Here is a 115,343-nt window from a genome sequence, read left to right on the forward strand (position 1 = left end):
GGACCGGACGGCAAGCCGGTAGCACCGATGCCGAACGGTCAGCCAATGCCGAATCGCCCAATGCCAATGCAGATGGGACCGGACGGCAAGCCGGTAGCACCGATGCCAAACGGTCAGCCGATGCCGAATCGCCCGATGCCAATGCAGATGGGACCGGACGGCAAGCCGATAGTACCGCCGGTATCTCCGATGAATGGTGCAGCACCGATGCCGGAGAAGAAACCGGAGGCAGCACCGGTACCACCGATGCCGGAGAAGAAGCCGGAGGCAGCACCAGTACCACCGATGCCGGAGAAGAAGCCGGAGGCAGCACCGGTACCACCGATGCCGGAGAAGAAGCCGGAGGCAGCACCGGTACCACCGATGCCGGAACAGAAGACAGATGCGCCGAAGCCACAGGCACCGGTGCCTTATCTGTTAAGAACAGCAACAAATGAAAAAATCTATATAAATAAGCCGGAATTTGCAATCGGAAGATCGGCAACAAAGGCAGACTATACTGTAACCGATAATTCAGATGTCAGCAGAATCCATTGTATTATCGAGAGAAAGAATGGTGTCAGCTATATTAAAGACAATCAGTCAACCAATGGTACATATGTAAACGGAAAAAATATAGCAGGGCAGGAAAATGTATTTTTAACAAACAATGCAAAGGTTTCATTGGGAGATGAAGAATTTGTATATCATATAAGATAAGCGTGGGGACAACAGAGCAGGAGAGAAGTATGAAGTATAAAGCAGCGTATTACACAGACGTAGGAATAAAAAAGAAAAATAATCAGGATTCTCTGGCAATTAAGATTGCAGAGACGCCGAAGGGATCTGCGGTATTTGCAATTATCTGTGATGGTATGGGAGGACTTGCAAAAGGCGAGCTTGCCAGTAAAGAAGTGATATGTGCATACTGCGACTGGTTCGAGAAGGATTTTCCGGAACTGGTGCTTTCCGGAACATTTAATGCTTCCATATTGAAACAACAGTGGGATATGATAGCAATTAATGAAAATGAGAAATTAAAAGCATACGGAGAAGCACAGGGGATCATGATCGGTACCACTCTGTCTGCAATGTTGATGTATGGAGAACATTACTACATTATCCATGTAGGAGACAGTCGTGTATATGAATTAACAACAGAGGTCACACAGCTTACGAAGGATCAGACGCTTGTAGCGCGTGAGGTTGCTGCCGGAAGACTGACACCGGAGCAGGCAGAGAAGGACAGCAGAAGAAGTATTTTATTACAGTGTATCGGTGCATCACCTGTGGTAGAGCCTGATTTTATCAGAGGATATATCGAAGAAAATGCCTGCTACATGTTATGCTCAGACGGATTCCGACATAAGATATCAGAGAATGAGATGCTGGATCGTATCGGACCGAAAGCGGTGCTGGATGAAAATGCCATGCGTGAGGGTTGCGCTTTCCTTACAGAACTGGATAAGTACAGAAAGGAAACTGATAATATCACGGTATTGTTAATTAAGACAGAGTAGTGGGGAGATAAGATGACAGAATTAGGTACAGTATTAGATGGAAAATACGAAATACTGAAAAAAGTTGGTCAGGGTGGAATGTCAATTGTTTATCTGGCGATGGATAATCGACTGAATAAACAGTGGGCGGTTAAGGAGATCAAAAATGATGGTTCCAAAAGCGTTGAGACTCTGTTAAAGGGTCTTGAACGAGAGGCAAATATTCTTAAAAATGTAGATCATCCGGTTTTGCCGCGAATCGTTGACATCATAAATGAAAATGGAACGATTTATGTAATCATGGATTTTGTTGAGGGAAAACCTTTGAATGAAGTCCTGAAGGCAGAGGGAGCGCAGGAGCAGTCGGATGTAATTGAGTGGGGACGCGCACTTGCCAGTGCACTTGATTACCTGCATTCTATGAATCCACCTATTATTTACAGAGATATGAAACCATCCAATGTTATGTTAAAGCCGGATGGATCTGTAAAATTGATTGATTTCGGAACAGCAAAGGAATATGTAATAGAGAATAATGCAGATACGACAGCCCTTGGAACAAGAGGTTATGCTGCACCGGAACAGTTCGGTGATGCACAGGGACATGGTATCTATAATACAGATGCAAGAACAGATATTTATAATCTGGGTGCGACATTATATCATTTGGTAACCGGAAAGAATCCATGTGAACCGCCGTATGAGATCAAGCCGATCAGACAGTGGAATCCGATGCTTTCATCAGGACTTGAGCAGATCATTATCAAATGTTGTCAGCCAAATCCAAATGACAGATATCAGTCCTGTTCAGAGTTGCTGTATGCGCTGGATCATTACAATGAATTGGATAATGAGTACCGGGCAAAGGCAAAGAAGAAACTGATCATGTTTTGTACGATGGGTGGATTGTCATTGGCATCTGTTGCATGTGCAGTGATCGGCGGCGTGAAGAAGAATGAGATCAAGGAACAGAATTACAGCAATAAGATCTTAGAGGCAGAGAATGCATTACAGGATAATGATGTAAATAATGCAATCAAAATCTATAAAGATGCGATCGCATTGGATGAGACATCTTCAGATGCATATCTTGGTTTGTTAGATACATATGCTTATTATTACGATGCCACACAAGATGCTGAGAAGACATCATCCGAAGGCATGGACAGTGGAGCTAAGCTTGGTGTGCGGTATGTAACCAAGTATATTGATAAGGTTCAGGATGATGTTGTTTATGAGGTAGCAATCCTTTATTACAATGAAATTCAGGATTACAAAGCTGCAATGCAGTATTTTAATCAGGTAAACGATAAAGAGAACTTTCCGGATGAAGCTGCACAGGCATCTTATTATTCCGCTATCTGTGAGAATAAGATCAAGAAGAATTCCAACTTTGCGAACAGCCAAGAGAACCTGTTTAATTTTGAAGAATATAATAGCAGCAATCTGGAAGATACCAATACAAGTAAATATGTGAATTATCTGAATATCGCTTCAATATATGTTGATAATCTTGGAAGTGAAGCAGACGATATGCCACAACGGACGATCGCCCTGTTGCAGGAAGCAAATGAGAAGCTGGACGAGAATAGTACAGCATTATCAAATGCGTTCCCTGAGGATCGAAACGTAAAGTATTATACAGCACAGTACGCAAGGATCCTGTATTCGGTATATTCCTATGAAGCAGAAAATGCAACAACTGATGATCAGAGGGAATCCTTCTATCTGAAAGCAGTTGACGCATTGAATCGTTATCTTGCAAGTATCGATATTACAGACAAGAATATTTCTGACAATACAAAGAAATCTTATGTCAAATATATGAAGGAAGAAGCTGAGACATATATAGCACTTGCAGTTTCTAGCGGTAAGAAAGATTATTATGATTCAGCTGAAAAGATATATAAGACGGCAGAAGACAGCATGGGTACAGAGGATTTTGCGGCAGACATATATGTAAGTCATCTGAATTATCTGTACGACAGATATTCGGGAGAATACGGATCTAATCCAAAGAAGTGGAGAAGTGAAGGAATATCCAAGGTACAGGCAGTTTACAATGCAGGTAAGAAGATTAATATACTTGCAAATCGTGGTAACAATGAATGGAACTCGTTAATCGTGAATTCTGCAATTGCCGGAGTAATTGATGGCACAGCAGCTGCTAAGTGAGAGTGAGGGTGATAACAATGAATGAAACTATATGCAATATAATGTTATTCGGTGGCATAGCTCTTGCAGTTGTATTTGCGGTTGTTGCAGTTATTTTGTTTGTAAAGTTAGATATACCAAAGGTGATCGGTGATCTGTCCGGAAGTACCGCGAGAAAGCAGATCAGGGAGATCCGGGAAAAGGGATATGAGAGTGTTCAGGGAAGCGGTGCTTCCAAGAAGGACGCGATCAAGTCTAAGGATAGTACCGGAAAGATCGAGGTAAGAGATATCAAACGGAAGACCTCCCGTTCAGAAGAACTGGAAAAGAAAGGTAATGAACGGTATCAAAAGGCAGTCAATGAGCTTAAGAAAGAACAGCAGAGCCGGATGGATGAGTTCGAGCGTGAGACAGATATCTTACAGGGACCGGATGATTACGAGAAAGAGACAGATATCTTAACAGAACCGGATGATTACGAGAGAGAAACTGATATATTATCGGCGGATGTAGATTACGATGAGGCAACTGACGTATTGACGCCGGAAGATGATGCAGATGAAGCAACCGATGTTCTGACGATGGAAGATGATACAGAGGGAGCAACCGATGTTCTGACGATGGAAGATGATATGGAGGGAGCAACCGATGTTCTGATGATGGAAGATGATGCAGAAGGAGCAACCGATATTCTGGCAGCGGTGGATGATGAGGAAGCAACTAATGTTCTGACATCGGATGAAGAAGCAACGAACGTTCTTTTAAATGAGGCGGTTCATGGAACGAAGCCGGAAATAAAGGATCGTGCAGGTTTCAAGATAGTAACAGATATCGTCGTAGTACATACAGATGAATCAATATAAGGAGGGAATGACCAATATGAAAAAGAATAAGTATTTGCATCGATTGATCGCGTTGGTCATGACGGCTGTTATGCTGTTGTCACTGGTGGCGATAGATAACAGATTTGGAATAGCGGCGAAAGATGAGTTCTCAAAAGAGGTCATTGATCTGGAAGATTATATTCCAAAGAAAGTAAAGTATAAAGAAGCAAAAGACGGAAGCGTTAAGATTGACAGTGTTAAGGAGATTGAGATTACGGTTCCGTTAGAGTCGGCAGTTACATTTAAGGGCGACTATCTGATGGAAGCACTCGATGCTGACGATGCTAATGAGGATCAGAAGGTAGCAACTTCCTGTGATGCAGATGAGAAGGATGCACCAAAGAAAGCGTCCAAGATCAAAAAAGTAAAGGTTGAAACGGTGGATGATGAGTACCGGTTCGCTGTATATAAGACAACGAAGGAAGAGGGCATATATGACTTTGCCGGTATCGTTGCCGTATATAGTGACGAAGGTAATGATCCGGTTCCGGCAGTACCGGTTCCGACGATTCAGGCGTCTGTAACAGAGAGCGATGAGCTGATCGCTAAAACAGGTTATTATTATGCAAAACCGGGATCATCTGTCAATATTAAGCTGGCGATTGCTGATGGTACAGATGATACATATATCCGTCAGGAATCAGAAGACCCTGCTGATATCACAAAGGTAGCTTATACTGTGGATGGTGGTGCAGAGACGATCATAGATGCAGATGACGATGGTAATTATGCATTAACAGTTAATGAAGCCGGAACTTATGAATTCACGGTTACAAACCGCGGCGGAGAGTCTGGTGTATCGGCTGTAAAGATCCTTTATCCAACGACAGTTCAGATTACAGATGTAACAGCAAGTGAGAATACAACGGTAAAGAAGGTTGGAGACAAGATTCAGGAACTTCTGAATAAGGTAGATGCTTCGATCAAAGTAACTGTCTCTGCAAAGGAGACAGTAGATGGAAGCCTTATGCCGCTGACCCTGAAATACAGACTGGCAAATGGTGCTGTATGGGGAGAATGGCAGAAAGCAGATATGACAGAGGATGTAGATGCAGGCTGCTATAAAGCAAGTGTATCGATTCCGAAGTCTTCAGCAACCGGAGAAGATTATAAAGTTGCGATCAGTGTATGCGATTCAGACTATACAGAAGTCTCTACATATACATTTGACGAAAACGGTGCGATCGTATTTATCGATGATGATGAACCGGATTTCGTAAGTGGTGTTGTAAACACATATCAGGGAACATCAGTATCCGCATCTACAAGCCTTGGTTCATACAGCTATAATTCTGATAGATGGTATAGCAGACTTGCAGTTAAGAATGTAAAGACAGAAGAAAATCATTCACCGATTGACTTTGTTGTAGCAACATTTGATGGCACACCGTTTGATAGGAATATAGAAGTATCCGCAAATGGAAATAAATATACTTATACATATACAGATTGGGATAGTGATACAGTAGATTTGGAAGATGGTGTACATACAATCTCTTATGCAGTAACGAATCGTATGGAACTGGACAGCATCAAAAATGTCACATTTAATCTGGATGCAACAAAGCCTGTAGTAACAGTAACGAGTGCAGTTAAGAATGCAGCTGTAGCACAGGATGAGAAATATGTAGTAAGCGGGGCAACAGGAGAGACATTGACTGTTACAGCTACAGATCCGGGAAACGATGTCGGAACAGGAAGTGGCGTAGCAAGTACAAAGGTTACAGTAAACGGAAGTGAGAAAGCATTAGCGGCAGACAACACTCTGACACTTGCAGATGCAGGCGTATATGATGTCGTTGTGACTGTCACAGATAAAGCCGGAAATGAAGCTGCACAGAAGTTTACGGTTATCGTAAATAATGAAACACTTACGGACGAAATTACGGCAAATGCGGATGGTACACCGTTAGATCTCTCCGATCTTGTATATACAGGTGGCAATAATGTTACAGTAACATACAAGGTTACAGGACTTGATCTTGATCAGAACGATGTGATCAGTAATGCGGTAAGAAGGGATTCGGATGTAACAGGTACTACAGGTGAACAGATCACACCGACGATTGCGAAGAATAGTTCCGGTATAAATACAACCCTTACTCTTATTTATACATTACAAAAAGAAGGAGTCTATTCTTTCAATATCAAGACAAAGCATCATTATATAGATCTTGAGAGTGATGCAAATACAACAGAAAAGAGCTGTACGATCGCGTACGATAAGAGTGCTCCATCTGTTACAACGATGGAATTTGTAGACTATGAAGCCGGTATCGATAATGTATATTATTATTCAAAAACTACAGTTCCTAAGATCAAGATAGCTGCAAAGGACAGCATTGCAATCAGGAGTTATAAGATTACAGATCAGAACGGACAGGAGATCGTGTCTGAAAACTTATCGACGGATCCGAAAAAAGAGTTAGAGCAGACGTTTGAATTGACAGCAGGTATTCAGGAGAATCAGCCATATACGATCACATTCTATATCGATGATATGGCTGGAAACGGTATATCAAAGAATGTTTCTGATGAAGGTATTCCATATCAGTTTGAGATCGACAGCATTAGCCCTGATCGCGTTGCGATCGCCGATATGGCAGATGACGGAAGCCTGAATCTTAAGAGCTACTGGAATGGTTCGGCGGTTACGGTAAGTGCATCAGCGGAGGATAACCATTTCATTACATCATTTAACGCGGAAGCAATCTGCGATGGAAAGGCAGTTGCTGAGCAGGAACAGCAGGTAACAGCAAGTAAGAATGCATCTGCAGCATTTACATATAGTGAAGCCGGCACGTATGAAGTGACAGTATACGCATATGATGAAGTCGGAAATGTGAATACAGCGACCTGTCATTTTGTGATCGACGGAAAGCCTGCAGATATCAGCTTTACCGGTATTCCTGACAATGGAATATACAGAAATGATTCAAAACATCCGATCACGATCAATGTAAAAGATGATTATGGAATCAGCGCTGATAAAGTAAAGATTACTGAATACTATGAAACTTATGACGGTACAAAGGGACAGCTAACTGTTCTTTCGGAAAATACAGATATTAAGACAACAAAGGCAACTGTTAATTCCTGTGAGGTTATTGACGGTAAGCCGATGAAATATTATTTCAATGTGGAAACAACTGATAATTCAGGGAATGTTTCAAGCACGACAAGTAAGACCTTCTATTACGATGATATGAATCCGGAGATATCAGTAACACCGGATATCGTATCAGAGGAAAAAGATTATTATTACAATGATAAGGTTACATTTAAAGCAAATGTAAAAGAGCAATTTGCACTTGGAACGGTTGTATATCTTCTGAATACAGAAGACTATGATCTTGCAACAAAGGCTTCTGATTATAAGAAGAAAGCGATCAAGACATATACACTTGACGATCTGTGTGAGAAGACATTTGAATTCTCTGCAAGCAAGGCAGGCTTCTATGACTGGACTGTCGTTGCAGTAGACGGAGCAGGCAATGAAGATGCCGTAACCGAGATGCAGTTCACGATCGACAAGGAAAGACCGGAGGCAGAGATTGATGGTGTGCCGGAAGATGGTTTGTCGACAGGTACAGAGGTTGCGATCACAATTACAGATAATGAGGCACTTGATAAGGATGACTTCACTGTTATTCAGCATTATAAATACTACAATGGCACAAAGTATAAGAAGAAAACCGTTAAAGTAAAGCAGACCAGTGCAAATGAGCTGACGGCAACCGCTAATTGTGATGAGATGGATGGCAAGGCATGTTCATATTATTTTACAGTGGTCGGAAAAGATAAGGCCGGAAATGAAGTGATTTATGATCAGAATGCATCCAAATTCAAAGTGGATGGAACAGCACCGGAGATTACGATCACACCTTATCCGGATGAGAATGACGGATATTATAACAAGGGCGTAAGATTCAAGATCAATGTAAAAGAGCAGTTTGAAAAGAAGCATAAGATAACAGTTTCTGATAAGAATAAATCTGTGAACGGAGATGCGGATGATGTATTTGTCTTAAATGGTACAGATGGTACATTCGAGGTTAAGAGAAATGCAGAAGGCATCTATAACCTGAAGATTAAAGCAGAGGATGCATTCGGAAACCTTGCGGAAGATAAGGTTAGCTTCATTGTTGATAAGTCGGCTCCGACGATCGGTATAGCGACCGTAAGCAAGCTGAACAATGGGAATGTAGCCTTAAATGTAAATATTGCAGATAATTATAAAGGAAAAGAATACATCGTACATGTGATAAGGAAGGATGCTTCCGGAGCAGTTGTATATAATAAGGATTACAGAAAAGAAATCTGGAAGACAACTACCGCAAATCCGGATCTTGTATTTACCGATGAAGGTGATTATGAGATTTCCGTATCTGCAGAGGATAAAGCCGGAAATAAGAAGATTGCAGAAAATGTAACCTTCCGAATCGATAAGACCGCACCGGTTCTGTCAATTACAGGTGTTGCGGATTCTCAGACAACGGATTGTACAGCGACTCTTTCCGTAAATGAGGCATTCCCATTTTCTTATGATGGTTCGTCACTTGGCAGTACAGATGTTACGGCAACTATCACAAAGAAGACAGACGGAGCAGGAACAACAAATATAGCTACACTGAATACAGGCAATTTCTCAAGTGGTAATCCACATACAGCTACATATTCCTTTACAGAAGATGGTGAATATACGATCACATTTAATGCAAAGGATATGGTTGGCAATACAGCGGCTGCCGTAACGAAGACATTCAAGGTAGATAAGAATGCGCCTGAGTTATTTGTAACGGCAGTAAACAGCAAGAAGTCAAATATAAGCGAATACCAGATCGTCGGTGGTGCTTCTGATGATTCAAAAGACTATGTAGACATGAATCTGGAAGTAAAGGAGACATTCTTTGCTACAAATAAAGTATCGATCACCGTTCATAAGGATGGTAAAGATGTATCATCCGGCTACTTTAAGAACTTCAGCAGCAGTTCTGAGGTCAGCAGAGGCAGCCAGCGGTTTGAAGATGATGGTGTCTATACAGTTGAGATCTCAGCACAGGATGCGATCGGTAATAAGGCAAAGGATTACAGTATGGCGTTCACGGTAGATAATACCCCGCCATCGGTTGAGAATACAGAGAAGATGGAAGGCTTTGCAGCCCGCAGAAATGAGAATGGAGATCTGTTGCTGAACAGCAAAGATTTCTCGGATATCAAGGATAAAGGCTATGATGCATTCTGGACTGTAAATGATACTTCTGTATTTACAGCAAGTGTTAAGCTGGATGGAATCGATTTCGTTGATTTCTCCGATCTGACAGACGGATATCATACGATGATGATTGAAGTAACAGATGAGGTCGGACATAAGACTACGAATACATTTGATTTCACCTATGACGGAACTGCACCTCGAATCATTATAAGTGGTGTGGACGATAAGAGCGTTGTAAGAAATCCATTTACAATGTCGATCGGACTGGAAGACCCGGATGATACGATCACGGAGATTGTGATCAATGGCAAGACTATTGATCCAACGTTGTATAAGGATACAAATTCATATGACTTCCAGGTATCTGATTATGGAAAATATGAAGTGAAGGTAACAGCAGCAGATGCGGCCGGTAACGTATCATCAACCTTTGATGCTGAGACGGGAGAAGTATTCTCCTTCCAGCTAAGACAGAAGCTTTCACCGGTTGTTATCATTCTGATCATTCTTGCAGTTCTTATTCTTGCAGGAATCATAATCTGGATCATACTCAGAAAGCGCAAGAAAGCACAGCAGTAAATTAAAACATAGAAAGAAAGGGACCACGCCCAAACAGGCGTGGTCTTTCAATGAGGTGACATAAATGGTATTAAGAGCGGTAGCATTTGATATGGATGGAGTCCTGATCGATTCCGAGAAGGTATACAGAATGTGCTGGTTGAAGAATGGATTGTCCATCGGTATCCCGGAGAATGAGATGTCGAAGATCTGTGACCGGATGGCAGGTGGAACCAAGAAGACAAATGCGCATGTGATGAAAGAAAAGATGGGCGAAGATTTTGACTATCTTGCATTCAGACAACGCACAGTGGATATGGTCGAAGCATATCTGAATGAGCATGGCGTTGAATTAAAGCATGGCGTGATCGAGACACTAAAGACTTTAAAGGCAAGAGGAATCAAGATGGCGGTTGCAACCTCGACGGATCGGGAACGGGCAGAGGATAAACTGATTCGAAGCGGATTGCTTCCGTATTTTGATGATGTGATCTGTGGGGATGAGATCGAGCGCGGAAAACCATACCCGGACATCTATCTGAAAGCCTGTGAGAAGCTTGGTACGAAGCCGGAGGAGACAGTTGGAGTAGAGGATTCCATTAATGGTGTGATAGCCTCCCACGATGCAGGACTGTATACCCTTATGGTGATCGATCTGATCCAGCCGGATGAGGAAACGAAGAAGAAAGCAGACCGTATCAGCAACGATATATTTGAACTGACAGAATTATTTGAAGACTGATGAAGCAGTTTGACTTCGAAAATGACATCTGAAAATGATCGATATAGCAGAATAGAGGCTGATCTCTGGAATGAAAGGAAACCTTTCGGCATATAGTAGTGTCAGGAGGTTTTTCTATGATTACAGGACAGAAAATTTTCAGCCTGTTAAAGGCACTTGCGGTATCTTACATAATAACAGCGATCCTGCTGCTTGTAACGGCACTCCTCATGTACAAGCTGGGGCTGGGTGAAACGGCGATTCATCTGAGTATTATCATCATTCATGGCATCTCTGTGTTCCTTGGCGGTTTTCTTACCGGCAAGATGGTGAAGGAGCAAAAGTATATCTGGGGATTGATGCTCGGAGTGTGCTATGTGCTGGTGATCGGTATTGTATCTTTCATTATGAATGGTACGATCCACATCTCTGCCGGAGGAACATTAACGAATGTGATCCTGTGTCTCGCAGCCGGAATGCTTGGCGGAATGCTAGGTTAGAGACAAGTTTTTCGTAAAAATACTTTGACTTTAAAGCATGTTGTGTTATAATTTCGCTATATGACATAAAAAGGAGAAGTGTACCTATGAAGAGAATAAAGACACTCACAAACAGAACAATGAAGAACACAATGGTTAAAGGTGGATGCGGCGAATGCCAGACATCATGTCAGTCAGCTTGTAAGACATCATGCACAGTCGGAAATCAGAGCTGTGAGAATGCTGAGAACAAGTAAGAGATCATTGTAGACAGACAACCACAAAGGGGACCGTCAAACAAATGGCAGTCCTCTTTCGTTGCGTGTCAGAAAAATTAATTCACAAGATGGGAGAATTTGTATGGTACATCAGTACAAAAGTAATGGATATAATATCGTACTCGATGTATGTAGTGGGTCTGTTCACGTAGTGGATGACCTTGTGTATGATATTATTGCAAATTACGAAAATCATACAAAAGAGCAGGTAATGGAATTGCTGCCATCCTATGATAAGGATGAAGTATCGGAAGCCTATGACGAGGTAACCGGCCTGGTAGAAGACGGAACACTATTTACAGAAGACATATTCAAAGATTATATCATTGATTTTAAAAAGAGAAAAACAGTGGTAAAGGCTCTGTGTATCAATATTGCACATGACTGTAATCTTGCATGCAGATATTGTTTTGCAGGAGAAGGTGAGTACAAGGGTGACAGAGGTCTGATGCCACTTGACATAGCAAAGAAATCTCTGGATTTCCTCGTTGCCAATTCCGGTAACCGTGTAAATCTTGAGGTCGATTTCTTCGGCGGTGAGCCACTTATGAACTGGGATGTCGTAAAAGAGACCGTTCGATATGGAAGAAGCCTGGAGGAGAAGCATAATAAGAAATTCCGTTTCACACTGACAACAAACGGTGTGTTGTTAAATGATGAGGTAATGGAATTTGCCAACAAAGAGATGGCAAATGTCGTATTATCCATCGACGGAAGAAAAGAGATTCATGATTACATGCGTCCGACCAGAAATGGAAAGGGAAGCTATGATCTGTTACTTCCAAAGTTCCAGGAATTTGCAAAGAAGCGTGCCGGAAAGAGTTATTATGTAAGAGGCACTTATACGCATAACAATCTGGATTTTTCAAAGGATGTATTACACATGGCAGATCTTGGATTTGACCAGATCTCCATTGAGCCGGTTGTATCTCTGCCGGACGAGCCTTATGCGATAAAGGAAGAGGATATTCCGTATCTGTTAGATCAGTATGATATCCTTGCAAAAGAGATGATCAAAAGACATAAAGAAGGAAGGGGCTTCAATTTCTTCCACTTTATGATAGATTTGACAGGGGGACCATGCGTGGCCAAACGTCTGTCGGGGTGTGGTTCAGGTACAGAATATCTGTCAGTTACACCATGGGGCGACCTTTATCCGTGCCATCAGTTTGTCGGTGAGGATGGGTTCTGCATCGGAAATGTAAATGAAGGTATTACGAAACCGGAACTTGTTGATGAGTTTAAGCTCTGCAATGTCTATGCAAAGGACAAGTGTAAGGACTGTTTTGCAAGATTCTATTGTAGCGGTGGCTGTGCGGCGAACTCATATAAATTCCATGGAAATATATTAGATGCGTATGATATCGGATGTGAACTTCAGAAGAAGCGTATCGAATGTGCGATCATGATCAAAGCCGCATTAGCAGATGAAGAAGAAAATCAATAAGGAGGACAAAGGTAAACAAGATGAAGAAAGCAAGAAAAAAAGCCATATGGGTATTGATCCTGTTCCTGCTTGTGCTTGCGGGTTCCATCTACGTTGCATTGTTTGGTGTAGGCGACAGAGGAAAAGCAAAGTATATAAGCCTTGGACTTGATCTGAAGGGTGGCTTAAGTGTAACGTATGAGATTCAGGATGAGGATTACAGTGATGCAGATGTTCAGGATACGATCTATAAGCTGCAGAAACGTATTGATTCCCATACAACAGAGCATAACGTATATTCAGAGGGAAATGGTAAGATCACTGCCGAGATTCCGGGTGTAACAGATGCAGATGCAATTCTGGAAGACCTGAGTATCGAAGGTAAGTTGGAGTTCTTAGATCCTGAGAATTATGAATTATGGTCACAGGGTAAGGATTATACTCCAGCTCTTACCGGTGATGATATTAAGGGTGCAGATGCCAAGATCGATTCTACAGAGACCGGTGATGACAATGTAGTACAGTTGTCATTCACAACAGCAGGTGCTCAGAAGTTTGCAGATGTAACAACAGCAAATGTAGGAAAGATCGTTTATATCGTATATGATGGTGAAGTTGTAAGTGCACCAACTGTACAGCAGGCAATTACAGACGGAAATGCTGTTATCAACAGCATTTCAACATATGAAGAGGCAGACAGCCTTGCTACTACGATCCGTATCGGTGCATTGCCACTGACACTGAAGCAGGTACGTTCTAATATCGTCGGAGCAACTCTTGGTTCAGAAGCAGTATCAACAACGATCAAAGCAGGTATCATTGGTATTATCTGTATCTTCATTATCATGATCTGCGTATTCAGAATTCCGGGTCTGATCGCATCATTATCATTGACACTTTATACATTTATGATCTTACTTGTTATGAACCTGTTCAATGTTACATTGACACTTCCGGGTCTTGCAGGTATCATCCTTTCTGTAGGTATGGCGGTCGATGCGAACGTCGTTATCTTTACACGTATTAAAGAAGAACTGGCAACAGGTGCTTCTGTTAAGCAGTCTGTAAAAGCCGGATTCCATAATGCGTTATCAGCGATCATCGATGGTAACGTGACAACCCTGATCGCAGCACTTGTGCTTGGTATCTTCGGAACCGGTACGATCAAGGGATTTGCGATCACGCTGGCAATCGGTATCGTATTATCCGTATTCACAGCACTTGTTGTTTCACAGCTTGTGTTAAATGCACTTGTTACACTTGGTGTAAATGATGTGAAGTTCTTTGGCAAGGCAAAAGAGCCAGGCAAGGTCAACTTCGTAAAGGGTGGTAAATATTGTATTATCGCTTCTGTTCTTGTCATTGTGATCGGCTTCTGTTTTATGCCGATCTTTGCAAAGACAAAGGGAAGTGCATTGAATTTAAGTATTGATTTTGCAGGTGGTACATCAATCACAGCAGAATTTGACAAAGCATATTCATTATCTGAGGCAGAGAAGGACATTGTTCCTGTTATCGCTGAGGCAGCAGGCATCAGTGAGGCAGATATCTCTGTTCAGACTGTTTCCGGTACAAATGAGATTGTATTCAAGACCACAGAGCTTACGACTCAGGGTGATGATTCTCAGTTGACAAAGGTAACAGCTGCACTCAGCGAGAAGCTCGGTGCGACAGTAACAAATTCCGATAATATCAGTGGTTCAGCCAGCAGCGATATGACAAGGGATGCATTCCTTTCTGTAGCACTTGCAGCCGTTCTGATGCTCATCTACATTGTAATCCGTTTCAAGGATGTGAAGTTTGGTGTAAGTGCGGTATTAGCCCTTTGCCACGATGTAGCTATGGTATTTGTTCTGTATATCTTACTTCGGTTATCCGTTGGTAATACCTGTATCGCATGTATGCTGACAATCTTCGGTTACTCGATCAATGCAACGATCATCGTATTCGATCGTATCCGTGAGAATATCGCAAATGCAGGAACAAAGAAAGATTACAAGCAGATCGTTAATTTAAGTATTAACCAGACGATCACCAGAAATATTTATACATCCTTAACAACATTTGTTACGATCTTCGTATTATATGTAATGGGTGTAGCAGCGATCAAAGAGTTCGCATTTACTCTGATGGCCGGTGTCGTAATCGGTGCTTATTCTTCTATCTGTGTAACTGGTCCATTGTGGTACTACTTCAAGACCGGATTTGGTAAGAAGAAGGATGCTGCGAATGGCAAGAACAATAAGAAAGCAGTAGAGAAGAAGAAAACAGCAAAGGCGCAGTAATTATCTGTTGCCGATCGACTGAAAAACAGACAAGTATGTAGAATTTACATATTTGTCTGTTTTTTCGTTGTGTTACAGGAAAATTTACATTGGGTATTATAAAACTTAATCTGTAATGACAATGTATTGACAGATGATAAAAGCTGTGATATGTTGAAACAAAGGAGGTGTATGATATGAATACAAATTTAAATGTTGCAATGGCACCAAAGGATTCGACCTTTCAGGTGAGAATGAATTCTGAGATAAAGAGAGCCGTTGAAGATATTTATGCAAAAACAGGTATGACACTGACAGATGCTTTTAATACATTTATTCAACAGTCCTTGAATGTCGAGGGTTTGCCATTTATCGTGACTACGAACAGTAAGGAGGCGTTAAAGGAACAGGCGTTGGTTATGGTAATGCTTGATTTGAAACGTGCAGAAGCTCGTGCGGATGCGGAAGGCTGGATTGATGCAGATGATCTTGAGAAAGAATTGGGGGTGCGTGATTGAAAAAAATAAAATATACGCCGGACGTAGCAGACAAGTTGAGAGAATTAAAAAAAGCCATTACACAAAGTTATGGGGCGGACAAAGCAATAGAAATAGTTAAGAAAATAACAGATGCTATAAGGGATCTTGGCACGAATGAAAAAAAGGGACCGGCAGTTTCACAGATGTTTGGTGTAGATACAGATTATCGGTTCCTTTTTATTTCTCATAATTATGTATTTTATCGTATAGAGGATGAATGTATTTGTATAGTTAATCTTTATCATGAAAGGGAAGATTTTATGTGGAAATTGTTTGGGATTGAGACTGTGCAGCAGGAAACATTAGATTACTGGAATGAGTAAAATATTGAAAAGGTTTGGTGAGAATGATGAAACGATTTGAAGCGGTTATATTTGATATGGATGGGGTTATATTCGACTCGGAGCTGCTGGTCATAAAGTGTTGGCAGGTCGTTGCAGATAAATATGGAATCAAGAACATAGAAGACACCTGTCACAAATGTTTGGGACTGAATAAAGATGCGACAAAAGAACTGATGCTTGGGGTGTATGGAGCAGATTTTCCTTATGATGAGTATAAGGCGGAGATGTCGGCACTGTTCCATGAACAGGCGGCGGGAGGAAAGCTTCCGATGAAGCCGGGAGTTACCGGTCTGTTGCAGACATTAAAAAAGAATGGAAGAAAGGTTGCGTTGGCATCTTCTACCAGGAAAGCAGTTGTCGAACAGGAGCTTCGGGATGCAGGTATCCTTCCGTATTTCGATCGAGTTATTTGCGGAGATATGGTAAAGCGGAGCAAACCGGAGCCGGATATCTATCTGGAAGCATGCAGACAGATCCATGTGATGCCGGAGCAGGCATACGCCATAGAGGATTCTTATAATGGTATCCGTTCTGCACATGCAGCGGGACTGCATCCGATCATGGTGCCGGATCTTGCACCGGTCACGGAAGAAATGCAGGAGCTGTCGGATGTCATTCTGGATTCCCTGACCGAAGTAGAGAAATATCTGTTTTTTATTTAATAGCTTCTATCCCTCTTTTCCGATATTGAGAGGGAGAGAAGCCTTTCTGTTTCCGGAACAGCCGGCTGAAATATAACTGATCATCATATCCTACGATCCTGGCTATTTCATTTATGGAATAGTTCGTCTGTTCTAAGAGAAGCTGGGCGTTGTTGATCCGGCGGGACACGATGAACTGCATTGGGGTCATGCCGGTGTATTTCTTGAAATTCCGTATGAACCAGCTCACGCTCATTCCTCTTGATTCGGCATATTGTTCTATGCTGATGTCTTTATTATAGTTTTCATTAAAGTAGGAAACTGCATAGTCCATTTCACGATCCAGATATTCATTTTTCAGGATATGTTCGCGTGACAGCTCCCGTTTGAATACGATTAAAAGGCGGGTCAGCAGTAAAGCCAGCATTTCTTCATAATCATCCTGACAACGCTGCAGCTCCAGGATGATCTGTTTAAATATATGTTCATATTCCAGAGAGGAACCGACAGGGAATACTCTCCGGTTATCTTTAAATCCATATTTCCTCAGAAGATTCTTCACATCGGAGCCGGTGAAATGAATCCAGTAAACCTCTGTTTTATCTGCACCGTAATATTCATATTTCTGTAGTTCCTTCGGGCGGTAGAGTACCATATTGCCAGCAGGAACGATCGTCTCATTCTCAGCTTTATCAAAATGAAAATGTCCAAGCCCGGATGCGATATAGATGATCTGGTAGTCCTGTCTGCCCTTAGGACGATAGGTAGGCATCTTCGGGTCGCCACTTAAGCGGTATGTTCCGCAGCTTCCGACAATAAGCGGTCTGCGCTTGTCCTTGAAATCAAGATAGGAATGATTCAGGTATCCGGTATTTATATACATGATGAAGCTCTCCTTTATTTGTAGGATTGTAGTATAAAAAGATTTATTGATATTGTATCATTTTGTCCATATTCTGTCCATTCCGGTTCATAGACAGAAATGCTGTTAAAGTGTATGATAAATACAGACAAAACGAAATAACAAGATAATATTTGCAAATAATATCAAAAACATAAGAATAGTTGAAAACAAAAAAGTACATATAAGGGAGGATTACTTATGATAGTGCCACGTTATTATGAGAATTTGAATGTATTACATGAAAATACACAGCCTGCAAGGGCATACTATGTACCGGCTTCCTGTAGGATGGATGATCTGGTCGAGCACAGAGAAGGATCAGATCGGTTACAGTTATTAAATGGAAAATGGAAATTCCAATATTTTAAAAGTATTTATGATGTGAAGGATGCTTTTTATGAGATGGGATATGACACCGGAGCATTTGACGAGATCGAGGTTCCGGGCGTATGGCAGATGGCAGGATATGATACACACCAGTATACAAATATCCGCTATCCATTTCCATTTGACCCACCATATGTCCCACAGGATATACCGTGTGGAGCTTATGTGCATACCTTTTCTTATGCAAAGGATGTGGATGCGTCAAAGGCATTTCTGAATTTTGAAGGTGTGGATAGCTGCTTCTATGTGTGGATAAATGGGACATATGTCGGATACAGTCAGGTATCCCATATGACCAGTGAGTATGATGTGACAGACATTTTAAAAGAGGGAGAAAATACGATCGCTGTCCTTGTCATGAAATGGTGTGATGGTTCTTATCTGGAGGATCAGGATAAATTTCGGATGAGTGGAATTTTCCGTGATGTCTATATTCTGAAAAGACCGGAGTGCGCCATTCGCGACTACCGCATCACGACCTCTGTTTTAAAGGAAAAGGCTGAGGTGAAGCTCGATCTGAGCTTTTATCAGGAGACAGCGGTTAAGGTTACGATCGAAGACAGGAATGGTGTGGTTGTAGCGGAAGGACAGGCAGAGCATGACGGAGCTTTCACATTTGAGATTATACAGCCGACACTTTGGAACACCGAGAATCCATATCTGTATACACTCATTTTGCAGAGTGAAAATGAGACGATCGTTGATCATATCGCTGTCAGAACGATAGAGATAAAGGATAAAGTTATTTACTTCAATGGACAGAAGATCAAATTCCGCGGTGTCAACCGGCACGATTCTGATCCGGTAACCGGCTTTACAGTGGATGTGGAGAAGATAAAAAAGGATCTTACCCTTATGAAACAGCACAACTTCAATGCGATCCGTTCCAGTCATTATCCAAATGCACCGTATTTTTATCAGATGTGTGACAAATATGGCTTCATGGTATGCAACGAGGCGGATATAGAAGCACATGGCCCATATATGTTATATCGCAAAGAGGATACTGACTACAACCGGTTCAAAAAGTGGAATGAGAAGATTGCAGACAATCCGGAATGGGAGGCGGCTATTCTTGACCGGGTGAAGCGGATGGTCGAGAGAGATAAGAACCGTTTCTGTATCGTGATGTGGTCGATGGGAAATGAAAGTGCATATGGCTGCAATTTTGAAAAGGCACTTGCATGGACGAAGCAGTATGATCCATCCCGTATTACCCAGTATGAAAGTGCAAGATACAGAAATTATGATGTGACCTATAATTATGAGAATCTGGATCTGTACAGCCGTATGTACCCAGCGCTGTCAGAGATCGAGGAATATCTGGAAAAGGACGGAAGCAAACCATTTCTGCTGGTTGAATACTGCCACAGCATGGGAAATGGTCCCGGAGATTTTGAAGATTATTTCCAAATGATCCACAGTGATGACCGCATGTGCGGTGGATTTGTATGGGAATGGTGCGACCATGCAGTTGCGCATGATCAAGCGGAAAACGGAAAGACGAAGTATTACTATGGCGGAGATCATGGAGAGGCGATACATGATGGTAATTTCTGTATGGATGGTCTTGTGTATCCGGACAGAACCCCGCATACCGGACTGCTCGAATACAAAAATGTCTACCGCCCGGTCAGAGTTCGGTCATTTGATCAGGAGAGAGGAATGCTTACCCTTCATAACTATATGGATTTTGATGATATTCAGGATTTTGTGGATATCTGTTATGAGGTAACTCAGGATGGCTTAAGTGTTCAGAAGGGCAAGGTAGTGGGTGCTTCGGCTGCTCCACACAGTGATTGCACCGTGGGGCTTGATATCGATGTTCCTACGGCAGGCAGAGTATATCTGAAGCTTTCTTATCAGTTAAAGAAAGAGCTTCCGTTAGTTTCTGCGGGTCATGTATTGGGCTTTGATGAACTTCTGCTTGAGAATAAAGATGGAAGAAACCAGACAGCTGCCAAATGGACGGCTTCGGATGTGGAAGTATCCGATATCAGGGTAGAGGAAGACGATGCATGGATCGTGTTAAATGGTGATGGCTTCACATATCGGCTGGATAAGCGTACCGGCTTGTTCAGCGGACTTCAGTATGCAGGCAGGGAATATCTGAATCATCCAATGGAGCTTAACATCTGGCGTGCGCCTACAGATAACGATATGTATATCCGGGCAGAATGGGAGAAGGCTCATTATGATGAGGCATACACAAGAGCATATAGTGAACAGATCCTTCAGAACAAATTCGGAGTAATGATCATGTGCCATGCAGGTGTGGTAGCTCCAACCGTTCAAAAGCTGATCGATGTAGAGATTATGTGGAAAATAGATGGCGCAGGCAGAATTGCTGCGGGAATAACAGCAGTAAAAGATGAAGAACTCCCGGATCTTCCAAGATTTGGTATAAGAATGTTTCTGGATAAGAAGCTTTCTGAGGCTGCCTATTATGGCATGGGGCCACAGGAAAGCTACCGCGACAAGCACAGGGCTGCCAGCCACGGCTTGTTCAGAAGTTCTGTGCAGGAGCTTCATGAGGACTATATCATGCCGCAGGAGAATGGAAGCCACTATGACTGTGATTATGTGGAACTGACAAATCAACGATATGGAATGGCTGTTGCAGCAGAACATACATTTTCATTTAATGCCTCTTATTACACTCAGGAAGTGCTTACGCAGACGAAACACAATTATGAGCTTACGGAAGCCGACAGTACGGTGCTCTGTATTGATCATGCACAGAATGGAATCGGTTCGAACAGCTGTGGCCCGGTTGTTCTGGATGAATACAGGTTCAGTGAAAATGAGTTCCGGTTTGATTTCACGCTGGTACCGTTTGTGAGGGGTTAATTAGGAGGAGATACGGATGGAAGAGAAGAAATATTTAAAATGGTATAATAAAGTAGGTTATGGTTCGGGAGATATCGCGGGAAATGTGGTATATGCGTTTCTGACATCCTTTGTCATGGTATATCTGACGGATACGGTCGGACTTGCTTCAGGTATTGTCGGCACACTGATCGCGGTATCCAAATTATTTGATGGATTTACGGATGTATTTTTCGGATCCCTGATTGATAAGACACACAGCAGACTGGGAAAGGCAAGACCATGGATGATCTATGGATATATTGGCTGTGCAATCACGCTGGTTGCATGTTTTGCAGTTCCAGCCGGTATGGGTAAGGCTGCACAGTATACATGGTTTTTCATTGCATACACATTGTTAAATGGTGTGTTTTACACGGCAAATAATATTGCGTATTCGGCACTTACCTCACTGATCACAAAGAACAGCAAAGAACGGGTTCAGATGGGTTCTTATCGGTTTATATTTGCATTTTCAACCAGCCTTTTGATCCAGACGATCACGGTCGGATTCGTGGACTGGTGCGGTGGAGATGCGGCGGCATGGAGATTAGTAGCAATCATCTATGCGATAGTTGGTCTTGTGGTAAATACGATCTCCGGTCTGTCTGTGAAGGAGCTTCCGGAGGAAGAATTAAACGATGGAGAGCCGAAGAAAACCGAGGAGAAGTATAGTCTGGTTCAGGCATTTAAGCTCCTTATTAAGAACAAATATTATATTATGATCTGTGGAACTTACATCTTGCAGCAGCTTTACAGTGCCATGATCGGTGCGGGTCTGTTCTATATGACATGGGTTCTTAAGAATAAGAATCTGTTCGGGCAGTTTGCCTGGGCAGTAAATATTCCCCTCATTATAGCACTGATATTTACACCGACGCTGGTTGGCAAATGGAAGGGCATGTATAAGCTGAACCTTAGAGGATATATCATAGCGGTTATTGGCAGAGCCTTGGTTGTTGTTGCCGGCTATATTGGAAACATCCCGCTTATGCTGGCATTTACAGCTCTTGCAGCGCTAGGCCAGGGACCTTGGCAGGGAGATATGAATGCGGTTATTGCTTCCTGTTCCGAATATACCTACCTGACACAGGGAAAGCGGGTTGACGGAACTATGTACTCCTGTACTTCGCTTGGTGTAAAGATCGGAGGAGGAATCGGAACGGCGGTTGTCGGCTGGCTCCTTGAACTGTCCGGTTATAAAGGAACGATGGCGGTTCAGCCACAGTCGGCTCTTGATATGATGCAGTTCATGTATCTGTGGCTGCCGTTGATATTTGATATACTAATCCTGCTTATACTTTCCAGAATGAATGTGGAAGCGGCAAATGAAAAGCTTAAGGCAGAGCGGGGGATGTGTGCAGGAGAATAATCTACAAGACTTCACAGATTTTTCACAAAAATTATTAGCACTCGCTATTGACGAGTGCTAATACAAGTGGTATAACATAATTAGAACGAAGGAGAGGACATCAGATAGAGACTGATGGAGGTTCCGGAGTTCCGGAAAAATAACAATTACGTGTTCTGACAATGGTCAGCACACAAAAGAATAAAATGTATGTATTTGAATGGAGGAATGACTTATGTTGATGCCTAGTATTTTTGGAGAAAATTTATTTGATGATTTTTTTGATGATTTTGCACGTCCTTATAAAGTGACAACAGGTTATACACAGCCTGCTAATATTATGAAGACAGATGTAAAAGAGACCGAAGGTTCATTTGAACTGGATATTGATATGCCTGGTTACAAGAAAGAAGATGTAAAGGCAGAATTGAAGGATGGTTATCTGACCATCACAGGTACAACGAAGAAAGAAACAGGCGATCAGGACAAGAAAGGCAAATATGTCCGCCGTGAAAGATATTGTGGTTCTTGCAGCCGTAGCTTCTATGTTGGTAAGGCAGTTGAAAAGGAAGACATCAAGGCAAAATTTGAAGATGGTGTTTTAAAGATCAGCGTACCAAAGAAAGAAGAGAAGCCAAAGGTTGAGGAAAGTAAATATATTTCAATCGAAGGATAAAATGCTCCATTCTCTGTACAGACGGAATAGCAAAGTAACACACGCATTCCTCTGAAAGGAAATGTTAATCATATAAGACCCCAAAAAAGCCGGTGCTTTTGCGTAACTGCGTAAAAGCACCGGTTTTTTAATTTATAGAGTAATTTTGCAAATGAAGAAAAGCGTTACAAATCGACCTGTAAAAATGAGAAAAATGTTACCGAAATATACAAATAAATGCGAAATATGTTATATAAACATGTAAAAAACAAAGAAAAACGTTACAAATTGCCTTGCAAAAACAAAGAAAAACGTTACAATAATATATATAATGTTTATTTTATGGAGAGAAAGAAATGTTACAAAGAAAAGTATATCAGGAACTGTTGAAGTGGAAAAATAGTAAAAAAGGAAAAGCATTATGTGTAATTGGTGCAAGGCAAATTGGAAAAACAACATTAATTCGTGAATTTGGAGCAAATGAGTATGAATATTTTGCAGAAATTAATTTTGTAACCGATAAAAATGCTTTTAAAATATTTGATGGAAAGCTGACTGTCAAAACAATCATAACGAATATGACAGCTTATCTACAGACACGTCTGGAACCGGGAAAGACATTGATTTTATTTGACGAGGTGCAGGAATGCCCACAGGTAAGAGCCGCAATAAAATTTCTTGTGGAGGATGGAAGATTTGATTATATAGAATCAGGTTCGCTGTTGGGAGTCCGGTATAAAGAAATCAGTTCATATCCGGTTGGTTTTGAACAGATATTACAGATGTATCCTCTTGATTTTGAGGAGTACATGTGGGCAAATGGTATACAGTCATCAACATTTGAATATTTGAAAGGGTGTTATGATAATACAACGAAGGTTTCAGATTCCATACATGAAACATTAAGCAAGCTGTTTTATAGTTATCTTGTGGTAGGTGGAATGCCGGAGAATGTACAGATTTATGTAGATACACATGATATAGCAAAGGTTGTTATGAACCAGAGAAGTATTTTGGATTTATATCGATTGGATATTGCAAAATACGCATCAGAGAATGAGAAAGCAAAGATCAAAGCAATATATGATGGCATTCCATCCCAGTTAAATGAAAAAAATCGCAGATTTAAACTTAGTAGTATCCATCCGGATGCCAGAATGTTACGATACGAGGATTGCTTTAACTGGCTGACAGATGCAGGAGTCGCACTGGCATGTTATAACGTAGCAGAACCTCAGCCGCCATTGCAGTTAAGCGAAAAGAGAAATCTTTTCAAATTGTATATGGGTGATGTCGGTTTGCTGTGTGCGGCTTGTATGGAAAATGTTCAGTTCGATCTGCTAATGGGAAACGTGGATGTTAATATGGGGAGTATTCTTGAAAATGCGTTTGCACAGAACCTTCATGCAGGTGGCTTTCATTTGAATTATTATGATTCAAAAAAGATTGGAGAGTTAGATTTTGTATTACAAAGAGGTTTGTCGGTTGAGCTTGTAGAAGTAAAATCTGGAAATGATTACCATAAACATAAAGCGTTGGATCGTGCATTACAGGTTGAAAACTGGAAATTTAAAGAGTCGGTTGTCTTTTCAAAAGGAAATATAGAGTCAGAGAATGGGATCACATATCTGCCCTGGTATATGGTCATCTTTTTTCATCAGGAAAAAGAGCCAGATCAGATGATATATGAAATAGACCTAAGCGACTTATAAAAGGAATGCACATAGATTCTTTACAGGGAATTGCTGGAATTGGTATGTTATGTTATACTAAGCGGGATTAAACAATGCAGGAAGATATATAGACCGAATGAAAACAAGCCTAAAATGAGGGATATATAACAATAAAAAAATACAAAGGGGAAAACCTATGCCAATAAGAATAATGGGAACCGGAAGCTTTTTACCGGAAAAAAATGTGTCAAATACAGACCTTGAGAAATATGTAGACACTTCGGACGAGTGGATCTCCAGTCGTACCGGAATTAAGAATAGAAGAATCGCAGTACATGAGACAACTGCAGGAATGGCAGCAGAGGCTGCAAAGAAAGCCTTGGAGATGGCAGGAAAAGAAGCAATCGATGTAGAACTGATCGTGCTTGCAACAGTAACACCGGATTATTATACACCGAGTGCTGCATGTCAGGTTCAGGCGGAACTTGGTGCAGACAATGCCATTGCATTTGATGTAAATGCTGCATGTTCAGGATTTGTATTTGCACTCAATGTGGCAAAAATGTACATCGAGACAGGCTTTGTTAAGAATGCACTGGTAATTGGTGCGGAGACATTATCCAAGATCCTCGACTGGAACGATCGTGGGACCTGCGTGTTGTTTGGAGATGGAGCAGGTGCAGCGTATCTGGAAGAATCCGACAAGGGAATTATTAGTGTAGTACAGGGATCAATCGGTAAGAAGGGAATGGTTCTGAACTGCGAGAGCAGACGTACTCACAATATATTTACGGAAGATGGAATTGAGCATGATTATCTGCATATGGATGGACAGGAAGTATACAAATTCGCTGTCAGACAGTGTCCGAAGTGCCTGCTCGAAGCACTGGAAAAGGCAGATATGACAGCCGATGATATTGATTATTTCGTTCTTCATCAGGCAAATGTCCGTATCATCGAATCAGTAGCAAAGCGGTTAAAAGCGCCGATCGAGAAGTTCCCGATGACACTTGGATATACCGGAAATATGAGTGCTGCCAGTGTACCTGTCATGCTCGACAGTCTGGTGCGTGATGGCGGCTTAAAACGTGGTGACAAGGTTGCAATGTCAGCATTTGGCGCCGGCTTAACCTATGGTGCGATCGTCCTCGAGTGGTAGGGCTTGCGTCTAACTATCTCGATCCTATACTTGTTATTCCGCAAAACGCTTTCGCTCTATTCCTCAACGCAGCGGTACATAAGGTTGCAAAAGACGCAACCTAAGTACCGGCGTTCGGAAAGGTTTGCTTCATAACAATATAGGATCGAGATAGATGAACGACAGAGTGCAAACGCCTTGCGGAATAATATGTAATGCTATTTTCCATTTCGTTTCAAAGTCACCTGGACAGGACTGATTAGCTGTAAGCTGCTACAGTCTCTTTTATATTATCGTTCGTTGATAGGAACGTACTCTTTAATCTCTGCAATGCTGGTGTAGGCAGGACGGATGATCTTGTAGGAATTAACAAGCTCTTCCATACGGTGTGCGCTCCAACCGACTACTCGTGCGATTGCAAATAACGGAGTAAACATCTCAGCTGGAATCTTTAACATTTTGTAGAGAAGTCCGCTGTAATAATCAATATTGATACAAACACCTTTGTAGATCTTACGTTCTTCGGCAATGATCTCAGGTGCAATACGCTCGATCATCTCATAAAGGGCATATTCTTCGTCCATACCCTTTTCGGCTGCCAAAAGCTTTACATATTTCTTGAATTCCAGAGCACGGGGATCGGATATGGAATAGAATGGATGTCCCATACCATATACGATACCGGTCTTGTCATATGCTTCCCGGTTGACGATCTTACGAATGTACTCGCCAACTTCTTCCTCATCTGTGATATCGGATACATTGTCACGGATATTTTTCATCATACCCATAACCTGATAGTCACCGCCACCGTTTAAAGGTCCCTTTAAGGAACAGAGGGCAGCAGCCATTGTTGCATATGTATCGGAACCGGAAGAGGTTACAACACGCGTTGTAAAGGTTGAGTTGCTTCCACCGCCGTGTTCCATATGAAGTACCAGTGCCAGATCCAGTACACGAGCTTCCAGACGGGTGTATTTCCGATTGGAACGCAGGGTACTTAATATATTTTCGGCAAACGATAATTCAGGAAGCGGCTTATGGATATAACAGCTCTTGCCAAGTTCGTAATGGCGGTATCCCTGATAGGAATAAACAGCCAGACGAGGGAACATACTGATCAACTGGATACACTGCTGTAATACATTTTCCAGAGAGTTGTCACCCATCTTTTTATCGTATGAACCAAGGGCCAGTGTACTCTTTGTCATATTTGCAATAATATCGGCAGTCGGACTCTTCATGATCACATCCTGGATGAAATGATGCGGCAGATCATAACTGATATTTAAAACCTGCTTGAAGTTCTGAAGCTCCTTTTCATCCGGCAAAACGCCGAATAACAGGAGATATGTACATTCCTCAAAACCAAAACGATTATCCAGAAAAAATCCTTTGATCAGATCATGAATTTCGTAACCACGATAGTAGAGCTCTCCAGCACATGGAACACGATTGCCGTTTTCATCTGTTGTAAATGATTTACTGAGAGAGACATTCGTGATTCCGGCATTGATACCGATACCGTTTAAATCACGGAGACTACGTTTTACACCATATTTTTCATATAAGGCATCGTCAATGCTATTGTTTTTGATACACATATCCAGATGGCTCTTTGTGAAAGGGCCGATATTATTAATTGACATTTCAATTTCCTCCTGTGAATAGGATAATACTAAAAGTCATTATCGCATTTTTTTATAGAGAATGCAATGAAATAATTGTAGCAAGGCAGCACATGCTTTGGTATAATTAGTATGGTTACAAAAAAGGAGAGTGTATAAAACGGAGGATATACATGAGAAAAGGGAGATTGGCGGTTGTTACAGTCTTTGGAAGCCTTGCAGTCGGGCTTGCTGCCTGTACGGTATTGTCAGGCAGAGTTTATAATAGCGTGTTGTACGATATTGTTCCATGGCTTGTTACGGGGATGGTCTGTGTAATACCGACGGTATTGTGCGGAAAACTGGAAACACCAAGACTTAGCAAATGCAGAAACGGCTGTATGCAGCTATTTGTATTCTGTGTATCCACAGTGCTTACAATTATATATACCGTTTTATGTATGGCAAAAGTTCTTCCGGCTGAATATATACCGACAAATGGGAAAATGTGGGTATTTCATATATTGACAGCGATTCTTGTGGAAGCAGTTGTGTTCTGGAATGGAATGATCCGGATATATCTGACGTCAGAACAGCTTGGTATCAAATGGAGAGGGATCGGAGCTGTATGTGGCATGATACCGGTTGTAAATCTGGTCGTACTTGGGAAGATACTTCGCTTGACGATAGGAGAGGTTTCATTTGAAAATGATAAGGTTCGATTGAATCGGGAACGGAATAAAGAGCAGATCTGCAAAACAAAATACCCGATTCTGCTGGTGCATGGTATCTTCTTCCGGGATTTCAAATTGTTAAATTACTGGGGAAGAATTCCAAAGGAACTGGAGACAAATGGTGCAGTTCTTTTTTATGGCAATCACCAGTCGGCAGCATCGGTTCCGGCATGTGCGCAGGAGCTGGATGCAAGAATCCGGGAGATCGTAACTGAAACGGGCTGTGAAAAAGTAAATGTGATCGCACATTCAAAAGGTGGTCTGGATATGCGCTATGCCTTATCAGAACTTGGTACAGATCGGTATGTTGCATCACTAACAACGATAAATACACCGCACCGGGGATGTGAATTTGCAGATTATCTGTTAAATATTGTTCCGGAAAAAGAGCAGCAGGGCGTGGCAAAAGCGTATAATGCAGTATTTAAAAAACTGGGCGATGATTCGCCGGATTTTCTGTTGGGAGTAAAAGATCTGACAGCTTCGGCATGTAAAGCCCTAAATGATAAATTACATGATGCACAGGGCGTGTTATATCAGAGCGTTGGTTCGAGGCAGAATGTGGCAGGAAATGGCAGATTTCCGCTGAATTATACATATCGATTGGTAAAATATTTTGATGGAGCAAATGATGGACTGGTAGGCGAAAAATCATTCCCATGGGGAGCAGATTTCAAATACCTGACTGTGGAGGGGAAGCGTGGAATCTCGCATGGAGATGTGATTGATCTAAACCGGGAAAATATTCCGGGATTTGATGTCCGGGAATTTTATGTGAAGCTGGTTCATGATTTAAAAACAAAGGGATATTGATATATAAAAGAAAAGGAGCAGTATGATGATGGGAGAAAAAAAGCGAGTTTCAAATGCAGCAGGAAAAAAGAAAGCAAATCAAAACACTGCAAAAAACGGCAGGCGGCCATCCTCGGGTAGAAAAAGACGCAGAGGCATGACGGCAAATCAGTTTATATTGATAATGGCAGTTGTTGTCGGAATCATTCTGGTATTTACAGTCAGTAAGATCATGCAGAATCGCTATATGAAGGTGACAAAGATAGGAAGTGAATATGCACTTGGAACACCGTTTGATATAAAGAATTATGTGCAGCCGGTAAATGATAAAGCAACAGTAGAATGTGATGAAGCTGATTTTCAGCCGGATAAGGTCGGACCTTATAAGGTGAAATATACAGTTAGATGCGGCAGGCTAAAGAAACATAATATAGTTACGATAGAGGTTGTGGATCATGATTTCCCGGATATAACGGGACCTGAGAAAATTGGCGTGCTCAAAGGGGAGATGGTCGATCTGTTGAAATATTATAATGTAAATGATTCTGAACCGAATCTGGCAGATAAGCTCACGATCGATCAGGAAATAGACACCAGTGAAGGCGGATATGCAGAGTATACTCTCCGCGTGATTGACTGGGGAAATAATTCAGCATCCAAGACGATTACGATCGGTGTATTTGATTTTACAGATGATCAGAGGGCTGTGGCGCTGGCGGTAAGGGAATATAACCGGGAATTTAGCAGTGCTGTAACAGACAGCGGTGTATATTATATGGAAAAAGATGATACAACCGGTTATGTGTTGATCGGAAGTGATAATGTATATGAAGCAGGTGCTGATAACAGCTGCACCAGAATCGAGGCAGATGAGAATCTGATCCAGTCAATCCAGAGCAATGGTTCATGGATGGAGATAGGCGGCTATTCCTACTTCAATTACAATATACAGGAATAATCATTGGTGGCAGAGACGCTATAGTATTCTTTTAGAGGGGTATCGTATGGATAATACAGAGTTATTTTTAGACAAATATAAGGAACTTGAGAATGCGGCAATCAATGAATTCAAGCTTCCGCCGGATGGTTCGGCGGTTGCAAAGCTGGAAAAGAGAAGTGAGTTCAAAGATATTCGATTTGAACTTAACTACTGTCGAGAGGTTCGAAATCTTCTGCAGCATAACCAACGTTTGGATGAGGAATTCGCCGTGCAGCCGGGGAAGAAAATGATTGAGCTTCTGGATATGGTTCTGGATCGCATCAAGAATCCTGTACGGTGTATGGATATCGCAGTACCATTTAATGATCTGGTATGGCGATCTCTGGATGATCCGGTTATGCCGGTTATACGGATCATGAATGACAGAAATATTTCCCATGTGCCAATCTTAAAGGATAAAAGAGTGGTGGGAGATTTCAGTGATAACTGTATCTTTCCTTATCTGCTGGGTGATACAAACTGCCACATCGATGAGAAAACTCGGTTTCGAGATCTGCAGGAATATATCGAATTGGAGAAACACCCATCAGAACGCTTCCGATTTGTCGCATATGACGAAAAGGTATCCAATATTAAAAAATACTATGAAGAAAGCAGGAGAGATCATGAACGTATCGGATTGATCTTCCTGACCGAGACAGGACACCCGGACGAACGTCTGCTGGGAATTCTGACTTCATGGTTAATTATAGGAAATTAAAAAGATATCAGGAGCGCAGGGCTACAGCCACAACCAGCCTGATGGTATATTGACGTACTACAATTTCTATTCAATGTGTATTGCCGGTAAATACTTTTGTGCAAACTCGTCCTTCGGACTCAAACATGCACCCGTATCTACCGGCAATATGCATTTCATAACGAAATTTTCGTTAATGTCAATATACCATCAGGCTGGTTGCGGCTGTAGCCCCACGCTCCTGATTTTTTTATTCTATAGATGACATATAGATGTTCAGCAGCTTAAGTGCGGTATCCTGCACTTTAGGCGGGCTGTCATTTAACTGCGATAGAATTTCATCTTTATATTCTTGAAATGCCGGCGGTTCTTCTGTCAAAATATCATTTGGCGTTATATGAAGTACGCTGCATATTCTCAGCAAAGTATCAAGTCTCATATTTACATTTCCACGTTCAATATCAGCATAGGTTCGATCTGACAATCCTGCTAATTCAGCAACCTCTATCTGTGTCAAATGCGCTTTCTTTCTGAATTGAAGCAGTTTATTTCCTATCACATGAAAATCCGATATTATCACAGAAATACCTCCTTGTAATTTACATATAGGAATTATACTTCTTATTTAAATTGACAAACAGGAGCTATAACTGTATAATGGCAGGAAGAAAAGTTCCTATATATGTGTAGTATTACTACATATAAGTAAAAAATGCGGAGGAGAAAATGAAAGCAGATAATTTACAAAAGAATACCGGATTGAATGCAAATACCCTGAAACTGATCGCGGTAATAGCCATGGTTGTACAGCATGCGACGATTGTGTTCTATCCAACAGAGAATGCACTACACTGGACCTTGTATGCAGTAGGAAGGATAACAGCGCCTGTTATGTGTTTCATGATAGTAGAGGGATACTATCACACATCGAATATTAAAAAGTATTTGATGCGTTTGTTTATAGCGACCCTGATATCACATGTACCTCATGCACTGGCATTTGGATATTCACCATATGAGTTCTGGAAAGTGACAAGTATTATGTGGTGTCTGTTTTTAGGTTTGCTGGCATTAGTGATATTCAATAAGAAAGAAATACCACTGATCTTAAGACTGTTCGGTGTCGGTATTTGCTGCATTTTGTCATTCCCCGGCAATCTGAATTGCATTATCGTTCTGTGGATAATGGCATTTGGTGTATTCAGAGATAGTAACCGGAAGAAATATACAGCGTTTTTCATCGTTACACTGTGCTATCTTGCAGAATTCTGGGTTATAAGCTCACATGGAATACCATGGATCAGACTGGTATCGTTATTGGCAATTCCGTTATTGATGATGTACAACGGCATGCTTGGTAAGAAAAGCAAATGGATACAGTATGGATATTATCTTTTTTACCCGCTTCACCTTTTGGTGTTATATGGTCTGAAGATGTTGATCGGATAAATGGATGATAAATAAAAAGCAAAACAAAGGAGAATTAAAATGAGTAACTATAGTTTTGGAGTGCGCACTAAGAGATGGATCAGATTTTCAATTAACTATATAAAAGAAAGAATGCGTGGTCTCGATTTCAGTATGGTCTATGTCGGAGATATCCAGAAAAATGTAGCAGAATTTCATGGCTACAGTATGACAGATGAGAAAGACATGAAACGTATGCTGAAGGCCATCCCGGTCAATCCAAGTGAATGTTCATTCCTTGATGTAGGATGCGGAAAAGGAATCTGTATGAAATGTGCGGTTGAAAGCGGATATGGCAAGGTTGCCGGTCTGGATCTGGATAAGCACTTGTTAGGTATCGCAAAAAAGAATATGTCTATTTTAAAAATGGATGTAAGATTGATAAATGCAAATGCTGTGGATTTTGACGGATATGCTGATTTCGATGTTTTCTATTTCTACAATCCTTTTGGTAGAAGCGTTTTTGAGCAGGTTATAGAGAAAATCAAGGAAAGTCAGAAGACAAGAAACCGTGATATCTGGATAGCATATTATCATCCGGTATTCAGTGAATTATTTGATAAGGCAGGCTTTGAATTGAAAAATGAAGTAAAAGATAAGACCAGAGATACAACTACAAAATTCTACTATATGCCAAAGTTGAAATAAAAAAGATATCAGGAGCGCAGAGCTATGGTCACAACCAGCCTGATGGTATATTGACGTACTGCAATTTCTATTCAATATATATTGCCGGTAAATACTTTTGTGCAAACTCGTCCTTCGGACTCAGACATGCACTCGTATCTACCGGCAATATGTATTTCATAACGAAATTTTCGTTAATGTCAATATACCATCAGGCTGGTTGTGACCATAGCTCTGCGCTCCTGATATTTTTTTATATATTATGATAATGGTGGACGACGAAGTTCGTTGTCCAGTTCGGACTGATCGATAGCGATCGTCTTTGTATTCTTGATTTTTTCTATACGTCTCTTCCGGCGACGCTTATGGATATGTTTGATCAGAGTGATGATCAATAATAAGATAACACCGATACTGATCAGAACAACAGATAAGCCATAACGATCCAAAATCTTATCAAAAAGATTGTAATTATCTTCCTGCCAAATATTCTCCTGTTCCAGAGTTGACTGGATACTGTTTATACTGTGCATTGTTCCTTTACAGGTTGGGATTCCCGGCAGCCAGTCAGATGCTGGCGTCAGATTCTTTGCCTGTTCACTTGTAATATTGAAATAATCGTAGATCAGGACATTTTTACCGGACGTTGTCTCAGGATCATCATATGCAAGATCGACAATGTACCAGCCATCATCAAGACATACCATGTTCCATGCGTGGGAATTATAGGTTTCAGAATCCTTGTCTTCTTCAGAAGATGATGTCACATTTCCTTCTACATAGATGCATTTAACACCGAGATAGTCCATAACGGCTTTAAATGCTTTAGCATATCCAAATGAAGTCGCACTTTTATGTTTGGAGTTAAATACTCCGTCTACACTGTAGCACCATGAATCTCCGGAATGAGAAGCTTCGCTTTCCGTATCAAAATAAGTATCATCAATAATTGCATTATGGATCAAATATTCTTTTTGGTAGTCAGGAAGATCTTTATCTAAATTATCTGCATAATTGGAGATGACAATATTTGCATTATTTCGGACAATCTCCCGGGTATTCCCGTTTGCATAATCATCATAGCAGATGATCTGTACTTCATAGCAAACCGAACCGCCATCTAAGGATTTAGCATTGTATTTGAAATCAGGTGACATCCAGAAATACATTGGGTTATCTGCAAGAACTGCATTTACAACACTCTGCATACCGGATGCGCCAATAACTTCCCAGTTTTTACTGGTTACATTAATCGTGAATGCTTTGTAATAATGAGTTTCGCCTGATTCACGATACTCCGCATTCTGATTGGATTCGTGGTAAGCATTGGCTGCTTCTTGTAACTGATTATATACATTTTTGTATGCATCATTGTCAAACCTGTTATAATAATACTTCGTTGTATCAATATCTGCATAGACATTGGTCTCTTCTGTCGTATCATCCGTTGTATTATCCGCGGCAAGTACGGTCATATTCGGTAATACAAGGATAATTGTCATCAGAAATAGTAGTAATTTCTTTCTCATAAACACACCCCGATCCATATCTTTTACGATGAAAAGATTATAAATTTATACTTTGTCATTTTACCACAGAGTGGAAACTATTACCAGTAAAAAACGCTTTTCTGTAAGCCTGCCCAATAGATTTCGGACTAACGCTTGAAATGGGAATGAAAAATGTGTAATATTGACTAAACATAGAGTAAAAATAATGAGTATGTTACAGAAGGAGTGCTGATATGGGAGCATCAAGTTGTGATTTATGTGCACATTACGTGTATGATGATGAAGATGATTTTTCAGAGTGTATGGTGAATATGGATGAGGATGATTATGCCAGATTTATAACCAGTTCATATGAAAGTTGTCCGTATTTCCAGTTGGATGATGAATATAAAGTAGTTCGAAAGCAGATGTAAGAAAAGCACACGTTGGCTGAAGAAGTATATATAAAATATACTATCAGACAATGTGTGCTTTTTATATAAGAATCGGATGCAGTCTGAAATGAGAGAGCGCCTGATCTGTGATCACGCGTGATCCTCCGGCGACTTTTTGAAGGATTCCACCAGATCGGTCAGATATACATATCGATCCATCAGGTGTTCCAGCTTCATTTCAGCCGATTCTTTTTCAGCCATCAAGTGATTCAGCTTTGTAAAATCAGTTGCGGCAGCTGCAATCTCACGATCTAATCCGTCTATCTTTTCTTCGCAGATCATGATATCGTTTTCAATATTGTCATATTCACGCTGCTCATTAAAGGATAATTTGGTCTTTGTGCGTTTTGGTGCAGCTTCTTTTTTGGAAGCATCTGATCTTTCTGTGACTGATGGTGTATTCTTTCGTGAAGCCGTAATATTTGCTTTGCCTGCACATTCAGTGTCACTTACAGATTTCGCTGAATTTGCAAATGAACCATGTTCCAGATAATAATCGGTATAACTTCCTTCGAACTGGTTGATGTGTCCTGTTCCGTCATAGACGAATAAACGTCTGACAACACGATCCAGAAAATAACGGTCATGCGATACAACGATCAGGATACCGGGGAATGAGTCCAGATAATCTTCCAGAATGCAAAGAGTTGATATGTCCAGATCATTGGTAGGCTCATCTAAGATCAGAACATTCGGAGAACCGGCAAGTACTTTTAACAGATAGAGTCTTCGTTTTTCACCACCGGATAATTTACCGATCTTCTGATACTGAAGGGTCGAGTCAAATAAAAATTCTTCGCATAGGGTAGAAGCAGGCATATATCCGTCAATTGTTCGGATGAATTCTGCCTTTTCCTTTACATATTCCAATACACATTTATTATCATCTAAAGGTTCATTCTCCTGAGAGAAATAACCGATATTTACCGTTTCTCCAACCTCGATATAGCCACTGTCCGGTTCCAGAATACCCGTGATCAGTTTCATCAGTGTGGATTTGCCGCAGCCATTTGGACCTGTAATACCGATCCTGTCGGTTCTTAAAAAGTTATATGAAAAATGCTCAATCAACGGATGAGACATTCCCGGAAAACTCTTTGATATGTCGTGCAGCTCGATCGTTTTATTACCTAGCCGGGTCGTGATCGAATTTAAGGTTACGGATTTATCCATCTCGATCGGTTTCTCGGCGGATAGAACTTCAAATCGCTTAATATGTGCTTTTTGTTTGGTGCCTCTGGCTCTTGCGCCGCGTTGGATCCATGCAAGCTCTTTACGAAGGATTGTTTGGTGTTTTCTCTGAGTGGCCAGAGCGATATTTTCCCGTTCTGCCTTAAGGGCAAGGAAGCCTTCATAGTTTGTTTCATAACGATAGATGTATCCTTTATCGATCTCTGCGATCCGGTTTGTTACACGGTCAAGGAAATATCTGTCATGAGTGACCATGACTAGCGCACCTTTATAATTGTTCAGATATTCTTCCAGGTATTCCGTCATATCGTTGTCCAGATGGTTCGTTGGTTCGTCTAAGACCAGAATATCACAGTTGGACAGCAGAGCGGCAGCAAGTGCAACTTTTTTCTTCTGACCGCCGGAGAGGGTGGAAACCGGAATACCGGTATCGTTAAAGCCGAGCTGATCAAGAATTGCTCTGGCATCACCTTCAATGCTCCATTTATTTTCTTCCGTGCTGTTGGCGGTTATAACATGTTCGTATATTGTTTCATTGTCGTCAAATGTCGGGCTCTGTGGAAGATAATTGACAACAATGTTGTTCCCACGCACTACAAGCCCTGCGTCACAGGTATCTAAGCCTGCGATCATTTTCAATAAGGTTGATTTTCCGGTTCCGTTGATTCCGATTACACCGATCTTATCACCACTGTTGACGGAGAAATCAGCTCCCTTGAAAAGCACTTTATCTGTATACGCCTTGTGGATATTTTTCATAGTTAATAAGTTCATTTGTATTTCCCAAACCATTCTTTATATTTGTTTCTTATAGAATAGACTGTTGATATTATGTGGCAGTACACTACTACTATACTGGAAACTGCACTTATTTTATGATGGTTTCCCGGCTACGTCAATAAGAGTTTTACGCACACTTGCCTCCGTGCGTTTAAAATATATAAAACAGATAAGAGATTATTATTTTACACAAAAAAATGCAGGAAAATGAAAAAAGGATATCCGCATATTGTGACCGGATATCCTTTTTTACGACTGCTCTTATAGCTCCTGTTTGTCGTATATTCCTTTTATTAAATGTAAGTTGCCTTATGCGACTGCTGGTTCAGCAATGAAAGGCTTCAGTGTTGACATGTATGAATCGGAAATACCATCATAGAATTTTACGGTTAATTCATCTCTCAGATCGAGACTGATAACACCAAGAATAGATTTTGCATCTACCATATAGTTTTTGTTTGTAGCTGATATATCGACATCGCCATGATATCCTCTCATTACATCTACAAACTGCTTTACTTCATCAACGCTGCTTAATTTTACTTTAATGTCAGTTGATTTAGCCATAAAACTCGCCTCCTTGATTTGTTGAACAATTTATAATCCTTTTTTTTGCTAAAGTCAAATTATGAAAGTGTGAACAAAAAGCAAAATTATTACCAATTTCTAAAATTTTTTAAAGTAAATAGAAATTTCAGCTTAAAGAAATTCAAAAATCGGCATTTTTTAGTTAAGGATATTCATTTATATGTAGTAAAACTGTAATGGTGTTACAAATTGCTATGAAAAATTTGTACAAAATAGGAGAAATTGGTGATTTTGGTGTATATTTTCGGTATAATACAGGTAAATAGCAGTTGATATGTATCTGCTTTTGTACAAATAGCTGTAAAAAAACAGGGATTGATCGGAACAAAAGCAGACAGAAACGGAGGTGGAAGTATGATCTATCAGGAAGAATCAGGACGGGAATATCACATAAAGACAGGGAAGAACGAGATCGGAAAATATGTGATCCTGCCGGGGGATCCGAAGCGGTCAGCGAAGATCGCAGCTTATCTGGATGATGCAAAGCTGGTTGCGGACAACCGGGAATTCGTGACCTATACCGGATATCTGGAGGGCGAGAAGGTCAGTGTAACATCGACCGGTATCGGCGGACCATCAGCAGCGATTGCATTGGAGGAACTGGTGCATTGTGGCGCAGATACATTTATAAGGGTTGGAACCTGTGGTGCGATGCAGTTAGATATCATGGGAGGGGATATCGTGGTGGCAACCGGTGCTGTCCGGATGGAGGGTACATCAAAGGAATATGCTCCGATCGAATATCCGGCTGTTGCAAGCTATCCGGTCATTCAGGCACTGACAAAAGCCTGCGAGACGACGGGAGTCCGATACCATACCGGAGTTGTTCAGAGCAAGGATTCCTTCTATGGACAGCATGAGCCGGGAACCAAGCCGGTGTCCTATGAACTGGAAGCCAAATGGGAGGCATGGAAGCGGATGGGCTGTCTGGCGTCCGAGATGGAGTCCGCGGCGTTATTTATCGTAGGGGCTTATCTGGGCGTGAAGGTCGGAGCCTGTTATCTGGTAGTCGGAAATCAGGAGCGGAAAGCAGCGGGACTTGAGAATCCACTGGCATACGATACGGACATGGCAGTAAAGACCGCGGTTGAGGCAGTCCGGCAGTTGATTCTGGATGCAGGGAAAGAATAAAATCTATTAATATAATAAGAAGTTATTGAAAAAAAATGTTAAAACATATACAATGTTTATAACGGTATTTGGTAAATATTAACAAAAAGAACCTGACGATATAATTTTTCGGGTTCCAAAATATCAGATAGGAGGTCAGTAATGGACAGAAAGGATTTGGAAGCAAAGGTTTTACAGGCTGTAGCTTGTGTTATGCCGGAGATTGACATCAGCAAGCTTGACATGACAGCCGAGTTGACAAAAGAATATGGGGTTAATTCTGTATCGATTATTCAGTTGATCGTAGAACTTGAAAATGATTTCAATATTGAATTTCAGGATTCAGAACTCGCATTGGGTTTGTATTATGATATGAATGATGTGGTTGCCGCTGTTGCAGCCAAGTTGAACTAGAGAAGATAAGGGAGGTATAATCATGAGCAATAAAAAGATATTGCCGGTCAGCTACCCAATGATTACATCATGGCAGTGGCATGCAACATTATTCTCAATTCTGGGGGATGACGAAAAGGCTAAGAACTGGATCTTCAGCAATTACATCCAGCTTAGATGTTATAATATTGAGGAGATTTTCACAGGAGATGAGATGCTTCTGGCAGATATGATGCCGGGAAGCAGTTCTTTGAAGGAGTGTCCATATCTTCTGTTCTCACTGATGACAAAAGAGCAGGTAGAGAGCTACTGTGGAGATATCATTAACTTCATTATTAAAACGATCGACCTGAACGGATATGTCTATGGTGTATTTGACGAGGCAAAGATTCTGTGCGATTCCGGTGCAGATTACAAATTCCCACATGAGTTATTTATCTTTGGCTATGATAAGGATAAGGAAGAATTTCATGTTGGTGATTTTACGTTTGGTGAGCATTATTCTTATTCAACTGTATCCTTTGAGGATGTTAAACGGGGTTACGATATCATAACAGCATCCGAAGATCATATGTTTAAGGATGATTATAAAGGCAGACGTGGTTTATATGTGATCCAGAAGAATACCGCTGAGATGTATTATGATCTGGATGTGGCATATATCAAGGATACATTGGTTGAATATCTGGACGCAAAGGATTCCAAGAATCATTTCCGTATGATGAGAAATCGTTTCTCAGATACAGTATTCGGTGTAAATGTATACGATGCAGTATATAAGCAGATCGAAAAGCAGCTTTCAGGAGATGAGCCTGATTTTGATATCCGTGCACTTCACCTGTTATACGATCATAAGGTTCTGATGAATGAACGCCTGAAATATATGATGGCAAAAGGTGTATTGGCTTATGATAATGAGATTCTTGACGAGTACATGGAGGTTGTCAACAATATGCTGACAGCAAGAAACCTTCTGATCAAGACATCCATCACAGGAAATGTGAACTGCCTTGATCGTTTTGAGAAGTATATCATGACCGCAAAGGCCAAAGAGATTGAGGTCCTCAACAAGGTTGTCGAGAGACTTTAAGCCAGCGGATGAAAACACTACGTATATATTCAAGAAACAGAACTCAGGCTGGGCTTATACTATTATGAAGCAAACCTTTCCGAGCGTCGGTACTTAGGCTGCGTCTTGTGCAGCCTTATGTACCGCTACGCCGAGGAATAGAGCGAAAGCGTTTTGCGTAATAATAGATATAAGCCCAGCCTGAGTTCTGTTTCTTGAAATGTATATACCGCGGTGTTTTCTGTTTGTGGAAGAGCCAAAGACAGAAAAATATAGCCGGCTGTTCGGCAACAGATATTTTCATGAAGCAAGCCTATTCGAATGTCGGTTCTTAGCGATCCACGGAAGTGGGAGCTTAGTACCGTTACATGAGAATAGAGCGGGAGCGTCTTGCGGAATGAAAAGTATCTGAGCCGGACAGCCGACTATATTTTTCGTCCATCTATTTCACTATATGGATCTCTGAAGGCTGATAGTAAAAGCTGTCGGTTGCGATATAGCGGTTGCGGTAGTCAGGATCTGTGTTTTCTGCGTCATCATCCGTATGAGCAAGGACATCGTAGGATACGATGCCTTTGGTGGACACTTCCTTTATGAGCAGATAGGAAGCACCTTTTAAGGATATTGGTTCATCGGTGAGGGTGGCTGCTTTTTGTGTGTCGCTCCAAAGTACGGTATTGTCATCGGACATACCATAGAAGGTGTAGCTGTTTACAGGATCAGAAATGGATCGTATCGTAAGGGAGATCGTATTCGTTGTAGTGGCATTGGAATCGATGCCCGATTCTGTGTAGCTTTCAGAGAAGGTTTGAGTCGTTGATTCGCCTTCGTTCATGATTGAAACAGGAGAGCCGGGTGTTATAAAGAGATCACCATTTTCTTTCTGATAGATTAGATTCAGATAGATATAATAAAGATCTGAATCTGTGGAATAATCTGTTTTGTCCGGATCAACATAGAGAGTGCCGGAAAGGGATAAGGAAGCTTTTGCGGTACCATCGGGTGGATACATATAATTGCTTTGACCGATTAGTGTATGGGATGAAGACTCATAGGAGGTAGTGCTCGTTCCATCGGAACCGGAAATGTTTATAGATGGTTCAGCCATCATATCGGAACAGAACGAATAATAAAAATTTCCTTCTTCTTTGGATACATCAACTTTAATTGCAGCCAGATAGCAGCCGGAGATATCGGGATTATCCGGTTTGAAAGTATCTGTTTTCTGATCATATGTGCAGGAAATCGGTTCTTCCTGATCATCCAGAGGTGTTGCTGTACAATAGATACCAACCAGATGCTTGGTAACTGCAGATGGGGTATTTTCTTTCTTTGCAAGCTGACAGCCGGAAAGGACAGTCAGAACTAAAAGGGTCAGTATACTTATAGATAAAAATTTCTTCATGCTTCTTCCTCCTCATCAAGATTTCCGTCAAATGACAGAATATCGCCTACATCACAGTGCAGGTAGTAACATATTTTATTGATGGTTGTAAATCGGACACCTTTTGCTTTTCCGCTTCGCAAAATGGAAAGATTTGCTTCGGTTATGCCGATCTTTTTGCATAATTCTTTAGAAGTCATATTATTTTCTTTTAAGACTTTATCCAGATTGATCTTAATTGCCATATGAAACCTCCGTATTAAATGAATGCTTCATTTTCTTCTTCCAGCGTGTGTGCTGTCTCGAATTTCTTTGCAAGGATAAATGCCGTTACGGTCAGAAGTATCTCTATAATAGGAAGAGATACGGTAAAGGTCGTATCTGAAAGTGACGGAAGTATAAGAAGCTGCAGGATGTTCCGAACAACTTCAAGTACTGCCGTGATGCAGAGAACTCTTACACACAGATAGGAGAGTGCCCCTGCATCCTGGATCGTCTGATCGGTGAAATGATTGTCTTTCAGAGAACGACACAGCCGGAAGGATGCGATCAATACCCAGATGAATAACAGGGATGGAACCAAGTCGCAGAGGAGTAACGGAATGCGGTCAGACTGAAATGATCCCATGCTGCCATTATCAAGCATAACAGCACCATCTTCTGATGATATGATCCGGGAATACAGGTCGGGACCTGTTTGATCTGCAGAAGCCCATAGTTTTGGAAGCTTTATGAAACAGATATTAATGATTGATATGATCATTACAAGAATGATGAAAACCTGTGCGATCTTTGCCAGATTGATCTCGTTTGCATGCCGGATCATGGCAAGAACCCGGAGAATGATGTAACAGATAAAGATGGACCATAGGGTTGTCGATATTGCCAGATCGATCATAGGTATCGAATAACGAAAATAGGGGGTCATAAGCCCCGGATTTATCATCAGGTAAATGCCGATAAAGAGGGCAGCAGAGCATACGAGTAACAGATAGTCTGCACGGATCTTCTTTTTCCTCAGACAAAGAAGCAGAAATGCGATTGCCGGGAGACAGCAGATAATGATATAAAGTATGATCGCGATACAGTTACCGGAGTTTCCGGATAATGAAAGCTTTCGAAGCCATACTGCGATCCATTCAAACGGAGTTGTAAAAATCTGATTCATGGTTATATCCTTTCTGATAGCTAATTTTATCTAAAAATTATCGAAAAACAATAATTACAGTTTCAAAATATCATTAAAATTATCGTTTGTCAATAATTTCTATGGATTGTGAGCTTGATTCATTTATGCAGGTCTAATATAATAGGAATTGCCGTGTTCAGGTTTCGTATCATTTGTTTGAAGGATAGATAAAATGGTCGTTGGCATTTCAACACCGGCAAAAGGGAACATGGGAGAGTAACATTCTCAGTGACGATAAATAAATGTTTGTGAGGCAGAGATATGATTTATTCTTATCCGGATTATTATAAAAAGTTTAGATGTATAGCGGACAAATGCCCGGACACCTGCTGTTCTGACTGGCAGATCGTGATCGATGATGAATCACTGGAAAAATATCGAAATTACGCAGGAGAATACAGGCAGACACTTCATCGGAATATACAGTGGGAAGAAGGCGTATTCGGACATAACCGGAAGGGCAAATGTGCATTTTTGCGGGATGATGGACTGTGTGATATGTATAAGCATATGGGAAAAGACAGCTTATGCACGACCTGTCGGGAATATCCAAGGCATACGGAAGAATTTGAAAATATAAGAGAGATTTCATTATCGCTTTCCTGCCCGGAGGTGGCAAGGATATTGATGCAGAAGACAGATCCGGTAACATTTGTCTGTGAAGAAGACGATGAGGAAGAAGTATTTGAGGATTATGATTATTTCCTGTTTTCCAATCTTGAGGATATCCGGGAGGAGATTTTGAAGATTATCCAGAACCGGGAAGAAAGTCTGAAAGCAAGGATCAGAAAAGTATTGCAGATCGGTGCTTCCGCACAGAGACATTATGAAGAAGGGGATCTGATCGACTGGGATGAATGTGAGGATACAGATAAAGTCTGCGTGAAAGATGAATATGAACTGTTCCGGAAGCATATGAGATTCCTGTCAGAGGAGCTGGAGCTGTTATATCAGGACTGGGATGATGTGTTGGTGGAATCCGAAGTGCTTTTGTTTGATCTGGGGGAAGCCGGTTTCACAGAGAATAAGAAACGATTTCTGTCATGGTGGGGAAACAGCAGCCTGCCTTCACTTGAGATCGTGCTGGAGCAGATCGTTGTTTATTTTATCTCGATCTATTTGTTAGGTGCGGTCTATGATGGGAATATTCTTGGTAAAATAGATTCCGCGGTGGGACATGTGACAGTAATCTTCCTGCTGCTTCTCGCCAGATGGATAAAGTGCAGTGAGAAGTTAGAGATGGCTGATCTGATCGAACTGGTGTACCGGTATTCCAGAGAGATCGAACATTCGGATGAGAATCTCGACCGGGTGGAAGAACTGGACTGGTTTATAAGAATATAATTTGAATTTCAGTGAACTCTATAGCATACTATAGGATAAGGTCGCTCGCAGAGCGATGAACAGTGATAAAAGAAAAATGGAGTAGCAGTATGAATATATGTATATTTGGTGCATCCAGCAATGACATTGATCAGGCATACATGGATGCGGTTTTTAATCTTGGAAAGAAGCTGGCAGAGAGAGGACACACATTAGTATTTGGTGCGGGTGCAAGAGGACTTATGGGGGCTGCCGCCAGAGGAGCAAGTGCCGGAAATGGTGAGATCGTTGGCGTTGCACCGACATTTTTTAATGTGGACGGCATCATATATGACAAATGTACAGAGCTGATCCGGACAGAGACGATGCGTGAGCGGAAACAGATCATGGAGGATCGGAGTGATGCATTTATCATGGTGCCGGGTGGAATCGGAACATTTGAGGAATTTTTTGAGGTGTTGACTTTAAAGCAGCTTGGACGGCATGGCAAGGCGATCATCGTCTATAACCAGGATGGATTCTTTGATTCCCTGTTTCAGATGATGGATGAATGTGTCGAGAAGGGTTTTATGAACCATGTAACAAACGAGATCTATCAGGTGATGACAGATACAGATGAGATCCTTTCTTATCTGGATGGCTATACACCGGAGGTCGGCAAGGTATTTAAATTTTAAACGATATGGGCGCAGGTGCAGGAGGAAAAATGGGAGATACGAATGAATATACAGTTCACGATCTGGTACGGGATGAGTTGTATAAAAATATGGATGTTGAATATGGAAAATTTACAGCGAGTCTGTCACCGGGAGCAGGAAATATCATCGGCGTGCGTATTCCGGTGCTGCGCAAAATGGCGAAAGAGATCGCGTCTGTAAACTGGAAGGAGTATCTGGATGGCGCAAGGGATGATACCTTTGAAGAAGTCATGCTACAGGGCATCGTGCTTGGCTATGCCAGAGGAAAGATCGACGACATTCTCACATACATGGGACGGTTCATACCAAAGATCGATGACTGGTCGATCTGCGATACCTGCTGTAATACATTTAAGATCGCAAACCAGTATCAGCAGGAAGTGTGGGATTTCCTGATGCCATATCTGGACGAGCAGGGAGTAATCGATGGCAAGCCTGCTAACGAGAGAAATCGTGAGTTTGAACTGCGGTTTGTAGCAGTTATGATGTTGAATTATTATCTGAATGATGCCTATATTGATAAGGTGTTATATGCATACGATCATATGAAGAATGATGGCTATTATCTGAAAATGGGTGTTGCATGGGGACTTGCAGAAGCTTATGTAAAATGCCCGGAGCCGACGAAGGTATTTTTAAATAATAACCATCTGGATGATTTCACATTTAACAAAGCAATCCAGAAGATGCAGGAATCCTTCCGTATCACACCGGAGGAAAAAGCTGCACTCAAGGCAATGAAGCGGTAGAGTATAGGTCAAAATATTTGAGGAATGATTAGAAATCATATGCTCTACAGGAATTTGTCCAGCTCGGCTTCTACCTGTTTTCTTTTTTTGATCTTTGGATGATCGATGATCGTGTCGCCTGTGATAACCATTTCCGGATTGCGCAGAGCACGCAGATCTTCCAGAGGATTCTTTGCGGTAACGATCATATCCGTCATTTTTCCTTCCTGTACCAGAATACAGAGCCCTTCCTGTATCTGCATATCTTTTGTTCCGTTCAAGATTTTTCCGTTTGTAAATGCGTAATTCATAATCATTCCACATTTCCAAGAAATTGTTATTTTAAATATACAATAGCATGTGTGGGTTGGCAAGGCGCGGCTGCTTTGTCCGGGCATTTTATATGTTTTGTTGTGAAGGCCATAGAAGTGTGATACTATAAATTAGTTATACAAAAAATATAGAATTTAGACAAAACAGATCGTTAAGAACGGGAGATTGATAAATGAAACAGATCGTGAATATGTGGAATAAGGTATCGTTGATTGCGAAGATAATAGTAGGAATCGTAATTGGTGCAATACTTGGATTGTTAGTACCGGGTGCGACAGGTGTCGGGCTGATCGGAACAATGTTTGTTCGTGCTTTAAAAGCCATTGCACCGATTCTTGTATTTGTCCTTGTAATAAGCTCGATTGCAAATGCAGGCAAGGGGAATGGTGAACAGTTCCGGATGGTTATCATCATGTATATATTGAGCACCTTACTTGCTGCGGTTGTGGCAGTCAGCGCAAGTTTTCTGTTTCCGGTTACAATGACACTTGATCTGGAATCCTATCAGGCGGATGTTGTTCCATCCGGAATTATGGAAGTCCTTCAGAATCTTCTGTTAAATATTACGGATAATCCGCTTCATGCAATGCTGGAAGCAAATTATCTCTGTATACTGGCATGGGCATTATTATTTGGCCTTGCTATGCGCCGGGCAGCAAAAACTGTGAAATCAGCACTTGTGTCCATCTCCGATGCAGTTGGCCGTGTAGTTCGCTGGATCATTGGATGCGCACCATTTGGTATTATGGGTCTGGTATTTACAACGGTTTCAGAGAGTGGTTTGTCAATCTTCAAGGAGTATGGAAGATTGTTGTTAGTACTTGTGGGAGCAATGCTTACAGTTGCCCTTATTGTTGATCCGCTGCTTGCTACGGTTATTCTAAAGAGAAATGCATATCCGCTGGCATGGCGTTGCTTGCGGGAGTCGGGTGTGACAGCATTTTTCACAAGAAGCTCGGCAGCGAATATTCCTGTAAACATGTCTTTGTGCAAACGCCTTGGACTTGACCCGGATGTTTATTCGGTATCCATTCCACTTGGAGCAACGATCAATATGGATGGGGCGGCGATCACGATCACGATAATGGCACTTTCCGTTGCAAATACAATGGGCGTGTCAGTAGACCTTCCAACAGCATTAATGCTCAGCCTGATGGCGACACTTGGAGCGTGTGGAGCGTCAGGTGTTGCAGGAGGTTCATTGCTTCTTATTCCTATGGCATGTTCATTATTTGGAATCCCTCAGGACATTTCCATGCAGGCAGTAGCAGTCGGCATGATCATCGGTGTTGTTCAGGATTCCCTGGAAACAGCCATTAATTCATCTGGTGATGTATTGTTTGCGGCAACGACAGAATATCATCAGTGGCAGAAGGAAGGCAGAGAGTTCAAGATTGGTGCGATCGTAGATGCGGATGAATAATACAACCAGATATAAAGGAATCAGCGGAGACAATTTTAGAAAAATTAGGTATTCCGGTATCAGTTTTTATTGATATGACATATAGACAGGTGATTGCAAGAAATGGGGTTCCTTTTGAATTAAAAATAGAAAAAACTATTGATTCAAGAGATAGTGTGAGTGATGAGGATTTTAATACAGTTATGGCAAAAGGACTTGCACCAGAGGCAGCCGACAGACTTTTGGATAAACAGTTCTGAAAAATTAGTTTAATTTCATAAGACAGATAGAGAGCTGCCACCAGTATATATACTATTACGAAGCAAACCTTTTTTCACGTCAGTCCTTAACGATCTGCCGAATGGCAGGGAGTTTAGTACTGTTACGTGAAAATAGAACGCAAGTGCTTTGCGGAATAATAGGCGTATATACTGGTGGCAGCTCTTTATCGTTAATATATTAAGAATGGTCGGCAATCCTTCCGATGGTATCGGCAAGAATCTCGATCACCTGCTCGGTATCTTCTTCCTTATATTTTAAGAAGGTATGTACGCTTCCTTGAATCAGCAGAGAAATTGTGATATTTTTCTCCAGATTGTCTTTGAATTCCGGATGCGTGATAAAGATCAGTTCCTTAATGCGGGCTTCCAGTTTGTTGGTGAGCACGCCACAGCTTCTGTCATCATCCGGGAAAAGAATGTTGAACAGATGTCCCTGTGTGATAAATGCGGTACAGAGCAGTCTGGCTGCGGCAGCCGGATCTGTGATGATAAGATCCGGATTTGGAATGTCTGCAACCAGTGACGTGATCGCATCATTTTCCAGATATTCCGATAGATCGTAGATATCTTTAAAATGAAGATAAAATGTCTGTTTGCTGATATTTGCTTTCTGGGTCAGCTCCCGGATCGTAATCTTTTCGAGCGGTTTCGCCGCACGTAATTCTATAAAAGCACTGAAAATGCTGTTCTTGGTTTTCTGTATTCTTAAATCCATTGCGATCTCCTGATTTACTATTTGTTGACTATGGTCAATAAATTGACGTTATTCAATTATTGGCTATGGTGTCAGCTTTTGTAATCTCATATAATAAACATGTCTATTTTAATCTATAAATTTACTATAGTCAATAAAGAATCAAAACAGATGATTGTTGCATGGACCGCTTGACCTTACCAACTAGCGGTCCATGTAGCAATCATCTATTGTACAAATACAAAGGAGAATGACATGGATATTTATGAATTTTATTCAGGAAGAAGCTTTGATGCATATAGAGAACTGGGGGCGCATGTGAAGAAAGAGGTCACAGGAAAGAAGACAGTTGTCAGTGGTGTGGAATTTGTCACATATGCACCGAATGCTCTGGGGGTAAATGTGATCGGTGAATTCAACGACTGGAACGAGACGGTCATGGAACGCTGTTATGACGGCAGCTTTTTCAAGGTATTTGTGCCGGAAGCAAGACCGGGCATGATGTACAAATATAAGATCTATCACAGAGACGGCAGCAGCATGGAGCATTGCGATCCGTATGGATTTGGCATGGAGCTGCGTCCGGCATTTGCATCCATTATCCGGGATATGGATACTTATCGTTTCCATGATGCCAAATGGATGAAGAACCGTAGTGTATGTCAGGGAAGTCCACTTAACATCTATGAAGTTCATCTGGGTTCCTGGCGCACAAAACCGGTCTTTGATGAACAGGGAAATCCGCTGACCCCGGAGGAGATCGCAGAGAGCAACCGGGTAGAGGAGAGCTGGTATACCTATAAGGAGATCGCTCCGATGCTTGCGGAATATGTGAAAGAGCAGGGATATAATTATGTAGAGTTCATGCCGCTCTCCGAGCATCCGTCCGATCAGTCCTGGGGCTATCAGAATACCGGATTTTTCAGTCCGACATCCAGATATGGAACAGCAGATGACCTGAAGGAAATGATCGATATTCTGCATCAGCATAATATTGGCACAATTCTTGATTTTGTTCCGGTTCATTTTGCACTCGATGGCTATGGACTTGCCAGATATGATGGCACGGCATTGTATGAATATCCAAGCAACGATGTGGGATACAGTGAGTGGGGAAGCATGAACTTCATTCATTCCAAAGGAGAAGTGCGGAGCTTCTTACAGTCTGCGGCGAATTACTGGCTGTCAGAGTATCATTTTGACGGACTTCGTATGGATGCGATCAGCCGTATCATCTACTGGATGGGCGATGAGAGCCGTGGTGTAAATGACCGGGCGGTTGATTTTATCCGGAATATGAATCAGGGGTTAAAGGATCGTCATCCTTCGATCATCCTGTGTGCCGAAGACTCGACAGACTTTAAGGGTACAACGAAAGAAACAAAATATGGCGGACTGGGCTTTGATTACAAATGGGATATGGGCTGGATGAATGATACACTGAATTTCTTCCGTACACTTCCATTTGTCCGCGGCGAGCATTATCATGACCTGACATTCTCGATGATGTATAACTATAACGAACGGTATCTGCTTCCTTTGTCACACGATGAGGTTGTACATGGAAAGGCAACGATCATTCAGAAGATGGCGGGTATGTATGAAGAAAAGTTCCCACAGGCAAAGGCGTTATATGCTTATATGTATGCGCATCCGGGCAAGAAGCTGAACTTTATGGGAAATGAGATCGGACAGTTCCGTGAATGGGATGAGAAGCGCGAGCAGGACTGGGATCTTTTGAAATATCCGAACCATGATTCCTTCCACCAGTACATGAAAGCACTGAATAAGATTTATATGAAAGAGCCGGCATTATCTGCATGGGATGATGATCCGAACGGATTTGCATGGATCCTTTGCGGTAAGGAAAATGATGTTGTCTATATCTTTCAGCGTGAAGTAAATGAAGATAAGGTGATCGTTGTATTAAACCTGTCGGGACTTGTATATAAAAATTATCACTTTAATTATGGAAATGGTGATACAATGAAGGTACTGATCAACAGTGACTGGAATAAATTTGGGGGAAGCACAAAAGATACAGAAAAGACGATCAAAGGTGTAAATGGAGATTTCGGATTTGACCTTCCGGCATTTTCCGGAATTTACCTGAAACCGGTCGATTAGACATTCGTGAACGACCATGTGTATGTCTGGATATTTTGATATTATTAATCGGAAACTTTAGACAGAGATATGGTTTTGATCGTTGCAAATATACAGAACATTGTTTGAACACATAAAAAAGATCTGAATATATAGAACATGAGAAGGTGAATATGATGACGACAACAGAGAAGCTTGCAGGGTTGCGTGAGAAAATGAATGAAACAGGCGTAGATGCTTATGTGATCACAACGGATGACTTTCATGCGTCCGAATATGTTGGAGCATATTTCAGGGAAAGAGAATATATGTCCGGGTTTACAGGATCTGCCGGAACACTGGTTGTGCTCCCTGATATGGCGGCATTGTTTACAGATGGACGGTATTTCATTCAGGCTGAAGCACAGCTTGCAGGCAGTACGATCGAACTGATGAAGAGTGGACAGCCGGGCGTTCCAACGATCGAGGAATATTTGTATGACCATCTGGAACCGGAAAAGGTTGTGGGATTTGACGGAAGAACCGTCAGTCTGGATTTTGCTGACAGGATGCTTGGCAAACTGGGCGATAAAAAGGTCACTTTAAATGGTGACCTGGATCTGGTCGATGAACTCTGGGCGGACAGACCGGAGCTGTCACATGAGCCGGTATTTGAATTACCATTTTCATACACAGGTGAAACCCGTGCGGATAAGCTTGCGCGTGTCAGAGCGTCAATAAGATCCGCAGACGCGGATGTCCGGGTGATCTCTGCGCTGGACGAGATCGCGTGGCTTCTGAATCTGCGGGGCAATGATATAGACTGTAATCCGGTATTCCTGTCATATATGCTGATCGCAGATGAAGCCTGCCGTTTATATATCAATGATGCGATTTTAAACAATGAAATCATCCGCAAACTTGTCGTTGATGGAATTACGATTTATCCGTATAATGAAATCTATACGGATCTGAAGCGGTTGCCGGAGATTATTCATACGCATAAACAGGAAGAGCAGATGACGGTATTGCTGGATGGCTGCCAGACCAATTACAGATTAAGAAGTTGTATACCGGATGGTATATCAGTGGTCGATGAACCGTCTGCTGTTCAGTTGATGAAAGCACAGAAGAATTCAGTAGAGTGTGAAAATGAACGGAATGCGCATATTAAGGATGGAGTTGCTGTAACGAAATTTATCTACTGGCTCAAGCATCATATCGGAACAGAGACAATCACGGAGCTTTCGGCAGCAGAGAAGCTAGAGTCTTTTCGAAAAGAGCAAAAGGGGTATATCGAGCCGAGCTTTGAAACGATATCTGCATATGGTCCACATGGTGCGATCGTACATTATGAACCGACAGAGGAGACAAATGTCGAATTAAAACCGGAGAGCTTCTTATTAGTAGACAGTGGCGGTCATTACATGGAGGGAACGACTGATATCACCAGAACGATCACGCTCGGAACTCTGACAGAGGAAGAGAAATGGGCATATACACTGGTGCTGATCGGACATCTGAATCTGGCAGCAGCAAGATTTAAGCATGGAACGCGTGGTGAGAATCTCGATTATCTGGCGCGTGAACCACTGTGGCGGTATGGCCTGGATTTCAATCACGGCACCGGTCATGGAGTCGGATATCTGTTAAATGTACACGAAGGACCAAACAGGATACACTTCCGAATCATGGAAGAACGCAGACCGACAGCAGTATTCGAAGAAGGTATGATCACATCAGATGAACCGGGCTTATATATAGAAGGAAGGTTTGGCATCCGTCATGAGAATCTGGTTCTTTGTAAGAAAGCAGGGAAACCGACAGGCAAGCTTCCGGAGGTATTCTTGAAAGAAGCGGAAGCAAATGGAACATTTCTGGAATTTGAAACGTTGACCTGGGTTCCGTTTGACACCGAAGCTTTGATACCGGAACTGATGACAGATCGTGAGCTCCAACGATTGAATGAATATCACAAGAATGTGTATGAGAAGATTGCCCCACATCTGACGGAGGAAGAACGTATATGGTTGGAGCAGGCAACGAGTCCTGTATCGAAAAAATATTAATTAAATTAAAGATGAATCGAGTATTTATGGAAACTTTTAACATGACGCGGATTATATGGAAACTAGATTTCTTGCTGGAAAATGGTGAAAACGTGCATGAAAGGATAATAGAAACATCTTAAAATATCATAATAAAATTTGATGAATTTCAAGGGGAGAAACATATGATCTATAAGTGTGAGGCATGCGGGGGTGTGCTGGTATATGATCCGGATCTCGGAAAAATGAAATGTACACAATGTGGTCAAACAAGTGAACGTAGATTTCGGATGACGTTAAAAGATGCTGATCCGGATACAGAGGAAAAAGAAGACGGAAAACGATCATTTGATGATCTGTGGTTTGGTCTTGATAAAGATCAGAAGTGGCATGGAGAGAAGGAAATCCAGATCAATCCTGACTGGGATGCAGATCTGTTGGCATTTGAGATGCGGAATAACAGACCGGAAGATATATCGGCTGCATCAAAACGGACGGAAGCAGAAGATATATCAGAAAAATCAGAGCAGCAGGCACAAGACACTGCTTATACAGGTGACCGGGGAGAGATGCAGGGAGAACGACTGATGTCGGTTCAGATATTCCGCTGTACTTCCTGCGGAGCACAGATTATGATCCATGGAAATGAGCGGGCAACTTTTTGTTCGTTCTGTGGACAGCCGACGGTTATATTTGACCGTGAATCGAAGGAAGTATGGCCGGATTATATCATTCCATTTTCCATAACGGAACAGCAGGCAGTGGATGCGATCAAAGAGAGATTTGGTACAGGCAGATATGTGCCAAGAGAGATCAAGCATCCGAAGATTGACAAGATCCGTGGAATCTATATTCCATATTGGCTGTATACAGCATATATGAGAAAAAAGGCCAATCTGCATTTAGTATCAAGTGATGAAGAGAAGAAAGATCCGACAAATATCTTTAATGCCGGAGCAGACAGAGATCAATCCTTTTATTCGATGCTGCAGACAACGAAGAAGGTAGGTATGTATCCGGGATCATTTCAGAATCAGAAATATGAATCAGAGAAGAGAAGCTTTTCTGCGGGGATAAATCAAAGAACCGATATGTATGCAGATGCATATGGTAATTTTGACCGGGTTACATTTGATGCATCCAGAAAATTAGATGATCGGCTATCCGGTCGACTGGAACCATATTATATGACGGCAATGAAACCATTTGATCCATCTTACCTGTCGGGATTCTATGCAGATCGATATGATGTACCATCCAGAGAAGCGGCACCGGAGATTCATCAGAGAATCAGTGCTGCGATGGACAAAGCGATGATAGAAGATACAGGAACGACTTACATAGAGAGGAGCATTGAACAGTACAGCGTGGATAAAATTGAGTATGCACTCCTTCCTGCATGGTTCATGACCTTCTGGTATAAACATGAGCTTTATACGATTCTGGTAAATGGGCAGACCGGAAAGGTAGTTGGAAATATTCCGGTCAATAAGCGGAGCTTTATCTCGGATGCTGTGATACTTGGAGTGATATGCTGTACAATTGGGGTGATTTTATTTACCGAAGTGAATCAGGGAATTATAAGTGGTTATGGGTTCTTTTCTGAATTTGGCGGACATTTTGTTGTGTTGCCTTTTGTGCTGGCAGCAGGTTTTTTTACCAAAAATCTCCGTAAATATAGAAAGTATAAGCATGATAAAGAACGACTGACCTCCGATACAACGAAGGAATATGTAAAAGAAAGGCAGGATAAGACATGGATACGATAAATATTTTTTTGTCCGTATGGAAACTATTTTCTGTTATACAAGGGCTCGTCTGTGGCGGTCTGGTTGCAGCAGGCATACTGTTATCATGGATGCTTCGCTCCAATCTTCATGGTGAGACGGAGACAGAGAAGGAATTTGCCCAACAGCACAAAATCTCCTACTACCAGATTGACCAGGGCCACAAGATTTTATTCTTCTGATTAATAAGAGGGAAAATCCTGCATATTTGTGGGGGGAATATCTTGAATATCAGCTACAATGCCGCACTGGCTTCTTTGTTTGAAAGATACGCTTTTTTCTTATTCGATACATATGCCTGATCTGCTCATGCTCCTGTGCAAACTCGCTCTTCGAGCTCAGACATGCACCCGCATTCGCCGGCAATATGTATCTCATAACAGAAAAAAGCCGGATATCTTATCAAACAAGGAAGCCAGTGCAGCATTGCAGCTGATATCCGAGAAATTTTGTATCTTACAAATATGCAGGATTTTCTGCGTATATTGGTAGAAGAATAAAACGTGGAATATAGGCAATTCCTGTATATGGGTGCGGCTGGTTGTAGAAACTAATATATGCCATTCGAATACATAAAAAATACAGCAAGAAGGACTGACAGGGTAATAATTGCAATATGACTACCCATATAGAAAAGATATTAAGTGTAGTTTCCGTGATGAGATACATATTGCCAGCGAATGCGGGTGCATGTCTGAGTCCGAAGGACGAGTTTGCACAGGAGCATGAGCGTATCAGGCATATGTATCGAGTAGGAAACGAAGCGAATCTTTTTATATGGATGGTCATGTTGCAATATAACCCTGCCAGTCCTTCTGCTGGCAAAGGTATTGCAGAATGGCAGGCGGTATATTATAATGAAGCGAGAATGTAGATAACAGGAGGAACCCGAAATGGACATTGTATGTTTGGATTTGGAAGGCGTATTAGTACCGGAGATTTGGATCGCATTTGCAGAGGCAAGCGGAATCCCGGAGTTAAAGAGGACAACAAGAGATGAGCCGGATTACGACAAATTAATGAACTGGCGTCTTGGTATATTAAAAGAACATGGACTTGGCTTAAAAGAGATTCAGGAAACGATCGCAAAGATCGATCCGATCCCAGGTGCAAAGGAATTCTTAGATGAGCTTCGTTCCATGACACAGGTTATCATTATCAGTGACACATTTACACAGTTTGCAAGCCCGCTTATGAAGAAACTTGGCTGGCCGACAATCTTCTGCAACTCATTAGAGGTAGCAGAAAATGGAGAGATCACAGGCTTTAAGATGCGTTGTGAGAAATCCAAATACACAACCGTAAAGGCACTTCAGTCTATCGGTTATGATACGATCGCAAGTGGTGACAGCCACAACGATCTTGGAATGATCCGTGCAAGCAAGGCCGGATTCCTCTTTAAGAGTACCGATCAGATCAAAGCAGATAATCCTGATCTTCCGGCTTATGAGACATATGATGAGCTGCTCGCAGCCATCAAGAAAGTATTGGCTTAATTAAGTACATATAACAAGAAACCTGCATATACTGTAGCAAACAGAGTATGCAGGTTTTTTATGGCTATAAAAATAATGATCGATGCCGGACATGGTGGATTTGACAATGGGGCATCTTATAATGGAAGAACGGAGAAGAATGACAACCTGAATCTAGCTTTGGCACTCGGTGATGCGTTGTCGGAGCTTGGTTATGACGTGGAATTTACGAGAACGACAGATGTCTATGATTCGCCGACAAGAAAAGCACAGATCGGAAATGAGAGCGGTGCGGATTATTTTATCTCCCTGCACAGGAATGCTGCACCGTATCCGAACAAATATAGCGGGGTGGAAACCTTGGTTTATAATACATCAGGGATTGCATATGAAATGGCAGAAAATGTGGATGCAGAGCTTGCAAAGATCGGATTTGAGAATCTGGGAGTTGAGGAACGGAAGAATCTGGCTGTTCTGCGCCGGACAACGATGCCGGCAATTCTGATCGAGACCGGATTTATTGACAGTGATAAGGATAATTATCTGTTTGATTATCGGTTTGAAGATATCGTGAATGCGATCGCACTCGGAATTGATGAAACACTTCGTGGATAGATGTGTGAAAAACGCACAAAAGAATTTACAGTTAACGAGAAAAATTGTATAATTATAAAGACTGTTTTAGAAAACGACAATCCGGTTGGAGAAGGTTATCTGATTGGAAAATACGATAGAAAAGTGGGGTAGAAAACAATGAAAAATACGTTCAGTAATTCAGGCATGTTGAACTGGCTTGGCTTCTTTGCAAATAAGATGGATGTCAGCCCGGAGAAGATAAAGATGCTTAATATCTGCGGCAGGCAGAAAAATGTCGTGCCAACGATTGATACACATAAGCGGGTTCTGATCTATACCGATGCCAGTCATGAAGATCTCTTCTATACATTATGGGAAGCGGGATTTGGCGAATATGATATCTGGATCGGCGAAGGAACAGAGCCGGGAAGTGAACTTACAAATGCAAAACTCAAGAATGTTATTAATAAGAAGATATCCAAACCGACGGTTGTCTTTATTGTAAACGAGAAGACCAGAGAATCCGTTCGGTACGGTATGAAGAATGATCTGTTTACAAAGGGATCGGTTCATTATGTATGCAATGAGATCCGCGCGGTTATCATGAGTATTCTCGGTGTAGATACCCATGACACGATTCTTGCGCTGATGGCAGAGAGTATCGTTATCGAAGCTGCGATCACAGCGAGCGAAGGTCAGATCATTGCAGTAGAGCCGGACAGCGGTTCCAGAAGATCTATGGAGGAAAATGTTGAGAAGTTTGGAGTTCATAACGTGCAGATCATTCCGGATATGAGCGAAGAATCCTTAAGTAAGATTCCGGTACCAAGACTTGCATTTATCGTTGCGAATCATTATCTGGAATCTGATATTGAACGCCTGCTTGCGATCAATCCGCAGATGCAGTTTGTTATCTACACATTAGATCTTGGTATCCTTGCAGAGACCAAGCTGATCTTTGACAAATTCGGTATTCGGAATATGGAAGCGTTACAGATCAACGTATCCAAGACAAATAAAGAAAATGTATTTGTTGCTCAGCCGGCACCATGGATCATTACAGGTGGGGCTGAATAGAATACAGATATTCAGAAATAAAGCCCCATTCTCCGGTAAGAGTTTTCTTCTGTTTTATGGACAACGTAAAAAACAGAAGAAAGCCTGAAAAGGATGGGGCTATTTTACTTTACAGAGTAGAATCAGTTATGATTTTTTATAAAAAGTTTAGAAATATATTTTTTATTAATAAATTAATAAAAGGTGAAAAATAAAAAATGGTGTGCTATAATACGTTGTTGTTTAAAGGACAACTGGAAGCACATGGAAGAATGCAGGAGGAAATCTAAATGAAAGTCATTTTTTTCGACATTGACGGTGTGTTAAATTCAAACAAATTCATCTGTAACAATCCGGGTGAAACCGTTGACAGAAAAAATGTAAAAAACCTTGCAGATGTTGTAAAGGCAACAGATGCGAAGCTGGTAGCGATCTTTAACTGGCGGAAAGAGGTTATGAAAGATCCGGTATGTGACGAGAGAGCACAGGAGCTGATCCTGAAGCTTAAGGAGGAAGGTCTCGTTATATCAGATGTAACTCCGCCGCAGGAACATATATCCGGCAAGTATGAGGATTATGGACGGTGCTTTGAGGTTAAGGACTATGTAGACCAACACGATGTGGACAGGCTGGTGATCTTAGATGACATGGATTCAGACTGGGACAGAGTTGGACTTGCTGATTACTGGATCAATACGGAGAATACGGTAAAAGGATTTTCCGAGAGTGATGCAAGAGAAGTAATAAATATCCTTAACAGTTAGTATGCCCTTTGAAAAAATTACATGAGAGGAAGTGAAGACCTACGGGTGACCTTGCAGAAAAGTTAACAGAGGAGCTGAATTGCGAGACTCTCTTTACCATTCCAATTTTTGGTGGAATCCCGATCTCGGAATCAATCGTGGTAACATGGATCATTATGGCGGTACTTGTTCTGTTGTCCGTTATACTTGTCCGGAATCTGAAAGTTGAGAATCCGGGAAAGAAACAGCTTGCTCTGGAGTCGATCATTACGACATTTAATAATCTGTTTAGTGACGTTATGGGAGAAAAAGGTAAGGCATATATACCGTATCTGATCACTGTCATTTTGTATATCGGAATGGCAAATATCGCAGGTATATTTGGATTTAAACCACCAACCAAGGATCTGAACGTAACAGCAGCACTGGCGATCATGAGTATAGTCATGGTTCAGGTTGTCTGTATCAGAAGCAGGGGACCGAAAGGCTGGCTTAAGAGCTTTGCAGAGCCGGTAGCAATAGTAGCACCTATAAATGTAATGGAGATTGTAATAAAACCATTGTCGTTATGTATGCGATTGTTCGGCAATGTTTTAGGTGCATTTGTTGTAATGAAATTAATTGAGGCGGTAGCGCCTGTCATTGTGCCTATTCCGTTAAGCCTTTATTTTGATATCTTTGATGGCTTACTTCAGGCATTTGTATTCACATTCTTAACTGCACTCTACATGCAGGAAGGATTGGGAGAAGACTAAGATTAAAATAAGGAAAATGAAAAGGAGATAATAATTATGAATACAGTAATCGCAATTGGAGCTGCTATAGCAGTATTAACAGGTATTGGAGCAGGTATCGGACTTGGAATCGCAACATCAAAGGCAGTAGAAGCAGTAGCAAGACAGCCGGAAGCAGACAGTAAGATCACAAAGCTTCTGATCATCGGTGGAGCACTTGCAGAGGCAACAGCCGTTTACGGTCTGGTAATTGGTCTTTTGATCATTCTTCTTCTGAAATAATATTTATAAGAATATGATGATTGCGACACTATATCATAATAGATATTAAGGAATCGTAATTGTCGGATAACGAAAACAGACAGAAAGGCAGGAGGTCATTAAATGATAAATTTAAGTGTCTCGTCCATAGCCATAACCATAATTAATATTATAGTTTTGTTTCTTCTGTTAAAGAAATTCCTGATCGGTCCGATCAATAAGATCATGGCAGAACGTGAAGAGATGATCAAATCCTCGATCGCGAATGCCAATCAGACGAAGGATGATGCCATGAAACTGAAGCAGCAATATGAAGATACTCTCGCAGGTGTTCAGGATGAATGTGATACCATGCGGGATAAATCCAGACAGGCTGCACAGAATGAATATAACAGGATTGTGGCAGATGCAGGCGAGAAATCAAACCGTATGATCAAGGATGCGGAAAAAACTATAGAAGTACAGCGTGAAAAGGCTTTGAGCGATATGGAATCTCAGGTTGCAGAGCTTGCAATGTCGGCAGCGGCTAAGATTCTGGGTGAAGACTCAAATGACGCGAAAAATCAGTCACTATATGATGAGTTTATAGAAAAAGCAGGTGAGGCCCATGACACAGAAAGCAATTAATTATGCTGAAGTTTTGTGCGAGCTGAATATTGATGCGGCTGAGCTTTCAGACATGGAAGCAGTTGTCAGGGAGAATCCTGAATTACAGGAGGCACTTACGTGTCCGGTTGTCAGCAGAGAAAAGAAATCAGAAATCATCGATAAGATATTCGACGGTTCAAAGACTACGGTAAAATTCTTAAAGGTACTTTGCAACAATTCTGATTTTGATCAGTTCTTTGAGATATGCAGAGAATACAGAGTTCTTATAAAGAAGAAGGCGGATGTCCTTCTTGCAACCCTTTATTATGTGACACCTCCAACGGAGGCACAGAAGAAGGGGATTGAAGATTTTCTGAAAAAGAAATATAAGACCTCAGATGTGGAACTGACATTGGAGAAGAACGACAGTCTGATTGGAGGCTTTATTATTAAGGTCGGAAATAAGGAATATGACTGGAGTCTGGCAGGCAGATGTAAGCGGCTTACACAAAGATTGGTTACGAGGTGATAAGATTTGAGTTCAATAAGTTCAGGAGATATTATCTCCATACTGAAAAGTGAGATAGAGAATTTTGACTTCGACACCCGGGACAAAGAAGTAGGAACTGTCATCTGGGTAGGAGATGGAATAGTAACGATATATGGTATTGATAATGCCATGTATGGTGAGATTGTAGTATTTGAAAATGGTATCAAGGGTATGGTACAGGATATCAGAAGAACCGAGATCGGATGTATCCTGTTCGGAAAAGATACCGGAATAAAAGAAGGTACAAAGGTTACCAGAACAGGTAAGAGAGCCGGCGTACCGGTAGGTGAAGAATTCCTTGGAAGAATCATCAATGCATTGGGTGCACCAATTGATGGTAAGGGAGCGATCAAAGAGGCAGATTACATGCCGGTTGAGCAGGAAGCACCAAGTATCGCAGACAGACAGTCGGTCAATGAACCACTTCAGACCGGTATCCTGTCGATCGATTCCATGTTCCCGATCGGTAAAGGACAGCGTGAGCTGATCATCGGTGATCGTCAGACCGGTAAGACTTCGATCGCACTTGATACGATCATCAACCAGCGTGGAAAGGATGTTGTTTGTATCTATGTAGCGATCGGTCAGAAGGCATCCACCGTTGCAAAGATTGTTTCCACACTTGAGAAAAACGATGCAATGGACTATACGATCATTGTAGCATCAACAGCCAGTGATCCTGCACCGCTTCAGTATATAGCACCATATGCAGGAACATCGATGGCAGAATATTTTATGCATAAGGGAAAAGACGTGCTCATCGTATACGATGATCTGTCAAAGCATGCAGTAGCATACAGAACACTGTCCCTGTTACTTGGACGTTCCCCTGGACGTGAGGCATATCCAGGTGATGTATTCTATCTGCATTCCAGACTGCTTGAGCGTTCCAGTAAGTTAAAGGATTCATTAGGCGGTGGTTCGATCACAGCCCTTCCTATTATAGAGACACAGGCAGGTGATGTATCTGCATACATCCCTACAAATGTTATCTCCATCACGGATGGTCAGATCTTCCTTGAGAGTGATCTGTTTTTCTCCGGTATGCGTCCTGCGGTAAATGTAGGATTGTCTGTATCCCGTGTCGGTGGTGCAGCGCAGACCAAGGCTATGAAGAAAGCAACCGGTACCGTTCGTATCGATCTTGCACAGTTCCGTGAGATGGAAGTATTTACCCAGTTCAGTTCCGATCTGGATGAGAATACAAAGGAGCAGCTTACTTATGGTAAGGGACTGATGGAGTTGTTAAAACAGCCGTTATGTCATCCGCTTAGTATGGCAGAGCAGGTTATTACACTGGTTGCAGCAACAAATAAGCTGTTCTTAAATGTAGATATCAAGAAAGTAAAGCAGACACAGATGGATATGCTTGCATATTTCAAGGATGCAGAACCGGATGTTATCAAAGAGATTGAAGAAGGAAAGGTTCTTACAGATGATCTGAAAGAACATATTCTTGAAGCAGGAAAAGAGTTTATGAAGAGGGTGGAGTAATTGGCAAGTACCAAAGAAATCCAAAACAGAATAAAAAGCATTAAGGATACAATGAAGATCACAAATGCCATGTACATGATCTCTTCTTCCAAACTGAAAAAAGCGAAGAAGGATCTGGAGAATACGGAACCGTATTTCTATACTTTACAGGTTTCTCTGGCACGACTGTTACGACATCTTCCTGATATGGATCATCTTTATTTCGAAAATGAAGACGATGAAAAGAAGGAAAATCCGAAAAGAGGTTATATTGTGGTTACAGCCGATAAGGGCATGGCAGGTGCATATAACCATAATATCATTAAGATCGCAGAAGAAGAACTGGCAAATCACCCGGACAGCGAATTATATGTTGTCGGACAGGTGGGAAGACATTATTTTGCAAGGAAGAATGTGCCGGTTGATATTCATTTCCAGTATACAGCACAGAACCCAAGTCTTCACAGAGCAAGGGTTATTGCGGATAAGATGCTGGAAAACTATGAAAGCGGTAAGATCGATGAAGTCTATATCATTTATACGAAGATGATAAATAGTGTAACGGCAGAGCCGGAGATGATCCAGCTTCTTCCGTTCAGAAAGATAGATTTCAAGATCTCACAGGCGGATGTCTATCATGAGGAGATCATCATTGAACCTTCTCCGAGAGCGGTCATGGATCGAATTGTTCCGAATTATATTACAGGTTTCATATATGGAGCACTGGTTGAATCCTTCTGTAGTGAACAGAATTCCCGAATGATGGCAATGGATTCTGCAACCAGAAGTGCGAAAGATATGTTAGCTGATCTCAGTATTAAATACAACAGAGCCAGACAGGCTGCGATCACGCAGGAGATTACCGAGGTAGTTGGTGGTGCGAAGGCTCTGCAGAATAAGAAATAGGAGGTCTGATGTTTTGAAAAACGGTAAAATAGTACAGGTCATGGGACCTGTTGTAGACGTAGAATTTCCGGATAATGATTTACCAAACATCAAGGATGCTCTGGAAGTTGATAATCATGGAAAGAAATGCATAATGGAAGCTGCACAGCACATCGGAAATAATACCGTCAGATGCATCATGCTGGCAGCAAGCGAGGGCTTATCCAGAGATATGGAGGTTGTTCCGACAGGATCAGGAATCAAGGTTCCGGTTGGTACAGATACCCTTGGCAGATTATTTAATGTAACCGGTGACACTCTGGACGGTGGACCGAATCTGGCAGATACAGAGCACTGGGTCATCCACAGAGATCCTCCGTCATTTGAGGATCAGAGCCCTGTTGTTGAGATTCTCGAAACAGGTATCAAGGTTATCGATCTTCTTGCCCCATATGCCAAAGGTGGTAAGATTGGTCTGTTCGGTGGTGCCGGTGTAGGTAAGACCGTTCTGATCCAGGAGCTGATCCAGAATGTAGCAACAGAGCATGGCGGATATTCTATCTTCACTGGTGTCGGTGAGCGTTCCAGAGAGGGTAATGACCTCTGGACAGAGATGAAAGAGTCAGGGGTATTGTCCAAGACAGCCTTAGTGTTTGGACAGATGAACGAGCCACCTGGAGCAAGAATGCGTGTTGCGGAAACAGGACTTACGATGGCAGAATATTTCCGTGACGTAAATCATCAGGATGTGTTATTATTTATAGATAATATCTTCCGTTTTGTACAGGCGGGATCAGAGGTTTCTTCCCTGCTTGGACGTATGCCATCCGCAGTTGGTTATCAGCCAACTCTGGCAAATGAGCTTGGTGAATTGCAGGAGCGAATCGCTTCTACAAAATCAGGATCCGTTACTTCCGTACAGGCAGTTTATGTGCCTGCCGATGACTTGACAGATCCGGCTCCGGCAACTACATTTGCACATCTGGATGCGACAACCGTTCTTTCCAGAAAGATCGTAGAACAGGGTATCTATCCTGCTGTTGATCCTCTGGAATCCAATTCCCGTATTCTGGAGGTGGACGTTGTCGGCGAAGAACATTATAATGTAGCCAGAGGCGTTCAGGAGATTCTTCAGAAATACAGAGAATTACAGGATATCATCGCAATTCTTGGTATGGAAGAATTATCAGAGGAAGATAAGATTACGGTTACAAGAGCACGTAAGGTGCAGAAGTTCTTATCACAGCCATTCCATGTAGCAGAGAACTTTACAGGTGTTCCGGGAAAATATGTACCTCTTAAAGAAACAGTAAAGGGCTTTAAGGCTATCTTAGACGGTGAGATGGATGAATATCCTGAGTGGGCATTCTTTAACGTAGGCGGAATCGAAGAAGTCAAAGAAAAAGCCGCAAAGGGACAGTAGGATAAAGGAGGCAGACAGACATGAATACATTTTACCTGAGAGTCATATCAAGTAATAAAGTATTTTTTGATGATAAGGTTACGAAGTTTGTATTGCCTTTGGAAGATGGTGAGATGGCAGTCCTTCCTCACCATGAGAATATGATCATTGCAACCAGTATCGGGGAGATCCGAATTGATACACCGGATGGAAAGAAGATCCTTGGTGTTGTCGGGGAAGGATTTGCCCAGATCGTAAATAACCGTGTAACGATGCTGGTGGATTCTGCAGAGCGTCCGGAGGATATCGACAGAGTCCGTGCTGAACAGGCACTTGAACGTGCGAAAGAGCGTTTGAGGCAGAAGGAAAGTCTGAAAGAGTACAAACAGACAGAAGCATCTCTTTCCAGAGCGTTAATGCGATTAAAGGTAACGGGTAGAGATTTATAAATGGCCGGATCCGGTGCGGATCGCACCGGATCAAAAAAACAGTTGTTGGATATTGCAGTACTTTTGGACGGAGAGTTGTAAATTCAGGGGATTTAGGTAGATGGTTAGATTTTTTATAGTGATCATTTCCTGTTTTTTTCTGATTTTGTATTATGTTCCGAAGATGTCATATTATGCCAGACATGGTGAGAAATATGATGAGGAGACATGCTACAGAATGGCACAGGTTATGATCGAGCATGTAAAGAAAAGAGGGCGTATCGAGACGGTTGCATCCGGCATGGAGAATCTGCCGACAGAAGGCGGATATATCATGTTTGCAAATCATCAGGGCAAGTACGATGCACTTGGTGTTATAAGCGTACATGAAAAGCCATGCACATATGTAATGGATGCGAAGCGATCACATTTGTTTATCGTCACGCAGTTGTGTGAGCTGTTAAAGGCAAAGCGTCTGGATAAAACCGATCTCAGGCAGCAGGTTCAGGTAATTAATGACGTTGCGACAGAGGTCAAAGCGGGAAGACGATATATTCTTTTCCCGGAAGGCGGATATGACCATAACCATAATTCTCTGAGAGGTTTCCTGCCGGGAAGCTTCAAGATCGCACAGAAGGCAAAATGCCCGATCGTGCCGGTTGTATTATATGATTCATTTAAACCATTCGAAGGAAAATCTTTCCGAAAGGTTATTACACAGCTTCATTTTCTGCCACCGATCCCATATGAGACATTTGCAGATATGAAGACCTATGAGATAAGAGATATGGTAGTTTCACTGATCCAGAATCAACTTGATAAGATGGAGAGTCTGAATGACTGGTAGGGAATTGCCGAAGAAAAGAGAGATAGCAGTTATGTTATCTCTTTTTTTCGTGGAAATCCAGACAGAGCAGAAATGTTGTATCTGAATTTTGGGGTTGGAGCATATACAAGTGTGGCATTTCTTTAGCAAAAATTTTAGAAATATATTGTCTGTTGAGATTTTAGATGGTAGAATAAATTTTGTCGATAATGAATATATTGTGTTATCGATGGGCTATCTGGCAGATGAGGCTGTCAGATGAAATTTAGTCTGAATTATAAAGGAGAGTAACATGGACGAGAATATGAATGGAAATCAGCAAAATGGCATGAATGCCGGACAGCCGGATGGAGCAGCTCAGAATATGAATCCAAATCAGCAGGCATACGGCGGACAGCAGTATTATGATCCAAACCAGCAGGCATATGGCGGACAGCAGTATTATGATCCGAACCAGCAGGCATACGGCGGACAGCAGTATTATGATCCAAACCAGCAGGCATATGGTGGACAGTATGGACAGCAGCCACAGGGTAATAAGCCGGCAGGCAGCGGATTTGATAAGGTAAAGAATGCGATTGTGAATAATAAGAAGATCGTTATTATTGCGGCGGCAGCAGTTGTTGCATTGATTCTGATCTTTAACATTATCGGTGGAATTGCCAGCCACGGCAAACAGAGCCCAAAGGCAGTTATTAAGGCTTATGTAAATGCAGTAGAAAAGCAGAGCGGTAAGAAGATGTATAAGCTGATCGATAAGAAGATCATTAAATATATTAAGGATGAAAATGATATCGACAAAGAAGATATGATCGAACAGTTAGACGACGTTATGGAATATTCAGGCGAGGCTCTGGAGAATCAGGTTGGTAAAGTAAAGAGTATCAAGGTTAAGTTCAAGAAGGTTAAGAAGTTAAAGGGCAGCAAGCTGGAAGATAAGAAGGAAGACTATGAAGATGAATACGATATCAAGGTCAGTCAGGTTGCACGTGTAGAAGCTACCATTAAGGTAAAAGGCAAAGATGATGATGTCGAAGAAGATATCACAATGTATGTATATAAGCGAGCTGGAAAGTGGTATCTGGATTTTAGTTCCATATACTAGGATGAACGTTTATAAAAGTATCAATTCGTAAATACATATAAGATGGCACCGGTCGGAAAGAGTCTGACCGGTGTCATTTTGTTTGCATATTACTTAATGAAAACAAGTCATATATGAAAATAATGGAGAAAAATACGATTTTTGCAGAAAAAACTGAATAAAATAAAGAAAATTCAATAAAATAGTTGATATTTAAAACGAAATAGACAAGAATTTTCAATTATAGGCTTGCCTTTTTTGAAAAATGTTTTAAAATAGCTAATAGGAATTTTACAGGACATAACTGATTTAACCGGAATAGAATAAGTGAAAGGCACAGGTATGTAGAATGAAGAAATACAAAGATATGAGTAAAGATGAATTATTGACTTTAAAAGCCGCTCTTTTGGAGGAGTATAAGGAAGAACAGGCAAAAGGTCTGAGTCTGAACATGGCAAGAGGTAAGCCTGGATTCTCACAGCTTGCATTGTCTATGGGAATGTTAGATGAGATCAATAGTTCTTCGGATATGAGAACTTTGTTAGGAAACGATACCAGAAACTATGGTGATCTGGATGGTATCGGTGAGTGCCGTCAGCTTATGGCAGATATGATGGAAGTTAAGAAAGAGAATATCATCGTATATGGTAACTCCAGCTTAAATGTAATGTATGATACAGTATCACGTTCCATGACACATGGTGTAAATGGTTCTACTCCATGGTGTAAGCTGGACAAGGTGAAGTTCCTTTGTCCTGTACCGGGATATGACAGACATTTCAAGATCACAGAATTCTTCGGAATTGAAATGATCAATATTCCTTTATTAGAGGATGGTCCGGACATGGATCTTGTAGAGAAATATGTAAATAACGATCCTGCAGTAAAGGGAATCTGGTGTGTACCAAAGTATTCAAATCCAACAGGAATCGTTTATTCAGATGAAGTAGTAAGACGTTTTGCAGCATTAAAGCCTGCAGCAGAAGACTTCAGAATCTACTGGGATAACGCATACTGCATCCATCATTTATATAAGGACAAGCAGGCAAAGATTTTAAATATCATAGATGAATGTGAGAAAGCCGGAAATCCGGATATGGTATACATGTTTGGCTCTACTTCCAAGATTACATTCCCTGGCTCCGGTGTAGCAGCACTTGCAACATCTCCGAGAAATGTTGAATTTATCAAGAAGCAGCTTACTGTTCAGACAATCGGACATGATAAGATCAACCAGCTTCGTCATACAAGATTCTTTAAGAATATCGATGGCATAAAGGCTCATATGGAGAAGCATGCAGATATCTTAAGACCAAAGTTTGAAGCAGTTCTGAATGAATTCGATAAGGAGCTTGCAGGACTTGAGATCGGTTCATGGATTAGACCGGTTGGTGGATATTTCATTTCATTTGATGCATTAGAGGGCTGTGCAAAGAAGATCGTAGCAATGTGTAAGGATGCAGGAGTTGTTCTGACAGGCGCAGGTGCAACATATCCATACGGTAAAGATCCAAAAGACAGCAATATCCGTATCGCACCATCCTTCCCATCTGTTGAGGAGATGGAAGCAGCTTCAAAGATCTTTGTTCTTTGTGTAAAGTTAGTCAGCATCGACAAATATCTGGGTGAAGAATAAGTAATAAATAATCGAATAGAGAACATATAAAAGCAACATCAATGTGTTAAAAATAAGATTATCCGAAGGTAGTCTTATGGCTGGCATGTTGATGTTGTTTTTTATGTAATATTATAATCCACAAAATTCCTCTTGCTAAAATCCAGATTTGCGTTATCATAGTAAAAACAAAAGATGGCAAATTCGTTTTGAAAGGAAGTTGAAGATATATGACAAAGACAGGATTGGTTTTAGAAGGCGGTGGCATGCGTGGCATCTATACTGCTGGCGTACTGGATGTATTTTTAGATCATAATATTACAGTGGATGGCGTGATCGGCGTATCGGCGGGAGCTATTCATGGAGCATCCTTTTTGTCCAAGCAGCGTGGAAGAAATATTGCATACAGTTTGGAATACCGAAACAATAAGGAATATATGAGTTTGAAGTCATTGTTGAAAACGGGAAATTTATTTGGAGTTGATTTTTGTTATGATCGGCTACCAAATGAATTATACAAATTCGATTATGATGCATTTGAGGAGAATCCAACGAGATTTTATGTATGCTGTACAAATGTAGAAACCGGGCAGCCGGAGTATCTGGAATGTACGGATCTTCGAAAGGATATGGACAAGCTTCGTGCATCAGCATCACTTCCGATCGTGTCACAGATTGTAGAAGTAGATGGCAAGAAGTTATTGGATGGCGGAACGGCAGACAGCATTCCAATCTTCCAGTTCCGGAGAATGGGATATCGAAAAGATATCGTAGTTTTAACCAGACCGGAAGGCTATGTCAAGGAAGAAGACAGCATGTTGAAGCTGGAAGCAATCCGGTATAAGGAATATCCGGAGTATGTGAAACGAATAGCCATGCGGCATTTGTATTATAATAAGACATTGGAGAAGCTGGCTGAACTGGAACAGAAGGGCGAGGTTCTTATTATCCGTCCGAGTGTACAGATCGACATATCAAGAACGGAAAAGGATGATAAGAAGATTCAGGCAATGTACGATCTGGGCGTGTATGATGCACAGAATAAGATCGAGGAAGTGGCTGAATTTCTGAAATAATGCATCAATATCCGGATGATATAAAAGATTGTTATGATTTTGGTATCAGAGTTTGGATGGATACAGAAATATTTATTTGTCGGTTTCTTACTATGACTATAGGGCAGGATGTCTGCGTATGAAAAATAATAGTGTTCAAGGTAAAACTGACAATACGAAGGATAAGGCACAGGAGAATCATGTGAAAATGACACAGACTCCTGTGCCTTCTCTTATTTTGCGATTATCCTGTTCAACCATTGTCAGTATGCTTGCCGGAACAACGTACAATATTGTAGATATGTATTTTGTTTCGGATCTTGGAAACAGTGCAGTTGCGGCAGTTGGGGTTTTATTTTCGGTGCTTGCTATGATACAGGCGGTAGGGTATACATTTGGCATGGGTGCAGGCAGCAGAATATCCCGATTTTTAGGTGAACAGAAAGAAAAGGAGGCAGGCAGAGATGCACTGGTTGCGGTTTTAATGTCTCTGATTGCCGGGCTTATATTGATGGGAGCAGGTTTCCTGTGGCAGAAACCGCTGGTTGATTTTCTGGGATCGACGGATACGATCGAGACATTTGCATTAGACTATGGATTCTGGATCCTGCTTACAGCTCCGGTCATGTGTGTGTCGTATGTACTCAACAATGTTCTGCGGGCGGAAGGAATGCCTGTCTGGGCGTTAGTTGGAATTGGAAGCGGTGCTGTCTTAAATGCAGTCTTAGATCCGATTCTGGTGTCGGGTTTGGAGCTTGGAATCCGCGGAGCTGGAATTGCGACATTTTGTGGGCAGAGCGTAAGCCTTGCTATTATGTTGATCGTAATGTTGAGCGGGAAAAGCGTGATTGGATTAAAGCGACAGAAAGGGAAGCCGTTCAGGCAGACGGCAGCCGATATTACGAGAACAGGTATTCCGTCTTTCTTCCGTCAGGGGCTGGTCTGCGTGGCAACGATCCTGTTGAACCGGGCGGCGAGAGAATATGGGGATGATGTGGTAGCTGCGATATCAGTATCAAATAAAGTATTTGCCATATTATTTGCAGTCATGGTCGGATATGGGCAGGGATTTGCGCCGGTGGTTGGCTACAACTATGGGGCAAAGGAAAATGACCGGGTAAAAAAGGCAATCACGTTTACACTTCTAAGCCAGATCATCGCATCGGCTGTCGCGGGTGTTCTTGTGTGGATATTTGCCTCTCCGATCATCTCGTTATTTGGCAAAAATGCAGCACTTGATCTGGGCGTGCGCTCCCTCCGGATGCATGCGGTGTCATTGCCATTTATGGCGGTTTGCCTGGTCAGCGGTATGTTATTTCAGGCAATAGGGGAGATCGGAAAAGCCATTCTCATATCATCCACCAGACAGGGAATCTTTTTCCTGCCATTGATCTGGCTTCTTCCAATGTGTTTTCAGGAAACAGGCGTGGCTCTTACACAGGGAATCTCCGATGTACTGTCAGGGGTATTTTCATTGCCGTTTATACTTGTGGCGATTTATATGTGTAAAAAAACAGGTAGGAAATAGTTATAATGAATAATGTTTTTGGCTATGGAGAATAGATATCCTGTAAAAAACTGTAGCTGTCCCAGCTTTATTTATCCGAAATCTTTTAAGTTACGGTAAATAAAGCCGAGACAGCTACAATTTTTAACAGGGCATTTACAGGAAATCTCCACTAAGAAAAAGATAGACATTTTTGACTGTGAATGGTATGCTTTAAGGTAAGATTGTGATGATGGAAGCCATGTTCGGCAGGTGGCTTTCACCCGGAAGACAGCTTCAGGAAGGTTGTGACACATGGAGTATATATTTGTGGATTTTGAGATGAATCAGATCGATAATTCTCATCCCGATGAATTAAAAATTTGCAAAAATGAAATAATTGAAATAGGAGCTGTTAAGCTGGACGATACATATAAGGAGATTGATTCGTTCAAGACTTATGTAAAGCCGGGAATTACGCCTGTGACATCCAGAATAACAAATCTTACAGGGATCACAAATGAGATGGTAGACGATGCACCGGATTTTGCGATTGCGATGGATCGGTTCATTGCATGGGGCTTAAGCGCGGATGTGATCTATGCATGGAGTGAGAATGATCTGCGGCAGTTCAACCGGGAGTGCAAGTTAAAATCCTACAATAACCCGGATGCACAGAAGCTTGCATCCAAATGGAAGGATTTCCAGAAGGAATTTGCACGTATGCTTGGAACCAGAAGAAGACTGGCACTGTCAGATGCGGTATTCTATCTGGGAGAAGATTTTCAGGGAAAAGAGCATGATGCATTGTGGGATGCCAGAAATACAGCAGAAGTATTCATTCTTTCAAAGGACAGGGAGAAGTTTGAGAAGATCATGGCTCCGATTATGAATGCTTATAAACCAAAAGAGAATATGACCTATTCCATAGGTGATGTATTTGGGAACATCAATCTGCCGGAATAAATGGTCTTGGCATGATTGAGCAGACACGTTCTATGTGCCTGCTCAAAAAAATGTAAAAAGAAAGCAGAGGAAATTGAATTTGGAATTGAATAATTCGAATATGAAAAAGCTCATAAAACTGATCATTATAACTGTATTAGTCGTATTTTGCGTATTTCGTTTTGATAAAATCTATGCCTGCGGTACATGGATCATCGGGTTGCTTATGCCGTTCGTGATCGGATTTGCGATTGCGTTCATTCTGAATGTGCCGATGAAGGGATTTGAAAATCTGTTATTCCGAAATGAAAAAAGCAGATGGTATCGGTTCCGGAGACCGGTCTGTATGGTGCTTTCCATTATCTGCGTCGTCCTGGTGATTGCTTTTGTGATCACGATGCTGATACCGGAGGTCAGCCGGACAATTACAGCGATCGGACAGCAGTTTCCGTCTACGATGGAGGCAATTAAGAATTGGGCGGTGAATCTGGCAGCGGGGTATCCGGATATCGTTGACCGGATCATGGAGATTGATATTGCATGGGATAAGGTGAGTGAGAGTGCGATCAATCTGATAAAGAATGGAAGCGGAAGCCTGTTGTCATCAACATTTAATTTTGCAACCTCTGTTGTCAGCGGTATAGTCGATTTTGTGGTTGGATTATTTTTCGCAATCTATATTCTGGCACAGAAGGAGAACTTGAAGCGTCAGACAAAGGGTCTGATATATGCGTTATTTAAAGAGAAAACAGCAGATAAGATCATCAAGACCTGCGTTATGGCAGATGAGACATTTGCAAATTTTATAACCGGACAGTGTCTGGAGGCATGTATTCTGGGCTTGATGTTCTTTGTATCCATGAGCGTCCTTAGTATTCCATATGCACTGACGGTCAGTGTTACGATTGTGGTAACGGCATTGATTCCGGTCTTTGGTGCATTTATTGGATGTGGTGTCGGTGCATTTCTCATTCTGGTTGACGATCCGAAGAAGGTATTGGTATTTCTGATCCTGTTTATCGTATTGCAGCAGGTCGAGGGAAATCTGATCTATCCGCATGTGGTAGGCGGGTCCGTCGGACTTCCATCTATATGGGTGTTGGTTGCCGTTATCATTGGCGGAGATCTGATGGGAATTCTCGGTATGCTGATATTTGTACCATTATCCTCTGTCTTATATGCACTGGTGAAGGAATTCGTACTTATGAGATTGCGGGAAAAGGGAGTCGCATGGGAAAAGTACGGAGAACCTTACGCTTCGTCGGATGATGGCTGGAGGGAGAAACCCCGGAAGCGGCAGCAGAGACGACAGTCCAGACGCATGAAAGAGAAAAGAAGCAAGGAAAATGCCTGAGAGAAACGAGCTGGATAAAACAGGGCAAATGCCTGTTTATATAGACAAATGAAGAAAGAAGGATAATTTAAGATGTACAGAGATATAGCGAAATTAGTATTATATAGAAATCTGGGTGAAAACAGTATTCTGATGAAGTTGTCCGGGATATTTGAGGATTTTGACCGCGGAGACTGTCCGAATGCGGAGCTGGTTGCAAGGATCTACGACCAGATCAAGCGGTTGCTGGATCTTGCTACCGATTATGGATTTGACACAAATCTGTGGCACAATTATCTGGCATTTATCCTTATCACAAATGAGAATTCATTCTCTATGACGAGTGAAAAAGTGGGTGCCAATGACGGAACCGTTAATTATTTTGCAAAAAATGATTTCAAGATCTTCAAGAAGCTGTTTGATTTTGATTTCTCTGAGATCGAGGAAGCGTTGGATATTGACTGCTTCACGATCGTGAATAATTATAAAGCCATCGGCAAGAAAGAACGTATGTATAACAAGAACGTCAGCACAAAGGTACAGGATATCAGCCGTGCGATTGAAGGAGCAAAGGATGAAAATGATATCTTCAAGATCGTGACGGATTTCTATAAGGCATATGGTGTTGGAATGTTCGGACTGAACAAGGCATTCCGTATCGTTCACCCGACAAATGGAGATATGCAGTTCGTTCCGATCAACAACACAGAGGATGTCCGTCTGGATGATCTGATCGGATATGAGATTCAGAAACAGAAGATCGTGGAGAACACAGAAGCCTTTGTTGCAGGACGTAAAGCGAATAATGCGCTGTTATTTGGCGACAGCGGAACCGGAAAGTCAACAACGATCAAGGCGATCATAAATGAATATTACGATCAGGGACTTCGTATGATCGAGATTTATAAGCATCAGTTTCAGGATCTGTCACAGGTTATTTCCCAGATCAAGAATCGAAACTATCGATTCATCATTTACATGGATGACCTGTCCTTTGAGGAATTCGAGACAGAATACAAATATCTGAAGGCAGTCATCGAAGGCGGTCTGGAGATCAAACCGGATAATGTCCTGATCTATGCAACATCGAACCGTCGTCATCTGATCCGTGAGACATGGACAGATCGTACCGATCTTGAGAATAACAATGGTATGCACAAGAGCGATACAATGCAGGAGAAGCTGTCACTGGTCAATCGTTTTGGTGTTACGATCAATTATAGCAAGCCGTCACAGAAGGAATATTTCCAGATCGTTGTAGGTCTGGCAGAGAAGAATGGCATTCATATGACAGAGGAAGAACTGTGTGCGGAAGCAAACAAATGGGAGCTGTCGCATGGTGGAATCTCCGGCCGTACAGCACAGCAGTTTATCAACTATCTGGCAGGAAAACAGGAGTAATGTAGCATGACAAAAAAAGAAAAGCAGCAGGTCGCTGAGATCTGCCGGATCTTGAATGAGACATACGGAACTGATTACAAGTGTTATCTGAATCATGAAAATGCATGGCAGCTTCTGATCGCAACGATGCTGTCGGCACAATGTACAGATGCCAGAGTAAACATCGTAACAAAGGATCTGTTCGTGAAATATCCGACCTTGCAGGCATTTGCCGATGCAGATATCAAGGAACTGGAAAAGGATATTTACTCGACCGGATTTTATAAGAATAAAGCGAAGAATATAATTGGCTGTGCAAAGAAGCTCATCAGTGAATATGGCGGAGAAGTGCCGAGTGATATCGAGAGCCTGACGAAATTAGACGGTGTTGGAAGAAAAACCGCAAATGTGATCCGTGGCAATATCTACCACGAGCCAAGTATCGTCGTTGATACACATGTAAAACGTATTTCCAGGCTGCTTGGGCTGACAGATAGTGATGATCCGGTGAAGATCGAGCATGAGCTTATGGAAAAGCTTCCAAAGGAACAGTGGATCTTATATAATATTCAGATCATTACACTTGGAAGAACGATCTGTATCGCCAGACGACCGAAATGTGCGGAATGTGCGCTGAACCGTGTGTGTCCTTCGGCAAATGCTAAATTGCTATAAAATAATGCTATTATATCTGGACAAAGTGAAAATTCAGCGTTAATCTATACATGATGTCCTGCATAAGACGGAAAAAGATCTGATGTGTGGGCAGGTAATATCAGAAAATTATAAGTTTAAAATATAAAGGAGAAATGGGAAATGATCAATTTAAGCAGTTCAAAGGGTAAAAAGGTAGCATCCGCAATTATAGTTGGAATCCTGGTAGCAGCTATGGTAATCGGTATGCTTGCATATGCATTCTAAAAGGTATCAGGGATGAATAAAGAAAAGTTTCGATTTATACAGCAGAAGCGGTCAATCTTAAGATCGTTGAATAAACAGGAACATTCTGACATAACACAAGCCGGCATAGGAGATGACTATAGCCGGCTTGTGTTGTTGGATAGTGAGCTTGCAGTAACGGAAGGGCTCTGCCTTGCAAATGCACTGGGTACGGTGACTTCGGATGTTATCAAACAATATAATAAATTACGGCTTGGCGGGTATCAGCCATTTGCACTTACAGATACGGTCATGATGCCGGAAAATGATGAGAAGCGTATGAAAAAGATTCTGCGGGAGCTTTCTGATCTTGCGAAGGAGTTTCACATGGATGTTGTGTATGGAGATACCGCAATCAGCGGGATATTCAAGGAGCCTGCGGTAACTGTAACGATGTATGGACGAAGGATATCGCAGGGCGAGAAAAATGCAAAGATCAAGCCGGATATGGATATCGTTATGTGTGGACAGGCCGGCATCCTCGGAACCCTGCTTCGGGTCAGGGAAAGAAAAGAAGAGCTTCTGACCAGATATTCTGAGGAATATCTTCGCACAGCAGAGCAATTTGACCGGTTATTACTTGTGAAGGATCAAGGAGATATTGCGATGGCATGTGGCAGTATATATGTACGCCACATCTCAACAGAAGGAGTATATGGCGCATTATGGGAACTGGCAGAGGCTGGAAATGTCGGGCTTCGGATCAGCCATGACCATATACCGATCATGCAGGAAACCATCGAGATCTGTGAATTTACCGGGGATGATCCATACCGGATCGATGGATGCGGAGCGGCATTATTTGTCACGACAGATGGTGAATTGTTAAGCGATCGTCTGTATGAAGCTGGATTTGAAGCTGCTGTGATCGGCAGAACAACAACCGGACATGATCGCGTGATCATCCACGATGGAGAGGAAAGCTTTTTGACACCATAAGAGCGAAAGGAGAAAAACATGTTAAATATCGTACTTCATGAGCCGGAGATGCCGGCAAATACAGGAAATATAGGACGTACCTGTGTGGCAGCAGGTGCAAGACTTCATTTGATCGAGCCTCTGGGCTTTCAGATCAACGAGAAGCAGTTAAAGCGTGCGGGTTTGGATTATTGGGACAAATTAGATGTAACGATCTATGATGATTTCAATGATTTCCTTGAAAAAAATCCAGGCGCAAAGATCTATATGGCAACGACCAAATCCAAACAGAAATATACAGATGTAAACTATGAGGAAGATGCCTATATCATGTTCGGAAAAGAGAGCGCGGGAATCCCGGAGGAAATTCTGTTAGACTATAAGGAAACAGCAGTCAGAATTCCGATGTTCCCGGAGATCCGTTCCCTGAATCTGGCAAATTCTGTAGCAATCGTGTTATATGAGGCACTCAGACAGCAGGGCTTCCCGGAGCTTGAGGCGAAGGGACAGCTTCACCATTATGAGTGGTAAAAAGGAGTGTTTATGAGTACATACATGGTAGATGGAAAGAAAATGATGAATATCTGTATCCTTGAGATTCTTCGGAAATACACGGATTCCGAACATACAATGGATCAGAAGGATATCATAAAGAAACTGGAAACCGAATATGGAATGAAGGTTGACCGGAAATCTGTCAAGAGCAATCTGATGAATCTGGTGGATTTTGGTTATAATCTGGAATGTACGGAGATTGAACGTGAAAATAAAAACGGAGAGACCGAGATCCTGACAAAGGACTGGTATTACAATCACGAATTTGATGATGCAGAACTTCGAATGCTGATCGACAGTATCTTATTTTCAAAGACGATACCGAGAAATCAGGCACAGGAGCTGATCGAGAAGATCAAGGGGCTTTCGAATGTGTATTTCAGTGCGAAGGTACAGCATGTGTGCAATCTGCCGGGGTTATCACATACCGATAACCGTCAGACCATGTTAAATGTTGAGATGATCGATGATGCGATCAGTGAGGGCAAGAAGGTTGCATTTCTCTATAACACCTATGGTATCGATAAACATCTTCATCCAAGAAAGGATACGAAGTATATTGTAAATCCATATCAGATGGTTGCAAATGAGGGCAAATATTATCTGATCTGCAATTATGATAAATATGACAATCTGTCGAATTACCGGATCGACCGTATGACGGAGATTGAGATACTGGATGAAAAGGTCAAGGATAAAAGTCTGGTAAAAGGGATGGAGCATGGACTGAATCTGCCACAGCATATGGCGGAACATCTCTACATGTTCAGTGATTCCGCAGCTACGATTGTATTAAAGGTTCAGAAAGGGAATATGGGTGATATTGTAGACTGGTTTGATAAGAACTTTGAAGTGTTGTCACCAAAATTTGTTCAGAACAATTATCCAGATAACTTTAATCCTGAGGCAGATGCCAATAAGGCATTTATCCGTGTGACCTGCAGCCAGAATGCCATGTTCCACTGGGCGATGCAGTACGGAACCAGCGTGGAAGTCATAGAGCCTGCAGATCTCCGTGAACGCATCCGCAATGCTGTAAATGAGATGGCAGAGAGATATAAATAATGCCTCCTATTAATGGAGACATTATGAGTAAGACATAAAATAAAGCCCCACCCGCTCTTGCCACTATGCTGGGTAGGAGTTGAAACTCGCTACACTTTCTATTCGGTTCGCACGCTGATTTGTCAGCAGTCGCCCAAACTCGCCTTATAAGGCTCAAACAAGGGCTTGATGCTGACAGCTAGTGCAAACCTCATAACGAAAGTTTCACTGATGTTTCAATTCCTACCCAGCATAGTGGCAAGAGCGGGTGGGGCTTTGGTTAGTCCTTCTTAATACGGAACTTTCCATTGGAGATATATTGTGTATCGGCTTCTTCCTTCTTCACATGCACGGCTTTGATCGGAACCTGCATTTCCTTCTGCATAGGGAGAGAGAAGATGAATTCACTTCCCTCGCCAACCTTACTGGTGAGGGTAATGTTTTCGCCGTGCGCTTTGATGATCTCTTTTGTGATAGCAAGTCCGAGACCGGTTCCGGTCTTATCCTTTCCGCGGCTCGGATCCGTCTTATAGAAACGGTCGAAAACTTTCTTGATCGATTCCGGTGGAATTCCCACACCCTCATCCTTGACACTGACATAGACTTTATCGGATTTTTCCGTGACCTGAACCGTGATCTGGCGACCCTCCGGGGTGAATTTGATCGCATTATCAACCAGATTATAGATAACCTGCTGGATTCTTGTTCGATCGGCATAGACAATGGTATTGTCGGTATGGAAGATCGCGTGCAGATAAATGCCTTTGTCCTGACAACGGCCTTCAAAGGTGTTGATCGTAGGAAGAATGATGCTCTTGATATCAAAATTCGACTTATCAAGCTGAAGGTCAAAGGAATCAAAGTTGTTAAGTTCCAGAAGCCCTTGTGTCAGTTTGGTAAGACGCATAGTTTCGCTCAGAACGATCTGGAGATATTTCTCGTGCTTATCCGGCGGAATCGTTCCGTCGATCATGGCTTCGATATATCCCTTGATGGAGGTCAGAGGGGAACGGAAGTCGTGGGAGATATTAGAGATAAATGATCTTCGGTATTCATTTGACCGGCTCAGTTCGTCTGCCATTTCCTCCATATATCGTGCCAGTTCGCCAAATTCATTATCCGTATGGACATCGATTCTAGCATTAAAATTACCCGCAGCATATTGTTTGGATGTTGCGATAATTTCACGAATCGGTTTTAAGGTGCTATTCGAGATCAGCATAAGGGCGATTAGAGATAATACAACGATGACGAGAAACGGCATGTAAGTGGATGCAAATGTTTTCTGCGCAATATCTTTAATGAACTGCAGGGATAAGTGGATCGATAATAAACCTGCGTATGTATTATCCTGATAAACCGGAGTACTGATACTCAGCGTTTTAGTGTTAAAGCATCCGTTCAAGGTTCCGGTTTTGATCGTTTTGGTAAATAATTCCGTACGCTCATAAAAATCGGTTATGATCAGATCCTTTGCAGCCACACTGTCTTTATTTGAGCAATAAATAATATTATTGTCCGGTGTGGAAAACCAGATTTCAGCATTCATCGTATCGGCATGATCATCCAATCGATCAAAGAAAGTATACTGATCGATCGTATTATTCAGGTAATCATGAATCGTTGTGTCGATGATCAGTTTACTCTCGGTATTCAGATTTTTCTCTGTATTGTTAAGAAGCCTTGACTGAGTCATATGGACAGTGTACAACGCAAGAACACTGAAGATAGCAATGACCAGCAGGACAAAGCCAACAACAATCTTATCAAAAATGGTTTTTTTCATGGTTATTTAACCTCAAATTTGTAACCGATTCCCCATACTGTGAAAATAGACCAGTTATATTTGTCTGTCAGTTTTTCACGAAGACGCTTGATGTGCACATCGACGGTTCTGGTGTCGCCGACATATTCGTAGCCCCATAATTTGTCCAGAAGCTGTTCTCTGGTAAATACCTGATTTGGACGGCTTGCAAGAAAATACAGCAGTTCCAGTTCTTTTGGCGGCATTTCCAGATTTTTGCCCTCTAATGTAACTGTATAATTTGAAATATTAACGACCAGATTATCATACTCGACATAGGTGCCGATATGATCGGCATTTGTCGGATTATAGTTCTGGGAGTTATCTGTCCGTGAGTTGCAGCGGCGGAGCAATGCACCGACACGGGCAACCAGTTCGTTAGAATCGAAAGGTTTTACGATGTAATCGTCAGCACCGATCTTAAGTCCGAGAACCTTATCGAATACTTCACCTTTTGCAGATAACATGATGATCGGTACATTTGACTGCTTTCTGATTTCGGTACATACCTGATATCCATCCATGCCCGGAAGCATGACATCTAAGAGGATGAGATTTGGCGCAAATTCGACAAATGCTTCCAGGGCAGAAGTTCCGTCTGCGGCAATCTGTGTTTCATAACATTCTTTATTCAGATAAAGGGAGATCAGTTCGGCGATGTTTTCGTCATCGTCAACGATCAATATTTTTTCTTTGTCCATATAGTTCTCCTTGTTGTTGTGTGTTTTATAATTCTACGATCGTAACGCCGGCTTCACCCTCACCGTATTCACCCAGACGGAAGGATTTGACGTATGACTGCTTGCGCAGATAGTCATGGATTCCTTTCCGGAGTGCTCCGGTGCCTTTTCCATGGATGATCCTTACCTTGTGCAGGTGAGCCATCATGGCATCATCAAGATAACGGTCGACTAATGAGGTAGCTTCAGCTACAGTCATGCCGAGTACATTAATCTCCGGCTGAATATTTAAAGCCTTGCCCATTCCACGTTTATTGTTGATCGATACCTGAGCGTTGTTCTGCTTTGGTGTCTCGATGATCACAAGATCAGAAGCAGGAAGCAGAGAGCTTAAGATGCCCATCTGAACTTTGATATTTCCCTTTGAATCAGCAGGAGCAGTAACCGTTCCTGTTGTATCCATGCTGATAACATGCACGGTGTCTCCGGCCTTGAAATCCTTTGCCGTATGATGGGAGGTCATGGATTTGCGTTTTTCCGGTGTCATCTTCCGGTAATCGTCCATCTTGGTACGGAGCTTTTTTCGCTCATTCTCCATCGTGCTCGCATCTGCCTTATGAGGATTTGTTGTCCATTTGTTATATTTCTTAATGGCTGAATCCGCCATTTCCTTTGCTTCTTCCAGAATATCAGCCGCTTCTTCTCTTGCATCCGCTAGGATCTGAGCTTTCTTGGCAGAGAGTTCATCATCCTTTGCCTTTGCGCGTTCCTGAAGCTGTCTGGCTTCTTCCTTGAACCGTGCGATCTCCGCTTTGTCGCGTTCAATCTCTTTTCGGCTGTTTTCCAGATCGGACAGCAGTGTTTCAAAATCAACTTTGTTGCTGTCGATATTTGTCTTTGCCCGTTCAATAATATCGTCGGACAAACCTAATTTCTTCGATATTGCAAATGCATTTGATTTGCCGGGAATACCGATAATGAGCCGGTAGGTTGGCATCAGTGTTGCTACATCGAATTCGCAGCTTGCATTCTGAACGCCCGGAGTCGACATGGCAAATAACTTCAGTTCGCTGTAGTGTGTGGTCGCCATGCAGCGGATGTCCTGATCGTTTAAGCTGCTTAAGATCGCGATTGCAAGTGCAGCACCCTCGACCGGATCGGTTCCACCGCCAAGCTCATCGAAAAGGCACAGCGTATTCGGTGTCACATGGTTCATGATATATACGACATTACTCATGTGGGAGGAGAAGGTCGAGAGACTCTGCTCGATGCTCTGTTCATCTCCGATATCGGCAAATACATCATCAAATACATTCAGTCTGGAACCATCCAGTGCCGGAATATGAAGTCCGGACTGTCCCATCAGAGTAAACAGACCCAGTGTTTTTAAGGATACGGTCTTACCACCGGTATTCGGACCGGTAATGATCAGCAGGTTGTAGTCCTCACCCAGTCTGATGTCGACCGGAACAACGGTATGTTTGTCTAAAAGTGGGTGGCGGCCCTGCTTGATATCCACAATGCCGTCCGTATTGAAGATCGGCTCGGTTCCCTTATAGGATCTTGCAAAATTCGCTCTGGCAAATATAAAGTCCAGATCGGTCAATGTCTCGAAATCAAATTTTATATTTTCGTATTCAGATGCTGCCCGTGCCGACAGGTTCTCAAGAATCTTTTCGATCTCTGCCAGCTCCTGATTATCCAGCTCTTTTAACTGGTTATTCAGATTAACTACCGCAAGAGGTTCGATAAATACAGTATTTCCACTGGAAGACTGGTCGTGGATCATACCCGGAAAGCTGTTCTTATATTCCTGTTTTACCGGGATACAGTATCTTCCGTTACGCATCGTGATCAGGTTATCCTGAAACATCGTCTGCTTGCTCTGGTCGGTTACAAGTTTGTTCAACTGGTTATGTAACTTTTCATTTGTCAGTTTTTTGTTCCGTCTGACTGCCTTCAGACCGGACGATGCATCGTCTGCGATCTCGGATTCTGACAGGATACAGCGGTGGATCTCCTGACTTAAATGTTCCAGCGGAACAAGCTCCATGAAGCGGGAGTAGAGGCTGTCATGTGCTTTTTCCTCGTTATCATCGCCGCTGCCATATTGTCTGGCGGATAGTGCCATATCAAGGACACTTCCGATATCTAACAGTTCCTTGATGCCGAGTGCTCCCTGAACCTCCAGCCGCTTGATCGAAGCGCCGATATCACGGAGTCCGGCAAATGATAGGTTGCCCTGTGTATTCAGCCGGATCAGAGCATCTCTTGTTTCCTGCTGTAGGGTCTGGATCAGTGTCAGATCCCTGCGGGGCTTCAGGCGTTCGCATTTTCGTTTTGCCATCGGGGATGCCGCGTAGGAGGTCAGCATTTCTACTATTTTATTATATTCTAAAAGTCTTAAAGTCCTTAAATTCATATCATTTTCTCCATCTTAAATGCACAAATACGCATACACAATCCATTATAAACAGTTTGCCTGTGGCTGTCCAGTGTGGGTTGATGGCGGGAACCTATATGTTGTTTTCCTGACTTCATCTTACTACTTGATGGAGATTTTCTGTTATTTGCTATACCATCTTATTCAGGCCACATACAAACAGTAAGACTCGCAATATTTCTATTCGGTTCGCACATTTATGAACCAGCAGTTGCCCAAATTCTCAGACATTTATTTATAGGAAAATTCTTTTATTAATTTCCTCTGGCATATTGACGACTCTTTTTTTTACATAGAAACATATGAATCTATAGCAGGCAGAGTTTTTTTATGGTTAAACTTGTTTTCCTTTCTGATATCCGTTACAATCAAACTTGGAGAGACGGAGGCAATATACAAAGCTAAAATATGCATGTTATTCTGTTCTATCGGGAAAGGAGATGGGACATGGATAACGAAATTGTATATTCCTCCAAGGCTACTGATCAGAAAGCACAGTATGATGCCAGTGCCAAGCGCTTGCTTGGACAGAAGATCATATTGGCGCATATACTGATCAGGGTAGTAGAAGAATTTAAAGGTATGGATGTATGAATATGAAAGAGAACAGTCTGAGTCATATTCATATGGTAAAGGATGATTTACTTGGTGAACAGGACTGGAAGGGCAATCTGGATATTTCAAATATCGTGATGATCGGTCTGGCAAAGGAGATTCCACCAAAGGAAGAAAGATATGAACTGCATCGATTGTTAGGAGCACTATTGTCGCAGACAATGACAGCAGAACAAAAATTGAAGCTTATGAAACAGGAGTATGACATACCGGTAGACAGACGCGGTATAAGAGATGAGGTGAAAATCATGTGTAATCTGAGTGAAGGCGTAGAAGAAATGGGATATGCCAAGGGCGAAGCCGCTGGCAAAGTCATTGGAAGATCTGAAGGAAGATTAGAAGGAAAGTTGGAAGGAAGATCAGAAGAAAGAGCTGATATTATTCTGAAAATGCATAAGAAAGGCTATTCCTTAGAGCAGATCATGGATGTAACCGAAATGAGTGAAACTGAAATCAAGGCAATTATAGGATAAGAACATAAGCAGAACAGATAACATGTATATTTTAGTGGAAGTCCGGATATGGCAGAAATGCTGTATCCGGACTTTTTTAGTTGAAATATAAATTAATAAGAAAAAATGAGAAAAGACAGGCTAAAAGCTCCGGCAAAATTTCCATGCATAGACTTGCAAAGCAGGACATATAAATAATGGTATAGAGATTGACAAGGGTAAAGATAGAGCCGAAAAATGACATTGTGAAGGGAGCGGTGAGATGAGAGGACAAAGATGGCTGCGTATTCTGGCAGGGGTGTTGACTGTGGTAGTTGGGCTGAGTTTGTTTGCTGGATGCAGTTTTTATAAGGTGAAAGAAGATGGTGAAGCGCTGACTTACGATATCTGTGACGACACCATGCTGCCGGAGGAGTTGTTGAGCGTCATTAACAGTAAAAAAGAAGAACCGTTTAATCTGACATATTCAAACAACACTTACACATATATTGTGATTTGCAGCGGCAGGCAGAATCGGGATGATGTTGGCGTGGTTGTAGATAAGATGTATATGGATGAAAATGCTATTTACATCGAATCGGTTCTTAGGCAGACGGCGACACCATCAGATGCAGTAAGTAAGGATACGGTATCGTATCCATATATAGTTCTTCGGATCGCACGGACAACGACACCGGTTGTATTTAAAAATTAGAAAATAGTATGGGGGTATCATATGGAACTTGTAAAAAATAAACTCAGTACAACGATTTTAAAGACTTCTAAGTATTCGCAGTTTACTATCAATGATGATTTTAATGTACCGGATGCAAAAGACGATATGGAACGGATCATTGCAAGTACAGGAAATGTCCTTTTAGATGATGTAGAGACATTGGAGAATAAGGTGCGGATATCAGGAACAGTTGTATTTAAAGTCCTGTATCAGACAGTTGGTGAAGATGTTCGGTTTGAAACCTATGAGGGTGATGTTCCATTTGAGGAATCCATCAATATGGATGGCATACTTGCCGGTGATAAGGTCGATGTCAGCTGCGTGCTGGAAGATCTGTACATAACCATGATCAATTCAAGAAAATTTGAAGTTCGCGGGCTGGTTGGCATGAAACTGTGGGCTATGGATTCCGTAGAGCTGTCCGGGGCAACCGGACTGTTAAACGGATCGGGAATCGAATGCAGGAATGAGCAGATTCCATTTACAAATAATGTGGCATCTGTAAAAGATATATTGAAGGTAAAAGAAGATTTCGAGATCGCTGCCAATAAACCAAACATCGGTCGGGTGCTTTGGAGCCGGGTGTCCTTCTATGGCATCGAGACAAAGGTTGTAGATGGGGGAATAAATATTAAAGGACAGATGGACCTGTTTGTAATCTATCTGGCGGAGGAGCCCGGCGTACCGATGCAGTATCTGAATGAGAGCCGGGAATTTGAAGGTCTGATCCCTTGCGAAGAAGCAAATGAAGGCATGATCCTGGATGACCGCATCACGATGGGAAAAGGAGAAGTCGGTGTGCGTGCCGACAATGACGGAGAGGACCGCGTGCTTCAGGTTGAATATAATCTCCATACAGATATGAAGATTTATGAAGATATGGAGCTTTCTATCATCGGGGATATGTTCTCTCCGTCGGCAAATGTAGAAACGATCTGTGAACAGTTTCCATTTGAGAATCTTCAGATAAAAAATAATGCCAAGACAAAGGTCGTACATAAAGAGCGGATCAAGAGCAGCTTCCCGAAGATACTGCAGATCGTATATGCAACCGGAACAGTTGAGATCGATGAGGTAAAAGCAGGAGAGGACAGCATTGATATATCAGGTGCGGTAAAAGCTGAAATACTCTATGTATCAGCGGAGGATAGCAAGCCGTTACAGCAGATTGAAACGGCGATACCATTCAATTATCAAGTGGAATCCGTACCATTTGTCAATCAGGATTCAATCCGTATCAATCCATCCGTTGACCAGATTACAGCCCAGATGTTGAATTCCGATGAGGTGGAGATCAAGGCGGTGATCAATATGAATGTTACGGTATTTGCACCGGGTTCTGTGGACGTCATTACCGATATGAATATCCTACCGATCGATTGGAATAAGAAGGCAGCTATGCCGGGTATGGTTGGATATGTTGTAAAAGAAGGCGACAGTATCTGGTCCATTGCCAAAGAATATTTCTCCAGCCTGGATTCCATCCGAACCATCAACCATCTGGAAAGCGACGAGGTAACACCGGGTGAAAAACTATTGATCGTAAAATGTTAGCAATATAAAAATCCCCGCCTGTCTCCGGCACGATGGTGGATAGTGTTTTCAACATCAGTGGAACTTTCGTTATGAGGTTTGCACTAGCTGTCAGCATCAAGCCCATGTTTGAGCCTGATAAGGCGAGTTTGGGCGACTGCTGACAAATAAGCGTGCGAACCGAATAGAAAGTGCAATGAGTTGAAACACTATCCACCATCGTGCCGGAGACAGGCGGGGGTTTATTTTTCAATCCAAAATCTTCGTGCAAATCCTATTGAAAAATGTTATCATCTATATATGAGGTATTGATAAAAATTCCCAACAATGGGGCAAAGCACGGAGGGTAATACATGCTGGAACAATCTTACTACGATGAGGCTGATAAGATTATTGCTGCATATGGGACAGAGCCAAGATTTCTGATCCCGATCATTCAGGATATTCAGAGCGAATATAAGTATCTTCCGCCGGAATTATTACGATATGTGGCGGACAAACTGAATATTACAGAGGCAAAAGCTTATAGCGTAGCAACATTCTATGAGAACTTTTCATTTGATGCAAAAGGAAAGTTCATTCTTAAGGTGTGCGATGGAACCGCATGCCATGTCAGAAAATCCATGGATATCTTAAATCAATTGTATAAAGAACTTGGATTGTCAAAAGAGAAACACACAACAGATGATATGATGTTCACATTAGAGACAGTATCATGTCTTGGCGCATGCGGACTCGCACCGGTCATGACGGTAAACGATGTTGTTCATCCGGCTATGACACCGGAGAAGGTAACTGCATTGATAGCAGAATTGAAGGAGGGTGCGGATGAATAGAATAACAAATGTATCGGAGCTTGACGCAGCAGTAAAACAGGCAGAAGAGATGTTGCATGCAGATTCGCACAGGATCCTTGTCTGTGCAGGAACCGGATGTCTGGCGGGTGGCTCTCAGAAAATATACGACCGGTTCTGCGAGATGGCGAAGCAGTCGGAGGGCGTGAAGGTAGAATTTGTCCCGGAGGCAGAGTATACAGGGACGGAGAAACAGGAAAAGCCGGATATAGCAGAAGAATTTGAAACAGACATTAGTAAAACAGAGAATTCTGCAGCGGGACAGACAGTTATAAAAGAATCCTGTCATGTCGGCGTGAAGAAAAGCGGCTGTCATGGTTTCTGCGAGATGGGGCCGCTTGTGCGAATCGAGCCATATAATTATATCTACATAAAAGTAAAGGAAGAAGACTGCGAGGAGATCTTCAACGAGACGATCCTGCACGGAAGACCGGTAGAGCGTCTGATGTATCACAAGGATGGTATTGTCTACAGACAGCAGGAAGAAATTCCATTTTATAAGAAACAGACCAGACTGGTACTGAAAAACTGCGGACATATCGATGCAGAAAATATCAATGAATATCTTGCGGTCGGTGGATATCAGGCACTTCGTAAGGTGTTATTTACCATGGAGCCTTCGGAGGTTATTCAGGTCATCAGTGACTCCAATCTGCGTGGACGTGGAGGCGGTGGTTTCCCGACCGGATACAAATGGCAGCAGGTTGCCAGACAGGCGGAGAAGATCCGATATGTTGTCTGCAATGGTGATGAGGGAGATCCGGGTGCGTTCATGGATCGAAGCGTGATGGAAGGCGATCCGCATAAGATGTTAGAGGGTATGATCATTGCTGCATATGCGGTTGGTGCGCAGGAGGGATATGTCTATGTAAGAGCAGAATATCCGCTGGCAGTCAGCCGTTTGAAGACAGCGATAGCACAGGCAGAGGAAGCGGGCTTCCTTGGTGAGGATATCTTAGGTTCCGATTTTTCTTTCCATATACATATCAATCGTGGCGCGGGGGCATTTGTCTGCGGAGAGGGAAGTGCGCTTACGGCATCGATCGAGGGACAGCGCGGAATGCCGAGAACCAAGCCGCCAAGAACCGTAGAGCAGGGCTTATTTGCCAAGCCGACGGTTCTGAATAATGTAGAAACCTATGCAAATGTGTCCATGATCATTTTAAATGGTGCAGACTGGTACAAGTCGATCGGACCGGAGAAAAGTCCGGGAACCAAGGCATTTGCATTGACCGGAAGTGTAAAGAATACGGGACTGATCGAGGTACCGATGGGAACAAAGCTGCGTGAGATCGTGTATGATATCGGCGGTGGTTTAAAGGATGACATCCCATTAAAGGCAGTTCAGATCGGTGGACCATCCGGTGGCTGTCTGGTGACGGATGATCTGGAGGTCAGTCTGGATTTTGATTCATTAAAGAGCAAAGGCGCGATGATCGGTTCAGGTGGTCTGGTTGTTATGGATGAGAATACCTGTCTGGTTGAGGTAGCCCGTTTCTTTATGAACTTTACACAGAACGAGAGCTGCGGCAAATGCGTTCCATGCCGTGAAGGAACCAAGCGGATGCTTGAGATCCTAGAGCGGATCGTTGCCGGAAATGGTACGTTAGAGGATCTGGATCTGTTAGAGGAACTGGGCCAGGCGATCACCGACACGGCCCTTTGTGGACTTGGTAAGAGCGCAGCCCTGCCGGTACTCAGTACGCTGAAGAATTTCCGTCAGGAATACATCGAGCATGTGGTTGACAAACGATGCAGAACCGGAAACTGTAAAGCACTGGTTCGCTATAAGATCGATCCGGAAGCATGTAAGGGCTGTTCCAAATGTGCGAGAAACTGTCCGGTCGGTGCGATCACAGGTGAGATCCGGAAACCATTTGTCATTGATACAGCCAAATGCATCAAGTGTGGTGCATGTATCGATAATTGTGCGTTCCATGCAGTATATACAGAGAATTAAGGAGGGAGACGAACATGGATTATATTACGATCAATTCAATCAAAGTGCCGATCGAGGGCGAGAAGAATGTTCTGTCTCTGATCCGAAAGGCGGGGATCGATATCCCGACATTCTGTTATCATTCAGAATTATCCATCTATGGCGCATGTCGTATGTGCGTGGTAGAAGATGACAGAGGAAAAATATTTGCGGCATGCTCCGAGACACCGAGAGCGGGCATGGTGATCTATACGAATACAAAGAAAGTGCAGCAGTACAGAAAGCTTATTATCGAGCTGTTGTTATCCTCTCATTGCAGAGACTGTACGACCTGCCAGAAGAATGGCATGTGTGCGCTCCAGTCACTTGCCTATAAGGTTGGAGTGCATGCGGTTCGTTTCCTGAATAATAAAAAAGAAGAAAAGATCGATATGAGTTCGCCGTCTATCGTCCGGGATCCAAATAAATGTATCCTGTGCGGTGACTGTGTGCGTACCTGCGATGAGATTCAGGGACTTGGTGTTATCGATTTTGCATTCCGTGGTTCGAAAATGAAGGTACAGCCGGCATTTGACAAGCCGCTTGCAGAGACAGACTGTGTAGGATGCGGACAATGTGCAGTTGTCTGCCCGACCGCAGCGATCTCGATCCGTACCAATGTAACCGATATATGGGATGCAATCGAAGATCCGTCCATCCGGGTGGTCGCACAGATCGCACCGGCAGTCCGCGTGGCAGTTGGAGATAACTTCGGTATACCAAAGGGCGAGAACTGTTTTGGCAAGCTGGTATCAGCACTTCGTATCATGGGCTTTGACATGGTATTTGACACAAGCTTTGGCGCCGATCTTACGGTTATGGAGGAATCCAAAGAATTTGCGGCGCGTCTTGCGTCGGATGAGAAGCTGCCATTATTTACATCCTGTTGTCCGGGCTGGGTCAAATATTGTGAAGAAAAATATCCGGAATTTGCAGATAATCTGTCAACCTGCCGTTCTCCACAGGGAATGTTCTCGGCAGTGATCAAGGATTATTTTGCAGAGAAAGATAAAGAAGATGGCAAGAGAACGATGGTTGTATCGATCATGCCCTGTACAGCAAAGAAGGGAGAGATCCTCCGACCGGATAATTTCACGGATGGCAGACAGGATACCGATTATGTCATCACAACGACAGAGGTTGTGCGGATGATCAAGCAGATGGGACTGCAGTTTACCGAACTGGAAAATGAATCCGCAGATGCACCATTTTCCGTGGCTTCCGGTGCAGGCAAGATCTTCGGAACGACAGGTGGTGTAACGGAAGCGGTGCTCCGTCGTCTTGCGGAGGACAAATCCTATAACACGATCCGTGAGATCAGTTATACAGGTGTCCGGGGATTTGAAGGAACGAAGGAAGCAACGATCGATTTAGATGGCAGAGAAGTGAAGATCGCAGTTGTACATGGTCTTGCAAATGCAGGACGGCTGCTTGACCGTATCCGATCCGGCGAAGCAAGCTATGATTTCGTTGAAGTTATGGCGTGCAGACGAGGATGTATCATGGGTGGTGGTCAGCCATCCGGCGCAGGACCAAGAACCAGACGGAGCCGTATGGAAGGTATGTACAATGCAGATGCAAGTTCCAATGTCCGTTTTTCCGAGGAAAACCCGGCAGTCCGTCAGTTGTACGATCATTTCCTTGCCGGAAAAGAACATCGGCTGCTACATCGGAATCTGTAGAGTTATATTAATTAATACAAAAACGCAAATAAGCAGGAACTTTAAAAGTTTCCTGCTTATTTGCGTATAGTAATTATTGAAGAATTATTCGGTTACTTCTTTTGCTTCTGTATTTGCATTTGCTTCCGGCATAAGCTTTTTGAATAATGGAACAATCTGTGCAGCAATGATAGCTTTTACAAGATCAAGTGGAATAAATGCAACAAAGCCTGAAAGGAAAGCAACTTTCCAGGTTAAGTTTCCGTTGAATTTCCACCATAACATACCGATGATGTCGATAAGTGCTGCTGTTAAAATAGCAACGATCGTATAACGGATACGATTGTATTTCTTACCCTTTGCCAGACCTGCAAAGATAGTAACGATAATAAATGAGAATGTATATCCACCAAATACTCCTGTCAGATAACCGATACCGGAGCCGCCGCCGATAAATACCGGAACACCGACTGCACCGAGGATCATCCATAAGGCAACGATGATCGTTGAGTCGCGGACTTCAAATACCAGTGCAATGAGCATGATCATAAAGTTCAATAATGTAATGTGAGCTGCATTTGGGAGTGGAGTTGGGATGCTTAAATATGCAGATACGCATAAGATTGCTGCAAATACAGCCATCATTGTAATCTCCACGGTTGTGAATTTGTTTTTCATCTGTGTGTTCTCCTTGTTGATAAATAATATACATACAATGGGTGCCATTCCTCGATTGGATGAGGTTAAGGGGGATTGACAAAAATATGAAGCGGATAGCAGGGCTAAGCTATCCGCTTCCAGATAACAAATTGAATGTCAACTATTAAATGGCACCCACTGGATAACATTATAGATGGTATATTCTTAATTGTCAACCATAGAATGAACATTAAGGTTGACAATTGAAACGGGAGGCTTAAGGGTTGAAAAAAAGCAGATATAAATATACTATATAAGAATATAATAAAGAAAAACAGGTAGGAGGCAGCGGCTATGCTTAGAGTTGGTGTTACGGAACTGGATATTGGATTTGAGAATAGGGAAGAAGCAAAGAAACGCTGTCTTGAAGTTATGGAAGAAGCCTGTGCAAATGGAGTAGAGCTTCTGGTATTTCCGGAGATGACACTGACAGGATTTACGATGCGCCCATGGTTACATGGGGAAAGCGGGGATGCGGATAATATCCCTGACAGTGTTTCATTTTTTATGGAGAACAGCAAAAAATATAAGATGCCTATGGCATTTGGATATATTCGTGCAGTTATGGCCGATGGCAGCCTGGTGTATGATGAAATGAAAGAAAAGGCTTACGAGAACCGGCTGGTGCTTGTGGATGGAGAAAATATATTGCTTGATTATGCTAAGGTTCATCCATTTTCATATAGCGGTGAGGATAAGGCATATCGGGCAGGAGAAAAGCTTGTACAGGCACAGGTAAAGGATATCCGGATAGGCGGATATATCTGCTATGATCTTCGTTTCCCGGAGATTTTCTCTGCAATGCGAGACCGGTATGAGGCTGTCATGGTAATCGCAAACTGGCCGGAAACAAGGGCGGAACAATGGGAAACACTTTTAAAAGCAAGGGCGATCGAGAATCAGGCATATGTGATCGCTGTCAACCGGGTCGGAGATGGAGACGGGCTTCACTATATTCCGGGCTCTCATGTATATGACTGGCTTGGACGGGATATATCGGTTCGGGTTAGTGAGAAGCTACGTGTTGCAGATATTGATTCCGGGGGAGTCAGACTGGCAAGAACAGAATTTCCACAGGCAAATGACAGAAAGAATACATTTTATAAGACGCTTTATTGATGAAATGTGCTTACAGTCAGTCGGATCGGCATGAAAAATACATGATATGCTTCATTTTTATTCGACAGGCTGTAAGCATATTTTATTTTTGAATAAATATAAATTAAAAATAATAAGATGATATCATATAATAAATATGGATAATATATTGTCTATTACAACAAAAATGTAGAATAAAAAGATAAAATATTATCTATATAAATAATTTACGGGGTAAAGAGACATGAAACCTTTTGTATGGGAGACACCGGATGAATTAGCAGAGGCGTGTCGCAGAATCATGAATACAGAATATTCGGATAAATTAGATGAATTATATGGGCTTGGAGGAACCCAAACCACATAAAGCTTGTAAAATCTCACATAATGGAGTAAAATGGAAAAAGCAATTAAGGAGGAAACTTTTATGGGTAAGGACGATTGCATTTTTTGCAAGATTGCAAATGGTGAGATACCATCAGCAACAGTTTATGAAGACAGCATATGTAGAGTAATACTTGATGTAAATCCTGCAAATAAAGGTCATGCTTTAATTATACCAAAAGAACATTATGATGATATATATAGCATGGACGCGGATACTGCTTCAAAGATCTTTACGATTGCGACAGAGGTTGCCAAGGCTCAGAAAGCGGAATTAAATCCTGACGGACTGAACATTATTCAGAACAATGGCGCTGCTGCAGGACAGACAGTATTCCATTTTCACATGCATCTTGTACCGCGATTCATTAAGGATACGGTTACAGTTACATGGGTTCCGGGTCAGTCAGACAATGAGGAACTGGATCAGTTGTCAAAGGCACTTCGTAAGAGAATTTAAGGAAAACATGGATAAAAGGGCAGAGACAGGGATAACTTCAAATCAGTTAAAGCTTCTGGCATGTATTTTTATGTTGTGCGATCATGTAGGATTTGTTCTAATGAATAATAACTGGATAATGCGGGCTGTAGGACGGCTCGCATTTCCTATATTTGCATTCCTGCTGGTAGAAGGATACAGACATACGTCGGATATCAGAAAATATTTTATCCGGCTTTTTTTGTTTGCCTTGATTTCGGAAGTCCCTTTTGATCTGGTAACAACCGGTCGTCTGTTTGACATGCAAAAGCAGAATATCTTCTTTACGCTTGCAGCAGGGCTGATCGTGCTTTATCTCGGAAAGGTAGCAAAATGGAATCAGATGGGAGCAGTCATCGGAATTGTTGTCATTATGGTAGTTGCAGAAGCGCTGCATTTTGATTATGGAATTGCTGGCATCCTTCTGATCGTATTAATGTATTATTCGACCCAAGATGGCACAGCGGAACATGCATTCAGAAATGCCGGCCTTGTGACGGGACATTATCCATTTAGCAGGAAACTGCGTCAGAACATGGGATTTGCGATCGTATCGGCGGTGTTGTATTTCCTGTTTTACGGAATAAGACAGCTCTATGCTGTTTTGGCGATCCTACCGATCAGTCTGTATAACGGAGAGTATGGTCGAAAGAATAAAGTTCTAAAATATGCATTCTATGTGTTCTATCCGGCACATTTGCTCATTTTATATCTGCTTGGCAGGGTGATTTTATAGTATAACTTTTTTAAGATGAAATATTATTTTATTCTGAAAATGCTAAAAATTAAAAAACAGTGCTGTGATCTATGTAAAATTATTGATTTTTTGTCGCAAAATATAAATTTCCTATTGACTTATGAAGATTTATCAGTTACAGTATAGCTGTTTCTGAACTGCGTTGCAGTTCGAATACAAGTAAATATTTATAAATGCTCTTATTCAGAATGGTGGAGTCATAAGGGACTGTGAAGCCATGGCAACCCCGGAACAGGTGAAAGAAATACCTGTATGGAAGGTGCCTTCCTGAGCGAGTCTGTAATATGCAGACGTCGAACAATGAGAGGTTTGATTTTATCAATCCGCTCAGAGCGGATTTTTCTTTTGCCTAAAATTAGGTAGAGACGTCCTGTCTGAAAAAAAGAAAAATCAGAAAGCCATGTGAACGAATACGCATGGCTATAGCTATAGACAGTATTTATACAAGGAGGAAATGATGGAAAAATTATTATTCACATCAGAATCAGTAACAGAAGGTCATCCGGATAAAATCTGTGACCAGATTTCAGATGCGGTATTGGATGCGTTGATGGAACAGGATCCAATGAGCCGTGTGGCTTGCGAGACATCTATTACAACAGGTCTTGTACTTGTAATGGGTGAGATTACAACAAAAGCATATGTAGATATTCAGAAGATCGTTCGTGAGACGATCCGTGAGATTGGATACGACAGAGCAAAATATGGATTTGACTGCGATACCTGCGGTGTTATCACAGCAATTGACGAACAGTCAGCAGATATCGCAATGGGTGTTGATAAGGCGTTAGAAGCAAAAGAGCATCTGATGAGCGATGATGATATCGAAGCGATCGGTGCAGGAGATCAGGGTATGATGTTCGGATTTGCAACAAATGAGACCCCGGAATATATGCCATATCCGATTGCACTTGCACATAAGCTTGCAAGAAAGCTGACAGAAGTAAGAAAGAACGGAACACTTTCATATCTTAGACCGGATGGTAAGACTCAGGTAACAGTAGAGTACGATGAGAATGGAAAAGCAAAGAGGCTCGATGCAGTAGTTCTTTCAACTCAGCATGGCGAGGAAGTATCACAGGAACAGATTCACGAAGATATCAAGAAGTATGTATTTGATCCGGTTCTTCCTGCTGATATGGTAGATGAAGATACTAAGTTCTTTATTAATCCGACCGGAAGATTCGTTATCGGCGGACCGAATGGTGACAGTGGACTTACAGGACGTAAGATCATCGTAGATACTTATGGCGGATATGCCCGTCACGGCGGCGGTGCTTTCTCAGGAAAGGATTGCACAAAGGTTGACCGTTCAGCAGCATATGCAGCAAGATATGTAGCAAAGAACATTGTAGCAGCAGGACTTGCAGATAAATGTGAGATCCAGTTGTCTTATGCGATCGGTGTTGCCAGACCTACATCTATCATGGTAGATACATTTGGAACAGGAAAGGTATCCGATGAGAAGCTGGTTGAGATCATTCGTGAGCATTTCGATCTTCGCCCGGCCGGTATCATCAAGATGCTTGACCTCAGAAGACCAATCTACAAGCAGACAGCAGCATACGGACACTTTGGAAGAACTGACCTCGACCTTCCGTGGGAGAAGCTCGACAAAGTTGATATGTTAAAGGCATATTTATAAAAGGTATAGATAAAAAGCCTGTCGGAAGTTTGCAGCTCTTGAATAAGGTTTATAATCACGTTTGCCTGCCCTTGTTTCATTCAATTTTATATGCACATGTCTCTGCCGCGATAAAAACTTTTGCGGCGACGACATGGCACAAAATTGAATGAAACGCAGTCGGCGGCACTATGGATTATGAAACCTTATTCAGAAGCTACAAACTCTTGACAGGCTTTTTTATATTTGCATGAAATAATTGTACATAATGGATATTATTAATATAACAATTAATAGGCAAACGTGATTAGGAACCTTAATAAAGAATAACAATTCTGGTCAGGTCTTATTTTTCCTTTTTATCCTCCGGTGCGTTCTGCTTGATCGGCTTGAACTGTAAGGAACCGGCATTCTTCTTAGGATCTTCATGGTTGATGATCGCTTCGGCCATGTTGAATACCTCTGACAGGTCTGCGGTATTCATAGATGAATACTGAGCAGCTTTCTTCACGATCTCTTCTGCCGGTGTTAATTCCTGTTCCTTCTTTGCACCAGCACTTAATCTGGTAGATGTAATGTTTTCTGCCTTGGTAGCAGGTTCTGCTTTTAATTCCGTCATTCCATCATGAGTAGCAGCGGCTGTTTCTTTTACAGAAGCATTTGCATCCGGTTCAGGCTGTTCTGCCTCAGTGGTATCTGTAGCAACCGCTTCCTCTGTTGTAGCCTGTAAATCGGTCGTATCTGCTTCAGCAGGTTCTGTTTTGGTCTTAATCTCAGGGATCGAAGATGCCTCAATAGAATTCTTGTCAGAAGACTCGTTTAAGACAAGCTGTTCGGAATCTTCGGAGCTGTCTGAATCCGCAGTATCGTCTATAGTGTCTGCCTTAGCAGAGTCATCCACAATTTCTGAGTTGTCTGCAACGTCGGTAACACTACTGTTTTCTGATGTCTCAGAATCAACATTTGCATCATCGGCATCATCTGTGGTATCTGCCTCAATATTATCGTCGGTATCATCTGTGGCATCTGACTCAACACTATCGCCGGCATCATCTGTGGCATTTGCCTCAACACTATCACCGGCGTTATCAATAGTATTTGCATGAATATCTTCGTTGGCATTAGATTCGACATTATCGCCGGCGTCGTCTATAGCGTCAGTATCAATATCTTCATCGGTCATTTTATCAGGATCGTTCGGATCATCCGGCTCATCGTCTTCAGGCAGACCCTTTCGGATCACACGTACAAGCATGCATGCAAGGATGATGATAAGGAAGAACATAACTACAACGACAATGATGCAGATTGTCAGAACCTTATCCTTATGCTGGTCGAAGAATGAACCGTCTGATGCAGCTTCTTCCTGATTTTCCGTTACAGGATCTGCATTATATCGGACAAATGTTTTCTCAACTGTATCGTATCTGTACCAGCTTGGGTCAGAATCCGGACTCATAGCATATACCAAGATAACTTCATCATTTTCTGTTACATGGTAAGCAGTAACGGTGTTTCCACCAAAATCATAAGAGAATGAGCTGTAACCTTCCGGCTTGCTTACGTTGTCAGATGGTTCCAGAATAATAAAATTCTTATATGCAGACTGCACATTGATCAACGGAACTGCTGTTTTTGCATTCAGATCAATGATGTACCATGCTCCGTTTTTTCCATCTTTATCCGTCAGATATGCACATTTGATCTGACCATTAGGAGAAGTATATAAGATTACATCGGTGCCATCAAATTTTTCTTTTGACTGGGCAAACCCTTCAGGGACACTGATCTTGCTATAATCCTGAGAGAAATAATAATCGGTTCCGTTTACATTGATAACAGCCCGTGTATCAACGATTTCCTCAACATTTACCGTAAGATCATAAATGTGGGTGTCGCCTGTCTCGGCGGTAACTTTTATCGTAACATGTGCCTGCTTGCCCGGTTCGAAGTTCTCGTTTCCGTCAATAGATACAGATGATTTGGAATCTTCCGGTAAGGCATTGATGGCAAGACTTGTTGTTTCACCCGGAACAGTTGTCTCATATGAATATACATCCTTTGAAAATTCCGGCTTTAATTCGCCCGGTGTGATTTGAAGGGATGAAAGGAAACAATTATCGGACATTTCTTCGGTTGTCTCCTCGGAAGTTTCTTCGGTGCTTTCTGTAGATTCTCCGCTTTCGGTACTTCCGGCTTCGGTGGAACCCTGTTCTTGTGTAGTTGCAGCCTGAGTGGTGGAATCTCCACCGTTGTTGCCGCTACCTGCTGCTGTTACAGTGATCGTAGCACCGGCATTTGAGACAGAGCAGCTTTCCTCACCCCAGGTATATACGTCTGAGCTTCCTGTACCTACATAGGAAGAGCCGCTTGCGATAGCAGAAAATGTAAAGCTGTTAGAAGCAGATTTGATATTTCCGTCACCGTATCCGGCACAGGAAATTGTACCGCCTCCGCCATATCCGTCACCGGAAGTGTATTCCAGAACGGAAGAATCATAGGACAAGCAATAGCTGTATGCACCCAGTGCTTCGGAGCAGCTTACTGATACGGTTACTGTTACCGAACCTCCCTTTGATACACTTGAAGATGAAAGGGAAATGGAGAACTGGGTAGAAGCGGCCTGCGCTTTTATCGCGTTTCCATACACAAAACAGCTGAGAGCCATGATCAGAACCAGAATCATCGCTGTACATTTTTTTAGCTTATTCATAGTAATATCTCCTATCATAACCTTGTAAAAGGCTTATTTTTGTGAAATCTTGGCAGCACCCATCAGGAATTTCTGAACCTTTAACAGATCCAGTGCAGAGAGACCACCGCTTCGTTTGATATTGGCTGCCTGCAGGAATGCACCCTTTAATGAGGAGGCGCCGATGATATGTTTTTGAATCTTTAACAGATCCAGTGCATTGATCACACCATCACCTGTTACATCACCAAAGATAATAACATTATAAGTGCTTGTATTACCGGATACTGTGATCTTTACAATGTCACCTGTTCCGATCTTACCGGATGTCTTTTCCTTACCGGAAGCATTTGTAATGCTTATCGTTCCGTTTGTGCATCCTAGAGTTGACAGGAAAGAGGAGACAGTAGTTGATGGAGCTACTCCGCTGATTGTTTCGCCGGAGATGATGTAGTCTCCGTCAAATTCAGGATCAGATCCTCCGTTTCCGGTTGACTTACCGCGGACTATAGTTATGGTATAAGTTCGTTTTGCACCACTTTGTGCTGTAACTGTAACTTTAGCTGTATTTGTTCCCTTTGACAGGGAGATCTTTCCGGTTCCGGATACAGAAGCATGGCTGTTTACCGGGGTGGCGGAGATCTTAACCGAGGTTGTGTTCTCAGATACGATCAGGGAATATTTCTTTGTTGAGTTGATGGCAAAAGTCGGTGTCAGTGAATAATTATCGATCGTAAGAGACTTCAGATAATTATTTGGATTGCCGCTGTCTGCCGGTTTCCCCGTGTTTGTGTCCGGCATATCGGTATAGACCGGAATGCTGAAAGTGATCGCATCATTTAAGGTACCGGAGCCTGCGTAGGCATTAAATACTTTCGATGCTTCTGATGATACAGCCTGTACATTTGACATATATTGATGAGAGAACAGGTTGGATGTATTTGTAACGTTAAATTTTTGTGTATACAAAGTATTCTGTTTTTTCAAAATGTAGTTGTTGCCGATATACTGTGCGCCACCATAAATGGACTTGTAGACATTGTTCCATGGTCTTCCGTAGGAACCGCTGGTCGCTGCCCAGCGCAGAGCATTTGTTACAGCATTACCGCTGGCACTGTCATAGCCACCGATATTATAGAAGTTATAGATGCCCGGATATTTAGCGTGTTTTCCGTTAGTAACCGAGCTCAGGGATGAACCTACCTCTTGTTTGATACGGGACGCAATATGATATGGGCTGACACCGACTGCCTGCCCGGCTTTGATGATTAACTCGGAATATGTATAACTGTATCCGGATGGTTTGGACTTGTACATAAATGTACCGGAAAGAATCGATTCTACGCCGGATTTGGTCTGGGTATCTTCATATGAAAGATTTTCAAATGCAAATACAAAGCGCTCGTATAAGTAAGTTCGTGGATCCAGATAATAAGTGACAAAATCATTTGAAGCAGCAAACCAGTTCGAGCCATCGTAAGAGGACCATTTGTCCGTCTTGATGTTATATCCGACTGTGGTAGAACGCCAGTTATAATGAGGGGCTCCGCTGGTTCCCTGAACCAGATTTTTAATCTGGCCTGCTTTGTTGATCTCATTGTCGATAACCGTGTTCCAGTCTAATCCGGTCTGTATAGCTTTGAATGTCCAGTTTGGATGGAGGGCATGCAGATCACGAAGCTGTGGTTTATAGCTTTCCGGGAAGCCCTGTTTGGTCAGATATGCTTCAAAGTCGGAATCGGAACCGCCGGCACTTGCTGTTGTAGCTTCGGTATCCGATGAATCTTCTTTTTTCCCGAGGGTGATAAATGATGAAGATACATATCCGGTATAAGTTGTTCCGTTATATACCAGAGTAACCTTATACCAGGAACCGTTAGAGGTGTCAACGACGTTTAATGCCTGCCCCCCATTTAACATAATGTTACTTCCGTTTTCCTGAACAGGATTTCCGCCGGGGGATTCTCTGAAGTAGACATTTGTACGTCCCTCGGAGATATATCCTTCCTTTCCGGCAGCATCGGCCATGCCGTTGTTTATAAATAAGCAGATCAGGAGACTGAAAATAAGTGCTGTAAGCAGAAACATACAGGTGTATCCCGATCCGGTATAAGACTTTTTATTTGTCATGTGTATTCTCCTTCAGGGTTCAAAACATAAAAAGAACGCGAAAACGCTCTTGAAAAACAGTTTACCATAATCTGAAAAAAACAAAACCCTTTTTTCTCAAAAAACTATGAAAAATCGTAAAAAAAAATGGATTCTGCATATAAGCAAAATCCATTTTTGGGTATATCAGTAATCGGATTATCCGATTTTTAACTTGAACTTTTGAATGTCCTTTTCGGTATCTACTTTTTCAATCTTTGCGCCAAGACACTGAAGTTTTTCGTCGAATTTCTCATATCCGCGCTGGATATACTTGATATCGGATACAACTGAAAAATCATCGGCTACCAATGCGGCAATCACAAGGGCAGCGCCGGCTCGGAGATCAGGAGCGGCAACATTCGCTCCGGTGAAGGATTCGACACCATCGATAATAGCGGTGTTGCCTTCCACACGGATATGAGCGCCCATTCTTGTAAGTTCCGCAACATATTTGAAACGATTTTCAAATATACTTTCGGTTACGATGCTTGTTCCGTTTGAAAGAGCCAGTGTAACAGCCATCTGTGGTTGCATATCAGTCGGAAATCCGGGATATGGAAGTGTCTTGATATTAGTAGACTTCAAACGTTTATCTGACATGACTCTTACAGAATCATCATATTCAATAACGTGAGCACCGATCTCGTTCAACTTGGAGGTGATAGCTTCCAGATGCTTTGGAATGACATTCTTGATCAGAACATTTCCTTTTGTTGCAGCAGCAGCTACCATAAATGTACCGGCTTCAATCTGATCCGGAATGATGGAATAAGTAGTACCATGAAGTTCTTTAACACCACGGATACGGATGACATCAGTTCCTGCACCTTTGATATTTGCGCCCATACTGTTTAAGAAGTTGGCAACATCGACAATATGTGGTTCTTTTGCTGCGTTTTCAATGGTGGTTTTACCTTCAGCGAGAACTGCAGCCATCATAATATTGATCGTTGCACCAACGGATGCAACATCCATATAAATATGGCTTCCAATCAGTTCTTCGGCATAAGTGGAGATAGTTCCATTTGTAATATCAACCTGTGCACCAAGTGCTTCAAATCCTTTTATATGAAGATTGATCGGTCTGGCTCCGATATCGCAGCCGCCGGGTAATGCTACCTGAGAGCGCTTATATTTTCCAAGCAGTGCTCCTAACAGATAATAAGAAGCACGGATTTTACGAATAAATTCATCATCTACACATAAATCGCTGTTCGGATTAATGGAGGCTCCGCAGATAGAAACCGTGTGCTCATCTATGTAACGGACTTTTGCGCCGATACCTTCGATCGCCTGCAGGAGAACCCGTGTATCTCGGACATTTGGTACATTTTCTATTATAACTTCCTGGTCGGTCATAACAGCAGCAGCAAGAATACCGAGTGCCGCATTTTTTGCACCTGCAATTGTTACCTCTCCTTCAAGAGGCTGACCGCCTTTGATCACATATTGTTCCATACTAATTGCACCTCTAAATATTAATCAGCATATTTAAAAAGTCTGGTTATCGTGCCGGTGAGTTTTTTCGATGCTTTACCGCACAGATAACTTCTAGATTATAGCATATTTTTGCAAAAAGTAAATAGTAAGTAAAATTATTTATCTGCTTCGCAGTAAATACAACGATAAATCCTGTGTGCTCTGTCGGTAAGCTTGAATATGTGCTGGATACCCTGTTCCGTTGAGGTAATACAACGTGGATTGGTACATTTCTTGATGCCTACCAGACGTTCCGGAAGTTCGATATTTTTCTTTTCTACCAGTTTTCCGTCGCGGATAATATTAACCGAGATATCCGGATCGATATAACCAAGGACATCAAGGTTGATGTCGATATCCTGATCTATTTTTAAGATATCCTTTTTACCCATTTTCTGGCTTTTGACATTTTTAATAATGGCTACGGAGCAGTCCAGCTTGTCGAGATGCAGGTCATTATAGATCTGGAGTGCCTTGCCTGCGGCAATGTGATCAAGTACGATACCGTTTTGAATACTGTCTATGTTCATCTGTTTGTACCTCCTATGCTAAACCAAGCAGTGTGGCAATTAATGCCATACGGACATATTTACCATTTAATACCTGACGGAAATAACATGCTCTTGGATCGTCATCTACTTCAACAGCAATCTCATTTACTCGTGGCAGCGGATGGAGGACACACATATCCGGACGGGCAAGTGCCATCTTGCTGTTATCCAGTATGTAAGTATCCTTTAATCGGATGTAATCTGCTTCGTTGAAGAAACGTTCTTTCTGTACTCTTGTCATATAGAGGATATCCAGTTCTCCGATCACATCCTCCATAGAAGAAACTTCCTTATAAGGTATATTATTCTTCTCGATCACTTCTGTGCGGATATAATCAGGAATTTTTAATTCATCCGGTGAAATAAGCACAAAACTGATATTTTCATAACGGGACATTGCTTTGATCAGAGAATGAACGGTACGTCCAAACATCAGATCTCCGCAGAAGCCGATCACAAGGTTGTCCAGTCTTCCTTTTTCACGTTTGATCGTTAAAAGATCAGCCAGTGTCTGTGTTGGGTGGTTATGTCCACCGTCACCTGCATTAATGATCGGTACATCGGATTTCATGGATGCAAGCATCGGAGCACCTTCCTTGAAATGGCGCATAGCTATGATATCTGCATAACAGCTTACAACCTTTACCGTATCACCAACGCTTTCACCCTTAGATGAGGATGATGAACTGGCAGAAGAAAAACCAAGTACATTACCGCCTAATTCCATCATGGCAGCTTCAAAACTTAAACGAGTTCTTGTACTTGGTTCAAAAAATAAAGTAGCGAGCTTCTTTCCTTTGCATAACTCACTGTATTTTTCCTTATGATCAATAATATCCTGAGCAAGATTCAAAATGTGATCAAGCTCTTCCATACTTAAATCCATTGGATCTATAAGATGCTTCATGGTAGCCTCCTTACAAATTTGCTATCCACGATTATAGCACCTGCCTGAATGGCATGCAACCGATTTTTCCGGTAAGACCATGGAATGTAGATAACCGCCTGGAGCATACATGTTATTTCGTAAGACACTTTCGTTCTATCCTCGGTGTAACGGCACATAAGATAGCAAAATACGCTGTCTAAGTGCCGACACGAGTAACTGAGACCTTAGCGAGGCTTTGCCGAGGTTAGTTCGAAGTTACACAGAGTGGATAGGCTTACTACATAACAGTATGCCACAGGCGGTTATTTATATTCCATGGTTTTATGAATTTAAGAGTGTGTACATTACGGCCTTTTCGGCATGACGGCGGTTTTCGGCCTCGTCAAGGATATGGTCGAGGTTCTTGTCTACGACATCCTGAGAGATCTCGAAGCCGACATGCATTGGCATATCGTGGAATACGATCGCTTTGCTGTCTTTTGTGAAGTCGCCGTTTAACTGGTAAGGCATCATTTTTGCAAGGGTTTCTTCCTTCTGCTTCTGGTAAGCAGGATTGTTAAAGAATTCCATATCTACCCATGTATCCGTGTAGAGGACATCCATCTTATTAGCATATTCTTTTGCTTCTTCCATAGACATAGAAGGATCGAGTTCGATGTAATGACCGCTTTTCTTTGCTTCTTCATAGAAATCAGGGCCGCAGGCTGTCTCATTTACAAGTGGGGTCAGTCCGTATAAAGTACCTTTCTTCATCTTGGAGAAGAATTCAACATGGGAGTTAAATACATTGTTCTTTGCGCCGATGTACATCAGATTGACATCCAGCGTTCCGAACTTCTCAAGAATAGTGAGGGCATCTGCAAGGATCTGGCAAGGATGGTAGGAATTGTCGCAGCCGTTGATAAACGGAACAGTTGCATTCTTGCCAAATAATTCAACGGTTTCATTCTTGATCAGACGTGCCATGATGATATCAACATTACGGCAGACATATTTGATCTCGGAAACAGGTTCACCAAGTACAAAGTTGGAATTCTTCCATAACTGGTTGTAGTAGGTACCACCTAGTTCAGTAATGCCGGTTGCAAATGAAAGGAAGGTTCTGGTTGATGTCTTTTCAAATAAAGTATAAAGTTTCTTACCTTTTAATGATTTGCTGTACTTCTCCGGATTCTTCTTCATATCCAGAGCAAGGTTCAGGATATCCATCAGCTCATCTGCTGTGAATTCCTTGAAGTTTAACATGTTTTTCATATCTGACACCTCTTTAAAATAAATAGTATGTATCCGTCACTGCTTCGCATATATGCATAAATTATACAGAAAAAATGATATAAATCTGTATATCATAAAATGAAAAAGCAGGGCATATTTATAATATTATTAATGAAATAATAACAGAAAAACAAATTGTACCACGATATGTATTTTTTTTCAATTTTTTTGTATTTATTTTGCAAACATACAGGGCGATAACAGATAGATACTGGTACATTATGCATAAATATAGCAGAATAAGCAATATTTTGGTACAGACTTCATTGACAGTAGTTTATAAATATTTTATACTTTTTATTATATGAAATCAGAGATGCGGAAGGAGCATCGGCAAGGAGGAAAGTATGAAACAAAGAAGTATTGGTATGTGTATCTTATTGACGATCGTTACCTGTGGTATTTATGGACTTTACTGGTTTGTATGTATTACAGACGATACAAATGAGATGTCGGGTGAGAATGAACTGGCAGGTGGCGGAATGGCACTGCTGCTTACACTTGTTACCTGTGGTATTTATGGATGGTACTGGGCTTACAAGATGGGTGAAAAGGTCGATATCATTAAGAGCAGAGGCGGTATGCCATCCAGCAACAGCGGTATCCTGTTTGTAGTTCTTCAGTTATTTGGACTTGGAATTATCGACTACGCACTGGCACAGGATGCGATTAATAAGTACAGCGGCACGAACGGATATGGCCAGCCATATAATGGTGGATATCAGAACCAGCAGTATAACGGCTATAATCAGAACCAGCAGTACGGCGGTTACAACCAGAATCAGCAGCCATATAACGGCGGATACAACCAGAATCAGCAGTATGGTGGCTATGATCAGAGCCAACAGTATGGTGGTTACAACCAGAGCGGCAATAATCCATACAGCAATGGAAATGATAATAACAACCCATATAACGGACAGTAAGAAACATATATGGAAGAAAAGAAAAATCGTGTCCGAAAGATTATATATCGGGATAGCATTATTCTTTTAGCAGGAATCCTGTATGCGGTATTTGTCAGACTGACCGGTCTGGCAGTACCCTGCATATTCCGGACACTGACCGGATGGCAGTGCCCCGGTTGTGGGATAACCAGAGCATGCCTGTCTTTATTAAAAGGAGAGATACGGACATCCTTTTCCTATAATCCGTTTTTGTACATTGCAGGACCATGTATCATATATCTGATAGTCAGGGGAGATTTGAACTATATAAAAAGAGATACATATCGGCTTGGTACAGTGGATACGGTTCTGATCTATATACTGATCGTAGCAGCGCTGATATTCGGCGTTGTGAGAAATCTATAAAAATAAAATGCCATATATCATCAGGCGAATTTGATGATATATGGCATTTTTTACTTGGCTTTTTCTTTATTTGCAAGGATAATGCCTACGCAGACAAGAACAAGTGCGACCAGACAGCGGATATTTAAGGCAGATGTTTCATGCAGAAGCAGAGCTGATAACAGTACGCCAAAGATCGGATTCGAGAAACCAAAGACGGCAATTCTTGATACCGGATTGTGTGCTAACAGCAGACTCCATAAGGTATAGGCGCAGGCCGAGATGAACGCCATATAGAGCAGAAGTAGGACAGCAGGAGCAGAGCCTCCCGCGATATGTCCGCCTCCGGTCAGACCGCAGAGGATCATCACGAAGCCGCCGACAAAGAATTGCCAGCCACTGAGCAGAACAGGATTCTCCTTATCGGAAAAATATTTGATGATAACTGAAGAGAAAGCATAAGCCACTGTTGATAACAGGATGAAGCCTTCTCCGGAGAGAGAGAAATGCGCGTCTACACCATTTCCCAGATTGATGATAACAACTCCGATAAATCCGATCAGACATCCAAGCATCTTTTTGGATGTAACCTTTTCCATTTTGAATAACAGACCCGATACAAGGATCGCCAGAAAGACGTTTGCCGCTTCAATGATCGCTGCCTTGCTTCCGGTCGTATTTGCCAGACCGACGTAAAAGAAGACATATTGCAGGATAGTCTGGAACAATGACAGGATAAAGATACGTTTGATCGTTGCCCCGCTATGTGGGATCAAAGGCTTTTTATATATGAAGCTGCAGATAAGGATAACCATAAGTCCGGCGAGCAGAAAACGGATGCCGGCGAACAGGATCTGGGATGCGGTATCATTTCCGCCAACCGCAAACATACGGTAGCCTATCTTGATGCAGGGAAATGCACTTCCCCATAAGGCACAGCAGATGAGCGCAAATGTGATAACAACAGGTGTTTTCGTTAAAAAAATTCTCATGACAGAATAACCTCAATAATAAAAGTATAATTTTAAACAGTAACAGATGACGGCAGATCCGCAGATGTGTCGTGCGGTATTACATGATCGCACTGTTCGGACATACTATAGCACAAAAGAAATCCGAAAAAAAAGACATAATTTTATTTAGAGATGAAGGTTGAAAAAACTGTATAAAAACAAATGGAATATGTTGACAATTTGCACAAAAAAGGCATATAATTTTTGTTATCTGGCCACATAAGATTGCCAGAAAAAATAGCGCAGACATTTCATTCGTGTTTGTAGTTTTATCAAGGAGGGTTTTTGAAATGGCAAAAAAACCGTATTATATTACAACCGCCATTGCATATGCATCAGGTAAACCTCATATAGGCAACACCTACGAGATCGTGTTGGCTGACAGCATTGCAAGGTACAAGAGATTCGCAGGATATGATGTAAGATTCCAGACCGGAACCGATGAGCATGGTCAGAAGATCGAGAACAAGGCTTTTGAGAACATGCAGACTCCAAAGGAATTCGTTGACGAGATTTCAGGCGAGATTAAGGATATCTGGGATCTGATGAACACATCTTACGACAAATTTATCAGAACAACAGATGCAGATCATGAGAGACAGGTTCAGAAGATTTTTAGGAAGCTGTACGATCAGGGTGACATATATAAGGGAGAATATGTAGGAAAATACTGTACTCCATGTGAATCTTTCTTTACAGATTCACAGCTTGTAGACGGCAAATGCCCGGACTGCGGAAGACCGGTACAGGAAGCAAAAGAGGAAGCATATTTCTTCAAACTCAGCAAATATCAGGACAGACTGATGAAGCACATTGAGCAGAATCCTGATTTTATTCAGCCGGAGTCCAGAAAGAACGAGATGATCAACAACTTCATCAAGCCGGGACTTCAGGATCTGTGTGTATCCAGAACATCCTTCAAGTGGGGCATCCCGGTTGATTTCGATGACAAGCATGTAATCTATGTATGGATCGATGCATTATCAAACTATATCACAGGTCTTGGATATGATGTAGACGGTAATAATGATGAATTATATAAGAAATACTGGCCGGCTGACTTACACCTGATCGGAAAGGATATCTTAAGATTCCATACGATCTACTGGCCGATCATGCTGATGGCACTTGGAGTACCGCTTCCAAAGCAGATCTTCGGACATCCATGGCTGATCCAGAATGACGGTAAGATGAGTAAGTCCAAGGGAAATGTAATGTATGCGGATGATATGGTCCGTCTGTTTGGTGTGGATGCAGTCCGTTTCTTCGTTCTGCATGAGATGCCATTTGAGAATGACGGAATCATTTCATGGGAGTTGGTTGTAGAAAGAATCAATTCCGAGCTTGCAAATACACTCGGAAATCTGGTAAATCGTACGATCTCCATGTCAAATAAATATTTTGGCGGCGTAGTTACGAATACCGGAGTAACAGAAGAAGTAGATGAAGATCTGAAGAATGTCGTATTAAACTGCCGTATCAAGGTCGCAGAATGCATGGATAAGTTAAAGGTTGCAGATGCGATCTCAGAGATTTTCACCTTATTCAAGAGATGCAACAAATATATCGATGAGACGATGCCTTGGGCACTTGCAAAAGATGAAACAAAGCAGGATCGTCTGAATACCGTATTATATAATCTGGTTGAGAGCATCGTGATCGGTGCGTCCCTTCTGGAGCCATATATGCCGGATACCTCTGTTAAGATCCTGAACCAGTTAAATGCTGCAAAGAGAAAGGTAACAGAGCTTGGAAGATTCGGACTTTACCCATCCGGAAACAAGGTAACAGAAACTCCTGAGATCCTGTTCGCAAGACTGGACGTAAAGGAAGTTATGGCAGAAGTTGCCAAGTTTGCACCTCCGGTAGAAGAAACTATCTACGAGAAAGCAAAGAAGCAGAAGGAAGAAAAAGAGAATTCCGAAGAAAAGAAGAAAATGAAACAGGCAGAAGCTAAGGTCGCTGCTTTGAATGCAGATCCTTCTGTATTAAATAAACAGCAGATCACCATTGAAGAATTCGAGAAAATGCAGCTGATGATCGGAGAGATCATTGCCTGCGAAGAAGTTCAGAATTCCAGAAAACTGTTATGCTCACAGGTAAAATTCGGCGAGAACAATGTAAAACAGATCGTTTCGGGAATCAAAGGCTTCTATACACCGGAGGAAATGGTTGGAAAGCGTGTTGTTGCGATCGTGAATCTGAAGCCATGTAAGCTTGCCGGAGTTGTATCGGAAGGTATGCTTTTATGTGCGGAAGATGCAGAAGGTAACCTGTCTCTGCTTACAACGGAGAAGGGCTTGCCGGGTGGTTCATTTATCAGCTAGTTTATAAAAGAAAGTCATAACGGATCGCAGATGATATAGTAGAAGACCAGCAGAATTTTCTGTTCCGCTTAGAGTAAAGCGAATGGAACAAAAAAACGCTGTTCTGCGGTATATCGGCTGTGATCCGGTATGTGCTGCATAAAAAAATAAATCACAGGCTTACAGGTATGAAGTCGTTGATTTATTGGTAGGTCTATGATAGAATTTTAATGTCTGCTTATACAAGGAGACAGCAGATTTGGAAAGATTTAGAAATCTTAGCGCCATGTCCCTTTTATCCGGGCATCGAAGGGCTGACAGACGCGGTGTAAACGTGTTTGGTCGGTACAGCCTGTTGAGAAGGGTAACGAGGATAGAGGTTATCGAAAATTCGGCGGATGCCTCTACGTAGAGTCCGGATGCGCACATGTATGTCAAATATGGGAGAGATCTCAAAACAAAACAGCATGACCGGATAATTGAATGATGCATTATAAGATAAGACTGTCACGTTAAGAACGTGATACAGTTACTTAAAGAACAAACTGCATCATATGCCGAAAGGAGTTAATTGAATATATGTGTGGAATCATAGGTTTTACAGGAAGAAAGCCGGCGAAGGACATCCTGATCGATGGACTGGAACGGCTGGAGTACCGAGGCTATGATAGTGCGGGTATTGCACTTTTGAATGATGATGACACTTTGACGATCAGAAAAAAGGCAGGAAGGGTAAGCGAACTCAGAGAGTTATGCAAAGACGGAGAATATTCTTCAACCTGCGGTATCGGACACACGAGATGGGCAACACATGGTGGTGTTACAGATGCAAATGCGCATCCACATAGATGTGGAAATGTTGCATTGATCCATAACGGTATCATTGAGAATTACAGTGATATTATAAGAGAGTATGGTTTAGCAGATAAGCTTGTATCAGAGACCGACTCAGAAGTTGTGGCAGCCTTACTTGATACGTTGTATGAGGGTGATCCGATTACGGCGATTCGGAAAGCTGTAAAGATAATTGCAGGATCGTTTGCATTATGTATCATGTTTGCAGACAGACCCGGAATTATATACGCGGTGAGAAATGTCAGCCCGATGGTTGCGGCTCACAGTGAAGAAGGATCTATCATTGCATCCGATCTGACAGCCATTATTTCATTCTCAAAGGATTATTTTGTTGTGCCGGAATATCATATTCTGACAATGACAGAGGGTGGAATCAAGGTTGAGGACTTAAAGGGCAATGAAGTAAGACCACAGATGCTTGAGATTACATGGGATATCACAGCGGCTCAGAAAGGCGGATTTCCGCATTTCATGTTAAAGGAGATCTATGAGCAGCCGGAATCTCTGAGAAATACGATCACACCAAGAATTGTAAATTCACTTCCTGATTTTACAGAGGACGGAATTGATGATGAGGTGTTCAGAAATTGCGAAAACATTACAGTGATCGCATGCGGAACAGCGATGCATGCAGGAATTGTTGGCAAGGCAATGATCGAATCGGAGCTTCGTATACCGGTAAATGTTGAGATCGCATCGGAATTTCGATATAAAGAACCACTGATCAATGAGAAGACACTGGTTATCGTTACTTCCCAGTCTGGCGAGACGATCGACACTCTGGAGGCGATGCGGTTGGCAAAACGATGTGGTTCAAAGGTTATTTCAATTGTAAATGTAAAGGGTTCTACAATTGCAAGAGAAAGTGATTATGTGTTATACACACATGCCGGACCGGAGATTGCGGTAGCAAGCACAAAGGCATATTCGGTTCAGATGGCAGCAATGTATTTAATCGGTTGCAGACTTGGACTTGTAAAAGGTATTTATTCAGAAGATCGGGCAAAGGAATTTATCGGTAAATTGCTTGGAACAATTCCGGTGATCGAAGAAACCCTGCTTCAGGCAGATGAGGTCAAGACTGTCGCTAATTATATAAAAATGGCTCCGGATGCATTTTTTATCGGAAGGGGCATGGATTATACTCTTTCACTGGAGGGGGCTCTGAAGTTGAAGGAGATATCCTATGTTCATGCGGAGGCTTATGCGGCGGGTGAGTTAAAACATGGTACGATTGCTCTGATCACAGAGAATGTACCGGTTATCGCATTAGCGACTCAGCCGGCTGTTTACGAGAAGATGGTTTCAAATATAAGGGAAGTAAAAGCCAGGGGAGCATATGTTATTCTAATTAGTATGGGTGATGAAGTTACTGATACCCAGATATGTGATAAGCATATAAGAATACCTAAGCAGGATAGTTTATTTACTGTATTTGCAGCGGCTGTTATTTTGCAGTTGATCGCATATTACACATCGGATGCGAAAGGGTTGGATGTAGATAAACCACGTAATCTTGCCAAGTCTGTTACGGTAGAGTAAAGGGGACTTGAGTGGCTGGAGAATAATTGCGGAGGGTGTTATTATGAGCACAGAGAAGACCTATTTGTGCGACGAGTACAAATTATATTTTAAAATTGAAGATGATGTCCAGATCCTTCATAATGAAGTCGAGCTGTACAATACATCATTTGTAGGAAACAACAGCTTTTGTCATGAAGAGTATATTGATGGACAGAGAGCACTTACATATTCGATTCCGGCCATGATTACGATGAATCAGTTTATCACCAAGAAGATTCACAGAGATGAACTGGTAGATATCATGTTCAGTATAACAGACCAGCTGATGTATCTGAAGGCGAATGATATGCCACTGGGAAAGGTTATCCTGAATATTGGATATATGTATTTGAATCTGGAGGATATGAGTGTACAGCTTGTATTCCTTCCGATTGATAAACCGATGGAAAAATGCAATATGGAGAAGTTCGTCAGAGATCTGATCAACAAACTTGATTTTGCAAATAAAAAAGCATCAGACTGTGGATATGAACTGATCAAGTTTTTTGATCACAATCCATCATTTTATCTGTCAGAATTCTATAAGTTTATCACAGATATGAAGAATGATAATAATGTTCATCCGGAAGATGAACAGCATTTCATTGTAAGACCGCAGATGGCAGAAGCTGTAGAGGAAAATACAGAAGCTCCGTTGCAGACAACTGTTGTATCAACTCCAAGCTTTAAGCTGGCGAAGGAAGTAAAAGATTATTCCGGAAGTGATATCGGATTCGATGATGATGAATCTGATGCAACATCAACGACAGTTCTTACAAATGCAACAAAGGGCAAACCGGGACCTGTGATCGTTAGAACCAGAACCGGTGAGCGTATCAAGATAGACAAGCCGATCTTCTGTATCGGTAAGTCGGCACAGGGTGTTGATTATCAGGTGACAGACAACAATTCCGTCAGCCGTCGTCATGCATATATCATCAACGTCAATGGCGTTTATTATCTGCGTGATAACAAATCAACCAACCACACCTACCTCGGCGGAAAGATCATCAACAGCGGCACAGACATGATGCTGATCGATGGCAGCAAATTTAAACTTGCAAACGAGGAATTCACATTCCGCGAGAAATAAACAAAATAAAAGTATCGCTTTATGATATCGAACAAATAAATGCTGGATATGATCATTTAAACAAAAGGGGCTTCGTCTTGTTTCTGACAGACGAAGCCTTTTCATATAACTATTCTGTAAGTATTTTTATCAGTAGGCAGAAAGACAACAGTGTGTAGTATGTTTAGATAGAAAAAAGAACAATATCTTTCATGTAGCAGACTTTTTTACTCTGTATAACTTCGAACTAACCTCGGTGAGCCTCGCTAAGGTCTCAGTTACGAACGTCGGTCCTTAACGAACCACCATTAGGTGGGAGTTTAGTACCGCTACGTGAGAAATAGAACGAGAGTGTTCTGCGTAGTGAAAGGGTATTGTTCTTTTTTTAAGATAAAAATTGGTGCTGTTGTCGTTCACTCGTTTATTCTTCGGAAGTGTCGGTTTCCGTAGCGTCGGCGGTTTCGGTGGCGACCATCGCCTGATCAATCTCCGTGAGGCTGTCGGATGCGATACTATAGTATTCGCCATCATCGTTGATAAGTGCTTTTACGACAACGGCATCTTTATATTCAGGATTCTCTGCATGAGAAGTGAGGATGGAGGCGATTCCGTTTGCAAACTTCTTATCGTATTCCTCTTTCTTAACATCGTTATATACGCCATTATTGACATCCTTGTTGAAATCCTCTATATATGACATGATCTCATCGTAGGATTGGTCTAAGACTGCGATCGGATAAATAGTTACATCCACATAATAATCGCCATTTTCTTTATAACTTTCAGAGACTTCATATTTTGCATTACTATAGATCGTAGTTGCAAGAGTCGTGAAAGTCTGGGTAACCTCGACAGACTTATTTGTATTCAGGTTGTAGTGCGAGATCAGCTGATTTGCCAGATTTGACAGACATTCCTGATACATAGCGAGTGCGTCGGTTTCATTTCCTTTGTTTTCTTTTATATAGTTGGTGTAATCACCTTTGTAATTGACATCGAGAAGATTTTTCACATACGACTGGTATGCAGTAGCTTTCTTCTGACCACAGCCGGTAAGTGAGATAAGACCGATCACGATCATAAGAATGGCTGTCAGATAGTTTCTTGTACGTTTCATGTTGATAAAAATTCCTCCTAACAGTTCGATTTGTATTTTCTTCGTTCAATATAGCACAAAATATGTGCTTTGTAACTAAATTAAGAAAAAATAATTGTGCAAAACAATAAGGGTGTGTTATAATCATTTCAATTGGTGTTTACAGAAAATGAGCATTTGCGCCGGAAAGCATGAGTATCACACACACATAGAAAGGGATGCCGGTAACAGATCCTGTTAAGACATCGGGCGCAGCTTAAATAATAGATTATTTTGGAGGGATTATCGTGGCAAAAGAGAACAAAGATAATTTTGATGAAACAGAAGTAAAGGCAGAGTCTACATTTAAGACTGTAACATTTGGTGGATATGATAAGAATTCGGTTGATTATTATATTGAGGAGTTAAAGGCTGACCATGAGAAGGAAGTTAATGAGTTAAAAGCAAATGTAAATAAGCTCAGCGAAGCTGTATTAAGCCTTAAGACTATGAGAGAAGTAAACCTGACAGAGTCGAATAAGACGATCGAAGGACTTAAGACTAAGAATTCCGAATATGAAAGCGAGATCGAATCCCTGAAAGAGCAGGTAAATGCTTATAAGCAGAAAGAATTCGAATCAGCAGGAAGATATGAGTCTATTTCAAGAACACTCTTAGAGGCAAGAGAGAGTGCGGATGCATTGATCGCCCAGACAAATAAAGAGTGTGAAGCTCAGCATGCAGAGATGACTGCAAAATGCGAAGCAATGGAGAAAGAGACAACAGATCGTTGCAATGCACTTGAAACAGAGACAAATGAAAAGTGCAAGCAGATGTATGATGAGACAGAAGCAACCTGTGCAAGTCTGAAGGAACAGGCTTACAGCGACAGTGAACGTACAAGAAATAAAGCACATGAAGCTGCCGAAGCATTAAGTGCAAAGACAGATTATGAGTGCAGAACTCAGAAAGAAAATGCACAGAAGGAAGCTGAAGCTATCACGAATAAAGCAACCGGCGAAGCATATGTACTCAGAAAGAATGTAAAGAAAGAGTGCGATGCAGTCAGCAAGTATATGGGTGAGTTGCTTGCAGCCTTAGATGGTGTCGTAGACGCATGTTGTGTAACAAAGGATATTGCGGATAAGGCGTTTACAGGTCTAAAGAGTGAAGCAACATCGATGGTATCATCAGACGATGAGAAAGAAGAAACAGCTGCCGGCAGTGAAGACAGCAAGACAGAGGAATAATTTTAACAGCGATATTTAAAATACATGAAACTTTTCTATGGCTGACATGGAAAAGTTTTATGTGTCTATGGGGTTGCATAAGAGAAAAGAGGGATACATTTGGAGATAGGCAAAATCAGTAATTATTCAGATTTTCTGAGCCATATTGAATATCCCGCAGTTGTATTCTGCGAGGATGGAGAAGTTTTAAGTATCAACAATGCAGCGGTAAAACTGGTCGGTAATCAGATCGATTCGATTACGATGGCACCGGATAAGTTTATGTCCAGTGATGAGTTTTGGCCGATTTTAAATGAGAAAAAAACGATCATCTGGCATCGACTTCTGCTGAATATAAATAAGAAAAAAAGACTGGTTGTAAGCGGATTTGTCAATCAGTTTGAATATAACGGAAAAAAAGCATATATGGTGCTGTTTGAACTGCGTTCCGATGTAGCAATCGGAAGTATGAGTCTGGAACGTATTATTAACCATGCAGGCATTCTGGCACTGTATCTCTACAAGCCGGACAGCAGATGGCAGACTCGTTATGTAACAAAGAATATAACGGAATTCGGATATAAAGAAGGTGACTTTTACAGTGGAGCTGTAGGCATTCGCGATATTATAGTTAAGAATGACTATGATATCCTGATCGGGAATCTCTATAAGGCGGAGAATACCGGGCATACGGATTTTGAGATGAAGGTACGTTTTGTATCGGCAGAAAGTGCGATCACTACTATGATGCTGAACTGTCATATCGTAAAGTCGCCGGACGGAGGTGCCGATGGCATTGAACTACTATTTGTAAAAGAAAAAAAGCATTCCTATGATGGGGAAAAAGGTGAATATATATTATCTGTTATGAACAAGATCAA

Annotated in this window: 102 protein-coding genes, 1 pseudogene and 1 riboswitch (1 of these 104 cut by a window edge); of the genes and pseudogenes, 80 read left to right on the plus strand and 23 right to left on the minus strand. The window is 42.0% G+C overall.

Annotated elements, in window-relative coordinates; genetic code table 11:
• The 13 genes from GT641_RS05365 to GT641_RS05425 all read left to right on the plus strand — a co-directional run.
• Positions 1 to 699 (plus strand): FHA domain-containing protein (locus GT641_RS05365; RefSeq protein WP_161117005.1); only part of this gene is annotated, 699 nt, incomplete at its 5' end.
• Positions 700 to 728: 29 nt separating this feature from the next.
• Positions 729 to 1,499, plus strand: a complete 771-nt coding sequence (locus tag GT641_RS05370; RefSeq protein WP_165853027.1) for a PP2C family serine/threonine-protein phosphatase — start codon at positions 729 to 731, stop codon at positions 1,497 to 1,499.
• 12 nt (positions 1,500 to 1,511) lie between these two features.
• Positions 1,512 to 3,653, plus strand: coding sequence for a serine/threonine-protein kinase (locus tag GT641_RS05375; protein ID WP_008401639.1), 2,142 nt, complete (start codon positions 1,512 to 1,514; stop codon positions 3,651 to 3,653).
• A gap of 17 nt (positions 3,654 to 3,670) precedes the next feature.
• Positions 3,671 to 4,495, plus strand: coding sequence for a hypothetical protein (locus tag GT641_RS05380; RefSeq protein ID WP_008401638.1), 825 nt, complete (start codon positions 3,671 to 3,673; stop codon positions 4,493 to 4,495).
• A 16-nt stretch (positions 4,496 to 4,511) separates the two neighbouring features.
• The gene (locus GT641_RS05385) at positions 4,512 to 10,313 is read left to right on the plus strand and encodes an Ig-like domain-containing protein (RefSeq protein WP_161117006.1); all 5,802 of its coding nucleotides are present in this window, start codon (positions 4,512 to 4,514) and stop codon (positions 10,311 to 10,313) included.
• 64 nt (positions 10,314 to 10,377) lie between these two features.
• On the plus strand, positions 10,378 to 11,034 hold the full coding sequence (locus tag GT641_RS05390; RefSeq protein WP_161117007.1) for an HAD family phosphatase: 657 nt from the start codon (positions 10,378 to 10,380) through the stop codon (positions 11,032 to 11,034).
• A 116-nt stretch (positions 11,035 to 11,150) separates the two neighbouring features.
• Positions 11,151 to 11,513 carry a TIGR04086 family membrane protein gene (locus tag GT641_RS05395; protein ID WP_008401635.1) on the plus strand — a complete coding sequence of 121 codons (363 nt, stop codon included), beginning with the start codon at positions 11,151 to 11,153 and terminating at the stop codon, positions 11,511 to 11,513.
• 86 nt (positions 11,514 to 11,599) lie between these two features.
• Positions 11,600 to 11,749 carry a six-cysteine ranthipeptide SCIFF gene (gene scfA / locus GT641_RS05400; protein ID WP_008401634.1) on the plus strand — a complete coding sequence of 50 codons (150 nt, stop codon included), beginning with the start codon at positions 11,600 to 11,602 and terminating at the stop codon, positions 11,747 to 11,749.
• Between the two features lie 103 nt (positions 11,750 to 11,852).
• Entirely contained in the window at positions 11,853 to 13,217 is a 1,365-nt protein-coding gene (gene scfB, locus GT641_RS05405) for a thioether cross-link-forming SCIFF peptide maturase (protein WP_008401633.1), read from the plus strand.
• Between the two features lie 20 nt (positions 13,218 to 13,237).
• Positions 13,238 to 15,481, plus strand: a complete 2,244-nt coding sequence (locus tag GT641_RS05410; RefSeq protein ID WP_008401632.1) for a protein translocase subunit SecDF — start codon at positions 13,238 to 13,240, stop codon at positions 15,479 to 15,481.
• Positions 15,482 to 15,657: 176 nt separating this feature from the next.
• On the plus strand, positions 15,658 to 15,978 hold the full coding sequence (locus GT641_RS05415; RefSeq protein ID WP_161117008.1) for a type II toxin-antitoxin system RelB/DinJ family antitoxin: 321 nt from the start codon (positions 15,658 to 15,660) through the stop codon (positions 15,976 to 15,978).
• Positions 15,975 to 16,322 carry a type II toxin-antitoxin system RelE/ParE family toxin gene (locus tag GT641_RS05420; protein WP_119963076.1) on the plus strand — a complete coding sequence of 116 codons (348 nt, stop codon included), beginning with the start codon at positions 15,975 to 15,977 and terminating at the stop codon, positions 16,320 to 16,322. The genes GT641_RS05415 and GT641_RS05420 overlap by 4 nt, the downstream gene beginning before the upstream one ends.
• A 23-nt stretch (positions 16,323 to 16,345) precedes the next feature.
• Positions 16,346 to 17,005 (plus strand): HAD family phosphatase, encoded by a 660-nt coding sequence (locus GT641_RS05425; protein ID WP_243143699.1) that lies wholly within the window; start codon positions 16,346 to 16,348, stop codon positions 17,003 to 17,005.
• Here GT641_RS05425 and GT641_RS05430 read toward each other — a convergent pair.
• Complete coding sequence (locus GT641_RS05430) at positions 16,998 to 17,867, minus strand: AraC family transcriptional regulator (RefSeq protein WP_008401627.1); 870 nt, start codon at positions 17,865 to 17,867, stop codon at positions 16,998 to 17,000. The genes GT641_RS05425 and GT641_RS05430 overlap by 8 nt on opposite strands.
• Positions 17,868 to 18,086: 219 nt before the next feature.
• Here GT641_RS05430 and GT641_RS05435 point away from each other — a divergent pair, with 219 nt between their 5' ends.
• From GT641_RS05435 to GT641_RS05455, 5 genes are all read left to right on the plus strand, one after another.
• On the plus strand, positions 18,087 to 21,125 hold the full coding sequence (locus GT641_RS05435) for a glycoside hydrolase family 2 TIM barrel-domain containing protein (RefSeq protein ID WP_161117009.1): 3,039 nt from the start codon (positions 18,087 to 18,089) through the stop codon (positions 21,123 to 21,125).
• 16 nt (positions 21,126 to 21,141) lie between these two features.
• Complete coding sequence (locus GT641_RS05440; protein WP_008401624.1) at positions 21,142 to 22,515, plus strand: glycoside-pentoside-hexuronide (GPH):cation symporter; 1,374 nt, start codon at positions 21,142 to 21,144, stop codon at positions 22,513 to 22,515.
• A 214-nt stretch (positions 22,516 to 22,729) separates the two neighbouring features.
• The gene (locus GT641_RS05445; protein WP_118482811.1) at positions 22,730 to 23,170 is read left to right on the plus strand and encodes an Hsp20/alpha crystallin family protein; all 441 of its coding nucleotides are present in this window, start codon (positions 22,730 to 22,732) and stop codon (positions 23,168 to 23,170) included.
• A 335-nt stretch (positions 23,171 to 23,505) separates the two neighbouring features.
• The gene (locus GT641_RS05450) at positions 23,506 to 24,861 is read left to right on the plus strand and encodes an AAA family ATPase (RefSeq protein ID WP_161117010.1); all 1,356 of its coding nucleotides are present in this window, start codon (positions 23,506 to 23,508) and stop codon (positions 24,859 to 24,861) included.
• A 157-nt stretch (positions 24,862 to 25,018) separates the two neighbouring features.
• The gene (locus GT641_RS05455; protein WP_117784645.1) at positions 25,019 to 25,981 is read left to right on the plus strand and encodes a beta-ketoacyl-ACP synthase III; all 963 of its coding nucleotides are present in this window, start codon (positions 25,019 to 25,021) and stop codon (positions 25,979 to 25,981) included.
• A 269-nt stretch (positions 25,982 to 26,250) separates the two neighbouring features.
• Here the strand turns inward: GT641_RS05455 and GT641_RS05460 are convergent, their stop codons facing one another.
• The gene (locus tag GT641_RS05460) at positions 26,251 to 27,609 is read right to left on the minus strand and encodes a citrate synthase (protein ID WP_008401619.1); all 1,359 of its coding nucleotides are present in this window, start codon (positions 27,607 to 27,609) and stop codon (positions 26,251 to 26,253) included.
• A gap of 152 nt (positions 27,610 to 27,761) precedes the next feature.
• Here GT641_RS05460 and GT641_RS05465 point away from each other — a divergent pair, with 152 nt between their 5' ends.
• The 3 genes from GT641_RS05465 to GT641_RS05475 are packed head-to-tail and all read left to right on the plus strand — an operon-like array spanning position 27,762 to position 30,793.
• Entirely contained in the window at positions 27,762 to 29,114 is a 1,353-nt protein-coding gene (locus GT641_RS05465; RefSeq protein WP_161117011.1) for a triacylglycerol lipase, read from the plus strand.
• A gap of 28 nt (positions 29,115 to 29,142) precedes the next feature.
• Positions 29,143 to 30,051 carry a hypothetical protein gene (locus GT641_RS05470; protein ID WP_119963089.1) on the plus strand — a complete coding sequence of 303 codons (909 nt, stop codon included), beginning with the start codon at positions 29,143 to 29,145 and terminating at the stop codon, positions 30,049 to 30,051.
• Between the two features lie 46 nt (positions 30,052 to 30,097).
• Positions 30,098 to 30,793: a hypothetical protein gene (locus GT641_RS05475; protein WP_008401616.1), complete on the plus strand. Its 696-nt coding sequence runs from the start codon at positions 30,098 to 30,100 to the stop codon at positions 30,791 to 30,793.
• A 229-nt stretch (positions 30,794 to 31,022) separates the two neighbouring features.
• On the opposite strand, the gene GT641_RS05480 is transcribed toward GT641_RS05475, so the two are convergent.
• On the minus strand, positions 31,023 to 31,352 hold the full coding sequence (locus GT641_RS05480; RefSeq protein ID WP_161117012.1) for a helix-turn-helix transcriptional regulator: 330 nt from the start codon (positions 31,350 to 31,352) through the stop codon (positions 31,023 to 31,025).
• A 146-nt stretch (positions 31,353 to 31,498) separates the two neighbouring features.
• Here GT641_RS05480 and GT641_RS05485 point away from each other — a divergent pair, with 146 nt between their 5' ends.
• Positions 31,499 to 32,221: a TraX family protein gene (locus tag GT641_RS05485; protein WP_161117013.1), complete on the plus strand. Its 723-nt coding sequence runs from the start codon at positions 31,499 to 31,501 to the stop codon at positions 32,219 to 32,221.
• A gap of 39 nt (positions 32,222 to 32,260) precedes the next feature.
• Positions 32,261 to 32,887: a class I SAM-dependent methyltransferase gene (locus tag GT641_RS05490; protein WP_008401613.1), complete on the plus strand. Its 627-nt coding sequence runs from the start codon at positions 32,261 to 32,263 to the stop codon at positions 32,885 to 32,887.
• Between the two features lie 239 nt (positions 32,888 to 33,126).
• Here GT641_RS05490 and GT641_RS05495 read toward each other — a convergent pair whose 3' ends face one another.
• Complete coding sequence (locus tag GT641_RS05495; RefSeq protein ID WP_161117014.1) at positions 33,127 to 34,395, minus strand: transglutaminase domain-containing protein; 1,269 nt, start codon at positions 34,393 to 34,395, stop codon at positions 33,127 to 33,129.
• 215 nt (positions 34,396 to 34,610) lie between these two features.
• On the opposite strand from GT641_RS05495, the gene GT641_RS05500 reads away from it, so the two are divergent.
• The gene (locus tag GT641_RS05500; protein ID WP_008400542.1) at positions 34,611 to 34,790 is read left to right on the plus strand and encodes a DUF6472 family protein; all 180 of its coding nucleotides are present in this window, start codon (positions 34,611 to 34,613) and stop codon (positions 34,788 to 34,790) included.
• Between the two features lie 111 nt (positions 34,791 to 34,901).
• Here the strand turns inward: GT641_RS05500 and GT641_RS05505 are convergent, their stop codons facing one another.
• Both GT641_RS05505 and GT641_RS05510 read right to left on the minus strand, forming a co-directional pair.
• Positions 34,902 to 36,776 (minus strand): ABC-F family ATP-binding cassette domain-containing protein, encoded by a 1,875-nt coding sequence (locus tag GT641_RS05505; protein WP_044944689.1) that lies wholly within the window; start codon positions 36,774 to 36,776, stop codon positions 34,902 to 34,904.
• Between the two features lie 315 nt (positions 36,777 to 37,091).
• Positions 37,092 to 37,349, minus strand: coding sequence for an HPr family phosphocarrier protein (locus GT641_RS05510; RefSeq protein WP_008400539.1), 258 nt, complete (start codon positions 37,347 to 37,349; stop codon positions 37,092 to 37,094).
• Between the two features lie 375 nt (positions 37,350 to 37,724).
• Between GT641_RS05510 and udp the strand changes: the two genes are divergently transcribed.
• The 3 genes from udp (at position 37,725) to GT641_RS05525 (ending at position 39,963) form a co-directional block, all read left to right on the plus strand.
• Positions 37,725 to 38,501, plus strand: coding sequence for a uridine phosphorylase (udp, locus tag GT641_RS05515; protein WP_008400538.1), 777 nt, complete (start codon positions 37,725 to 37,727; stop codon positions 38,499 to 38,501).
• A gap of 141 nt (positions 38,502 to 38,642) precedes the next feature.
• Entirely contained in the window at positions 38,643 to 38,894 is a 252-nt protein-coding gene (locus tag GT641_RS05520) for an acyl carrier protein (protein ID WP_008400537.1), read from the plus strand.
• 22 nt (positions 38,895 to 38,916) lie between these two features.
• Positions 38,917 to 39,963: a hypothetical protein gene (locus GT641_RS05525; RefSeq protein WP_008400536.1), complete on the plus strand. Its 1,047-nt coding sequence runs from the start codon at positions 38,917 to 38,919 to the stop codon at positions 39,961 to 39,963.
• A 421-nt stretch (positions 39,964 to 40,384) separates the two neighbouring features.
• On the opposite strand, the gene GT641_RS05530 is transcribed toward GT641_RS05525, so the two are convergent.
• The 3 genes from GT641_RS05530 to GT641_RS05540 are packed head-to-tail and all read right to left on the minus strand — an operon-like array spanning position 40,385 to position 42,494.
• Positions 40,385 to 41,347, minus strand: a complete 963-nt coding sequence (locus tag GT641_RS05530) for a hypothetical protein (protein WP_161117015.1) — start codon at positions 41,345 to 41,347, stop codon at positions 40,385 to 40,387.
• The gene (locus tag GT641_RS05535; RefSeq protein WP_161117016.1) at positions 41,344 to 41,571 is read right to left on the minus strand and encodes a helix-turn-helix transcriptional regulator; all 228 of its coding nucleotides are present in this window, start codon (positions 41,569 to 41,571) and stop codon (positions 41,344 to 41,346) included. Before GT641_RS05535 ends, GT641_RS05530 begins: the two co-directional genes overlap by 4 nt.
• A 14-nt stretch (positions 41,572 to 41,585) precedes the next feature.
• Positions 41,586 to 42,494 (minus strand): DUF2975 domain-containing protein, encoded by a 909-nt coding sequence (locus GT641_RS05540; RefSeq protein ID WP_161117017.1) that lies wholly within the window; start codon positions 42,492 to 42,494, stop codon positions 41,586 to 41,588.
• Positions 42,495 to 42,776: 282 nt separating this feature from the next.
• Between GT641_RS05540 and fliB the strand changes: the two genes are divergently transcribed.
• The 3 genes from fliB (at position 42,777) to GT641_RS05555 (ending at position 45,285) form a co-directional block, all read left to right on the plus strand.
• On the plus strand, positions 42,777 to 43,859 hold the full coding sequence (gene fliB, locus GT641_RS05545; protein ID WP_161117018.1) for a flagellin lysine-N-methylase: 1,083 nt from the start codon (positions 42,777 to 42,779) through the stop codon (positions 43,857 to 43,859).
• Between the two features lie 89 nt (positions 43,860 to 43,948).
• Positions 43,949 to 44,515, plus strand: coding sequence for a TIGR00730 family Rossman fold protein (locus GT641_RS05550; RefSeq protein ID WP_161117019.1), 567 nt, complete (start codon positions 43,949 to 43,951; stop codon positions 44,513 to 44,515).
• 29 nt (positions 44,516 to 44,544) lie between these two features.
• Complete coding sequence (locus GT641_RS05555; protein ID WP_021944452.1) at positions 44,545 to 45,285, plus strand: DNA alkylation repair protein; 741 nt, start codon at positions 44,545 to 44,547, stop codon at positions 45,283 to 45,285.
• Between the two features lie 44 nt (positions 45,286 to 45,329).
• Here the strand turns inward: GT641_RS05555 and GT641_RS05560 are convergent, their stop codons facing one another.
• Positions 45,330 to 45,575, minus strand: coding sequence for a hypothetical protein (locus tag GT641_RS05560; RefSeq protein WP_243143700.1), 246 nt, complete (start codon positions 45,573 to 45,575; stop codon positions 45,330 to 45,332).
• Positions 45,576 to 45,769: 194 nt separating this feature from the next.
• Here GT641_RS05560 and sstT point away from each other — a divergent pair, with 194 nt between their 5' ends.
• The gene (gene sstT, locus GT641_RS05565) at positions 45,770 to 47,020 is read left to right on the plus strand and encodes a serine/threonine transporter SstT (RefSeq protein ID WP_161117020.1); all 1,251 of its coding nucleotides are present in this window, start codon (positions 45,770 to 45,772) and stop codon (positions 47,018 to 47,020) included.
• 11 nt (positions 47,021 to 47,031) lie between these two features.
• Positions 47,032 to 47,259: a type II toxin-antitoxin system antitoxin, RelB/DinJ family gene (locus GT641_RS05570; RefSeq protein WP_347562851.1), complete on the plus strand. Its 228-nt coding sequence runs from the start codon at positions 47,032 to 47,034 to the stop codon at positions 47,257 to 47,259.
• A gap of 199 nt (positions 47,260 to 47,458) precedes the next feature.
• Here GT641_RS05570 and GT641_RS05575 read toward each other — a convergent pair whose 3' ends face one another.
• The gene (locus GT641_RS05575) at positions 47,459 to 47,995 is read right to left on the minus strand and encodes a TetR/AcrR family transcriptional regulator (RefSeq protein WP_008400525.1); all 537 of its coding nucleotides are present in this window, start codon (positions 47,993 to 47,995) and stop codon (positions 47,459 to 47,461) included.
• Between the two features lie 204 nt (positions 47,996 to 48,199).
• On the opposite strand from GT641_RS05575, the gene glgB reads away from it, so the two are divergent.
• The 29 genes and pseudogenes from glgB (at position 48,200) to GT641_RS05715 (ending at position 77,266) form a co-directional block, all read left to right on the plus strand.
• Positions 48,200 to 50,101, plus strand: a complete 1,902-nt coding sequence (gene glgB / locus GT641_RS05580; protein ID WP_347562852.1) for a 1,4-alpha-glucan branching protein GlgB — start codon at positions 48,200 to 48,202, stop codon at positions 50,099 to 50,101.
• Positions 50,102 to 50,256: 155 nt separating this feature from the next.
• Complete coding sequence (locus GT641_RS05585) at positions 50,257 to 52,128, plus strand: aminopeptidase P family protein (protein ID WP_347562853.1); 1,872 nt, start codon at positions 50,257 to 50,259, stop codon at positions 52,126 to 52,128.
• 164 nt (positions 52,129 to 52,292) lie between these two features.
• Positions 52,293 to 53,876, plus strand: a complete 1,584-nt coding sequence (locus GT641_RS05590) for a zinc ribbon domain-containing protein (RefSeq protein WP_161117023.1) — start codon at positions 52,293 to 52,295, stop codon at positions 53,874 to 53,876.
• Positions 53,864 to 54,076 (plus strand): hypothetical protein, encoded by a 213-nt coding sequence (locus GT641_RS05595; protein ID WP_008400521.1) that lies wholly within the window; start codon positions 53,864 to 53,866, stop codon positions 54,074 to 54,076. Before GT641_RS05590 ends, GT641_RS05595 begins: the two co-directional genes overlap by 13 nt.
• A 488-nt stretch (positions 54,077 to 54,564) precedes the next feature.
• Positions 54,565 to 54,768 (plus strand): hypothetical protein, encoded by a 204-nt coding sequence (locus GT641_RS05600; RefSeq protein WP_161117024.1) that lies wholly within the window; start codon positions 54,565 to 54,567, stop codon positions 54,766 to 54,768.
• 19 nt (positions 54,769 to 54,787) lie between these two features.
• Positions 54,788 to 55,390, plus strand: coding sequence for a bifunctional phosphoserine phosphatase/homoserine phosphotransferase ThrH (gene thrH / locus GT641_RS05605; RefSeq protein ID WP_008400517.1), 603 nt, complete (start codon positions 54,788 to 54,790; stop codon positions 55,388 to 55,390).
• A gap of 60 nt (positions 55,391 to 55,450) precedes the next feature.
• On the plus strand, positions 55,451 to 55,984 hold the full coding sequence (locus GT641_RS05610) for an N-acetylmuramoyl-L-alanine amidase (protein WP_161117025.1): 534 nt from the start codon (positions 55,451 to 55,453) through the stop codon (positions 55,982 to 55,984).
• 138 nt (positions 55,985 to 56,122) lie between these two features.
• Positions 56,123 to 57,022 carry a Precorrin-6B methylase 2 gene (locus tag GT641_RS05615; protein WP_161117026.1) on the plus strand — a complete coding sequence of 300 codons (900 nt, stop codon included), beginning with the start codon at positions 56,123 to 56,125 and terminating at the stop codon, positions 57,020 to 57,022.
• A 269-nt stretch (positions 57,023 to 57,291) separates the two neighbouring features.
• Positions 57,292 to 57,765 (plus strand): HAD domain-containing protein, encoded by a 474-nt coding sequence (locus GT641_RS05620; protein ID WP_021944443.1) that lies wholly within the window; start codon positions 57,292 to 57,294, stop codon positions 57,763 to 57,765.
• A gap of 62 nt (positions 57,766 to 57,827) precedes the next feature.
• Positions 57,828 to 58,499 (plus strand): annotated as a pseudogene (locus GT641_RS05625) (F0F1 ATP synthase subunit A); the annotation flags it as partial.
• A 36-nt stretch (positions 58,500 to 58,535) separates the two neighbouring features.
• Positions 58,536 to 58,760 carry an ATP synthase F0 subunit C gene (gene atpE / locus GT641_RS05630; protein ID WP_008400511.1) on the plus strand — a complete coding sequence of 75 codons (225 nt, stop codon included), beginning with the start codon at positions 58,536 to 58,538 and terminating at the stop codon, positions 58,758 to 58,760.
• Between the two features lie 102 nt (positions 58,761 to 58,862).
• The gene (atpF, locus tag GT641_RS05635; RefSeq protein ID WP_008400510.1) at positions 58,863 to 59,366 is read left to right on the plus strand and encodes a F0F1 ATP synthase subunit B; all 504 of its coding nucleotides are present in this window, start codon (positions 58,863 to 58,865) and stop codon (positions 59,364 to 59,366) included.
• Entirely contained in the window at positions 59,347 to 59,856 is a 510-nt protein-coding gene (atpH, locus tag GT641_RS05640) for an ATP synthase F1 subunit delta (RefSeq protein ID WP_008400509.1), read from the plus strand. Before atpF ends, atpH begins: the two co-directional genes overlap by 20 nt.
• Before the next feature lie 6 nt (positions 59,857 to 59,862).
• The gene (gene atpA / locus GT641_RS05645) at positions 59,863 to 61,371 is read left to right on the plus strand and encodes a F0F1 ATP synthase subunit alpha (protein ID WP_008400508.1); all 1,509 of its coding nucleotides are present in this window, start codon (positions 59,863 to 59,865) and stop codon (positions 61,369 to 61,371) included.
• Positions 61,372 to 62,256, plus strand: a complete 885-nt coding sequence (gene atpG / locus GT641_RS05650; protein ID WP_008400507.1) for an ATP synthase F1 subunit gamma — start codon at positions 61,372 to 61,374, stop codon at positions 62,254 to 62,256.
• Between the two features lie 13 nt (positions 62,257 to 62,269).
• On the plus strand, positions 62,270 to 63,658 hold the full coding sequence (gene atpD, locus GT641_RS05655; protein WP_044944676.1) for a F0F1 ATP synthase subunit beta: 1,389 nt from the start codon (positions 62,270 to 62,272) through the stop codon (positions 63,656 to 63,658).
• Between the two features lie 20 nt (positions 63,659 to 63,678).
• Positions 63,679 to 64,086 carry an ATP synthase F1 subunit epsilon gene (atpC, locus tag GT641_RS05660; RefSeq protein ID WP_008400505.1) on the plus strand — a complete coding sequence of 136 codons (408 nt, stop codon included), beginning with the start codon at positions 63,679 to 63,681 and terminating at the stop codon, positions 64,084 to 64,086.
• Between the two features lie 100 nt (positions 64,087 to 64,186).
• Positions 64,187 to 64,912, plus strand: a complete 726-nt coding sequence (locus GT641_RS05665) for a lysophospholipid acyltransferase family protein (protein ID WP_008400504.1) — start codon at positions 64,187 to 64,189, stop codon at positions 64,910 to 64,912.
• Positions 64,913 to 65,183: 271 nt separating this feature from the next.
• A complete protein-coding gene (locus GT641_RS12970; protein ID WP_192919811.1) occupies positions 65,184 to 65,996 on the plus strand; it encodes a hypothetical protein in 813 nt (270 codons plus the stop codon).
• Positions 65,997 to 66,324: 328 nt separating this feature from the next.
• Positions 66,325 to 67,611: an aminotransferase class I/II-fold pyridoxal phosphate-dependent enzyme gene (locus GT641_RS05670; RefSeq protein WP_008400501.1), complete on the plus strand. Its 1,287-nt coding sequence runs from the start codon at positions 66,325 to 66,327 to the stop codon at positions 67,609 to 67,611.
• Between the two features lie 209 nt (positions 67,612 to 67,820).
• Complete coding sequence (locus GT641_RS13295; protein WP_008400500.1) at positions 67,821 to 68,666, plus strand: patatin family protein; 846 nt, start codon at positions 67,821 to 67,823, stop codon at positions 68,664 to 68,666.
• Positions 68,667 to 68,784: 118 nt separating this feature from the next.
• The gene (locus tag GT641_RS05680) at positions 68,785 to 70,173 is read left to right on the plus strand and encodes an MATE family efflux transporter (protein WP_161117027.1); all 1,389 of its coding nucleotides are present in this window, start codon (positions 68,785 to 68,787) and stop codon (positions 70,171 to 70,173) included.
• A 273-nt stretch (positions 70,174 to 70,446) separates the two neighbouring features.
• Positions 70,447 to 71,097, plus strand: coding sequence for a 3'-5' exonuclease (locus GT641_RS05685; RefSeq protein WP_161117028.1), 651 nt, complete (start codon positions 70,447 to 70,449; stop codon positions 71,095 to 71,097).
• 79 nt (positions 71,098 to 71,176) lie between these two features.
• Positions 71,177 to 72,430 carry an AI-2E family transporter gene (locus GT641_RS05690; RefSeq protein WP_243143702.1) on the plus strand — a complete coding sequence of 418 codons (1,254 nt, stop codon included), beginning with the start codon at positions 71,177 to 71,179 and terminating at the stop codon, positions 72,428 to 72,430.
• Positions 72,431 to 72,502: 72 nt separating this feature from the next.
• Positions 72,503 to 73,810 carry an ATP-binding protein gene (locus GT641_RS05695; RefSeq protein ID WP_008400495.1) on the plus strand — a complete coding sequence of 436 codons (1,308 nt, stop codon included), beginning with the start codon at positions 72,503 to 72,505 and terminating at the stop codon, positions 73,808 to 73,810.
• A 6-nt stretch (positions 73,811 to 73,816) separates the two neighbouring features.
• A complete protein-coding gene (nth, locus tag GT641_RS05700) occupies positions 73,817 to 74,464 on the plus strand; it encodes an endonuclease III (protein ID WP_119963111.1) in 648 nt (215 codons plus the stop codon).
• Between the two features lie 258 nt (positions 74,465 to 74,722).
• Complete coding sequence (locus tag GT641_RS05705) at positions 74,723 to 75,667, plus strand: AIR synthase family protein (protein WP_161117030.1); 945 nt, start codon at positions 74,723 to 74,725, stop codon at positions 75,665 to 75,667.
• A gap of 18 nt (positions 75,668 to 75,685) precedes the next feature.
• Positions 75,686 to 76,177, plus strand: a complete 492-nt coding sequence (trmL, locus tag GT641_RS05710; RefSeq protein ID WP_021944002.1) for a tRNA (uridine(34)/cytosine(34)/5-carboxymethylaminomethyluridine(34)-2'-O)-methyltransferase TrmL — start codon at positions 75,686 to 75,688, stop codon at positions 76,175 to 76,177.
• A gap of 12 nt (positions 76,178 to 76,189) precedes the next feature.
• Positions 76,190 to 77,266 carry a WYL domain-containing protein gene (locus tag GT641_RS05715; protein WP_147554311.1) on the plus strand — a complete coding sequence of 359 codons (1,077 nt, stop codon included), beginning with the start codon at positions 76,190 to 76,192 and terminating at the stop codon, positions 77,264 to 77,266.
• Positions 77,267 to 77,525: 259 nt separating this feature from the next.
• On the opposite strand, the gene GT641_RS05720 is transcribed toward GT641_RS05715, so the two are convergent.
• Genes GT641_RS05720 through GT641_RS05730 form a run of 3 tightly spaced genes read right to left on the minus strand, consistent with a single transcriptional unit; the run spans position 77,526 to position 82,151 of the window.
• The gene (locus GT641_RS05720; protein WP_008400487.1) at positions 77,526 to 79,031 is read right to left on the minus strand and encodes a HAMP domain-containing sensor histidine kinase; all 1,506 of its coding nucleotides are present in this window, start codon (positions 79,029 to 79,031) and stop codon (positions 77,526 to 77,528) included.
• Between the two features lie 2 nt (positions 79,032 to 79,033).
• On the minus strand, positions 79,034 to 79,750 hold the full coding sequence (locus GT641_RS05725) for a response regulator transcription factor (RefSeq protein ID WP_008400486.1): 717 nt from the start codon (positions 79,748 to 79,750) through the stop codon (positions 79,034 to 79,036).
• Positions 79,751 to 79,775: 25 nt separating this feature from the next.
• On the minus strand, positions 79,776 to 82,151 hold the full coding sequence (locus GT641_RS05730; protein WP_008400485.1) for an endonuclease MutS2: 2,376 nt from the start codon (positions 82,149 to 82,151) through the stop codon (positions 79,776 to 79,778).
• Between the two features lie 468 nt (positions 82,152 to 82,619).
• Here GT641_RS05730 and GT641_RS13355 point away from each other — a divergent pair, with 468 nt between their 5' ends.
• From GT641_RS13355 to GT641_RS05760, 7 genes are all read left to right on the plus strand, one after another.
• Positions 82,620 to 82,766 carry a hypothetical protein gene (locus tag GT641_RS13355; protein WP_347562848.1) on the plus strand — a complete coding sequence of 49 codons (147 nt, stop codon included), beginning with the start codon at positions 82,620 to 82,622 and terminating at the stop codon, positions 82,764 to 82,766.
• A 2-nt stretch (positions 82,767 to 82,768) separates the two neighbouring features.
• Positions 82,769 to 83,260: a hypothetical protein gene (locus tag GT641_RS05735; RefSeq protein WP_347562850.1), complete on the plus strand. Its 492-nt coding sequence runs from the start codon at positions 82,769 to 82,771 to the stop codon at positions 83,258 to 83,260.
• A 241-nt stretch (positions 83,261 to 83,501) separates the two neighbouring features.
• Positions 83,502 to 83,933: a protease complex subunit PrcB family protein gene (locus GT641_RS05740; protein WP_008400482.1), complete on the plus strand. Its 432-nt coding sequence runs from the start codon at positions 83,502 to 83,504 to the stop codon at positions 83,931 to 83,933.
• Between the two features lie 21 nt (positions 83,934 to 83,954).
• The gene (locus GT641_RS05745) at positions 83,955 to 85,508 is read left to right on the plus strand and encodes an SPOCS domain-containing protein (RefSeq protein ID WP_008400481.1); all 1,554 of its coding nucleotides are present in this window, start codon (positions 83,955 to 83,957) and stop codon (positions 85,506 to 85,508) included.
• 332 nt (positions 85,509 to 85,840) lie between these two features.
• Entirely contained in the window at positions 85,841 to 86,323 is a 483-nt protein-coding gene (locus GT641_RS05750; protein WP_008400480.1) for an NAD(P)H-dependent oxidoreductase subunit E, read from the plus strand.
• A gap of 49 nt (positions 86,324 to 86,372) precedes the next feature.
• Complete coding sequence (locus tag GT641_RS05755) at positions 86,373 to 88,301, plus strand: NADH-ubiquinone oxidoreductase-F iron-sulfur binding region domain-containing protein (RefSeq protein WP_243104419.1); 1,929 nt, start codon at positions 86,373 to 86,375, stop codon at positions 88,299 to 88,301.
• Between the two features lie 14 nt (positions 88,302 to 88,315).
• Positions 88,316 to 90,001 (plus strand): [FeFe] hydrogenase, group A, encoded by a 1,686-nt coding sequence (locus GT641_RS05760; protein WP_119963117.1) that lies wholly within the window; start codon positions 88,316 to 88,318, stop codon positions 89,999 to 90,001.
• An 84-nt stretch (positions 90,002 to 90,085) separates the two neighbouring features.
• On the opposite strand, the gene GT641_RS05765 is transcribed toward GT641_RS05760, so the two are convergent.
• The gene (locus GT641_RS05765; RefSeq protein ID WP_192919806.1) at positions 90,086 to 90,658 is read right to left on the minus strand and encodes a biotin transporter BioY; all 573 of its coding nucleotides are present in this window, start codon (positions 90,656 to 90,658) and stop codon (positions 90,086 to 90,088) included.
• Between the two features lie 315 nt (positions 90,659 to 90,973).
• Here GT641_RS05765 and GT641_RS05770 point away from each other — a divergent pair, with 315 nt between their 5' ends.
• From GT641_RS05770 to metK, 5 genes are all read left to right on the plus strand, one after another.
• A complete protein-coding gene (locus GT641_RS05770; protein ID WP_161117032.1) occupies positions 90,974 to 91,798 on the plus strand; it encodes a nitrilase-related carbon-nitrogen hydrolase in 825 nt (274 codons plus the stop codon).
• A gap of 223 nt (positions 91,799 to 92,021) precedes the next feature.
• Entirely contained in the window at positions 92,022 to 92,144 is a 123-nt protein-coding gene (locus GT641_RS13300) for a hypothetical protein (protein WP_279282141.1), read from the plus strand.
• Positions 92,145 to 92,204: 60 nt separating this feature from the next.
• Complete coding sequence (locus tag GT641_RS05775) at positions 92,205 to 92,621, plus strand: HIT family protein (protein ID WP_044944662.1); 417 nt, start codon at positions 92,205 to 92,207, stop codon at positions 92,619 to 92,621.
• 7 nt (positions 92,622 to 92,628) lie between these two features.
• Positions 92,629 to 93,375 (plus strand): TraX family protein, encoded by a 747-nt coding sequence (locus GT641_RS05780; protein WP_119963119.1) that lies wholly within the window; start codon positions 92,629 to 92,631, stop codon positions 93,373 to 93,375.
• Positions 93,376 to 93,572: 197 nt separating this feature from the next.
• A riboswitch (SAM riboswitch) is annotated at positions 93,573 to 93,703 on the plus strand.
• Positions 93,704 to 93,853: 150 nt separating this feature from the next.
• Positions 93,854 to 95,041: a methionine adenosyltransferase gene (gene metK, locus GT641_RS05785; RefSeq protein WP_119963120.1), complete on the plus strand. Its 1,188-nt coding sequence runs from the start codon at positions 93,854 to 93,856 to the stop codon at positions 95,039 to 95,041.
• A 325-nt stretch (positions 95,042 to 95,366) separates the two neighbouring features.
• Here metK and GT641_RS05790 read toward each other — a convergent pair whose 3' ends face one another.
• From GT641_RS05790 to GT641_RS05815, 6 genes are all read right to left on the minus strand, one after another.
• On the minus strand, positions 95,367 to 97,733 hold the full coding sequence (locus tag GT641_RS05790; protein ID WP_161117033.1) for a cadherin-like beta sandwich domain-containing protein: 2,367 nt from the start codon (positions 97,731 to 97,733) through the stop codon (positions 95,367 to 95,369).
• A 33-nt stretch (positions 97,734 to 97,766) separates the two neighbouring features.
• Positions 97,767 to 99,842, minus strand: coding sequence for a cadherin-like beta sandwich domain-containing protein (locus tag GT641_RS05795; protein WP_161117034.1), 2,076 nt, complete (start codon positions 99,840 to 99,842; stop codon positions 97,767 to 97,769).
• Between the two features lie 177 nt (positions 99,843 to 100,019).
• On the minus strand, positions 100,020 to 101,321 hold the full coding sequence (locus GT641_RS05800; RefSeq protein ID WP_119963123.1) for a UDP-N-acetylglucosamine 1-carboxyvinyltransferase: 1,302 nt from the start codon (positions 101,319 to 101,321) through the stop codon (positions 100,020 to 100,022).
• Positions 101,322 to 101,458: 137 nt separating this feature from the next.
• On the minus strand, positions 101,459 to 101,872 hold the full coding sequence (locus GT641_RS05805) for an aspartate carbamoyltransferase regulatory subunit (RefSeq protein WP_008400467.1): 414 nt from the start codon (positions 101,870 to 101,872) through the stop codon (positions 101,459 to 101,461).
• 13 nt (positions 101,873 to 101,885) lie between these two features.
• Positions 101,886 to 102,800, minus strand: a complete 915-nt coding sequence (gene pyrB / locus GT641_RS05810; RefSeq protein WP_008400466.1) for an aspartate carbamoyltransferase — start codon at positions 102,798 to 102,800, stop codon at positions 101,886 to 101,888.
• A 303-nt stretch (positions 102,801 to 103,103) separates the two neighbouring features.
• On the minus strand, positions 103,104 to 104,036 hold the full coding sequence (locus GT641_RS05815) for an ornithine carbamoyltransferase (protein WP_161117035.1): 933 nt from the start codon (positions 104,034 to 104,036) through the stop codon (positions 103,104 to 103,106).
• Positions 104,037 to 104,404: 368 nt separating this feature from the next.
• On the opposite strand from GT641_RS05815, the gene GT641_RS05820 reads away from it, so the two are divergent.
• Both GT641_RS05820 and GT641_RS05825 read left to right on the plus strand, forming a co-directional pair.
• Entirely contained in the window at positions 104,405 to 104,983 is a 579-nt protein-coding gene (locus tag GT641_RS05820; protein ID WP_117808556.1) for a DUF4234 domain-containing protein, read from the plus strand.
• Positions 104,984 to 104,992: 9 nt separating this feature from the next.
• Positions 104,993 to 105,370 (plus strand): DUF2752 domain-containing protein, encoded by a 378-nt coding sequence (locus tag GT641_RS05825; RefSeq protein ID WP_161117036.1) that lies wholly within the window; start codon positions 104,993 to 104,995, stop codon positions 105,368 to 105,370.
• Positions 105,371 to 105,420: 50 nt separating this feature from the next.
• Here GT641_RS05825 and GT641_RS05830 read toward each other — a convergent pair whose 3' ends face one another.
• A complete protein-coding gene (locus tag GT641_RS05830) occupies positions 105,421 to 106,341 on the minus strand; it encodes a DMT family transporter (RefSeq protein ID WP_161117037.1) in 921 nt (306 codons plus the stop codon).
• A gap of 311 nt (positions 106,342 to 106,652) precedes the next feature.
• Here GT641_RS05830 and metG point away from each other — a divergent pair, with 311 nt between their 5' ends.
• From metG to GT641_RS05845, 3 genes are all read left to right on the plus strand, one after another.
• On the plus strand, positions 106,653 to 108,689 hold the full coding sequence (gene metG / locus GT641_RS05835) for a methionine--tRNA ligase (RefSeq protein WP_008400458.1): 2,037 nt from the start codon (positions 106,653 to 106,655) through the stop codon (positions 108,687 to 108,689).
• Positions 108,690 to 109,247: 558 nt separating this feature from the next.
• Positions 109,248 to 111,065, plus strand: a complete 1,818-nt coding sequence (glmS, locus tag GT641_RS05840) for a glutamine--fructose-6-phosphate transaminase (isomerizing) (RefSeq protein WP_161117038.1) — start codon at positions 109,248 to 109,250, stop codon at positions 111,063 to 111,065.
• A gap of 43 nt (positions 111,066 to 111,108) precedes the next feature.
• On the plus strand, positions 111,109 to 112,179 hold the full coding sequence (locus GT641_RS05845) for a DUF6382 domain-containing protein (protein ID WP_044944649.1): 1,071 nt from the start codon (positions 111,109 to 111,111) through the stop codon (positions 112,177 to 112,179).
• Positions 112,180 to 112,579: 400 nt separating this feature from the next.
• On the opposite strand, the gene GT641_RS05850 is transcribed toward GT641_RS05845, so the two are convergent.
• Positions 112,580 to 113,275, minus strand: a complete 696-nt coding sequence (locus GT641_RS05850; RefSeq protein WP_008400454.1) for a hypothetical protein — start codon at positions 113,273 to 113,275, stop codon at positions 112,580 to 112,582.
• Positions 113,276 to 113,541: 266 nt separating this feature from the next.
• Between GT641_RS05850 and GT641_RS05855 the strand changes: the two genes are divergently transcribed.
• Positions 113,542 to 114,483 carry a hypothetical protein gene (locus tag GT641_RS05855; protein WP_008400452.1) on the plus strand — a complete coding sequence of 314 codons (942 nt, stop codon included), beginning with the start codon at positions 113,542 to 113,544 and terminating at the stop codon, positions 114,481 to 114,483.
• Between the two features lie 99 nt (positions 114,484 to 114,582).
• Positions 114,583 to 115,343, plus strand: the 5' end (the start) of a protein-coding gene (locus tag GT641_RS05860) for a PAS domain-containing protein (RefSeq protein ID WP_161117039.1). It continues 1,729 nt past the right edge of the window; only the first 761 of its 2,490 coding nucleotides appear in the window; it begins with the start codon at positions 114,583 to 114,585; its stop codon lies beyond the right edge, outside the window.

It is taken from the genome of Clostridium sp. BIOML-A1 (genome assembly GCF_009874105.1).
Lineage (GTDB): Bacteria > Bacillota > Clostridia > Lachnospirales > Lachnospiraceae > Coprococcus.

Excerpts from the sequence above, each read along its gene's own strand:
- GT641_RS05370 (WP_165853027.1), top strand. The coding sequence starts at position 729 with ATGAAGTATAAAGCAGCGTATTACACAGACGTAGGAATAAAAAAGAAA.
- GT641_RS05375 (WP_008401639.1), top strand. The coding sequence starts at position 1,512 with ATGACAGAATTAGGTACAGTATTAGATGGAAAATACGAAATACTGAAA.
- GT641_RS05380 (WP_008401638.1), top strand. The coding sequence starts at position 3,671 with ATGAATGAAACTATATGCAATATAATGTTATTCGGTGGCATAGCTCTT.
- GT641_RS05385 (WP_161117006.1), top strand. The coding sequence starts at position 4,512 with ATGAAAAAGAATAAGTATTTGCATCGATTGATCGCGTTGGTCATGACG.
- GT641_RS05390 (WP_161117007.1), top strand. The coding sequence starts at position 10,378 with ATGGTATTAAGAGCGGTAGCATTTGATATGGATGGAGTCCTGATCGAT.
- GT641_RS05395 (WP_008401635.1), top strand. The coding sequence starts at position 11,151 with ATGATTACAGGACAGAAAATTTTCAGCCTGTTAAAGGCACTTGCGGTA.
- scfA (WP_008401634.1), top strand. The coding sequence starts at position 11,600 with ATGAAGAGAATAAAGACACTCACAAACAGAACAATGAAGAACACAATG.
- scfB (WP_008401633.1), top strand. The coding sequence starts at position 11,853 with ATGGTACATCAGTACAAAAGTAATGGATATAATATCGTACTCGATGTA.
- GT641_RS05410 (WP_008401632.1), top strand. The coding sequence starts at position 13,238 with ATGAAGAAAGCAAGAAAAAAAGCCATATGGGTATTGATCCTGTTCCTG.
- GT641_RS05415 (WP_161117008.1), top strand. The coding sequence starts at position 15,658 with ATGAATACAAATTTAAATGTTGCAATGGCACCAAAGGATTCGACCTTT.
- GT641_RS05425 (WP_243143699.1), top strand. The coding sequence starts at position 16,346 with ATGATGAAACGATTTGAAGCGGTTATATTTGATATGGATGGGGTTATA.
- GT641_RS05430 (WP_008401627.1), bottom strand. The coding sequence starts at position 17,867 with ATGTATATAAATACCGGATACCTGAATCATTCCTATCTTGATTTCAAG.
- GT641_RS05435 (WP_161117009.1), top strand. The coding sequence starts at position 18,087 with ATGATAGTGCCACGTTATTATGAGAATTTGAATGTATTACATGAAAAT.
- GT641_RS05440 (WP_008401624.1), top strand. The coding sequence starts at position 21,142 with ATGGAAGAGAAGAAATATTTAAAATGGTATAATAAAGTAGGTTATGGT.
- GT641_RS05445 (WP_118482811.1), top strand. The coding sequence starts at position 22,730 with ATGTTGATGCCTAGTATTTTTGGAGAAAATTTATTTGATGATTTTTTT.
- GT641_RS05450 (WP_161117010.1), top strand. The coding sequence starts at position 23,506 with ATGTTACAAAGAAAAGTATATCAGGAACTGTTGAAGTGGAAAAATAGT.
- GT641_RS05455 (WP_117784645.1), top strand. The coding sequence starts at position 25,019 with ATGCCAATAAGAATAATGGGAACCGGAAGCTTTTTACCGGAAAAAAAT.
- GT641_RS05460 (WP_008401619.1), bottom strand. The coding sequence starts at position 27,609 with ATGTCAATTAATAATATCGGCCCTTTCACAAAGAGCCATCTGGATATG.
- GT641_RS05465 (WP_161117011.1), top strand. The coding sequence starts at position 27,762 with ATGAGAAAAGGGAGATTGGCGGTTGTTACAGTCTTTGGAAGCCTTGCA.
- GT641_RS05470 (WP_119963089.1), top strand. The coding sequence starts at position 29,143 with ATGGGAGAAAAAAAGCGAGTTTCAAATGCAGCAGGAAAAAAGAAAGCA.
- GT641_RS05475 (WP_008401616.1), top strand. The coding sequence starts at position 30,098 with ATGGATAATACAGAGTTATTTTTAGACAAATATAAGGAACTTGAGAAT.
- GT641_RS05485 (WP_161117013.1), top strand. The coding sequence starts at position 31,499 with ATGAAAGCAGATAATTTACAAAAGAATACCGGATTGAATGCAAATACC.
- GT641_RS05490 (WP_008401613.1), top strand. The coding sequence starts at position 32,261 with ATGAGTAACTATAGTTTTGGAGTGCGCACTAAGAGATGGATCAGATTT.
- GT641_RS05495 (WP_161117014.1), bottom strand. The coding sequence starts at position 34,395 with ATGAGAAAGAAATTACTACTATTTCTGATGACAATTATCCTTGTATTA.
- GT641_RS05500 (WP_008400542.1), top strand. The coding sequence starts at position 34,611 with ATGGGAGCATCAAGTTGTGATTTATGTGCACATTACGTGTATGATGAT.
- GT641_RS05505 (WP_044944689.1), bottom strand. The coding sequence starts at position 36,776 with ATGAACTTATTAACTATGAAAAATATCCACAAGGCGTATACAGATAAA.
- GT641_RS05510 (WP_008400539.1), bottom strand. The coding sequence starts at position 37,349 with ATGGCTAAATCAACTGACATTAAAGTAAAATTAAGCAGCGTTGATGAA.
- udp (WP_008400538.1), top strand. The coding sequence starts at position 37,725 with ATGATCTATCAGGAAGAATCAGGACGGGAATATCACATAAAGACAGGG.
- GT641_RS05520 (WP_008400537.1), top strand. The coding sequence starts at position 38,643 with ATGGACAGAAAGGATTTGGAAGCAAAGGTTTTACAGGCTGTAGCTTGT.
- GT641_RS05525 (WP_008400536.1), top strand. The coding sequence starts at position 38,917 with ATGAGCAATAAAAAGATATTGCCGGTCAGCTACCCAATGATTACATCA.
- GT641_RS05530 (WP_161117015.1), bottom strand. The coding sequence starts at position 41,347 with ATGAAGAAATTTTTATCTATAAGTATACTGACCCTTTTAGTTCTGACT.
- GT641_RS05535 (WP_161117016.1), bottom strand. The coding sequence starts at position 41,571 with ATGGCAATTAAGATCAATCTGGATAAAGTCTTAAAAGAAAATAATATG.
- GT641_RS05540 (WP_161117017.1), bottom strand. The coding sequence starts at position 42,494 with ATGAATCAGATTTTTACAACTCCGTTTGAATGGATCGCAGTATGGCTT.
- fliB (WP_161117018.1), top strand. The coding sequence starts at position 42,777 with ATGATTTATTCTTATCCGGATTATTATAAAAAGTTTAGATGTATAGCG.
- GT641_RS05550 (WP_161117019.1), top strand. The coding sequence starts at position 43,949 with ATGAATATATGTATATTTGGTGCATCCAGCAATGACATTGATCAGGCA.
- GT641_RS05555 (WP_021944452.1), top strand. The coding sequence starts at position 44,545 with ATGGGAGATACGAATGAATATACAGTTCACGATCTGGTACGGGATGAG.
- GT641_RS05560 (WP_243143700.1), bottom strand. The coding sequence starts at position 45,575 with ATGAATTACGCATTTACAAACGGAAAAATCTTGAACGGAACAAAAGAT.
- sstT (WP_161117020.1), top strand. The coding sequence starts at position 45,770 with ATGAAACAGATCGTGAATATGTGGAATAAGGTATCGTTGATTGCGAAG.
- GT641_RS05575 (WP_008400525.1), bottom strand. The coding sequence starts at position 47,995 with ATGGATTTAAGAATACAGAAAACCAAGAACAGCATTTTCAGTGCTTTT.
- GT641_RS05585 (WP_347562853.1), top strand. The coding sequence starts at position 50,257 with ATGACGACAACAGAGAAGCTTGCAGGGTTGCGTGAGAAAATGAATGAA.
- GT641_RS05590 (WP_161117023.1), top strand. The coding sequence starts at position 52,293 with ATGATCTATAAGTGTGAGGCATGCGGGGGTGTGCTGGTATATGATCCG.
- GT641_RS05595 (WP_008400521.1), top strand. The coding sequence starts at position 53,864 with ATGGATACGATAAATATTTTTTTGTCCGTATGGAAACTATTTTCTGTT.
- thrH (WP_008400517.1), top strand. The coding sequence starts at position 54,788 with ATGGACATTGTATGTTTGGATTTGGAAGGCGTATTAGTACCGGAGATT.
- GT641_RS05610 (WP_161117025.1), top strand. The coding sequence starts at position 55,451 with ATGGCTATAAAAATAATGATCGATGCCGGACATGGTGGATTTGACAAT.
- GT641_RS05615 (WP_161117026.1), top strand. The coding sequence starts at position 56,123 with ATGAAAAATACGTTCAGTAATTCAGGCATGTTGAACTGGCTTGGCTTC.
- GT641_RS05620 (WP_021944443.1), top strand. The coding sequence starts at position 57,292 with ATGAAAGTCATTTTTTTCGACATTGACGGTGTGTTAAATTCAAACAAA.
- atpE (WP_008400511.1), top strand. The coding sequence starts at position 58,536 with ATGAATACAGTAATCGCAATTGGAGCTGCTATAGCAGTATTAACAGGT.
- atpF (WP_008400510.1), top strand. The coding sequence starts at position 58,863 with ATGATAAATTTAAGTGTCTCGTCCATAGCCATAACCATAATTAATATT.
- atpH (WP_008400509.1), top strand. The coding sequence starts at position 59,347 with ATGACACAGAAAGCAATTAATTATGCTGAAGTTTTGTGCGAGCTGAAT.
- atpC (WP_008400505.1), top strand. The coding sequence starts at position 63,679 with ATGAATACATTTTACCTGAGAGTCATATCAAGTAATAAAGTATTTTTT.
- GT641_RS05665 (WP_008400504.1), top strand. The coding sequence starts at position 64,187 with ATGGTTAGATTTTTTATAGTGATCATTTCCTGTTTTTTTCTGATTTTG.
- GT641_RS12970 (WP_192919811.1), top strand. The coding sequence starts at position 65,184 with ATGGACGAGAATATGAATGGAAATCAGCAAAATGGCATGAATGCCGGA.
- GT641_RS05670 (WP_008400501.1), top strand. The coding sequence starts at position 66,325 with ATGAAGAAATACAAAGATATGAGTAAAGATGAATTATTGACTTTAAAA.
- GT641_RS13295 (WP_008400500.1), top strand. The coding sequence starts at position 67,821 with ATGACAAAGACAGGATTGGTTTTAGAAGGCGGTGGCATGCGTGGCATC.
- GT641_RS05680 (WP_161117027.1), top strand. The coding sequence starts at position 68,785 with ATGAAAAATAATAGTGTTCAAGGTAAAACTGACAATACGAAGGATAAG.
- GT641_RS05685 (WP_161117028.1), top strand. The coding sequence starts at position 70,447 with ATGGAGTATATATTTGTGGATTTTGAGATGAATCAGATCGATAATTCT.
- GT641_RS05695 (WP_008400495.1), top strand. The coding sequence starts at position 72,503 with ATGTACAGAGATATAGCGAAATTAGTATTATATAGAAATCTGGGTGAA.
- nth (WP_119963111.1), top strand. The coding sequence starts at position 73,817 with ATGACAAAAAAAGAAAAGCAGCAGGTCGCTGAGATCTGCCGGATCTTG.
- GT641_RS05705 (WP_161117030.1), top strand. The coding sequence starts at position 74,723 with ATGAATAAAGAAAAGTTTCGATTTATACAGCAGAAGCGGTCAATCTTA.
- trmL (WP_021944002.1), top strand. The coding sequence starts at position 75,686 with ATGTTAAATATCGTACTTCATGAGCCGGAGATGCCGGCAAATACAGGA.
- GT641_RS05715 (WP_147554311.1), top strand. The coding sequence starts at position 76,190 with ATGAGTACATACATGGTAGATGGAAAGAAAATGATGAATATCTGTATC.
- GT641_RS05720 (WP_008400487.1), bottom strand. The coding sequence starts at position 79,031 with ATGAAAAAAACCATTTTTGATAAGATTGTTGTTGGCTTTGTCCTGCTG.
- GT641_RS05725 (WP_008400486.1), bottom strand. The coding sequence starts at position 79,750 with ATGGACAAAGAAAAAATATTGATCGTTGACGATGACGAAAACATCGCC.
- GT641_RS05730 (WP_008400485.1), bottom strand. The coding sequence starts at position 82,151 with ATGAATTTAAGGACTTTAAGACTTTTAGAATATAATAAAATAGTAGAA.
- GT641_RS13355 (WP_347562848.1), top strand. The coding sequence starts at position 82,620 with ATGGATAACGAAATTGTATATTCCTCCAAGGCTACTGATCAGAAAGCA.
- GT641_RS05735 (WP_347562850.1), top strand. The coding sequence starts at position 82,769 with ATGAAAGAGAACAGTCTGAGTCATATTCATATGGTAAAGGATGATTTA.
- GT641_RS05740 (WP_008400482.1), top strand. The coding sequence starts at position 83,502 with ATGAGAGGACAAAGATGGCTGCGTATTCTGGCAGGGGTGTTGACTGTG.
- GT641_RS05745 (WP_008400481.1), top strand. The coding sequence starts at position 83,955 with ATGGAACTTGTAAAAAATAAACTCAGTACAACGATTTTAAAGACTTCT.
- GT641_RS05750 (WP_008400480.1), top strand. The coding sequence starts at position 85,841 with ATGCTGGAACAATCTTACTACGATGAGGCTGATAAGATTATTGCTGCA.
- GT641_RS05755 (WP_243104419.1), top strand. The coding sequence starts at position 86,373 with ATGTTGCATGCAGATTCGCACAGGATCCTTGTCTGTGCAGGAACCGGA.
- GT641_RS05760 (WP_119963117.1), top strand. The coding sequence starts at position 88,316 with ATGGATTATATTACGATCAATTCAATCAAAGTGCCGATCGAGGGCGAG.
- GT641_RS05765 (WP_192919806.1), bottom strand. The coding sequence starts at position 90,658 with ATGAAAAACAAATTCACAACCGTGGAGATTACAATGATGGCTGTATTT.
- GT641_RS05770 (WP_161117032.1), top strand. The coding sequence starts at position 90,974 with ATGCTTAGAGTTGGTGTTACGGAACTGGATATTGGATTTGAGAATAGG.
- GT641_RS13300 (WP_279282141.1), top strand. The coding sequence starts at position 92,022 with ATGAAACCTTTTGTATGGGAGACACCGGATGAATTAGCAGAGGCGTGT.
- GT641_RS05775 (WP_044944662.1), top strand. The coding sequence starts at position 92,205 with ATGGGTAAGGACGATTGCATTTTTTGCAAGATTGCAAATGGTGAGATA.
- GT641_RS05780 (WP_119963119.1), top strand. The coding sequence starts at position 92,629 with ATGGATAAAAGGGCAGAGACAGGGATAACTTCAAATCAGTTAAAGCTT.
- metK (WP_119963120.1), top strand. The coding sequence starts at position 93,854 with ATGGAAAAATTATTATTCACATCAGAATCAGTAACAGAAGGTCATCCG.
- GT641_RS05790 (WP_161117033.1), bottom strand. The coding sequence starts at position 97,733 with ATGAATAAGCTAAAAAAATGTACAGCGATGATTCTGGTTCTGATCATG.
- GT641_RS05795 (WP_161117034.1), bottom strand. The coding sequence starts at position 99,842 with ATGACAAATAAAAAGTCTTATACCGGATCGGGATACACCTGTATGTTT.
- GT641_RS05800 (WP_119963123.1), bottom strand. The coding sequence starts at position 101,321 with ATGGAACAATATGTGATCAAAGGCGGTCAGCCTCTTGAAGGAGAGGTA.
- GT641_RS05805 (WP_008400467.1), bottom strand. The coding sequence starts at position 101,872 with ATGAACATAGACAGTATTCAAAACGGTATCGTACTTGATCACATTGCC.
- pyrB (WP_008400466.1), bottom strand. The coding sequence starts at position 102,800 with ATGAAGCATCTTATAGATCCAATGGATTTAAGTATGGAAGAGCTTGAT.
- GT641_RS05815 (WP_161117035.1), bottom strand. The coding sequence starts at position 104,036 with ATGAAAAACATGTTAAACTTCAAGGAATTCACAGCAGATGAGCTGATG.
- GT641_RS05820 (WP_117808556.1), top strand. The coding sequence starts at position 104,405 with ATGAAACAAAGAAGTATTGGTATGTGTATCTTATTGACGATCGTTACC.
- GT641_RS05825 (WP_161117036.1), top strand. The coding sequence starts at position 104,993 with ATGGAAGAAAAGAAAAATCGTGTCCGAAAGATTATATATCGGGATAGC.
- GT641_RS05830 (WP_161117037.1), bottom strand. The coding sequence starts at position 106,341 with ATGAGAATTTTTTTAACGAAAACACCTGTTGTTATCACATTTGCGCTC.
- metG (WP_008400458.1), top strand. The coding sequence starts at position 106,653 with ATGGCAAAAAAACCGTATTATATTACAACCGCCATTGCATATGCATCA.
- glmS (WP_161117038.1), top strand. The coding sequence starts at position 109,248 with ATGTGTGGAATCATAGGTTTTACAGGAAGAAAGCCGGCGAAGGACATC.
- GT641_RS05845 (WP_044944649.1), top strand. The coding sequence starts at position 111,109 with ATGAGCACAGAGAAGACCTATTTGTGCGACGAGTACAAATTATATTTT.
- GT641_RS05850 (WP_008400454.1), bottom strand. The coding sequence starts at position 113,275 with ATGAAACGTACAAGAAACTATCTGACAGCCATTCTTATGATCGTGATC.